Annotated in this window: 106 protein-coding genes and 5 tRNA genes (1 of these 111 running past the window's edge); 74 read left to right on the top strand and 37 right to left on the bottom strand. The window is 42.0% G+C overall.

All coding sequences use genetic code 11. The annotated features are described in order from the left end of the window. The 4 genes in view from hemY to hemC are tightly spaced (at most 3 nt apart) and all read right to left on the bottom strand, a layout consistent with a single transcriptional unit that may run on beyond the window. Window positions 1-968, bottom strand: the 5' portion of a protein-coding gene (hemY, locus tag PSF09_RS06190) for a protoheme IX biogenesis protein HemY (protein WP_210836686.1). Its footprint begins 226 nt before the window's first position; the window shows 968 of its 1,194 coding nt (coding positions 1-968); the start codon lies at window positions 966-968; the stop codon falls past the left edge of the window. Window positions 969-970: 2 nt separating this feature from the next. After that, a complete protein-coding gene (hemX, locus tag PSF09_RS06185) occupies window positions 971-2,239 on the bottom strand; it encodes a uroporphyrinogen-III C-methyltransferase (protein ID WP_272683629.1) in 1,269 nt (422 codons plus the stop codon). Between the two features lie 3 nt (window positions 2,240-2,242). Then, the gene (locus PSF09_RS06180; RefSeq protein ID WP_272683628.1) at window positions 2,243-2,998 is read right to left on the bottom strand and encodes a uroporphyrinogen-III synthase; all 756 of its coding nucleotides are present in this window, start codon (window positions 2,996-2,998) and stop codon (window positions 2,243-2,245) included. Continuing rightward, a complete protein-coding gene (hemC, locus tag PSF09_RS06175; protein WP_210836681.1) occupies window positions 2,995-3,939 on the bottom strand; it encodes a hydroxymethylbilane synthase in 945 nt (314 codons plus the stop codon). The genes PSF09_RS06180 and hemC overlap by 4 nt, the downstream gene beginning before the upstream one ends. A gap of 592 nt (window positions 3,940-4,531) precedes the next feature. Here hemC and PSF09_RS06170 point away from each other — a divergent pair. Beyond that, window positions 4,532-7,108 carry a class I adenylate cyclase gene (locus PSF09_RS06170; protein ID WP_272683627.1) on the top strand — a complete coding sequence of 859 codons (2,577 nt, stop codon included), beginning with the start codon at window positions 4,532-4,534 and terminating at the stop codon, window positions 7,106-7,108. A 51-nt stretch (window positions 7,109-7,159) separates the two neighbouring features. Here PSF09_RS06170 and cyaY read toward each other — a convergent pair whose 3' ends face one another. Then, window positions 7,160-7,477: an iron donor protein CyaY gene (gene cyaY / locus PSF09_RS06165; RefSeq protein WP_210836677.1), complete on the bottom strand. Its 318-nt coding sequence runs from the start codon at window positions 7,475-7,477 to the stop codon at window positions 7,160-7,162. Between the two features lie 235 nt (window positions 7,478-7,712). Here cyaY and lptM point away from each other — a divergent pair, with 235 nt between their 5' ends. The 9 genes from lptM (at window position 7,713) to PSF09_RS06120 (ending at window position 15,584) form a co-directional block, all read left to right on the top strand. After that, the gene (lptM, locus tag PSF09_RS06160; protein WP_004906065.1) at window positions 7,713-7,898 is read left to right on the top strand and encodes an LPS translocon maturation chaperone LptM; all 186 of its coding nucleotides are present in this window, start codon (window positions 7,713-7,715) and stop codon (window positions 7,896-7,898) included. Window positions 7,899-7,919: 21 nt separating this feature from the next. Next, window positions 7,920-8,744, top strand: coding sequence for a diaminopimelate epimerase (gene dapF, locus PSF09_RS06155; protein ID WP_272664580.1), 825 nt, complete (start codon window positions 7,920-7,922; stop codon window positions 8,742-8,744). Between the two features lie 24 nt (window positions 8,745-8,768). Then, complete coding sequence (locus tag PSF09_RS06150; protein ID WP_272664579.1) at window positions 8,769-9,473, top strand: DUF484 family protein; 705 nt, start codon at window positions 8,769-8,771, stop codon at window positions 9,471-9,473. Further along, entirely contained in the window at window positions 9,455-10,384 is a 930-nt protein-coding gene (gene xerC / locus PSF09_RS06145; protein WP_272664578.1) for a tyrosine recombinase XerC, read from the top strand. Before PSF09_RS06150 ends, xerC begins: the two co-directional genes overlap by 19 nt. Further along, entirely contained in the window at window positions 10,384-11,100 is a 717-nt protein-coding gene (gene yigB, locus PSF09_RS06140) for a 5-amino-6-(5-phospho-D-ribitylamino)uracil phosphatase YigB (RefSeq protein WP_210836671.1), read from the top strand. The genes xerC and yigB overlap by 1 nt, the downstream gene beginning before the upstream one ends. 87 nt (window positions 11,101-11,187) lie before the next feature. Beyond that, window positions 11,188-13,350: a DNA helicase II gene (gene uvrD, locus PSF09_RS06135; protein ID WP_123382187.1), complete on the top strand. Its 2,163-nt coding sequence runs from the start codon at window positions 11,188-11,190 to the stop codon at window positions 13,348-13,350. Between the two features lie 228 nt (window positions 13,351-13,578). Continuing rightward, window positions 13,579-14,253, top strand: coding sequence for a hypothetical protein (locus tag PSF09_RS06130; protein WP_272683626.1), 675 nt, complete (start codon window positions 13,579-13,581; stop codon window positions 14,251-14,253). A 261-nt stretch (window positions 14,254-14,514) separates the two neighbouring features. Further along, entirely contained in the window at window positions 14,515-15,099 is a 585-nt protein-coding gene (locus tag PSF09_RS06125; RefSeq protein ID WP_272683625.1) for a 2OG-Fe(II) oxygenase, read from the top strand. Between the two features lie 215 nt (window positions 15,100-15,314). Beyond that, window positions 15,315-15,584: a hypothetical protein gene (locus PSF09_RS06120; RefSeq protein WP_272683624.1), complete on the top strand. Its 270-nt coding sequence runs from the start codon at window positions 15,315-15,317 to the stop codon at window positions 15,582-15,584. Window positions 15,585-15,667: 83 nt separating this feature from the next. Here the strand turns inward: PSF09_RS06120 and prfH are convergent, their stop codons facing one another. Both prfH and PSF09_RS06110 read right to left on the bottom strand, forming a co-directional pair. After that, window positions 15,668-16,279, bottom strand: coding sequence for a peptide chain release factor H (gene prfH / locus PSF09_RS06115; protein ID WP_272683623.1), 612 nt, complete (start codon window positions 16,277-16,279; stop codon window positions 15,668-15,670). Beyond that, window positions 16,276-17,412: an RNA ligase RtcB family protein gene (locus PSF09_RS06110; protein WP_272664573.1), complete on the bottom strand. Its 1,137-nt coding sequence runs from the start codon at window positions 17,410-17,412 to the stop codon at window positions 16,276-16,278. The genes prfH and PSF09_RS06110 overlap by 4 nt, the downstream gene beginning before the upstream one ends. A 528-nt stretch (window positions 17,413-17,940) precedes the next feature. On the opposite strand from PSF09_RS06110, the gene PSF09_RS06105 reads away from it, so the two are divergent. Further along, entirely contained in the window at window positions 17,941-18,084 is a 144-nt protein-coding gene (locus tag PSF09_RS06105; RefSeq protein WP_210836663.1) for a Hok/Gef family protein, read from the top strand. A 155-nt stretch (window positions 18,085-18,239) separates the two neighbouring features. On the opposite strand, the gene PSF09_RS06100 is transcribed toward PSF09_RS06105, so the two are convergent. The 4 genes from PSF09_RS06100 to PSF09_RS06085 form a co-directional block, all read right to left on the bottom strand. Further along, window positions 18,240-19,958, bottom strand: a complete 1,719-nt coding sequence (locus tag PSF09_RS06100; protein WP_272664572.1) for an amidohydrolase — start codon at window positions 19,956-19,958, stop codon at window positions 18,240-18,242. 101 nt (window positions 19,959-20,059) lie between these two features. Further along, on the bottom strand, window positions 20,060-21,412 hold the full coding sequence (locus PSF09_RS06095) for an APC family permease (protein ID WP_210836659.1): 1,353 nt from the start codon (window positions 21,410-21,412) through the stop codon (window positions 20,060-20,062). A gap of 930 nt (window positions 21,413-22,342) precedes the next feature. Next, on the bottom strand, window positions 22,343-23,236 hold the full coding sequence (rarD, locus tag PSF09_RS06090) for an EamA family transporter RarD (RefSeq protein ID WP_210836879.1): 894 nt from the start codon (window positions 23,234-23,236) through the stop codon (window positions 22,343-22,345). 156 nt (window positions 23,237-23,392) lie between these two features. Beyond that, entirely contained in the window at window positions 23,393-23,863 is a 471-nt protein-coding gene (locus PSF09_RS06085) for a thioesterase family protein (protein WP_004907373.1), read from the bottom strand. Window positions 23,864-24,018: 155 nt separating this feature from the next. On the opposite strand from PSF09_RS06085, the gene pldA reads away from it, so the two are divergent. The 5 genes from pldA to PSF09_RS06060 all read left to right on the top strand — a co-directional run bounded on the left by pldA (window position 24,019) and on the right by PSF09_RS06060 (window position 29,751). Next, complete coding sequence (gene pldA, locus PSF09_RS06080; protein ID WP_004907375.1) at window positions 24,019-24,912, top strand: phospholipase A; 894 nt, start codon at window positions 24,019-24,021, stop codon at window positions 24,910-24,912. A 110-nt stretch (window positions 24,913-25,022) separates the two neighbouring features. Then, a complete protein-coding gene (gene recQ, locus PSF09_RS06075) occupies window positions 25,023-26,849 on the top strand; it encodes an ATP-dependent DNA helicase RecQ (RefSeq protein WP_272664563.1) in 1,827 nt (608 codons plus the stop codon). Window positions 26,850-26,869: 20 nt separating this feature from the next. Continuing rightward, entirely contained in the window at window positions 26,870-27,865 is a 996-nt protein-coding gene (pldB, locus tag PSF09_RS06070) for a lysophospholipase L2 (protein WP_272664562.1), read from the top strand. 13 nt (window positions 27,866-27,878) lie between these two features. Next, window positions 27,879-28,691, top strand: coding sequence for a sugar/pyridoxal phosphate phosphatase YigL (gene yigL / locus PSF09_RS06065; RefSeq protein WP_272664561.1), 813 nt, complete (start codon window positions 27,879-27,881; stop codon window positions 28,689-28,691). Between the two features lie 256 nt (window positions 28,692-28,947). After that, the gene (locus PSF09_RS06060) at window positions 28,948-29,751 is read left to right on the top strand and encodes a tetratricopeptide repeat protein (RefSeq protein ID WP_272664560.1); all 804 of its coding nucleotides are present in this window, start codon (window positions 28,948-28,950) and stop codon (window positions 29,749-29,751) included. Between the two features lie 3 nt (window positions 29,752-29,754). On the opposite strand, the gene PSF09_RS06055 is transcribed toward PSF09_RS06060, so the two are convergent. The 4 genes from PSF09_RS06055 to rsgA all read right to left on the bottom strand — a co-directional run bounded on the left by PSF09_RS06055 (window position 29,755) and on the right by rsgA (window position 35,582). Next, window positions 29,755-30,093, bottom strand: a complete 339-nt coding sequence (locus PSF09_RS06055) for a hypothetical protein (RefSeq protein ID WP_272664559.1) — start codon at window positions 30,091-30,093, stop codon at window positions 29,755-29,757. 8 nt (window positions 30,094-30,101) lie between these two features. Then, on the bottom strand, window positions 30,102-33,443 hold the full coding sequence (mscM, locus tag PSF09_RS06050; protein ID WP_272683622.1) for a miniconductance mechanosensitive channel MscM: 3,342 nt from the start codon (window positions 33,441-33,443) through the stop codon (window positions 30,102-30,104). Between the two features lie 33 nt (window positions 33,444-33,476). Beyond that, a complete protein-coding gene (gene asd, locus PSF09_RS06045; protein ID WP_272683621.1) occupies window positions 33,477-34,373 on the bottom strand; it encodes an archaetidylserine decarboxylase in 897 nt (298 codons plus the stop codon). A gap of 156 nt (window positions 34,374-34,529) precedes the next feature. Continuing rightward, window positions 34,530-35,582 carry a small ribosomal subunit biogenesis GTPase RsgA gene (gene rsgA, locus PSF09_RS06040; RefSeq protein ID WP_272664570.1) on the bottom strand — a complete coding sequence of 351 codons (1,053 nt, stop codon included), beginning with the start codon at window positions 35,580-35,582 and terminating at the stop codon, window positions 34,530-34,532. Between the two features lie 109 nt (window positions 35,583-35,691). Between rsgA and orn the strand changes: the two genes are divergently transcribed. From orn to PSF09_RS06010, 6 genes are all read left to right on the top strand, one after another. Further along, window positions 35,692-36,237, top strand: a complete 546-nt coding sequence (gene orn, locus PSF09_RS06035; protein WP_272664556.1) for an oligoribonuclease — start codon at window positions 35,692-35,694, stop codon at window positions 36,235-36,237. Window positions 36,238-36,400: 163 nt separating this feature from the next. After that, entirely contained in the window at window positions 36,401-36,655 is a 255-nt protein-coding gene (locus PSF09_RS06030; protein WP_196725047.1) for a type II toxin-antitoxin system RelB/DinJ family antitoxin, read from the top strand. Further along, window positions 36,645-36,935, top strand: coding sequence for a type II toxin-antitoxin system RelE family toxin (locus tag PSF09_RS06025; RefSeq protein WP_198641735.1), 291 nt, complete (start codon window positions 36,645-36,647; stop codon window positions 36,933-36,935). The genes PSF09_RS06030 and PSF09_RS06025 overlap by 11 nt, the downstream gene beginning before the upstream one ends. A gap of 224 nt (window positions 36,936-37,159) precedes the next feature. After that, a tRNA-Gly gene (locus tag PSF09_RS06020) sits at window positions 37,160-37,235 on the top strand. 40 nt (window positions 37,236-37,275) lie between these two features. Further along, window positions 37,276-37,351 (top strand) — tRNA-Gly (locus PSF09_RS06015). A 42-nt stretch (window positions 37,352-37,393) separates the two neighbouring features. After that, a tRNA-Gly gene (locus PSF09_RS06010) sits at window positions 37,394-37,469 on the top strand. A 695-nt stretch (window positions 37,470-38,164) separates the two neighbouring features. On the opposite strand, the gene queG is transcribed toward PSF09_RS06010, so the two are convergent. Continuing rightward, window positions 38,165-39,346, bottom strand: coding sequence for a tRNA epoxyqueuosine(34) reductase QueG (queG, locus tag PSF09_RS06005; RefSeq protein WP_272683620.1), 1,182 nt, complete (start codon window positions 39,344-39,346; stop codon window positions 38,165-38,167). Window positions 39,347-39,633: 287 nt separating this feature from the next. Between queG and tsaE the strand changes: the two genes are divergently transcribed. From tsaE to rplI, 16 genes are all read left to right on the top strand, one after another. Further along, on the top strand, window positions 39,634-40,098 hold the full coding sequence (gene tsaE / locus PSF09_RS06000; protein WP_004907392.1) for a tRNA (adenosine(37)-N6)-threonylcarbamoyltransferase complex ATPase subunit type 1 TsaE: 465 nt from the start codon (window positions 39,634-39,636) through the stop codon (window positions 40,096-40,098). Between the two features lie 14 nt (window positions 40,099-40,112). Next, entirely contained in the window at window positions 40,113-41,399 is a 1,287-nt protein-coding gene (gene amiB, locus PSF09_RS05995; RefSeq protein ID WP_272683619.1) for an N-acetylmuramoyl-L-alanine amidase AmiB, read from the top strand. Between the two features lie 10 nt (window positions 41,400-41,409). After that, window positions 41,410-43,380, top strand: coding sequence for a DNA mismatch repair endonuclease MutL (gene mutL, locus PSF09_RS05990; RefSeq protein ID WP_272683618.1), 1,971 nt, complete (start codon window positions 41,410-41,412; stop codon window positions 43,378-43,380). Next, entirely contained in the window at window positions 43,373-44,314 is a 942-nt protein-coding gene (gene miaA, locus PSF09_RS05985; RefSeq protein ID WP_210836895.1) for a tRNA (adenosine(37)-N6)-dimethylallyltransferase MiaA, read from the top strand. The genes mutL and miaA overlap by 8 nt, the downstream gene beginning before the upstream one ends. A gap of 107 nt (window positions 44,315-44,421) precedes the next feature. Then, window positions 44,422-44,715 (top strand): RNA chaperone Hfq, encoded by a 294-nt coding sequence (gene hfq / locus PSF09_RS05980; protein ID WP_210836896.1) that lies wholly within the window; start codon window positions 44,422-44,424, stop codon window positions 44,713-44,715. A 92-nt stretch (window positions 44,716-44,807) separates the two neighbouring features. After that, on the top strand, window positions 44,808-46,088 hold the full coding sequence (gene hflX, locus PSF09_RS05975) for a ribosome rescue GTPase HflX (protein WP_004907402.1): 1,281 nt from the start codon (window positions 44,808-44,810) through the stop codon (window positions 46,086-46,088). A gap of 100 nt (window positions 46,089-46,188) precedes the next feature. Further along, on the top strand, window positions 46,189-47,394 hold the full coding sequence (gene hflK, locus PSF09_RS05970; protein WP_210836897.1) for an FtsH protease activity modulator HflK: 1,206 nt from the start codon (window positions 46,189-46,191) through the stop codon (window positions 47,392-47,394). A 2-nt stretch (window positions 47,395-47,396) separates the two neighbouring features. Further along, window positions 47,397-48,398: a protease modulator HflC gene (gene hflC, locus PSF09_RS05965; RefSeq protein ID WP_004905999.1), complete on the top strand. Its 1,002-nt coding sequence runs from the start codon at window positions 47,397-47,399 to the stop codon at window positions 48,396-48,398. A gap of 285 nt (window positions 48,399-48,683) precedes the next feature. After that, window positions 48,684-49,985, top strand: coding sequence for an adenylosuccinate synthase (locus PSF09_RS05960; protein ID WP_272664552.1), 1,302 nt, complete (start codon window positions 48,684-48,686; stop codon window positions 49,983-49,985). Between the two features lie 329 nt (window positions 49,986-50,314). Then, window positions 50,315-50,737: a nitric oxide-sensing transcriptional repressor NsrR gene (nsrR, locus tag PSF09_RS05955; RefSeq protein ID WP_004907407.1), complete on the top strand. Its 423-nt coding sequence runs from the start codon at window positions 50,315-50,317 to the stop codon at window positions 50,735-50,737. A 42-nt stretch (window positions 50,738-50,779) separates the two neighbouring features. Beyond that, a complete protein-coding gene (gene rnr, locus PSF09_RS05950) occupies window positions 50,780-53,248 on the top strand; it encodes a ribonuclease R (protein ID WP_210836899.1) in 2,469 nt (822 codons plus the stop codon). An 84-nt stretch (window positions 53,249-53,332) separates the two neighbouring features. Then, window positions 53,333-54,079, top strand: a complete 747-nt coding sequence (gene rlmB, locus PSF09_RS05945; RefSeq protein ID WP_210836901.1) for a 23S rRNA (guanosine(2251)-2'-O)-methyltransferase RlmB — start codon at window positions 53,333-53,335, stop codon at window positions 54,077-54,079. A gap of 154 nt (window positions 54,080-54,233) precedes the next feature. Further along, the gene (gene rpsF / locus PSF09_RS05940; protein ID WP_004905988.1) at window positions 54,234-54,629 is read left to right on the top strand and encodes a 30S ribosomal protein S6; all 396 of its coding nucleotides are present in this window, start codon (window positions 54,234-54,236) and stop codon (window positions 54,627-54,629) included. Between the two features lie 8 nt (window positions 54,630-54,637). Then, a complete protein-coding gene (gene priB, locus PSF09_RS05935) occupies window positions 54,638-54,955 on the top strand; it encodes a primosomal replication protein N (protein WP_210836903.1) in 318 nt (105 codons plus the stop codon). 4 nt (window positions 54,956-54,959) lie between these two features. Next, on the top strand, window positions 54,960-55,187 hold the full coding sequence (rpsR, locus tag PSF09_RS05930) for a 30S ribosomal protein S18 (protein ID WP_000135199.1): 228 nt from the start codon (window positions 54,960-54,962) through the stop codon (window positions 55,185-55,187). Window positions 55,188-55,225: 38 nt separating this feature from the next. Next, window positions 55,226-55,675: a 50S ribosomal protein L9 gene (rplI, locus tag PSF09_RS05925; RefSeq protein WP_164529242.1), complete on the top strand. Its 450-nt coding sequence runs from the start codon at window positions 55,226-55,228 to the stop codon at window positions 55,673-55,675. Window positions 55,676-55,797: 122 nt separating this feature from the next. Here rplI and PSF09_RS05920 read toward each other — a convergent pair whose 3' ends face one another. After that, window positions 55,798-56,397, bottom strand: a complete 600-nt coding sequence (locus tag PSF09_RS05920; protein ID WP_210836905.1) for a LysM-like peptidoglycan-binding domain-containing protein — start codon at window positions 56,395-56,397, stop codon at window positions 55,798-55,800. Between the two features lie 218 nt (window positions 56,398-56,615). Between PSF09_RS05920 and PSF09_RS05915 the strand changes: the two genes are divergently transcribed. Beyond that, window positions 56,616-57,236, top strand: coding sequence for a peptidylprolyl isomerase (locus PSF09_RS05915; protein ID WP_272664551.1), 621 nt, complete (start codon window positions 56,616-56,618; stop codon window positions 57,234-57,236). A gap of 123 nt (window positions 57,237-57,359) precedes the next feature. Then, on the top strand, window positions 57,360-58,100 hold the full coding sequence (gene cysQ, locus PSF09_RS05910) for a 3'(2'),5'-bisphosphate nucleotidase CysQ (RefSeq protein ID WP_272664550.1): 741 nt from the start codon (window positions 57,360-57,362) through the stop codon (window positions 58,098-58,100). A gap of 44 nt (window positions 58,101-58,144) precedes the next feature. On the opposite strand, the gene mqo is transcribed toward cysQ, so the two are convergent. The 4 genes from mqo to PSF09_RS05890 form a co-directional block, all read right to left on the bottom strand. After that, complete coding sequence (mqo, locus tag PSF09_RS05905) at window positions 58,145-59,638, bottom strand: malate dehydrogenase (quinone) (RefSeq protein ID WP_210836909.1); 1,494 nt, start codon at window positions 59,636-59,638, stop codon at window positions 58,145-58,147. 8 nt (window positions 59,639-59,646) lie between these two features. After that, window positions 59,647-60,036, bottom strand: coding sequence for a cupin domain-containing protein (locus tag PSF09_RS05900; protein WP_272664549.1), 390 nt, complete (start codon window positions 60,034-60,036; stop codon window positions 59,647-59,649). A gap of 316 nt (window positions 60,037-60,352) precedes the next feature. Then, window positions 60,353-60,943: a GDP-mannose pyrophosphatase NudK gene (nudK, locus tag PSF09_RS05895; RefSeq protein ID WP_210838048.1), complete on the bottom strand. Its 591-nt coding sequence runs from the start codon at window positions 60,941-60,943 to the stop codon at window positions 60,353-60,355. 115 nt (window positions 60,944-61,058) lie between these two features. After that, window positions 61,059-61,463 (bottom strand): YgiW/YdeI family stress tolerance OB fold protein, encoded by a 405-nt coding sequence (locus PSF09_RS05890; protein WP_115168329.1) that lies wholly within the window; start codon window positions 61,461-61,463, stop codon window positions 61,059-61,061. A gap of 177 nt (window positions 61,464-61,640) precedes the next feature. Here PSF09_RS05890 and qseB point away from each other — a divergent pair, with 177 nt between their 5' ends. Together qseB and qseC are read left to right on the top strand one after the other, a co-directional pair. Then, entirely contained in the window at window positions 61,641-62,303 is a 663-nt protein-coding gene (gene qseB / locus PSF09_RS05885) for a quorum sensing response regulator transcription factor QseB (RefSeq protein WP_272664548.1), read from the top strand. After that, the gene (gene qseC, locus PSF09_RS05880; RefSeq protein WP_272664569.1) at window positions 62,303-63,664 is read left to right on the top strand and encodes a quorum sensing histidine kinase QseC; all 1,362 of its coding nucleotides are present in this window, start codon (window positions 62,303-62,305) and stop codon (window positions 63,662-63,664) included. Before qseB ends, qseC begins: the two co-directional genes overlap by 1 nt. A 169-nt stretch (window positions 63,665-63,833) precedes the next feature. Here qseC and PSF09_RS05875 read toward each other — a convergent pair whose 3' ends face one another. Further along, window positions 63,834-64,394, bottom strand: a complete 561-nt coding sequence (locus tag PSF09_RS05875) for a YtfJ family protein (protein WP_210838044.1) — start codon at window positions 64,392-64,394, stop codon at window positions 63,834-63,836. Between the two features lie 290 nt (window positions 64,395-64,684). Here PSF09_RS05875 and PSF09_RS05870 point away from each other — a divergent pair, with 290 nt between their 5' ends. Beyond that, complete coding sequence (locus tag PSF09_RS05870; protein WP_004905964.1) at window positions 64,685-64,891, top strand: DUF1107 domain-containing protein; 207 nt, start codon at window positions 64,685-64,687, stop codon at window positions 64,889-64,891. A 75-nt stretch (window positions 64,892-64,966) separates the two neighbouring features. Here the strand turns inward: PSF09_RS05870 and PSF09_RS05865 are convergent, their stop codons facing one another. Beyond that, window positions 64,967-66,334 carry a hemolysin family protein gene (locus PSF09_RS05865; protein WP_210838041.1) on the bottom strand — a complete coding sequence of 456 codons (1,368 nt, stop codon included), beginning with the start codon at window positions 66,332-66,334 and terminating at the stop codon, window positions 64,967-64,969. 253 nt (window positions 66,335-66,587) lie between these two features. Beyond that, a complete protein-coding gene (msrA, locus tag PSF09_RS05860) occupies window positions 66,588-67,229 on the bottom strand; it encodes a peptide-methionine (S)-S-oxide reductase MsrA (RefSeq protein WP_210838039.1) in 642 nt (213 codons plus the stop codon). Between the two features lie 133 nt (window positions 67,230-67,362). Here msrA and tamA point away from each other — a divergent pair, with 133 nt between their 5' ends. From tamA to PSF09_RS05845, 3 genes are read left to right on the top strand one after another with little or no spacing between them, the layout of a single operon-like run. Next, a complete protein-coding gene (gene tamA, locus PSF09_RS05855) occupies window positions 67,363-69,105 on the top strand; it encodes an autotransporter assembly complex protein TamA (RefSeq protein WP_210838037.1) in 1,743 nt (580 codons plus the stop codon). After that, the gene (gene tamB, locus PSF09_RS05850; protein ID WP_210838035.1) at window positions 69,102-72,878 is read left to right on the top strand and encodes an autotransporter assembly complex protein TamB; all 3,777 of its coding nucleotides are present in this window, start codon (window positions 69,102-69,104) and stop codon (window positions 72,876-72,878) included. The genes tamA and tamB overlap by 4 nt, the downstream gene beginning before the upstream one ends. Before the next feature lie 3 nt (window positions 72,879-72,881). After that, window positions 72,882-73,229, top strand: a complete 348-nt coding sequence (locus PSF09_RS05845; protein WP_004907442.1) for a gamma-glutamylcyclotransferase family protein — start codon at window positions 72,882-72,884, stop codon at window positions 73,227-73,229. A 142-nt stretch (window positions 73,230-73,371) separates the two neighbouring features. On the opposite strand, the gene ppa is transcribed toward PSF09_RS05845, so the two are convergent. Together ppa and fbp are read right to left on the bottom strand one after the other, a co-directional pair. Beyond that, window positions 73,372-73,902, bottom strand: a complete 531-nt coding sequence (gene ppa, locus PSF09_RS05840) for an inorganic diphosphatase (RefSeq protein WP_004905951.1) — start codon at window positions 73,900-73,902, stop codon at window positions 73,372-73,374. Window positions 73,903-74,108: 206 nt separating this feature from the next. After that, entirely contained in the window at window positions 74,109-75,116 is a 1,008-nt protein-coding gene (fbp, locus tag PSF09_RS05835) for a class 1 fructose-bisphosphatase (protein ID WP_004907443.1), read from the bottom strand. Between the two features lie 163 nt (window positions 75,117-75,279). On the opposite strand from fbp, the gene mpl reads away from it, so the two are divergent. Continuing rightward, window positions 75,280-76,662, top strand: a complete 1,383-nt coding sequence (mpl, locus tag PSF09_RS05830; protein WP_272683617.1) for a UDP-N-acetylmuramate:L-alanyl-gamma-D-glutamyl-meso-diaminopimelate ligase — start codon at window positions 75,280-75,282, stop codon at window positions 76,660-76,662. 102 nt (window positions 76,663-76,764) lie between these two features. Here mpl and PSF09_RS05825 read toward each other — a convergent pair whose 3' ends face one another. The 4 genes from PSF09_RS05825 to argR form a co-directional block, all read right to left on the bottom strand. Continuing rightward, window positions 76,765-77,940 carry an anaerobic sulfatase maturase gene (locus tag PSF09_RS05825; RefSeq protein WP_272664543.1) on the bottom strand — a complete coding sequence of 392 codons (1,176 nt, stop codon included), beginning with the start codon at window positions 77,938-77,940 and terminating at the stop codon, window positions 76,765-76,767. Window position 77,941: 1 nt separating this feature from the next. After that, entirely contained in the window at window positions 77,942-79,666 is a 1,725-nt protein-coding gene (locus tag PSF09_RS05820; RefSeq protein ID WP_272683634.1) for an arylsulfatase, read from the bottom strand. 120 nt (window positions 79,667-79,786) lie between these two features. Continuing rightward, window positions 79,787-80,188, bottom strand: coding sequence for a DUF6122 family protein (locus PSF09_RS05815; RefSeq protein ID WP_272664542.1), 402 nt, complete (start codon window positions 80,186-80,188; stop codon window positions 79,787-79,789). 87 nt (window positions 80,189-80,275) lie between these two features. Next, entirely contained in the window at window positions 80,276-80,746 is a 471-nt protein-coding gene (argR, locus tag PSF09_RS05810) for a transcriptional regulator ArgR (RefSeq protein ID WP_004907450.1), read from the bottom strand. A 493-nt stretch (window positions 80,747-81,239) separates the two neighbouring features. On the opposite strand from argR, the gene mdh reads away from it, so the two are divergent. Next, window positions 81,240-82,178 (top strand): malate dehydrogenase, encoded by a 939-nt coding sequence (gene mdh, locus PSF09_RS05805; RefSeq protein ID WP_004905937.1) that lies wholly within the window; start codon window positions 81,240-81,242, stop codon window positions 82,176-82,178. 72 nt (window positions 82,179-82,250) lie between these two features. On the opposite strand, the gene PSF09_RS05800 is transcribed toward mdh, so the two are convergent. After that, the gene (locus PSF09_RS05800; protein ID WP_115168095.1) at window positions 82,251-83,225 is read right to left on the bottom strand and encodes a LysR family transcriptional regulator; all 975 of its coding nucleotides are present in this window, start codon (window positions 83,223-83,225) and stop codon (window positions 82,251-82,253) included. Between the two features lie 161 nt (window positions 83,226-83,386). Here PSF09_RS05800 and PSF09_RS05795 point away from each other — a divergent pair, with 161 nt between their 5' ends. Together PSF09_RS05795 and metC are read left to right on the top strand one after the other, a co-directional pair. Continuing rightward, a complete protein-coding gene (locus tag PSF09_RS05795; protein ID WP_210838028.1) occupies window positions 83,387-84,673 on the top strand; it encodes an amino acid permease in 1,287 nt (428 codons plus the stop codon). A 25-nt stretch (window positions 84,674-84,698) separates the two neighbouring features. Beyond that, on the top strand, window positions 84,699-85,871 hold the full coding sequence (gene metC, locus PSF09_RS05790; RefSeq protein WP_210838027.1) for a cystathionine beta-lyase: 1,173 nt from the start codon (window positions 84,699-84,701) through the stop codon (window positions 85,869-85,871). A 94-nt stretch (window positions 85,872-85,965) separates the two neighbouring features. Here metC and PSF09_RS05785 read toward each other — a convergent pair whose 3' ends face one another. Then, window positions 85,966-86,238, bottom strand: a complete 273-nt coding sequence (locus PSF09_RS05785) for a helix-turn-helix domain-containing protein (protein WP_004905930.1) — start codon at window positions 86,236-86,238, stop codon at window positions 85,966-85,968. 516 nt (window positions 86,239-86,754) lie between these two features. Between PSF09_RS05785 and PSF09_RS05780 the strand changes: the two genes are divergently transcribed. Together PSF09_RS05780 and PSF09_RS05775 are read left to right on the top strand one after the other, a co-directional pair. Further along, window positions 86,755-87,102 carry a DNA-binding protein gene (locus PSF09_RS05780; RefSeq protein ID WP_210835678.1) on the top strand — a complete coding sequence of 116 codons (348 nt, stop codon included), beginning with the start codon at window positions 86,755-86,757 and terminating at the stop codon, window positions 87,100-87,102. 131 nt (window positions 87,103-87,233) lie between these two features. Then, on the top strand, window positions 87,234-87,596 hold the full coding sequence (locus tag PSF09_RS05775) for a DNA-binding protein (RefSeq protein ID WP_102138218.1): 363 nt from the start codon (window positions 87,234-87,236) through the stop codon (window positions 87,594-87,596). Between the two features lie 40 nt (window positions 87,597-87,636). On the opposite strand, the gene ispB is transcribed toward PSF09_RS05775, so the two are convergent. Beyond that, window positions 87,637-88,608 (bottom strand): octaprenyl diphosphate synthase, encoded by a 972-nt coding sequence (gene ispB / locus PSF09_RS05770; RefSeq protein ID WP_210835677.1) that lies wholly within the window; start codon window positions 88,606-88,608, stop codon window positions 87,637-87,639. Between the two features lie 334 nt (window positions 88,609-88,942). On the opposite strand from ispB, the gene rplU reads away from it, so the two are divergent. The 3 genes from rplU (at window position 88,943) to cgtA (ending at window position 90,869) form a co-directional block, all read left to right on the top strand. After that, window positions 88,943-89,251, top strand: coding sequence for a 50S ribosomal protein L21 (gene rplU / locus PSF09_RS05765; RefSeq protein WP_004905925.1), 309 nt, complete (start codon window positions 88,943-88,945; stop codon window positions 89,249-89,251). A gap of 19 nt (window positions 89,252-89,270) precedes the next feature. Then, window positions 89,271-89,528: a 50S ribosomal protein L27 gene (rpmA, locus tag PSF09_RS05760; RefSeq protein ID WP_004905922.1), complete on the top strand. Its 258-nt coding sequence runs from the start codon at window positions 89,271-89,273 to the stop codon at window positions 89,526-89,528. Window positions 89,529-89,693: 165 nt separating this feature from the next. Next, window positions 89,694-90,869 (top strand): Obg family GTPase CgtA, encoded by a 1,176-nt coding sequence (cgtA, locus tag PSF09_RS05755; RefSeq protein ID WP_004907460.1) that lies wholly within the window; start codon window positions 89,694-89,696, stop codon window positions 90,867-90,869. A gap of 59 nt (window positions 90,870-90,928) precedes the next feature. Here cgtA and dacB read toward each other — a convergent pair whose 3' ends face one another. Beyond that, window positions 90,929-92,377 (bottom strand): serine-type D-Ala-D-Ala carboxypeptidase, encoded by a 1,449-nt coding sequence (gene dacB, locus PSF09_RS05750; RefSeq protein WP_210835676.1) that lies wholly within the window; start codon window positions 92,375-92,377, stop codon window positions 90,929-90,931. Between the two features lie 246 nt (window positions 92,378-92,623). Here dacB and greA point away from each other — a divergent pair, with 246 nt between their 5' ends. Further along, window positions 92,624-93,100, top strand: a complete 477-nt coding sequence (gene greA, locus PSF09_RS05745) for a transcription elongation factor GreA (RefSeq protein ID WP_004907463.1) — start codon at window positions 92,624-92,626, stop codon at window positions 93,098-93,100. Window positions 93,101-93,218: 118 nt separating this feature from the next. Here greA and yhbY read toward each other — a convergent pair whose 3' ends face one another. Further along, on the bottom strand, window positions 93,219-93,512 hold the full coding sequence (yhbY, locus tag PSF09_RS05740) for a ribosome assembly RNA-binding protein YhbY (protein ID WP_004905914.1): 294 nt from the start codon (window positions 93,510-93,512) through the stop codon (window positions 93,219-93,221). Between the two features lie 135 nt (window positions 93,513-93,647). Between yhbY and rlmE the strand changes: the two genes are divergently transcribed. From rlmE to PSF09_RS05650, 18 genes are all read left to right on the top strand, one after another. Next, window positions 93,648-94,277 carry a 23S rRNA (uridine(2552)-2'-O)-methyltransferase RlmE gene (gene rlmE, locus PSF09_RS05735; protein ID WP_004905912.1) on the top strand — a complete coding sequence of 210 codons (630 nt, stop codon included), beginning with the start codon at window positions 93,648-93,650 and terminating at the stop codon, window positions 94,275-94,277. Window positions 94,278-94,325: 48 nt separating this feature from the next. Further along, entirely contained in the window at window positions 94,326-96,335 is a 2,010-nt protein-coding gene (ftsH, locus tag PSF09_RS05730; protein ID WP_004907466.1) for an ATP-dependent zinc metalloprotease FtsH, read from the top strand. 66 nt (window positions 96,336-96,401) lie between these two features. After that, a complete protein-coding gene (folP, locus tag PSF09_RS05725; protein ID WP_004907467.1) occupies window positions 96,402-97,238 on the top strand; it encodes a dihydropteroate synthase in 837 nt (278 codons plus the stop codon). A 4-nt stretch (window positions 97,239-97,242) separates the two neighbouring features. Continuing rightward, window positions 97,243-98,580 carry a phosphoglucosamine mutase gene (gene glmM, locus PSF09_RS05720; RefSeq protein WP_004907470.1) on the top strand — a complete coding sequence of 446 codons (1,338 nt, stop codon included), beginning with the start codon at window positions 97,243-97,245 and terminating at the stop codon, window positions 98,578-98,580. 220 nt (window positions 98,581-98,800) lie between these two features. Beyond that, window positions 98,801-99,145 carry a preprotein translocase subunit SecG gene (gene secG, locus PSF09_RS05715; RefSeq protein WP_004905902.1) on the top strand — a complete coding sequence of 115 codons (345 nt, stop codon included), beginning with the start codon at window positions 98,801-98,803 and terminating at the stop codon, window positions 99,143-99,145. Between the two features lie 115 nt (window positions 99,146-99,260). Next, window positions 99,261-99,350, top strand: a tRNA-Leu gene (locus PSF09_RS05710). Window positions 99,351-99,409: 59 nt separating this feature from the next. Then, window positions 99,410-99,486 (top strand) — tRNA-Met (locus PSF09_RS05705). Window positions 99,487-99,738: 252 nt separating this feature from the next. Then, window positions 99,739-100,191 carry a ribosome maturation factor RimP gene (gene rimP, locus PSF09_RS05700; protein ID WP_004907471.1) on the top strand — a complete coding sequence of 151 codons (453 nt, stop codon included), beginning with the start codon at window positions 99,739-99,741 and terminating at the stop codon, window positions 100,189-100,191. A 23-nt stretch (window positions 100,192-100,214) separates the two neighbouring features. Beyond that, window positions 100,215-101,723 carry a transcription termination factor NusA gene (nusA, locus tag PSF09_RS05695; protein WP_004905898.1) on the top strand — a complete coding sequence of 503 codons (1,509 nt, stop codon included), beginning with the start codon at window positions 100,215-100,217 and terminating at the stop codon, window positions 101,721-101,723. Window positions 101,724-101,746: 23 nt separating this feature from the next. Continuing rightward, window positions 101,747-104,485 carry a translation initiation factor IF-2 gene (gene infB / locus PSF09_RS05690; protein WP_272683616.1) on the top strand — a complete coding sequence of 913 codons (2,739 nt, stop codon included), beginning with the start codon at window positions 101,747-101,749 and terminating at the stop codon, window positions 104,483-104,485. Window positions 104,486-104,570: 85 nt separating this feature from the next. Continuing rightward, entirely contained in the window at window positions 104,571-104,981 is a 411-nt protein-coding gene (rbfA, locus tag PSF09_RS05685; protein WP_004905894.1) for a 30S ribosome-binding factor RbfA, read from the top strand. After that, window positions 104,981-105,934: a tRNA pseudouridine(55) synthase TruB gene (gene truB / locus PSF09_RS05680; RefSeq protein WP_272683615.1), complete on the top strand. Its 954-nt coding sequence runs from the start codon at window positions 104,981-104,983 to the stop codon at window positions 105,932-105,934. Before rbfA ends, truB begins: the two co-directional genes overlap by 1 nt. A 112-nt stretch (window positions 105,935-106,046) precedes the next feature. Beyond that, window positions 106,047-106,316: a 30S ribosomal protein S15 gene (gene rpsO, locus PSF09_RS05675; protein ID WP_004905890.1), complete on the top strand. Its 270-nt coding sequence runs from the start codon at window positions 106,047-106,049 to the stop codon at window positions 106,314-106,316. Window positions 106,317-106,717: 401 nt separating this feature from the next. Next, window positions 106,718-108,841, top strand: coding sequence for a polyribonucleotide nucleotidyltransferase (gene pnp, locus PSF09_RS05670; RefSeq protein ID WP_210835670.1), 2,124 nt, complete (start codon window positions 106,718-106,720; stop codon window positions 108,839-108,841). A gap of 93 nt (window positions 108,842-108,934) precedes the next feature. Then, window positions 108,935-109,852, top strand: a complete 918-nt coding sequence (gene nlpI / locus PSF09_RS05665) for a lipoprotein NlpI (RefSeq protein ID WP_004907480.1) — start codon at window positions 108,935-108,937, stop codon at window positions 109,850-109,852. Window positions 109,853-110,022: 170 nt separating this feature from the next. Continuing rightward, the gene (locus PSF09_RS05660) at window positions 110,023-111,963 is read left to right on the top strand and encodes a DEAD/DEAH family ATP-dependent RNA helicase (protein WP_102138207.1); all 1,941 of its coding nucleotides are present in this window, start codon (window positions 110,023-110,025) and stop codon (window positions 111,961-111,963) included. Window positions 111,964-112,115: 152 nt separating this feature from the next. Then, entirely contained in the window at window positions 112,116-112,358 is a 243-nt protein-coding gene (locus PSF09_RS05655) for a type II toxin-antitoxin system RelE/ParE family toxin (RefSeq protein ID WP_272683614.1), read from the top strand. A gap of 137 nt (window positions 112,359-112,495) precedes the next feature. Beyond that, complete coding sequence (locus PSF09_RS05650; protein WP_210835662.1) at window positions 112,496-112,825, top strand: helix-turn-helix domain-containing protein; 330 nt, start codon at window positions 112,496-112,498, stop codon at window positions 112,823-112,825. A 4-nt stretch (window positions 112,826-112,829) separates the two neighbouring features. On the opposite strand, the gene btsR is transcribed toward PSF09_RS05650, so the two are convergent. Next, window positions 112,830-113,546 carry a two-component system response regulator BtsR gene (btsR, locus tag PSF09_RS05645; RefSeq protein WP_210835660.1) on the bottom strand — a complete coding sequence of 239 codons (717 nt, stop codon included), beginning with the start codon at window positions 113,544-113,546 and terminating at the stop codon, window positions 112,830-112,832. Between the two features lie 19 nt (window positions 113,547-113,565). Then, window positions 113,566-115,251, bottom strand: a complete 1,686-nt coding sequence (locus tag PSF09_RS05640; RefSeq protein ID WP_210835658.1) for a sensor histidine kinase — start codon at window positions 115,249-115,251, stop codon at window positions 113,566-113,568. Window positions 115,252-115,343 lie beyond the last annotated feature (92 nt).

Genomic DNA, 115,343 nt, shown 5'->3' with positions numbered 1-115,343 from the left:
TGCTTCTGTAGATGCAAAAGGGTTTTTTCTATAACTTCAGGGCGTTCGCTATTCAGTTTTGGCACCAACAGGATCAAACGCTCATCATATTGCTGTTTTAAACCGTCAATAATCATTTTTTCTGCACTTGCAGTATCGCCACATTCAATCAAATGCTCTGCTAAGAAAGCTTGCAATGCGGTTTCATGACGAACTCGGCGAGGTTGTGCTTTCCACCAAGCTTTTAGCCCATCACTACCTCCTTCAGCCATATATTGGTTCATCAACCCTTTGTAAGCCTTTAATTTCAATGCATCGAGCTCATCTTCATTGTGTAACTGTACTTTAGCCATGACAGGAAGTAATTCAATCAGCGACTGATAGGCGCCTGAGCGTAAGTAAGCTTGTTCTGCTAGGCGCAGCACCTCAGGGTGCCTTGGCGCTTTGTCGAGAAGTTTATCAATGCCATTACGGGCAGCATGGACTTCTCCTTCCGCTAATTGGATACGGACACGGCTGATATCAACGGGAAGTTGGTCACTCCCCGCGGCTTCAGCGGCTCTATCCAAGTATTGATGAGTGCGGTACTCATCACCACGCTGTTGAGCAGCTTCGGCAGCCATTAGATAGTTAATAACCGGCTGTTGAGAGAAATCAGCATGTTTGCTCATTAATTTTTCAACTTGCTCGAAATCACCTTCTGCTAATTTTAGCAGCGCTTTTTGTGTTTGGGTATGTGCTTTGTGGTATTTACGACCACTTACCCAACCTCGGGTACGTGATGTCGTGCTGATAAAGCGGCGGTAGCACCAACCAAGGAATAACAGCACAAACTGGAGCAAAATAAAGCCCAAAACGAGGCTAGTTACACTGGTCGTGATGTCATAATTATCTGTACGGATAAAAACATAACCTTGGTGACCCGCTAATAATGGGCCTAAGATTATCCCTGCAATAAGCACTATAAATAGGATCAAGACTTTTATCATAATTACCCCCTATTACCAGCAGGCTTTGCTGATTCAATAGGGTGCGGATTGTCAGCGGACTCTGCTTTTTGCGTATCCGTGGCGGGAACTGCGGTATCTGTCGCCGTTTCTGTTGGCACTTCAGTCGTATCCGCTGCGGCATCAACAGCACCATCGTTAATTTTTGTGTTGTCTGACGACTGAGAAAGTAAGCTACGAACCCGTGTTTGCATGATTTTTTCTAGCTTTTCTTGGCTTTCTAAAGTATCAGGCATATCAATATCAATCGGCTGATTGATTAGGTCATCAATGGTTGATAGAAAGGCTTTAGTTTCAGGCGCTTCAGTATCAAAATAGGCTCTCACCCAGGTCGAAGCTTGTTCTAATGACTGTTTGTATGTGGCTTCTTGATAACGTGGCACAGCTTGTGCTGCAATTAATAGTTGAGAGCGAATATTTTCACGTAGATAAATATCTTGGTTTGGAGCCAGAAGTGGCGCTTCTGATCCATCACGAGCGCGTACGGTGACGAAGTCATTCGCGAAACTTTTCCAGCTACGAGCCAAATTTTGTTTCCAATCCGAAATATCCTCGCTGACGTCCGCGTTATCTTCAACTTTCGCATCTCCACTGTTTAAATCCGCTAAACGTAAGTTGTCCACTTCATTACTGAGCTGGTTTAAACGTAAAATAATGCCGTCATAGTCAACTTGGTTGATTGCGGCTAATTTAGCCATATCACTGTTAATTGATTTACGAATGTCGAGTAGGCTCGGGTCATTCATTTCGGCTAAGCTTGAGTCAGCACTTTTTAACAGAACTGCTGCGGTCACAGGGTCGCGATCATTCCACAGCTTTCTTCCTGCCATTTTAACCATAAAATCAGCTTGTGCGAGGAGCCAACTTTTAACATCAGCGCTGGATAATGCTGTGACATGTGCTTGCAGCTCTTGCATGCGACGGTTGAGATTCTCTTCATATTCACGAGAATGGCTTTTTATTTCAGCATTAGCCGCAACTAATGCGTTTAACCGTTGCCTGTCTGAATTTTGTTGTTCGATTAAATCACTTAATTTTTGTTTTAATTCATTGTTTTCATTTACTAAAGTGGCAGTGCTTTGTTGGGTAAAATAGTATAATCCGCCACCAATAGCGATGATAATAGCAATAGCAATTACACCGCCTATCAGACCAGAACGTTTTTGTTCCGAAGAAGGTTTAGTTTTTGGGCGCTGTTGTTCTGCGCCAGCTTCTGGGGTAACCGTCTCGGTTGTTTTATCGTGTTCCGTCATAAATTAGCATCCCATATCGATTGAAATTAATGCTTCTAATAAAGCATTATTATCTGCGCTATTAGCTACACAGACCTTTTGCCATCCGCCTCTGCGGGCTTGGTCTGCAATCCGTTCACTGACGACAAGTAGGCGGCGGGAAAACCACCAAGTTTGGTATTCTTCAGTGATTAATTCATCTAACAAGGCTAGCATTTGACCACTCGTGATCACAACATCTGTAATACCCGTTTGAAACCATTGCTGATTGAACAGGGCTCTCTCATAGTAAACAGGATGCCTTGTATAACATTCACAATAGCTGACTTTTGCGCCCCTAGCCCTTAATGTTGATGCGAGAAGCTCTCGTCCGCCATTTCCTCGTAATAATAGAGCGTTTTTCCCTTCGAGAAATTGAAGTTCAGGGTGTGTCAGTAGTATTTCACTGGTTTCACCTTGTTCAGCCCAACTGATGTTTTTTCCTGTTACTTGTTGAAAATACTGCCCTGTAGAGCGGCCAATTCCATAGTAAGATAACTTATCTGACCAGCTACGCACCATTTGTTCAAGCGTTAAATTTGCATATTCGACTGCATTTTTAGATAAAAGAAAGACTAAATCATTCGCAGTAAGGCTATCAAGTTGAGGTATAAGGGTATTTAATTCAGCACCGGGTCCAATGCGAATTAAAGGGGAAGCGAAGGCTTCTCCCCCTTTAGCGGTGATTGCTGTGATCAGCTCCGAACCTGCTGGTTCAGGGCGAGTGACAAGCACCTTCATGCAGGCGGGTTTCCTTGGTAAACATCCGCCAGAATTTCCCTTGCACCACGCTCAAGTAATTCTTCAGCCAATGATACACCCGCTTGATTAGCTTCACTCGGAGAAACGAGTCGTTCGCCACGAATAATTACACTACCGTCTGGCGCTCCCACCAAGGCTCGTAGCCATATTTTGTCATCTTGCCAAATAGCGTAACTGCCAATCGGAACTTGGCAACCGCCTTCAAGGCGCATATTCATCGCACGTTCAGCCAGAACACAGGTTGATGTTGAGTCATTATTGAGTTTCGCGAGTAATTCGCGGGTTTTACTATCATTTAAACGGCATTCGATACCAACAGCACCTTGGCCAACTGCAGGTAAGCATTGCTCAGGAGCAAGAGCAGTTTTAATTCGAGTGTCTAACCCCAAGCGTTTTAACCCAGCAACGGCTAAAATAATGGCGTCATATTCACCGCTATCTAATTTTGATAGGCGTGTACCTACGTTGCCACGTAAGTCGCGAATGACTAAATCAGGGCGGAGTTCCCTTAATTGGCATTGACGACGTAAACTCGATGTCCCGACGATACTGCCTTTTGGCAATGCATCAAGGTTGTCGTAGTGGTTTGAGACAAAGGCATCTCGCGGGTCTTCACGTTCACAAATCGTGACTAATCCTAAGCCTTCAGGAAATTCAACAGGGACATCTTTCATCGAGTGAACGGCAATGTCTGCGCGTCCTTCCAACAAGGCAAGTTCTAATTCTTTGACGAATAACCCTTTTCCGCCAACTTTAGCAAGAGGGGTATCAAGGATAATGTCGCCTTTTGTCACCATAGGCACTAATTCAACCTGCAAGCCCGGGTGAAGCTGTTCTAATTTGTCTTTGACAAAGTGCGCTTGCCATAGGGCTAAAGGGCTTTTGCGCGTTGCAATACGCACGATATTTGTTGATGTCATTTTACTGTTTTCTCTGGCGAAGAATGCCGCAGATTAACCATACAATTGACATTAGTTTTAACATGTTAAGGATATTTTTTCCAGCTGGGTGCAAAACCGTGCTCTGAATTGTTTATAGCCGATTTACTTTTTCTACCATGATGCAAGAAAGTGATTCAAAATGAGATGACCTAGAATAGCTATTAAGCAATTTTTTTAGCTTATCGTGCTATTTTTTGTGTGGAACAATCTGTGTTTTCTATTAATTCGTGTTGAAGCGTGTAAGCACAGACGCTGTGCGTATTGTACTTAATATCGTTCGGTTTTGCTGTTTTACTAAACAACAGAGTAAAAAGAAATTATTCCATTGAAAAACAAGGGATATTTTACAGATTAAAAAATAAAAAGCCTTTTTATACAATATGTTGAAAAGCATTTTGTATCAAAAATAAGCGCGTAAAATTATGTGATCTACTTTACCCTTTTGATGCAAGGTGTTAAATTGATCACGTTTCCGACAATCCATTTGAAAATTATTTTAAATCTATCTCTATCTGTTGGGTGCTGGGAAATTCTCAGGTTTGTATTACTTTCATTCAATCAGGCGTAACCTTTGTATCTCTATATTGAAACCTTAAAACAAAGACTGGATGCAATAAACCAATTACGGTTAGAACGTGCAACAGCTTCTATGAGTGAAACCTTCTCGAAGGTTTATAGCTTGCTGCCTGTCTTGTTTCATTATCATCATCCCATGATGCCTGGTTTTATTGAAGGTAATGTCCCTCATGGTGTGTGCTTTTTCTCTCCTGATACAGAGCAAAAAAAATGGTTGGCACCTTTTGAACGTTTTTTGCCCACGATTGAAACTGAAGCGAACGGTGAATTACCGATTACAGGCATTTATTCGATGGGTAGCACTTCATCTGTTGGGCAAAGCCAGTGTTCAGATATCGACGTTTGGGTTTGTCATCCTTCTTGGTTGGACCACGAAGAAAAACGTTTTTTGCAAAAAAAATGCACCTTAATTGAACAGTGGGCAGCATCTTTAGGGATTGATGTCACTGTGTTTTTAATCGATGAAAATCGTTTTCGTCATCATGCCAGTGGGCATATTGGTGGGGAAAACTGTGGTTCAACGCAACACATCCTATTGTTAGATGAATTTTATCGAACCGCTGTACGTATGGCGGGTAAACGTTTGCTGTGGACCATGGTGCCAGTTGAAGAAGAACAGCATTACGATGAATATGTTATGGGGTTATATGCACAAGGAGTGCTAACACCGAACGAATGGCTTGATTTAGGCGGGTTAAGTGAGCTTTCTGCCGCGGAATATTTCGGTGCAAGCCTATGGCAGTTGTATAAAAGTGTTGATTCCCCTTATAAAGCGGTATTGAAGAGTATTTTACTGGAATCCTATTCATGGGATTACCCTAACGGTAAATTATTAGCCATGGAGTTTAAACGTCATTTACATGCAGGCGAAATTGTGTGTTATGGCTTGGACTCATACTGCTTAATGTTAGAGCGTGTGACACGTTACCTGACTGAAATTAATGATTTAACCCGTCTTGACCTTATCCGTCGTTGTTTCTACCTAAAAGTATGCGAAAAACTGTCTGAAGAAGAGGGTAATACTTGTGCAGGTTGGCGCCGTGATGTGTTGTCTCAATTGGTTGAATCATGGGGATGGGGATCAGAGCGTTTGTCGATACTCGATACACGCAATCAATGGAAAATTGAGCGTGTCCGTGAGGCACATAACGAGTTACTTGATACGATGATGCAAAGCTATCGTAACCTCATTCGCTTTGCCCGTAGAAATAATTTAAGTGTTAGTGCGAGCCCACAAGATATTGGGGTATTAACCCGTAAATTATATGCGGCTTTCGAGGCTCTCCCGGGTAAGGTGACGTTAGTTAATCCACAAATCTCACCTGATTTGAGCGAAGCGCATTTAACCTTTATTTATGTGCCAGAGGGGCGAGCTAACCGTAGTGGTTGGTATTTGTATAACCAAGCGCCAAATATTGATGCCATTATTGGTCATCAACCTCTTGAATATAACCGCTATTTAAATAAATTAGTGGCATGGGCGTATTTTAATGGCCTTTTAACTGAGACTACTCAGGTTTACATGCATAATGGGAAATCCCAGTGTGATGAACGAAAACTGCTTGAATTGATGCACGATGTTTCAAGTCATTTCCCTATCAGATTACCCGCCCCAACGCCAAAAGCGCTTTATAGTCCATGTGAAATTCGCCATCTTGCAATCATTGTTAACTTAGAAAAAGACCCAACACAGGTATATTCTGAGCAAGTCGTTCATGTTGATTTTAGAAAACTGGATATTTTCAGTTTTGGGGAATCACAACAGTGCCTGATTGGTAGTATTGACTTGTTGTATCGTAATTCGTGGAATGAGGTAAGAACGCTACATTTCAGCGGAGAACAGTGCATGTTAGAAGCACTTAAAACCATTTTAGGGAAAATGCATCAAGATGCATCGCCTCCTGAAGCGGTTGAGGTGTTTTGTTATAGTGAGCACTTACGTGGGTTGATTCGTACTCGTGTACAACAGTTGGTATCTGAGTGTGTTGAATTGCGTTTGTCAAGCAACCGAAATGACCCAGGGCGTTTTAAAGCATTGCGTATCGCGGGGCAGACTTGGGGTTTATTCTTTGAGCGTCTGAACGTATCGGTACAAAAACTTGAGAATGCGGTTGAGTTCTACGGGGCTATCTCCCATAACAAACTACATGGCTGGCCCGTTAAACTTCAGGCTAAGAGTGATAACCATTTACCTGCAGTTGTTGATGGCTATGCGAGTGAAGGGATCGTACAGTTTTTCTTTGAAAATACGCCAGATAATACCGGTTTTAATATTTATGTTTTAGATGAGGCGAATCGGGTTGAAATTTATTCTCACTGTGAGGGGTCGAAAGAAGATCTTGTACGTGACGTGAGTAAATTCTATTCTTCTTCCCATGACCGGTTTACCTATGGCGCAAACTTTATCAATTTCAATTTACCGCAATTTTACCAAATCATTAATCAAGATGGTAAAAATCAAGTTGTTGCATTTTCCGGGGCAACATGGCCATTCACAGCGGAAGAAGATGATGACGTTGGGTATGAAATGCACTCGAACCAATCACCGCACCCACAAGCGCACTATTATTGATATTAATGGCAGGCAGTATAGCGTGCTGCCCACCTTCGAAACTTGTAATGCTTAAAATGAAAAGGGCTCTTGGCTTTGAAAGGCAATTGCCTCAGCTAATTTAGTTTTAAATTCATGTCCAGAGCGGTCACAAACCCAATTACCTTGTTGATAATCATAATGGTACCCACCCTGTTTAGTCGCTAGCCATATTTGGTGGAATGCTTCTTGCTTGTTGATAATAATTTTACTGCCATCTTCAAAGCTAAGAGTCATCACACCCCCATTGATTTCACAATCAATATCGGCATCACCCTCATAATTATCTAAATGCTCTTCGATGGTGCTCAGTAGCGTTTCTGCTAGCTGATGAAATTCGCTGTCATTCACGATTAATTTCCTGTTTGCTCACAATGGGTTAATTGAAATTATTATTGTTAGCTGAAATTATAGGAGGGAATTTGCATTGGGGTCAATCTAAGCATGCCCACTAAAAACTTCAGACTAAATTTAGCCTAAAGTATATAATATCAGCATGCTAGATAAACAGGCGTGATTTGCAAGGCCACTCCTGTTATTGTGTAAATTATCAGATGTCAAAAGTGAGTAATACGGGCGAAAAAGAATGAAAAAAAGTTTAATTGGGCTTAGTGCACTAGTTGTTTTATTTACCCTTTCTGGCTGTGGCTTAAAAGGCCCGTTGTATTTTCCGCCGGAAGAAACTGCAGCACCGGCTAAGGCATCTGATGTGCAACCTACCGCACAAGACAGTACTGCCAAAGAGCCTGCTCAAACAACAAATAATCAGTAAGCCACCTCTATGGAGCGTGAAATGCAATTTTCTAAAATGCATGGCTTAGGCAATGACTTCATGGTTGTCGATGGCGTTACACAAAATGTATATTTTTCGCCTGAATTGATTTGTCGGTTAGCGGATAGACACACAGGTGTTGGGTTCGATCAACTACTATTGGTTGAAGCACCTTATGACCCTGACCTTGACTTCCATTATCGTATTTTTAATGCAGATGGTAGTGAAGTTGCACAATGTGGCAATGGTGCGCGTTGTTTTGCTCGTTTTGTCAGGCTTAAAGGTTTAACGAATAAGCAAAAAATCAAAGTCAGTACTCAATCTGGCCGTATGACGTTAACTATAAATGAGAATGATGATGTCTGCGTTAATATGGGCGTGCCTGATTTTGAACCACAGAGAGTGCCATTTCGCGCAGTTAAAGAAGAAAAGACCTATATTATTCGAGCACAAGAACGTACAGTGTTGTGTGGAGTGGTCTCAATGGGTAACCCGCATTGTGTCATTCAAGTTGAAAGTATTCATACGGCAGAAGTTGAGGTTTTAGGCCCTGCTTTAGAAAATCATGAGCGCTTTCCAGAACGTGCCAATATTGGCTTTATGGAAATTATCAGTGCTGACCACATCCGCTTGCGCGTTTATGAACGTGGGGCTGGGGAAACTCAAGCTTGTGGTAGTGGAGCATGTGCGGCTGTCGCGGTTGGAATTAGTCAAGGGCTACTGGCGAAGCGGGTCAAAGTCGATTTACCGGGAGGCTCATTAGATATTTCCTGGGAAGGCCCTGGTTCGCCACTTTACATGACAGGCCCTGCAACACATGTTTATGATGGAGTCATTCAACTATAATTTTGAATAGCCGAAGAGGGAAAAATGGATAAAACCAAAAAAGCACAGGAATTGACTCATCAAATTGATGAGCTTGATGTCGTGCGCTACTTAACGGAAAACCCCTATTTTTTTCTTCGTAATGCGCAACTGTTGGAACAACTAAAAGTACCCCATGTCGTGCGGGAAGCTATTTCATTACCTGAGTTAGTGATGAGTCGTCAACGGTTGAAAATCAAAGAGCTCGAACAAGATATTCGTTTTATGGTTGAGCAAGCTCATGAAAATGTAGAGCTTTTTGATGAATTACTAGTGTTGGTGATTGAAATGTCATCAGCAGAAAGTTTACAGCAAATGCTGCTAGCGCTAAATCGTTGGGCAAAAAAACTGGGTTTATCCGGTGCTCAGGTGCGTTTGTTTAGTGACAGCTGGCATTTGTCTGCCCCTTTGGATGCACATCAATTAGTTATTTCGCGTCGTGTATTTGAACCCGTGAGAATTCAACGATTTGGCGATAAACGTAACTACCTCGGTCGGTTGAATGGCCCTGAAATCCAATTACTTTTACCTGATGCATTAAATGTCGGCTCAGTTGCTATTTCACTGTTTGGTCAGCATGGTGAATCCGGTATGGTCATCTTTACTAGTCGGGATCGTGAACATTATCAACATGGTATGGGAACGGTCATGTTGGAGAAAGTCGCTCAAATTCTACCGAGGTTATTATGCCAATGGATAGAACGCCTATAAAAAATCAGCCTGAAGGGCTGATGACCCAAATTGAGGCCTTTCTGTATTATCTGCGTGTTGAACGTCGGCTAAGCCCTGTCACGATAACTAATTATCGTCGCCAATTGAGTGTAATTGTGGAAATGTTAGTCTCACTAAATATCCACGAATGGCAAAAAGTTGATGCAACGATTGTGCGCAACGTTGCCGCTAAAAGTCGTAAATCGGGCTTACAAGCCGCAAGTATGGCATTGCGGTTATCATCACTGCGCAGTTTTTTTGATTGGATGGTGCACCAAGGGGAATTACCCGCAAATCCCGCAAAAGCCATTCATGCCCCTAAATCCAAAAAGCGTCTTCCTAAAAATATGGATGTGGATGAAGTCTCCCAACTTTTGAATATGGAGAGTGGTGACCCGCTTGTCGTACGTGACCGAACGATGCTTGAAGTGATGTATGGCGCAGGGTTACGTTTATCTGAGCTAGTTGGGCTGGATGTTCGCCATCTTGATTTAAATACGGGTGAAGTGTGGGTTATGGGGAAAGGAAGTAAAGAGCGCAGAGTGCCAATGGGGAAAACAGCGGTGAGTTGGTTACAACGTTGGCTTGAGATGCGAGAGCTCTATGAGCCAGAAGATGACGCTGTTTTTATTTCAACCCAAAGTGGTAAACGTATTTCGAATCGGAACGTACAGAAACGTTTTGAGCAATGGGGTATAAAACAAGGGGTTAATAGCCACATTAACCCGCATAAATTACGCCACTCTTTTGCGACACATATCCTTGAATCAAGTGGGAATTTACGTGGGGTGCAAGAACTTCTTGGGCATGCAAATTTATCGACAACACAAATCTATACGCACCTTGATTTTCAGCACTTAGCAAACGTTTATGATGTGGCTCATCCAAGAGCAAAGAGGGAGAAACCTTAATGCATTTTTACCGTCCGTTATCACCCATTCTGGCGATCACGTTTGATTTGGATGATACGCTTTATGATAACCATCCCGTTATTGATAAAACGGAAGAAGAAGTTTTACGTTTTGTCCGTGAATATGATCCGCGTTTTAATCATTTTAGTAATGAAGACCTTTATGCATTTCGTCGCCTTGTCGAAGAGCAAGAGCCTGATATCTATCATGATATATCACGCTGGCGTTGGCTTTCTTCCAAAATGATGTTTTGCCATTATGGCTACTCAAAAGAAGCCGCACAAAAAGGAGCGGATGACATCATGGCGCATTTCACTTATTGGCGAAATAGAATTGATGTCCCAAAATCTACCCATGAAACACTGTGCCAGCTGGCAGAAAAAGTTCCGCTGGTGGCGATTACTAATGGAAATGCAGAACCGGAAGCGTGTGGGTTAGGCCAGTATTTTCAGTTTGTCTTGAAAGCGGGGCCAGATGGCCGCTCTAAGCCATTTTGTGATATGTATCGTTTAGCTGCGAAGCGGCTTGAGATTGAGCCACAATTTATTCTTCATGTTGGCGACAACTTGCTAACGGATGTTGAAGGTGCAATTAACAGTGGCATGCAAGCTTGCTGGATCAACACAAATCAAAAAACACTGATGGAAGAGAAAGAGGTACGTTTATTGCCACACGTGGAAATTTCGCGGTTGGATTCTCTCTTATCATTGGTATAATCATTTACTGTATAAAAAAACAGTGGCATTCGCCATTGTCAACAACCTCACAGTGGTGTTAGCCACTGTTTTGCTTTGATGGTAACTATGGACGTCTCTTATCTGCTTGAAGGCCTTAATGACAAACAGCGCGAAGCGGTTGCCGCACCGCGTACCAATTTACTTGTCCTTGCGGGGGCTGGTAGTGGTAAAACTCGGGTACTAGTGCATCGAATCGCATGGCTGATGTCTGTGGAAAATGCTTCTCCATTTTCAATTATGGCAGTGACGTTCACGAACAAAGCAGCGGCAGAAATGCGCCATAGAATCAATCAATTGATTGGTACTAGTGAAGGCGGTATGTGGATAGGGACATTCCATGGCTTAGCGCATCGTTTATTGCGCCAACATTATATGGACGCCAATTTACCACAAGACTTCCAAATTCTAGATAGTGATGACCAATACCGTTTAATTCGTCGTTTACTTAAGGCGATGAATTTAGATGAAAAACAATGGCCGCCACGTCAGGGGATGTGGTACATCAACGGCAAAAAAGATGAAGGTCTGCGACCTCAGCACATTGAAGCCTATGGTAACCCAGTTGAAGCCACATGGTTAAAGGTATACCAAGCTTACCAAGAAGCTTGTGATAGAGCCGGGCTGGTGGATTTTGCTGAGCTATTATTACGAGCCCATGAATTGTGGTTAAACAAACCTCACGTATTGCAGCATTATCGTGAGCGCTTTACCAATATTCTTGTCGATGAATTTCAAGATACCAACAATATCCAATACGCATGGATCCGTGTACTTGCTGGAGATACAGGCAAAGTCATGATTGTTGGTGATGACGACCAGTCAATCTATGGCTGGCGTGGTGCACAAGTCGAAAATATCCAGCGCTTTCTCAATGATTTTCCTGGCGCAGAAACTATCCGTCTAGAGCAAAACTACCGTTCAACGAATAATATCTTAAAAGCGGCGAACGCACTGATCGCGAATAACAGTGACCGCTTAGGGAAAAATCTATGGACGGAAGGCGGAGATGGCGAGCCAATATCCCTCTACTGTGCGTTTAATGAGTTAGATGAGGCGCGTTATGTGGTTGGCCGCATCAAACAATGGCATGAAAATGGTGGAGCCTTACAAGATTGCGCCATGTTGTACCGTAGTAATGCCCAGTCTCGTGTATTGGAAGAGGCGCTCATTCAAGGTGCAATGCCATATCGTATTTATGGTGGGCAACGTTTCTTTGAGCGCCAAGAGATTAAAGATGCACTTTCTTATTTAAGATTAATAGCAAATCGTAATGATGATGCCTCCTTTGAACGAGTGGTAAATACACCAACCCGTGGCATCGGAGATAGAACATTAGATACTGTTCGCCAAACTGCACGGGATCAACAACTAACATTATGGGAAAGTTGTGAGTACTTACTTCGCGAGCAGGTGTTGGGAGGTCGTGCAGCGGCCGCAATTGAGCGTTTCTTAGAATTAATCGATGCGTTAGCCAAAGAAACTCAAGATATGCCATTACATGTTCAGGCAGATAGAGTGATCAATGACTCAGGCTTGCGTGCGATGTATGAGCAAGAAAAAGGTGAAAAGGCACAGGCTCGTATTGAAAACTTGGAAGAGTTAGTCAATGCAACCCGTGATTTCAGCTATCAAGACGAAGACCAAGACTTAATGCCATTGCAGGCTTTTCTTTCTCATGCGGCATTGGAAGCTGGAGATGGGCAGGCGGATGTCAGCCAAGATGCTGTTCAATTAATGACTTTGCATTCAGCTAAAGGCCTAGAGTTTCCAGTTGTATTCATTGTGGGCATGGAAGAAGGTATGTTTCCAAGTCAAATGTCGATGGATGAAAGCGGTCGTCTTGAAGAAGAGCGTCGTCTTGCTTATGTGGGTATTACCCGTGCAATGGAAAAACTCACAATTACTTATGCAGAAAGCCGCCGTTTATATGGCAAAGAGGTTTATCACAGGCCTTCTCGTTTTATTGGCGAGTTGCCGACAGAGTGTGTTGAGGAAGTTCGCTTGAGAGCGCAGGTTTCAAGACCAGTTAGCCATCAGCGCCTTGGTACACCGATTAGCCAAAATGATTCAGGTTATGCTCTAGGTCAGCGTGTCATGCACCCTAAATTTGGTGAAGGCACGATTATTAACCTCGAAGGAAGTGGGGAACACTGTCGCCTACAAATTGCTTTTCAAGGCCAAGGAATTAAGTGGCTGGTGGCGTCTTACGCACGGCTAGAAAATATATAAAATTCATATTGCTAACAATAAATATCACTGATAGTTAATTCGGTGATATTTATTATCATAACAATAAAAAATTAACTCGATAATTATTTATTATTGTTATGATAATTAAATTAGGTCTATGTCTGTTGTATTATATAAATACTAAATTAGTTATTTATTATCTACTCATGTATCATTTTTTCTGTACATGTCAGGTTTATTTTATTAACACACCAAAGGTATAAAAATATGGATGCTAATTTTAATATTAATAACAATGAAAAGCATAAAGAAGTTGAGTCATTACTTCTATCAATAGAAAATCGAATAAAAAAAATAAAAAGCGTAGAGGACTCATTAAGACAAGAAATTGCAGAGTTGAAAGAAAGAAAGTATACAGATGATGGAGTATCGTCAGAACCATTAGTAAGAGAAATGAAAGGTAAATTAAAAGAGATTTTAATTAGTAAGGTAAAATACCAAAGAACACTCAAACTAGTGAATAAAACAATTAAAATTAGAACGGATAATATTATTGGTGGTTCAGAACTAAATCCTGAAGATGATTCTACGATGAATGAAAGAATAAGTATGGTTAATTTAACTTCAATAGTGTCACATAAAACAAAAAATAAACTATCTGATTCAGCAAAGGGTAACATTATTAGTTTCAATAATCAGAGTATTAAAATACAAAAAGCGTTAACTAGAGTTATGGAACTAACAAATCAAATAAATAGCGAATATAAAGAAGCTAGATTGAAGCCATTAGTCCAAGCTAGTAATCAGCAAGCCATTAGCGAGCAAATGGCTTCTTTTTCTATGCCTGATAAAATGAGTGCTGTAATAGAATTATCAATAAAAATGAAGAGTATTACTCACCATAACTATGGTGGTTTAGATAGAACAGGGCAGTACTTATAGAGGCATTTAAGCTAACTAATCGTTTTACTTCTTGAATTAAAGGTATTCAACATAGAGTTGAATACCTTTTTTAATTTTATTGTATGGTTGAATGATAAGTGTGAGTATTGTGATTTTTACTTACTTTATGATAATTAACATTATATTTTTAGTGATTGGTATTGATTGATTGTTTTCATTATCAGGATTCAAGTTTTTAATTTTATTTTTACATCTTTTTGCCGTATAAAGTTTTACCGAGTAACCTTCCTAACATTCATCATGTCAATTAATAAACTTATTGATTCGCTTTCCTCACAAGGCTGGTATGTGTGGGACGATTTTCTGACCTTGTCAGATATCCAAAGGATAAAACAATGCATACCCAATACATTACAAGACGCACGTATTGGACATCGGGACTCATTACAAGGCAATAAAGCGATTCGCGGCGACCAAACGGTTTGGTTAGAGCCTGAAATGGGAAGTTCAATAGTCCATTATCTCGATAAAATGGAGCAGGTCAGGCAAGAACTTAACTGTCAGCTTTATCTTGGTCTACGTGATTTTGAAACACATTTTTGCCGTTATCCAAATGGTGGTTTTTATAAGAAACACGTGGATAATCCAAGAGGTGTCGGCCGACGAAAAATTACGACAGTTCTATATATGAATGAACAATGGCACCATGGCGATGGTGGCGAGTTGGTTGTCTATGACCAAGATGATAATCAATTGTTTAAATTAGAACCCATAGCAGGTCGTATTATCTTTTTTATGTCAGAAGAATTTCCTCATGAAGTGCTCCCGACAGAACAAACTCGCGAAAGTATCGCGGGGTGGTTTTTAATCGAAAAAAGGCTTTAACCCGTTCAGGCTATTACCACCTCTTATAGAGGTGGCTGATAGAAGTATTCTCATTATTTATACACATAATAAATTTTATAATAGCTATTTTAATATATTTGTTTGATTTTTTATTTTTCTTGATGTTAACTTTATTTGAACTTTAGTTTTTTAATATTAAATTATAAATTGTATTTTCTACTGTGTGACTAAATTATATAAAAAGGAGTTTATAAATGAACAATACTGATAATTTTGGTTATGGTTCTAAACAATCTCAACAAGGTATTAGTGTGACGGAGTATAATCGACAATTAGAAAAAGCATTGAAGGAATTAAGTGAGAAAAACATTGGCGATACTATTATGATTAATTCTAATAATGATATGTCATCATTAATACAAAATGTAAATTATTTTCCAATGCCAAAAGAGCATTGCTCGGTTATTGAAGTGGGTTGCTACTCCTCTAAATTGAATAGTTCGATTTTTTATGATTTTAAATAATTTACTTTCAAAATAGAATCATTAAATATTGTCTAATATTGCATTAAATTATGTGCCACCTCTAATTCGAAGTGGCACTAATTTTACATTAATCGTTTAAATTCATTTCCTACAAAAATCATAGTCGCATTTCCTCGTTCAATTTGATAGTGAGATTGATGGCGCTGTTTATCTAATGCATTTGATTGTTTCGATTGATACTCATCAAGCTTCCATTGTATTAATTGTTTTGCGAGTTTTTTATTTGCATGTTGGCTACGTTCAGATTGAACTTTAACTGTCATTCCCGTAGCAACATGCTTAGCTCTAACTGCTGATGAAGTCTTATTAACATGTTGCCCTCCAGCCCCTTGTGATTTAGTGAACTCAAACTCAATTTCACTCTCTTCAATTGGTTTAATGGGAGAAAAGCGGGTGACACTCAAAAACCAATTTTTACGTTTATGTCGTGGCCTTATAGGGCTTTGGCATTGCCATTGGACTGTACCGCACCAAGACTGGGCCAATATTTCTGCATCTTCACCTTCTAGGCAAACTAATGCAGATTTTAATCCCTTTTTAGAGGGGAATGACTCCAGTATGTCATAAGCGACATAATATTTTTTAGCCTCTTGTAGAAAGCGGGCAAGGGCTTTTTCAACAGCAATACAGCACTCTTCAGGCCCCTGAGCAGCGGAAAATTGTAGCAATATCATGAGCAATCTCCACTGGTTTTATAGGTGATAACCGGCTTAAGTCGTGCAACAACTTGGATGATGCCAATATTCACCATGCTTTCAATTACAGTATCAATAGATTTATAAGATTGAGGGGCTTCTTCGTAAATCAATTGTTTGTTTGCACAAATAACACGGCTACCTAGTGCCGTTCTTGATAATTGAACTGGTGTATATTTATGTGATAAACGGCCTTTACACTCGGTTCGCATCCACTTACGACCAGCTCCGTGGGCAAGAGAATTCAGACAAACTTCACTTGGTTGTGGGGATACCAGATAGCTGTAATCACCTCGAGAACCAGGGATAACAACTAGCCCGCGATCTGATGGTGTGGCGCCTTTTCGATGTATCCACCCATCAATACCATTGATTTTACAGGGTTCAACTAGGTTATGATTAAGGTCGAGTACGCACTTACCTTTTGATTTTACTTGTTGCAGCATACGTAAACCGATCATTTGGCGATTTAGTTGGGCAAAATCTAAGGCATTTTGATGCGCTTCTAAGTAATTTTTAGCATCTTGAGAGCTATCTATAAGCCCATCATGGCTATGACTTTCTACATGTTGACGAAGAATTGATTGGCCTAAACCACGAGAGCCACTGTGAACTAATAACAGTAATTGTTGTTTATTCAAGCCACTCATACCGAATAATTCTGGGTTTAATATTTCGTCAACGGCTTGAAACTCAGCAAAATGATTCCCGCCACCAATAGAACTTAGTGATGACATAAAGTCATGTGATTGCATGTTATCTGGGACATGTTCTTCAAGCCAAGATAGAGGCGCATGATCTGACATTTCAAAAAGTTGTTTTTCGAGTTTATCGAGGTTAACTTTCGATTTTTTAATATCCGTTTGAAACAGCGCCATTCCACAACCGATGTCATTACCAACCAGTGCAGGGTAAAAACGTTTGGTAGAGAAAAATGCAGCGCCAATTGGATACCCGCGACCAGGATGTAGGTCAGGCATGCCGACAACAGATACCATATCAGGTAAGTTTGCGGTTGTTTGTAATTGTTGGATTGCTTTACTTTCAATCCATGTTGATTCTGTGGCGATGTAGCTAACTTGCTGATCCACAGTATGTAAGGTATTGCCCATAAGCTATTAACTCATTTTTAATTGAAAAATAAGGTGATTAGCAGGCAAATTTAAGAAAATAGATTAACTAACGAGAGTGACTATTTCTGAGTGTGCCCGCAAAGAGTTTGATTAATTGTTGTCATGGTAAACCTCCTTGCAGTTAGTAGATGAATATAAAACGCTGCGGATACTAACGGTAACTTTTTTCTTTTGCAAGCGCTATTTTTAGCATTACGGGTTTTTAGTCATTTTCTGAGATAAAAATATAAGTAAATAATTTAAACCTATTAATAATTATTTAAATAAACTATTAGATAATTAAATTTATATTTTTATTTATTTCTATGGAATTAAACGTGAGTGAGATATAAAACTTTGTTATTATTTTGGCGGGTGCTTGAGCCTTTCTGGTTTAAGCATATTAAGTTGGAAGAAATGTTTGGATTAGAAAGGAAAAAGCCCCGTTAGTTATTATTAACCAACGAGGCCCGATCTAAACCTGAACAGTTGAGATTGTGCCTCTTAACCATTAAGAGGTCAAGGGAAATGAGCAAGTTCGCAGTGGTGGCGTTTGTTTTTGCGTGTATTACCGTGTTTGGTATTTCAGTATTAATGCGAGACAAACTTTGTCTGATCGTGATTAGTCATGGAAATACAGTTGTTCAAACAACGTTTTCTTACGAAGAGTAATGTTGCTTTACGAGGGAAGTTATTCCCTCGTAATTTCCCGATTTAATTGTGAGTATTCAGGTTTGGAATTAAGTGCCCAATTAAAAACACCCCAAGATATTATTTAATCTTTGGGGTGTTTATTTATTTAGCTATCTAAATAAATAATTAAATTATTAAGCAATATGTACAGTTTTTCCGCCAATAATAGTGCGTAATACTTTTACATTCTCAATATCATCTGCAGGGATCTCAAAAACATTGCGATCTAATACAATCATATCTGCAAATTTTCCTGCTTCTAATGAACCGAGTATATCTTCACGGTGTTGTGCATAAGCTGAGTCTATCGTCGCAGAGCGTAAAACCTCAATGACCGTTAAGTCTCGGTCATTATCAAGTCTCGGTGCTTTTTGGCCATTAATATCACGGCCTCGGCGTGTCGCTGCGACTTTTAAATCATACCACTCGTCGAAGTCATCGATTGGCCAGTCACTACCAAACGCAACAACCGCACCAGCGTCGACAAATTTAGCGATGGGTTCAAGTTGCTCAAAACGTTCATCACCGAGCATTTTTTTCTCAAAAGCGGCGAGTTCTGGCGTTGGGGCGGCCCACTGGAAAGATAAGCAAGCGATGGTTTTTAAGCGCGCAAAACGGGCATAGTCATCAGCATGGACTAATTCATTATGAGCAAGCCCTGGGCGGATATCTTTTTCTGGGTGCGCAGCACGCATTTTTTCAATCGCATCTAACACGATAGAAACGGCACCTTCACCAACGGTATGCAAGTGTGGGTCATAGCCTGCTGCGGCAATTTTTTCCATTAATTCATCGAGAATTTCAGCCGTGAAATAGAGATCACCGTAGTTATCGGTTTCTACCCAATTCGGAGCGTCATCCGTGCCTTGATTGATTCGGTATGGTTGCAATAACGATGCTGTCATTGTTGGAAATTGCATCACACCATCAACAAACATTTTTATATTATTTAAGCCAATGCCTGGGGTTGGCGTCCAATCGGCTTGGTGCCATTTTTTGGCAAATGCAACGGCTTTGTCCACAGCTGCCGCTACTGAGGCAACATCCGATGTTTCATCAGGGGTGATTTCACGGGCAGCTTGGAAACGTATCGTAAGGTCGCCACGTTGTTGTAGTTGAGAAAAGGCTTCAAGTTGTTGTTCTGAAACGCGTGCATCCATCACCATCGTCACGCCTTGCTGATTAAGTACTTTCTGCACTAATTCAGCAACTTCAATAGCTTGGTCGTCACGAATTGAAGGAATGCTATCGGCAGCACGCATAGCGGGTGCATCTTCTAAAATACCGTTTAATTCGCCATTCTCGTATTTACCAATCTTACCATCAGGTGGTTCAGGCGTATCTTTGGTGATACCAAATAATTCGAGGGCACGGCTATTTGCTAGCAATGTATGGCAGTCATTTGAAAACAAGACGACAGGGCGTTTCGTATTGAGCTTGTCCATATCTTCACGGTACATATCAACACCCGCAGGGATCATACCTTGGCGCAGCCATGCAGTGACTTTGAGCCAATCATTTTCCCCGGTACGAGGGTCTTTATCGAGGTGATCTTGTACGCGCGCTAAAATTTGGTCAATAGTTAACGATTCATAATTTAAATGACAACCGAAGAGTTGAATACCGCCCCAGAAAGGGTGCATATGACCATCAATGATGCCAGGCATCATCATTTTGCCTTCGAGATCGATACTCTCTGTCTCAGGGCCAACATATTGATGAAGTTCATCAGAGGTGCCTGTGGCAAGAATATAGCCATCACGAACAGCAACCGCATCGACAACGCGATTTTTATCATCTGCAGTATATATATAACCGTTAAAGTAAATAACGTCAGCTAATTGATTATTCATTGTAAACCGTCTGTATCAGTGGTGCTTTGGTGGCACCAGTGCTAAAAAAACAACGGGGAAGGCAAGCGCTCCCCCGTAATCATTTATAAGACTTGAAATGCTTAGTTAATAATCATTTCAGTTTCATCGTCAGAGATTGCAGGTGGACGACGAGTAAAACCATGGGTCAGAAGTGCTAAGTAAATTGCACCTGCTGCTAACCACCATAAACCCACTTTAAAGGCTTCGCCATCAAGGCTTGTCCATAACCATAATGTTAGGATAACACCAACAGAAGGCATAATCAGGCAAGTGATAATTTTTGTATTATCCAGTGGTGCTTTACGGTCAATATAAAAATGTTTAATGACCGATAAATTCACAAAAGTGAACGCAATCAAGGCACCAAAACTGATCATTGAAGCGACCATGCTGAGTGAAAGCACTAATGAAAGCAGTGACGCTAGCGCAACAAAAATAATCGAGTAAATCGGTGTGTTGAGCCTTGGGTGTAGATAAGCAAACAGCGAACGAGGTAATACACCTTCACGGCCCATCGCATAGAAAATGCGTACAATACTGGCTTGTGAGGTCATTGCTGAGGCAAATACACCAATAACATAAGCGGTGATAAAGCTAGATGCCATCATCGCTCCACCAACTTGTTTCATTACCGCAAGGCTAGCAATATCGGTATTAGGAATAAAATCTTGCCACATCGGATAAACCAGATGCGCACCATAGGAAATGATGACAAACAGCGTACCTGCGATAAACACGGTGTATAAAATCGCTTTAGGTAACGCACTACGCGCATCTTTGGTTTCTTCTGCCATCGTGGAGATCGCATCAAAGCCAAGGAAGGCTAAGCATAGTACCGCTGCACCTGCAAATAACCCTGATACTTGTTCTGACATGACCGTAATCGGTGCCAATAAGGCGTCCGTATCCAATACAAATGAAGTTTTAAAACTCAAGTATAGGAACACGGCAATAAATACAAATTGCATTAAAATGATTAGCATATTCATTGAGGAAACTAATTTAATTCCCAAAATATTCATGATGCTAACAATTGTAATTGTGCTGCAAATAATGACGTACATCGGGATATCGGGGAACGCTTCGTGAACAAAGATCCCAATCGCAATGTAGTTAATAATAGGTAGAAAGAGGTAATCGAGCAGTTGTGCCCAACCTACTAAAAACCCGAGTGTGCCGCCAAAGGTTTTTTGCACATATGAATAAGCAGATCCTGAAAGCGGAAGTGCACTTGTCATGCGGCAATAGCTCATGGCAGTGAAAAAGACGGCAGCTAATGTAATTAAATAAGCGACAGGCAGATGGCCTTCACTTAATACAGTCACTTGTCCATAGGTGGTGAAAATTCCGAGCGGCACCATATAAGCCAGCCCGAAAAAAACTAACGCAGGAGTGGTCAGTACGCGTTTCATTTGAACGGTATTCTGTTGCATTTTTAAGCCCTTCCCAAAAGCCCTTAAACAACGTTAACTCTGTCTGAATGCACAGGCCGAGTGAACCTAAAATGCAGCCGTACTCGTCATACTTCGAATCCCAACGTTGTTGGCTTTGCTCGCTCGCACTAGTCACATACTTTTGTATGCTCCTAGCGACTCTCTTGCTCGCCGCCTAGTTGTGTTTTCGAATTATTTAGAGTCGTACTCGTCATGCTTCAAATCACAATGCTATTGGCTTTGCTCGCTCGCCCTAGTCACATATTTTGGTATGCTCCTAGCGACTTTTTTGCTCGCCGCCTAGTTGTGTTTTCGAATTATTTAGAGTCTTAACGCTACATGATTGTATTACATTAAATTTTAGAACCGTCTGCATTCAATTTCAGAAAACCTCGCACCAGGACATTTTTAAAATGAAATGTCATCGTGCGCACTTTAATGAAACGTCAGTGATGAATCGGACCATCACCATCCGCTGGGGTGAATACAAGCGGCGTACAATATAATTACCAAGTCCCTATTAAGCAATCATTAATTGAAAAAAATAAACAACTACTTTTATTTCAAAGAGTTGTTTGATGGATGTATTTATTAATTGAAGAGAATTTAAGATAAATTAAATAATAGCCATTATGTATAGAAAATCAAGGTGAATTTTTTCATTTTAACTCATTGATTTTATATGGTTAAATTTATTTTTTCTCAATGGGTATGATAGATAAGAACAAAGAGATTTGATTTAAGCTTAATTTATTATGCGGCAGGTAAAGAATTAGATATAAAATTAAATAGTTTATTTGTATTAATTAAATTTACTATTTAAGTTCCATATAATGAAACACCGACTTCGTTTAAAACATAAAACGAGAGTCGGTAATTTAATATTAACACTATTTATCGGTCGTCTGAGTTTCTGAAAAACGTTACTCGCTATTTTCTTCTCAGTTTTTGCTGGGTATATAAAGCATCTAATGTAAATAAAATTAATGCAACCCAGATAAAGCCAAAGGTGACTAACAATTCAGATGTCATGACTTCACCGTACATAAACACGGCGAGTAAGAACATAATACTTGGCCCCATATATTGGAAAAAGCCTAGAGTCGAAAGCCTTAAGTGGTTAGCTGCCTCTGTAAATAGTAATAGTGGCACCGTAGTAATTACCCCTGCGGCAATCAGCAGTGCATTTAAATGCCAATCATTCATTGCCATATCGCTAGTTGGACTATCTGCAAAAAATAATAAGAAGATAATACCGACAGGAAGTAGCCAAAGTGTTTCGAATGTCATCCCTGTTTGCGCATCGACACCTAATTTTTTACGTAATAAACCGTAGGTAGCAAATGTAACGGCCAAACTTAGACCAATCACAGGCACTGAGCCAAATTGCCAAAGCTGGATCAATACACCCGTTAGTGCAAGACCAACAGCAATCCACTGCATGCGGCGAAAACGTTCTTGTAAAAATAGCATTCCAAACAGCACGTTAACTAGTGGGTTAATAAAGTAACCTAAGCTAGCTTGTAGCATATAACCATTATTAACTGCCCAAATATAAATTAACCAGTTACATGCAATTGTCGTTGCCGTTACCCCAAGAACTAATATTTTCTTTGGTTGCTTCAGGACTTGGCGGACATAACTCCAATGGCGTGAAACGGTTAATAATAAAATCATAAAGAAAAATGACCAAATAATACGATGAGTCAGGATTTCTTCTGCGGGCACTTCTTGGATGCTTTTAAAATAAATAGGTGCGACACCCCAAATAAAATAGGCGCCTAAGGCACATAACACGCCTTTGGTAGTATTTTGCTGGCTCATTGTTGGCTCTGAAATTGAATTAAAGACTAAAAAGATACTTATACAGAGAGACCGAGCCGATTTAAGCGGCTCGATTTTTGATACCACTAATGTGACATTGCTCAGGTTTTTTTACAAGTTATTAGTTTAGTAGGTGACTAATTATTTGTATCTATTTTATCCCACCAGGTAAGTTGCCGTTGCTGTCGCAATATGCTGATTGTTTTCATTGTGAAGTTCGCAGCGGGTAACGGCTATTTTATTACCATCTCTTAATAAGCTGGCACTGGCGGTAAAAAGTTGGCCTCGACCAGGGCGTAAATAATCAACTCGTAGGTCAATTGTTCCCATGCGAGACATTTTGTCGACAATTTCAGTATGAGTTAATGGATTAATGCGCTGCAAAATACGGTTAATGCACACCATACCTCCTGCAACATCTAAAACTGAAGCGATCACACCACCATGTAAAATGTTCTGAGTGAAATTACCAATTAATTGCTGACGATTTTCAACGGTAAGCTGAACAAAATCATCATTTAAACTCATCAATTTAATACCAAGTAGCTGGTTAAATGGCATTTTATAAATAAACGCATGGCTCATTAGCTCACTGGCTTCTTCTAAAGTATAAGTACGGTCATTCATCGTTTTCATCCTTTAAAAATATGTAAATAATAAGTTAACATTATGTGTAAATTATGTCTCTAACAAACGAATGAATAATCTTTCAACAGTTATTCAGTTTTGTGTGTAAAATAGGACAAACTTTTTTTGGACGATGTTGAAAATAGGAATGACTAATGCGCGCTTTACCGATTTTGTTAAGTGCAGTGCTCAGCTTTTGGTCTGCTTCACTGTTTGCGACTGAAAATACAAGTATTCAGCCTGAACAAGATGTCAAAAATACCCTACCAATACGTGGAAGCATCATTTCAGGATTACTACAACACCATGATAATCCATTTGTATTGTATCCGTATGAATCGAATTACATCATTTATACCTATACCTCCTCGATGAATAAAAAAGCGATTTCTAGCTATAATTGGGGCGATGATGCGTTAAAGGATGAAGTTAAATTTCAACTAAGTTTAGCGTTTCCATTATGGGCCGGTATTGCTGGTGATGATTCCATTTTAGCCGTTTCTTATACTCAGCGTTCTTGGTGGCAGTTAAGTAATAAAAAAGAATCTTCACCATTTAGAGAAACCAACTACGAGCCTCAGGTATTTGTTGGCTGGCTAACCGACTACCAATTTGCGGGTTGGACGTTACGTGAGATTGAAACGGGATTTAACCACGAGTCAAATGGGCGTTCAGAACCGACCTCTCGCAGTTGGAACCGCGTATATGCGAGGGCAATGGCGCAAAATGGTAACTGGCAAGTTGACCTTAAACCTTGGTACCGCATTCATGAAAGTGAAGGGCGTGATGATAATTCTGATATTACCAAATACATGGGCTACTATCGCTTAAAGGTAGGGTATGCATTGGGAGATAGCGTATTTACTACGACTGGGCGCTATAACTGGAATACCGGTTACGGTGGTGCAGAGTTGGGGTGGAGTTATCCAATTAGTAAACATGTGCGTTTTTATACCCAGTTGTTTAGCGGATATGGTGAGTCGATGATAGACTACAATTATCGCCAAACCCGTTTTGGTATCGGTGTTATGCTAAACGATATGTTGTAATGGAAGAAAAACTCAGTGCTCTATTCAGTTCTGAGTCGAATACCAAGTCATAAATCAACAAATTCGCTGCTCAATTGGGCAGCGGCTTGTTTTATCGATTGAGGAAGTTTGTGTCCACTGCTTGCGTCATTAACCAACTTTCATTGGCTGAACATGTGCTTAATAGTACATTTGGTTATCAGTCATTCCGCCCCGGGCAAGATGCTGTCATTGGGGCCATTTTAGATAACCGTGATTGTTTAGTGTTAATGCCAACAGGGGGTGGTAAATCCCTTTGCTACCAAGTCCCTGCTTTAGTTAAAGAGGGTGTCACATTGGTCGTTTCGCCATTAATATCATTAATGAAAGATCAAGTTGACCAATTAAGGTTACATGGGGTTAATGCGGCATGTTTAAATTCATCGCAAACGTCACAAGAACAGCGTCAAATCATGGAGCTGTGCAGTCAGGGGGAAATAAAATTACTGTATGTTGCCCCTGAACGGCTATTAACTGATTATTTCCTAAGCCAATTAGCAGGGTGGAATATCACTTTGCTAGCCGTGGATGAAGCCCACTGTATTTCTCAATGGGGACACGATTTCCGCCCTGAATATCGTGCACTAGGCCAATTACGGCAATCATTACCTAATGTGCCCGTGATGGCGTTAACCGCAACTGCAGATGAAACCACACGTGCAGACATTATTCGCTTATTGGAGCTATATGAGCCATTAGTTCATGTGAGTAGCTTTGATAGGCCAAATATTCGTTATACCTTAGTCGAAAAATATAAACCGTTAGATCAACTTTGGTTTTTTATTAAAGGCCAAAAAGGAAAAGCGGGTATTGTTTATTGTAACAGTCGCAGTAAGGTTGAAGAAACGACAGAGCGCTTGCAAAAACGAGGCTTAAGCGTCGCAGCATACCATGCAGGGTTAGATGCGGCACAACGGGAGTGGGTACAAGACGCATTTCTAAAAGATAATCTGCAAGTTGTTGTGGCGACAGTGGCTTTTGGGATGGGAATTAACAAATCAAACGTTCGGTTTGTCGCTCATTTCGATATTCCACGTAATATCGAAGCGTATTATCAAGAAACAGGACGAGCAGGGCGTGATGGTGTTGAAGCCGAAGCCATTTTATTTTATGACCCGGCCGATATGGCATGGTTACGTCGTTGTCTCGAAGAAAAGCCTGCAGGTATACAACAAGATATCGAGCGGCATAAGCTGAATGCCATCGCGGCTTTTGCTGAGGCACAAACCTGCCGTCGTTTGGTGCTACTCAATTATTTTGGTGAAAATCGCCAGCAGCCTTGTGGTAACTGTGATATTTGCTTAGACCCGCCAAAACAGTACGATGGGTTAGTGGATGCGCAAAAAGCGCTGTCTTGTATTTATCGTGTTGGTCAGCGCTTCGGTATCGGCTATATTGTAGAGGTATTGCGTGGTGCGAATAATCAGCGTATCCGTGATTTAGGCCATGACAAGCTGCCTGTTTACGGTATTGGTAAAGAACAAAGTAATGAACATTGGGTTAGTGTGATACGCCAATTGATCCATTTAGGTATGATCACACAGAATATTACGCATTTTTCAGCGCTTCAATTAACTGAGGCTGCACGGCCTATATTACGCGGTGAAGCAGCACTAAAACTGGCAGTTCCGCGTGTTTTAGTGGTAAAAAGCCGTAATCAACAAAACAGAATTTATCATGGCAATTATGATAAAAAACTATTTGCGAAACTGCGTAAATTACGTAAGTCCATTGCCGATGAAGAAAATATTCCACCATTTGTCGTGTTTAATGATGCAACATTAATTGAAATGGCTGAGCACACTCCAACTTCACCTGCCGAATTATTGTTAATTAATGGTGTTGGCGAGCGCAAACTCGAACGTTTTGGGGTGGCATTTATGGCTCTTATCCAAGACCATCTTGAAGGTTATGAATGAATAAATAAGGAAACTGCAGGATGACGCCTGAAAATCTAAAAGAGAGTTGGCTGAATCGAGAAACTCAATTTTCTGCTTTTACAAATGGCCCGCTTTTAGATTTCTGGCAACACCGGGAAGAATCTCAATTTATGGGAGTTGATGATATTCCCATCCACTATGTCCGTTTTATTCATCCAAAGCATCATAAAGCGATTGTCATTTCACCAGGGCGCAGTGAAAGCTATGTGAAGTACCCTGAAGTCGCTTATGATTTTTATCATTTAGGCTATGATGTTTTTATTATTGATCATCGTGGGCAAGGGCGATCAGGGCGCATGTTAGCCGATCCTCAAAAAGGCCATGTTGAAAAATTCACTGATTACATTGACGATTTTGAAAAGTTTATTGAGCTAGAGGTTAAATACCGACATTACCCAAAATGTTACGCATTAGCGCATTCAATGGGAAGTGCTATTTTAGCAGGGTACTTGTTGCGAGATAACGTCACATTTGATGCTGCAACATTATGTGCACCGATGATTGGTATTAATTTACCAATGCCTCGTTGGATGGCAAGCTTTATTGTTGATAGAGCGGAATCGCGTGAAAGCGTTCGTAATGATTACGCGGCCTCTACTGGGAAATGGCAGCCATTACCTTATTTAATCAATGTATTAACACACAGCCCGGAGCGTTATCGGCGCTACTTACGTTATTATGCCGATTACCCTGAATTGCGCTTGGGTGGGCCAACTTATCATTGGCTACGTGAAAGTTTTGTGATTGGCGATGAGTTAATTGCGAAAGCGGGAGAAATTGATGTGCCACTGATGGTGTTGGAAGCCAGTGAAGAAAAAGTGGTCAGCAATAAAGAGCTACAAGCTTTTTGTCAAAGCCGACAAAAAGCGCAAATAGGACGAGAAGAAAAATTACCTCTCATTATTGAAGGGGCACACCATGAAATCCTATTTGAAGTGGATGCATTAAGAGCGATGGCGCTCAATGCTATCTGTGATTTTTTTGAGCAGTATTAGTTAGGGTTTGAATATGAAATATCCTGTAGTTGCTTCCGATTTGGATGGGACACTGTTATCTCCCAATCATGACTTAACGTCTTATACAAAAGACACTTTGAAACAGCTAGTAACTTCGCAAGATGTGCATTTTGTGTTTGCAACAGGCCGTCACCATGTGGATGTTGCTCAAATCCGTGATGGGTTAGGCATCGATGCGTATATGATCACGTCTAATGGTGCACGGATCCATAATACCCGTGGTGACTTAATTTTTGAGCACAATGTTGCCCCTCAAATTGCTCATGAGCTGTGTTTGATGGAATTTGATAACCCTGAGCTTATCACGAATTACTACCATGGTGATGATTGGTTTATCAATCGTGAAAGCCCTGAACAAAAAGAATTTTTTAAAGAATCGGTATTTAACTACCAGTTGTTTGACCGCCATAATTTTGCTACTTCTGAGGTCTGTAAAGTTTATTATACTAGTGAAGATCATGACTTGCTGGTGGATCTACAGCAACGCATTCAAGCACGTTGGCAAGATAAAGTGAATGTAACGTTTTCACTGCGTAGCTGTTTAGAAGTTATGGCCGGTACTGTTTCTAAAGGTGAAGCTTTGAAGCAAGTGGCTGCACTACATGGCTATACACCGAGTGATAGTATTGCGTTTGGTGATGGCATGAATGACAAAGAAATGCTGACGATGGCCGGAAAAGGCTGCATTATGCAAAATGCCCATCAATTATTGAAAGATGCGTTACCGCAGATGGAAGTTATTGGTTCAAATAGTGATGATGCGGTGGCCCGCTATTTGAGAAATAAATATCTTAACAATGCATAATTAATTTTGTTATTTGAAATAGAGAAACCAGATAGGCAATATGTTTATCTGGTTTTTTATTATCGCAATTAGACCAGAAACATAAGTTCCCACAGCGAAAATGCAGCGAAACGTGCTTTTTGTGAAATTTAGGCTACTTTTCCTATTTTTTCTGACAAAAAGTAAATTTAAACTAGGGGGATGAGTGTTTAGGTCGATATTAATGGATAGCACTGTTTTCACAGGTTGCATATTGCACTGTTGAGGGTTCCTTAGGATGAAAAGAATTGCGTTAGCACTGTTGTTGGGCTCGATTTGTTATAGTTCCGTTTTAACCGCTAAACCTACCACTGCGCCGGCATCGGCAACAGCAGCACAAGAACCCACGATTGAGCAAATTACGCAGTTAGCGCAAAAAGGTGACCCTAAAGCCCAATTCCAGCTAGGTGAGCGTTATTTTAAGGGATTAGGTGTTTCTCAAGATTCTAAAGCCGCGGCTGAGTGGTTCATCAAGGCAGGAAACCAAGGGAATTCAGATGCGCAATTCCGACTTGGCACGATGTTTGTAAATGGCTTTGGTGTGCGTCGTGACTATGACAAAGCGATGCTATGGTATGAACAAGCCGCCGCTCAAGGTGATACCCGCGCTGAAACCAACATGGCGATGATGTACGCGCAAGGCTTAGGTGTCACTCAAAACCTAGAAAAAGCGGCATTTTGGTTTAGAAAAGCTGCACAGGGCGGGAATATACTGGCTCAATTCCAGATAGGCCAAATGTACTCGATTGGTAGCGGTGTTGATTTAGATGACGAAAAGGCGGTCTTCTGGTTTAGAAAAGCCGCGAAACAAAAAGATGCTAAGTCTCAAGACCGCTTAGGTGTCATGTACTCTGAAGGACGTGGCGTGAAGAAAAACTTGCAGCAAGCCTACGCATGGCTTGCAACTGCGGTTTACAGTGGCAATGCAGAAAGTCATCGTTTACAAAATAAGATTGCGGAGCAGTTAAGTCCTGAAGAATTACAGCAGGCACAACAATTAGCGGAAGGTTATATTAAATCGTATGGTTTTAAAGCCAGCTAACGATTAAGCAAATGTGTGGGATACGATTTTGTATCCCACCAGTATGACAACCGATAATACAAGATAACACCAAGAAAGCCGATAAAAACGATTATTTCCCCAGCCTCGACGAATGCTAAGTTGCTGCTGTTTCGATGATAGCTTGCCACACATTACACGAAACCCGACGATATAAATTGCACAATACGCTTGCCAAAGATACAGCGTATTAAACGCAAAAGCTTTCCCAACAATTAATAAGATAATTAATGGAATCAAAAAGAATAAAATCGACCCAACACGTTCAAGTTGGGTGATCCTCAACATCACTAATTCGTCTTTTTCATCTAGTTGTAATGGCATAATACGGCTTACAGTTCCCCAGATTTACGACTTGGATTACGCCCTGAAAGATTGTTTGTCGCACTTTGCAGAGAGTTATCACGGACATCCACTCTTGCTTGGAATGGAGGGAATGGCAAGGTAATTCCTTGTTCAGCAAAGGATACTAGGATGTTTTGGTGGATTTCATGGCGCGCAGGTAACCGGTGACCCATTTCTGCGGCATAGACACGTAATTCAAAAATCTGAATACCTTGTTGCAAATCAACAAGATAAACTTCAGGCGCAGGGTTGTCTAAAATCATCGTAGAGCGCTGAGCTGCACGTAAAATAGTATCTGTCACTAATTCACTATTGGCATCAGAAGGTGCAGGAATCGTCATGACAATACGCGTGATTGTGTCAGATAGTGACCAGTTAATAAATTGCTCAGTAATAAATGCCTTATTTGGCACAATAATTTCTTTTCTGTCCCAGTCTGTTAGCGTAGTTGCACGGGTATTGATCTTGGTAATACTACCGGTCAAGTTACGGATAGTTACTGTATCTCCAATCCGGATCGGCTTTTCAAATAAGATCATCAACCCTGAGATAATATTAGCGAAAATCTCTTGTAAGCCAAAGCCAAGCCCTACCCCCATCGCTGCTACAAGCCATTGCAGTTTTGACCACTCAATCCCTAACATAGAGAAGCCAACAATGGTCCCGATAATAGTAATCGTATACTTGGTTAGTGTACTGATAGCGTAACCGGTACCTGGCGTTAAATCCAAATGTTGGAGTACTGCCAGCTCGAGTAAAGCCGGTAAATTACGAACTAATTGGGCGGTAACGATAATAGTCAAAATAGCAATGAAAATAGAGCCCATGGTGATAGGTTGCACAGTATCAACGCCATTAACCGTTGAGGTCACATCCCATAAGCGAATATTTTCAAGGAAAGAAAATGCAGTATGTAGCTCAGACCATAGCCAAATTAATGAAACCAAGGCAATCATGGTTAAAATCGAACGAACTAACCCGACGGATTGGGTGCTAATGGTATCTAAGTCGATAACCTGTTCTTCGATATCAATATTTCCTTCGCTACTGGCATTTGCCTGCTGGTTATCGTCTTCACCTTTAGCACGTTGAGCCAATATCTCAGCACGGCGTTGTTTCGCACGCTCGAAGGCTAATTTACGGCGCTGCATCGACATCCAACGGCGGATGGTATGATAAACGATAAGGATGACAAACCAAATGGCGACAGAGGTTTCTAAACGTGCAAGCAAGGCCTGTGAGGTTGAGAAATAACCTAGAATGGAGAAGAACCCAGCAACAATAGGTGCGAGTAATATCATCCACCACAAGGCATTATTAACGATATTCTCACCGGACCCATGTCTATCTAAATAGAGAGGGATTTGTGAACGACGCAAGTTGTTGGTAATTAAGCTAAGTGCGACACATAAAAAGATAAAACAGAAACGGCCAATACTGGCTGCAAATTCTCTATCGCTATAATGTTCAAAGGTAATAATTGCCATCACTAATGGAACGATGACAAAAATCGCCATTCGGTAATAACGCATCGCACGTTTAACTGAATCTTTGTCCCAACCGAAGTGAGCAATAAATAGCCCAGTTGGACGAGAAAATGTTTCGCTGATCATAAACAGCCACAATAAAGGTGTCGTCGCACTGACACCATAACCTATCGCCGCGGCCATAGGGTATTGCCATGCACTTTGTAAGCCATAGCCGATGGCTGACCACATCATAGGTAGAGGAAGAGCAACAATAATTGACCAGAAAATAGTTCGAATGGTTAAGTAGAACCGGTCTTGTGTCACCTTACCAATACGTAAACTGGAACGGTCAAGAAATGCTTGGTAGTGTCTGCGAGTGCTAATGCTGAAAATGACTAATGCTATCGAACCAAGAAGATACAAAAAGGTATCTTGAGTTGTCAGCATAACGTTCAGCGCACCAGCAAGCTGAGACAAGGTATCCAGTGAAAGTAATTGAGTAATATCCGTTACTAACATGACAGGATAGCTGATGCTTATTGGTGGAACATCTGCGACCCAGAAAAGATAACGGTTGGAAGCATCTTTGACTTCTTTTAATGCATCGGTTAATTGCCCAGTAGCGACATTAAGCTTCGTTAGCTCTAACATTTCAGCATCGAGGCCTGAAATTAAAGAGGTCAGTAGCTCTCGGCGGGTTTTAATTAATGACTGATAAACTTGCACTTGAGCCGTATTGAGCTCATTCGCGGTTTCTTGCTCGGTTGTATCTACTTTACCTAATCTATCGAGGCTATCTTCATAATTTAAGCGTTGTACACGTAAATCAGCCATTTCACGATCAAGTTGTTGGCTTTTGGGGATATCAGGCAAACGAGAAAGCTGTGTTCTGAGAGCTTCTCCTAATGTACTTGAGCTGCTGATCCACTGAGCTTGCTCGCGAATAGTTGTGAGTGCTTGGCGAGCATCGCGGATACTTGTTGAAATTTCTGCTTGGCTATTGGTGATAGCGCTCATGCGCTGTGCCTGAGCGGTTAATTCCTGAGACATTTTGCGGTTAATATCAAGCTGCTCAGTTAAAAATGGCGTTAGTTCCCCTTGTGCAGCCAACATTTCCGTGTGTTCTAACGCTAAAATTGCTTTTTGTTGGCGTTGGGTATTTTGAAAATCACGTAGGTTTTGTAGCTCAAGTTCCATACGTTGATAGCGTTTTTTGTATAATTCCAACGTAAGGCGTGAGATTTCTTGGCGGTTATTGGCAGAAAGCTGAGCCATTTCCAGTTCATTAACTGTTGACTTGCGAGCACTTACTTCGGCTTGAGCCAATGTGTACTGGGCGTCGGCTAATGGCGTTGATGGTGTGCTCAGAGACTGAAAGCGCGAAGTGGCTTCAGTGAGTAAACGTCTGGCTTCAGAAAGCTGTTGTGGCAGAATATTTAATGATTCACTGATTTCGCGGCCTTTATCTTGCTCTTGCTGAGTTAAGCGGCTTTGATCGAGTAATTGGCTGCTAAGCTGAATAATACGTTGTTCAAGTTCACCTAAGCTGATACCCACCGGTATTGGGGCCGGCTCATCACTTTCATTAAGAACTTTTTGTCTTATTTCTTTGATAATTTTAGGAAAGTTATCAATGGCTTCTTGATAAGATTTGGCTTTTGCATCGGAATCGCGTGTTTCACTCATCCAATTCAACGCCCCCTGCAATGCTTGTGCTATCTCTGCATCTTTGGGGTTGGTGCTTGACTCAAGTTGTTTGAGCTCCTGCTTAATCTGTGCTTCATCCTGCGCTGCAGTTGGTGCTGCAACGGAAGAGAAAACGATTAACAGACTAAGAAAAAAACTGATAATCACACGCACAGTGAGGAGCTCCTTCAAGAGATAATAATTTAACTAAACGCCAGTGGATTCTTCTGTCACTGTATTTGCAACAGTTTCAGCGAGTAATTCGCCCATGCGAGTTGCATAACCGGGGATTAGTGATGAATTAAATGTCACTTTGTTAGGCTCAAATAAATTAATCACCGTTGAACCCAATTTAAACAGCCCCATTTCCTCACCTTTTTTCAAGAAAACAGCCCCTTCAGAGTCTAACTCAGGGTAAATCCAACGCTTAATGACGCCTTCACGAGAGGAGTTAACGCAACCGCTCCATACGGTTTCAATACTACCAACGATAGTTGCACCGACGAGGATCTGTACCATTAGGCCGACAGGGGTGTCAAAGACACAAATCAATCGTTCATTACGTGCAAATAGATTGGGAACATTTTGTGCCGTCAATGGATTTACAGAGAATAAATCGCCAGGAACATAAATCATCTCTTTGAGCAAACCGTCACATGGCATGTGTACACGGTGATAGTCACTAGGGGAGAGGTAAGTGGTAATAAAGTCACCACCACGAAAACGTTCCGCTAATTGGTATTGGCCTGCAAGTAACGCTTCCACGGTGTAATTATGGCCTTTAGCTTGGAAGATAAGGTCATCATTAATCGGGCCTAATTGGCTAACTGCGCCGTCAGCAGGTTGAGCAAGTTGGTGCTCTTTTTCGACAATCGGGCGTGCGCCTTCTTTTAGCAGGCGGATAAAGAAATCATTAAAAGTGGCATAAGCAGTAAGTTCGCTTTTTTGCGCTTCATTCATGTTGACTTTATAGGCTTTTGCGAACAATTTAATTGCCCATTGCGTCATGAAACCCGCATTGCGACTTGCGAACCAGCCTGCAAATTCAGTAAGACATTGTTTTGGAAGCATATATTGCAAGCGAATTTTAATTTTATCTAGCACGTTAACCTCTGATTTTTAAAGGTATGTTAGCAAAAGGGCGGCTATTGTACACAGTTTACTCGTCATATTTCAAACGGTCGCGTAACTGGCTAACCGTAATTAAATGATTTAGAGCTGGCTTAGTGTTAGAGAGTTGTTGGTAAGTACTCACTAATATTATTTGTCTTTTGCCGTAAAATTGCCACGAGGTTTGATTTGTTCCATGCTTTCTAAAATGCGATGGTAGTTTTCAAAACGTGATTCAGCAATTTTATTTGCTTCTACGGCTTCACGTAACAGGCAACCAGGGTCATCTAAATGTTTACAGTCACGGAATTTACAGCCACCAAGGTAATCTTTAAATTCGACAAATCCTTTGGTCACTTGTTCCGTTGTTAAATGCCATAAACCAAATTCGCGCACACCAGGGGAGTCAATCACATCGCCGCCCAATGGAAAGTGATATAAACGAGCTGTCGTCGTCGTATGTTGTCCTAGCCCTGAGTTGTCTGAAACCTCATTGACTAAAATCATTTCTTCATTGTGTGGGAGTAATGCATTTAATAAACTTGATTTGCCCACTCCAGACTGCCCAACAAATACTGAAACTTTACCTGCTAGCGCGTTAGTAAGTGCTTCCATGCCTTCATTGGTATGACTCGAAACTTCGAGAACTTGATAGCCAATATCGCTATAAATCGTCATTAAATCGCTTACCCACTCACGGTTTTCGTCGTCGAGTAGGTCGACTTTATTGAGAACGATAACTGGCTTAATCCCGGTGGTTTCGCAGGCAACTAAATAGCGGTCGATAATATTCAGCGAAAGCTCAGGTAAAATAGCTGAAACAACGACAATTTGATCAATATTAGCGGCAATCGGTTTTAAGCCGTCATAATAATCGGGACGAGTTAGAACAGAACGGCGTTCATGAACAGCTTCGACGATGCCATTTACTTTGATATCGCTCTGTGTGTTCAAGGCTGGCCGCCACACCACGTTATCCCCTGTCACAAGGGATGAAATAGTTCTACGCAAGTTACAGCGCTGGATAGTCCCGTTACTTGCTTGAATATCAGCATGTTGCCCAAAACGGCTAATGACCAAGCCTTCTTGTGCTTCACCTAATTGGCTATCATCAATTTCAACTGTTTTTTGCTTTTTAAGTCTTTTTTGATGATTTTCTTGAACTCGGCGCTGTTGGCCTTTCGAAAGTTTCTGTTTAGCCACCTGTCCTCTCTTTACCATGGGCTGTATTTTAGGGGTACTCACGCCTGTCACTGAAGGCATGAAGAGTGCTATCATACCTTAACTTCATAGAATGCAGTTAGGGTATATCATGCAAAAGAATGAGAATAATTTAATTTGGATCGATTTAGAAATGACGGGGCTCGATCCTGTTCGTGATCGTATTATTGAAATAGCGACTATTGTAACAGATAGCCATCTTAATATTTTAGCAGAAGGCCCTGTAATTGCAGTACATCAAACGGATGAACAACTCGCTTTAATGGATGAGTGGAATGTAAACACTCACACCAATAGCGGTTTAGTTGAACGTGTGCGCAAAAGTACCGTGAGTGAGCGTGAGGCGGAGTTAGCCACCATTGAATTTTTAGAAAAATGGGTTCCCCAAGGGGCATCACCGATTTGTGGGAATAGTGTTGGGCAAGACAGGCGTTTTCTATTTAACTACATGCCTGAATTAGAACGTTATTTCCATTATCGTTATCTTGATGTTAGTACACTTAAAGAACTTGCTCGTCGTTGGAAACCTGAAATTTTAGCAGGTTTTTCGAAGAAAAATACCCATCAAGCGCTGGATGATATTCGTGAATCGGTCGCTGAACTGGCGTATTATCGAGAAACATTTATTAAAGAGTAAATGTTAAATTAACGAATAAGCCGCAATTTTGAGCGGCTTTTTTTGTGTCAAAATTAGGTGTTGAATTACATTTTGCATTACATTTTGCATTACACATAGCACTACTGATTGTATTGCATTCAGTATTACATTATTCTAATTGTAAATTCTGATGGAGGCTATTATGAGTACAATACAAATTAGAGTTGATGAACAGCTTAAAAGAGATGCATATCAAGCATTTGATAAATTAAATCTTTCGCCTTCCGATGCACTAAGGCTATTTCTTCGTTATGTTGCAGAGAATGAAAAGCTTCCTTTTTCTGAAGTTTCTATTGTTGTGAGCGAGACTGATGAGGATGAGGATATTTTAGCTGTTGTTCGTGAACGTTTAAAAAAGCCAGCTAAACGTATAAGAGTGAACATTGATGATATTTGATATTGTATTTGATGAGCGTGCTCTAAGGGAATGGAAAAAGCTTGATTACAGTATCCGAGAACAATTTAAAAAGAAATTAAAGAAACTACAATTAAACCCATATATAGCGTCTCTGCGGCTGCATGGTGAATTGTCTAATTGCTATAAAATTAAATTAAAGGCATCAGGATTTCGCCTTGTGTACCAAGTTATTGATGATGAAATTGTTATTTTTGTCGTTGCCGTTGGCAAAAGAGAAGATAAAAAGGTTTATAACTCCGCGATAGAAAGGTTACCATAGTCATCTTCTTCCAATAAGTTAACAATGTTAACTTATTGAAATCAGTTTATTACAACGGGTGTTGATAAAACCACCATTATGATTGAATTGTCAGCAAACGAATAAAAAAATAAAAATTTTGAGCGCAAAGGCTTGCTAGTATCTGAATTTTTCGTATAATGCGCTCCCCGTACCGATGAAGTTTTTGTTATTGAGTCGGCACGTGAAACACCCAGAAATGTGATGCGGGAATAGCTCAGTTGGTAGAGCACGACCTTGCCAAGGTCGGGGTCGCGAGTTCGAGTCTCGTTTCCCGCTCCAAATTTTCTTGATGTTTTAGCTAGAACACTATTTTCGTGATGCGGGAATAGCTCAGTTGGTAGAGCACGACCTTGCCAAGGTCGGGGTCGCGAGTTCGAGTCTCGTTTCCCGCTCCAAACTTTCTTAGTGTTTTAGTGAGATAGCAGTACCCACCAAATGCGGGAATAGCTCAGTTGGTAGAGCACGACCTTGCCAAGGTCGGGGTCGCGAGTTCGAGTCTCGTTTCCCGCTCCAATATTTTCATCATCCCTTAATTTTTGTCTTTATTGAATCCCATATAATATCCATTTAACTTAATTTTATTTAAGTGAAATCACTTAGTGTATATGAACTGCGCTTGTTCACTGTTTTTATCTTTTTTTACCCTTTGAATACTAGGATCTAAAAGGGGTTCGCGATCTTTTTTGGATCATATCCAGATTTGTGCTTGCATTCATTTTCAGGGCGCCATAGAATAGCCACCCCTTAGCAATAGGGTGTTTTACTTCCATCTCTAAGATGAAACCATGAAGTTTAAATAATAAACAAAAATATGCTTTTTTATTTACTTCGAGTGTTTTTTCATTTTAACCTTGTTTTTTGGTCACTTTTGTATTGCTAGTTAACGTAAAATCAGGGTTTTTCTTTTCAACGCGACATTAGAAAGTTATCCACAGCTAACTCAATCAATCTGAGTTTTTATTGCGATTTGAAATAACTTATTACACAGAGTTATCCACAGGCTAATTAACAAATTCCTGTTGTGCTATTTAATTCTAACGTTTAAGTTGCATTATTGTAACTTGTTGATTTTATTGTTGTGTGGATTATTTTGTCAAAATGAGGCTAGCACAGCTTGCAAATTCTTTACCTATTGTCAGGTAAGCATTTTTTATTTTATTCACATCAATTTGACAATTCTTCATTCCGGATATATAGCAGGCTTTTTTCTATGCGTCTCTCGGTAAACCTTTGTTAATAGCGCGTACAAGGCGTTTTTGCTGTGAAGTTTGAATTGTGACTTGGTTTGCATCGCGTCGGTTAAGCTGTTGTTGTATAGACCATTGGAAGTGCTCATCTAGCATTTCGTTAATCCCCAATCTATTTTGTAAAGCAAGTACAATACGGTCTTGATAAGGTGCATTACCTAGCGCCACACTGATATTTCGCAGCCACTTAATATAACCAATGCGGCGGATTGCAGAGCCTTCGGTCACCTTTAAAAAGGTTTTTTCATCCCATGAGAACAAATCAAGCAGCTCTGGTGTATGTAAGTCCTTTCTTGGACTAAAATCATCTTCATCAGTAAGCTGGGAAAAACGGTTCCACGGGCAAATGAGCTGGCAGTCATCACAACCGTAGATCCGATTTCCCATTAGTGGACGAAATTCTTCTGGGATAGCACTATCTAGCTCGATCGTGAGGTAAGAAATACAGCGTCTTGCATCGACGGTATAAGGTTCAACAATCGCACCTGTTGGGCAGGTTGTCATACAAGCGACACAGCGGCCACAATCTTCTTCGACAGGTTTATCAACAGGAACGGGTAAATTAACCAATAACTCACCGAGAAAAAACCAAGATCCTGCTTCACGATTTAAAACTAATGAATGTTTTCCTGTCCATCCTAAACCCGCTTTAACTGCAAGAGGGCGCTCTAATATTGGAGCGGAGTCGACAAAAGGTCGAAAATTAAGATCATCGATAGTGGTGCCATTGGGCAGTATCATGCCGTTAAATTCGCGACAATAGTCTAAAATACGATCTGAAAGTTGTTTTAGGCGTTTTTTTAATAGTTTATGGTAGTCTCGCCCTAGGGCATAACGGCTGATATAACCTAATTCAGGGTTATTTAATGTACTGGCAAATGCGGCTTTAGCTGGTAAGTAATTCATGCGCACGCTAATGACACGTAACGTGCCTGGATGCAGTTCGTGTGGTCTGGCTCGCATCATTCCATGGCGACTCATCCATTCCATCTCGCCATGAAATTGTTTATCTAGCCATGCTTGTAATTTGGGCTCTTCCGCAGAAAGGTCAGTATCGCAGATCCCTACTTGTTGGAAACCTGCTTCAATGCCCCATTGTTTAATATTCTGAGCGAGAAGATCGAGATCGAGGTATCTTGCCATCAGATCCTATCTTGATAAAGATTAAAACGGCAGGCACTCTACCATGACCTGCGTTGTTCATCAAAACGCATGAAAAATGCCGTCAATATTGAAAACAATTATAGGATATTTCTGAACTCATCATTCAAGCAATGTTAATTAAGAAAAAAGCCCCATCTTAGGTTAATATAAGCGGTAATATTGATGTTTGTTGATATCTCTTTATGCATTTTGATCAGCAATATAAACTATGCATTTAAAGGATAAACAGGCGACACCGCCTATTAATGACATAATAAAAGAACAATATGAAAGAATGTACAATACAACTTGCCAATGAAGCGCAAACTGTTGCGTTAGGTAATGCTATCGCTAAGGCTTGCCACCAAAGCACAGTCATTCACTTATACGGTGATCTTGGTGCAGGGAAAACCACCTTTAGCCGAGGTTTTTTGCAAGCGCTAGGCCATCAAGGCCATGTAAAAAGTCCAACTTACACATTAGTTGAACCCTATGAATTAGCGGATCGTCAAGTCTTCCACTTTGATCTCTATCGGTTAGCAGATCCTGAAGAACTTGAATTTATGGGAATTCGTGACTATTTTTCTGGAAATTCGATCTGTTTGGTCGAATGGCCGCAACAAGGTAAAGGTTTTTTACCTGAAGCGGATCTTGAGCTCCATCTGACCTATCAAGGCGAAGGGCGTCAGGCTCACTTTGTTGCTTTTTCTGCCAATGGGGAGTCGTTGTTAGAAGCATTACCCCTACTCTAAGGAAGCTATTGCTCATGTTGAATGCATCAATGCACAGAATAACAAAAAAGGGTTTTTTTACTGTTTTCGTCTTGTTTATGGTATCCGTCATGTGGCTGTTTGCTGCAAAAACACAAGCGGCGACATTATCGAATATTCAAGTTAACAATAGTCCATCACAAGCAGAAGTGGTACTAAGCTTTGTTGATGGTAAGCCTGATTACGCCTATTTCCCATTGCATTCACCTGAGCGTCTTGTTGTTGATATCAAACAGCGAGGCGAGATTATTGGCCTACCGCTTAAAGTTCCCGCAGGGGATCTTGTAAAACTAGTACGGGCAAGCCAACCTTCTGATAATCAACACAAACGCTTAGTTTTAGAGCTATCTCGTACAGCCAAAACGAAAGCAGTGCTTAAACAAGTTTCAGGTGAATATCAGTTGGTATTAACGATATCGACGGGAAATTCATCCGGTTCTACCTCCTTTAATCAAACCAATAATACGGTTAAACCAGCGGCAAACAGCGCTCAAGATAAACCATTGAAGATGAATAACCCTGCGCCTGTTGCCACGCCAACACCGACTAAATATAAAAATATGCCGAAGGGCAGCAAGCAGGTAGTTATTGCTATTGATGCAGGGCACGGTGGAAAAGACCCTGGTGCGATTGGTAAGAATGGTTATAAAGAAAAGGATGTGACTCTTAGTGTCGCACGTAAGTTATACCAACGCCTTGAAGCCGATCCAATGTTTAAACCCGCGATGACCCGTGATGGAGACTATTTTATTTCCGTTAGTGGCCGTTCTGATGTGGCACGTAAGAAAGGGGCTAATATGTTGGTGTCAATTCACGCAGACTCGGCTCCGAATAGCAGTGCACGAGGAGCATCAGTGTGGGTATTGTCTAATCGACGTGCAAACAGTGAGCTGGGTAGTTGGCTCGAACAACGTGAAAAACAATCTGAATTATTAGGTGGGGCGGGTGATGCGCTTAGTGGTGCGGACCCTTATTTAAGCCAAGCTGTTTTAGATCTACAATTCGGCCATTCTCAGCGTGTGGGGTACGATGTTGCGGTTAAAGTGATCGAACAGCTGCGAAAAGTGGGTAATATTCATAAAAGAACACCTGAACATGCAAGTTTAGGTGTATTGCGTTCCCCAGATATCCCATCGATTTTAGTCGAAACTGGTTTTATTAGTAATACGGCAGAAGAACAGTTGCTAAAATCTAATGAATTCCAAGACAAAGTCGCAGAAGCTATCCATTTAGGATTACGTCAATATTTCTTGGCGAATCCAATACAAGCGGCGCCACAATAAGGGGGAAGGCATGGCAATACATATTCTTTCCCCACAGCTAGCCAACCAAATTGCAGCAGGAGAAGTAGTCGAAAGGCCTGCGTCAGTGGTTAAAGAGCTCGTTGAGAACAGTCTTGATGCTGGGGCAACGCGTATTGATATCGACATTGAGCGTGGTGGAGAAAAACTGATCCGTATTCGTGATAATGGCTGTGGTATCGGTAAAGATGAACTGATTCTGGCTTTAGCTCGCCATGCGACCAGTAAAATTGCCACTTTGGATGACCTTGAAGCTATTATGAGTATGGGGTTTCGCGGTGAAGCGCTAGCGAGTATCAGTTCCGTTTCACGTTTAACATTGACATCTAAGCCCGCAGACCAAACAGAAGCATGGCAATCATATGCCGAAGGCCGGGATATGGAAGTGATGGTTAAACCCGCAGCTCATCCCAATGGCACAACGGTTGAAGTATTAGATTTATTCTATAATACGCCAGCTCGCCGTAAATTTATGCGCACAGAAAAAACCGAGTTCGGCCATATTGATGAAATTGTTCGCCGAATTGCACTTTCTCGCCCTGATGTGGCTATTAATCTGACTCACAACGGGAAATTAGTAAAGCAATACCGAGCTGCTCATGATGAAGCTCAGCAAGAGCGGCGTCTCGGAACGATTTGCGGAACGGGTTTTCTGCAAGGCGCTTTGGCGTTATCTTGGGAACATAGCGACCTTTCTATCAAAGGGTGGGTCGTTTCTCCATCAATGACATCAGGTAGCGAAACACAATATTGCTATGTTAATGGCCGTATGATGCGTGATCGTCTGATTAACCATGCTATTCGCCAAGCCTATGAAGGGCATTTAGACGAAAACCAACAGCCTGCTTATGTCCTGTATTTGACCATTGATCCAAAACAAGTTGATGTTAACGTACACCCAGCAAAACATGAGGTTCGTTTCCACCAAGCTCGCTTGGTACATGATTTTATTTATCAAGCGGTGCGAACGGTATTATTAGAAGCTGCATCTATTGATGAGCTTCCGGGTATTGAACCGGCAAATATAGAGTTAGAAAATCGACCTTCTGCGGGGGAAAACTATTTTTCTTCACCAAACGTGACTCCCAAGCAACATAAGACAGAAAACCATACCCTCATCGAAAATACCGTTCGAGAGTCTAAAATACCTTATGACCAGCCTAGTCACTTAAAGGATAATACGGCAAATCACGCTTTTTCTTCACCGAAGTCAACATCAGGTTTTTCAGGAAATGTGCCAGCAAAAACGTTTGGTTCAACGTATGACAAAAAAGCAGGTGAGCTGTATCAGAGCTTAATGTCTATTCCCGTTGCCTCTGAAGATAAAAAACCGCTTTTTCCTGAGCGTAAACCGATAAACTCGCCACAAATATCGTCACAACCTGTAGCAAAAAATGCGGATAACTACCTTTTTGGCAAAGTATTGACAATTTACGCAAAAAACTTTGCATTAATTGAGTCTTCGTTGGGGCTAATCCTGTTATCCTTAACGGAAGCTAATTATTTATTGAAATTGTCACAATTATCACCGGGTGGTGGAGCATTAAAGCCTCAGCCATTATTAATACCTCTAAAAGTGTCACTTAAAAATGATGAAATAGAGGTTTTACAGCGGTACAAGGAACAATTGACAATATTTGGTATCGAAGCCACGATATTACATGGAAAAGTAACAATTCATACGGTATCGTTACCATTAAGAACACAAAATTTATCACAGCTTTTTTCTGAATTACTCGATTTTTTATCGAGAAAAGAAAGTGTAACTGACGAAGAGATTGCACAATGGCTCGCTAAAGCAGTTTCACAGGTTAAAACAGAGGAAAGTTGGAGTTTAGCACAGGCTGTTCAGTTGCTGGCTGATGTTGAGCGGGTATGCCCGCAGTGGGTAAAAAATCCCCCACCAACATTATTACAATTAATTAATTTACAATCCGTGGTAGCTACACTAACAAATGAGTGATTTAGCAACTCAGAAAAAACCTGACGCAATATTCCTAATGGGTCCAACGGCCTCAGGTAAAACCGCTTTAGCGATCGAACTTCGCAAGCATTTGCCTGTGGAAATTATTAGTGTCGATTCGGCATTAATTTACCGAGGAATGGATATTGGCACAGCAAAACCAACAGCGGAAGAACTCAGCCAAGCTCCTCATCGTCTGATTGACATTCTCGATCCGTCTCTACCATACAGTGCTGCCGATTTTCGCCGTGACGCATTAAATGCCATGGCTGAAATTACCTCACAAGGTAAAATTCCATTATTAGTCGGTGGCACAATGTTGTATTTTAAAGCCTTATTAGAAGGACTTTCACCACTTCCTTCAGCTGACCCAACAGTTCGTACTGAAATTGAACACATTGCTAAAGAACAAGGGTGGGGGGAAATTCATCGCCGTCTTACGGAGGTTGACCCAGTTGCCGCAGCAAGGATCCACCCTAACGATCCACAAAGATTATCCCGTGCTTTAGAGGTATATCTCATTTCGGGACAAACTTTGACTGAAATGACACAAACAGCTGGGGAAGAATTACCTTATAATGTGTTTCAGTTTGCTATTGCGCCACAAGATCGTAAAATTTTACATGAGCGCATAGAACAACGTTTTCATCTGATGATAGATGCGGGCTTTGAAGAAGAAGTTCGTAAATTGCATCAACGAAATGATTTACATGTTGACCTCCCTTCAATCCGTTGTGTGGGATATCGGCAAATGTGGTCATATTTAGATGGTGAAATTAGCCATGATGAAATGATTTATCGGGGAATTTGTGCAACTCGCCAATTGGCAAAACGTCAAATTACCTGGTTAAGAGGCTGGGAGAATGTTCATTGGTTAGATAGTGAACAACCTCAGCAAGCGCTTAGCACCGTTATGCAGGTTATGCGTGCATAGGACTGATGTTTGTGTACAATTAGAACGTTAAGCGCAATTTTTGAGTAGTTACTTTTTGGAATCTAAAAGATTCTCTTTTAAAAACAACAAAATAAGGAAAACATAGAATGGCTAAGGGGCAATCTTTGCAAGATCCGTTCCTGAACGCATTACGTCGTGAAAGGGTTCCGGTCTCTATTTATCTCGTTAATGGCATCAAATTGCAGGGGCAAATTGAGTCTTTTGACCAATTTGTTATTTTATTAAAAAACACAGTTAGCCAGATGGTTTATAAACACGCTATCTCGACTGTTGTCCCTGCTCGCCCTGTTTCTCATCATAGCGGTACTACGGGTAGCACTGGCAATGGTAATTACCATTCAGGTAACCCTGCAGCGCAAGATGGCGAAGTAACTGAGTAAGTTTGTACGCTAAAAGACAAGGAAAGCATGGGTAGGGAGACTGTACCTGTGTTTTTCCTTTGCAATTATTGTTTAGCCTAAGAGGTTACACCTTGTTTGATAGGTATGAAGGCGGTGAACTAGCTGTATTAGTCCATGTCTTTTTTTCTCAAGAAAAAGACGTTGATAATCTGGCAGAATTTGAGTCACTTGTGACATCTGCTGGCGTAAAACCAGTACAAATAGTCACGGGCAGTCGTAAAGCCCCTCATCCAAAGTTTTTTGTTGGGGAAGGTAAAGCAGAAGAAATTGCCCAAGCTGTTGAGGAAAGTGGTGCAGATGTGGTGTTGTTTAATCATACTCTAAGCCCTGCTCAAGAACGTAATCTCGAAAGGATTTGCCAATGTAAGGTGGTTGACCGTACAGGGGTAATTTTAGATATTTTTGCTCAACGCGCACGTACACACGAAGGTAAGCTTCAAGTTGAATTGGCTCAGTTAAGGCATTTATCGACTCGCTTAGTGAGGGGATGGACGCACTTAGAGCGACAAAAAGGCGGGATTGGCTTACGAGGTCCCGGTGAAACTCAACTTGAAACTGACCGCCGGCTATTAAGAGATAAAATTAAACAAATCTTATCTCGTCTTAGTCGGGTGGAAAAACAGCGTGAACAAGGGCGTCAAGCGAGAAGTAAGGCTGATATCCCGACTATTTCGCTTGTCGGTTATACCAACGCTGGTAAGTCTAGTTTGTTTAACCGCATGACGGCCGCTGATGTTTATGCTGCTGACCAGTTATTTGCAACACTTGACCCAACACTTCGTCGTATTGATGTAGAAGATGTTGGTGTTGTCGTTCTTGCAGATACTGTGGGTTTTATCCGTCATTTACCCCATGATTTGGTTGCAGCTTTTAAAGCAACCCTGCAAGAAACACGTGAAGCAACGTTACTGCTGCACGTTATCGATGCAGCTGATAATCGCTTGGATGAAAATATTCATGCAGTTGAAAGTGTGTTAGAAGAAATCGAAGCGGATGAAATACCAACACTTTTAGTGATGAACAAAGTTGATATGCTAGAGGATTTTGTCCCGCGTATTGACAGAGATGAGGATAACAAGCCGGTTCGTGTCTGGGTTTCAGCGCAAACGGGCGATGGTATCTCATTGCTGCTACAGGCATTGACGGAACGTCTTTCAGGTGAAATCGCACATGTTGAATTGCGTTTACCACCGAATGAAGGCCGTTTACGTAGCCGTTTCTACCAACTTCAGTCAATCGAACGTGAATGGCAGGAAGAAGACGGCTCAATTGGCCTTGAGGTGCGTATGCCAATGGTGGATTGGCGGCGTCTGTGCAAACAAGAGCAGCAATTACCTGACTACGTTATTTAATTGCTTTGGTGGTTAATGATGTAGTTAGGCAATGGAATTGATATTAAGAGCCCTATCGCTCTTAGCCCTGAAAATCAATCATAAAGAATGGAGCTAAAACATGGCGTGGAATCAGCCCGGTAATGACGGACAAGACCGCGATCCGTGGGGAAGCGGCAATAAAGGCGGCAACTCTGGCGGGAACAAAGGTGGTCGAAAACGTGGGGCTTATGATCTCGACGATCTCTTTCGTAAACTAGGCAGCAAGCTTGGTGGAAATAAAGGCAGCGGTGGTGATGGCGATAATAAACAACCATCACAAATCAGCGGCCGTTTAGGTATGTTAGCTCTTGCTGCTATCGTTGTTGTATGGGCAGGTTCAGGCTTCTACACCATCAAAGAAAGTGACCGTGGCGTAGTATTACGTTTTGGTGAATATAGTGGTGTTGTTGGGCCTGGTTTGAACTGGAAACCAACCTTCATTGATAGGGTTATTCCTGTCAACGTGGAAACCGTACGTGAACAAGCAACAAATGGCATGATGTTAACGTCAGATGAAAACGTGATCCGCGTTGAAATGAACGTTCAATATCGTGTTACCGACCCTGCGCAATATTTATTTAGTGTCACAAACCCAGACAATAGTCTGCGTCAGGCGCTAGATAGTGCTGTGCGTGGTGTAATCGGTCAGTCTGCGATGGAGCAAGTACTGACTACGAATCGTGCTTTTATCCGTGATGTAACACAAAAAGAGCTCGAAGCAACAATTGCACCATATAAAATGGGTATCACACTGCTTGACGTCAACTTCCAAGCTGCACGTCCACCTGAAGATGTTAAAGCGGCATTTGATGACGTAATCTCAGCAAGGGAAGAAGAACAAAAAACGATTCGTGAAGCACACGCTTACCGAAATGAAGTTCTTCCACTGGCAAAAGGTAACGCACAACGCCTAATTGAAGAAGCTGAAGCATATAAAGCGAGTGTGGTTTTCAAAGCAGAGGGTGAGGTCGCAAGCTTTGCGAAAATGTTACCTGAATACCGTGCTGCACCAGAAATCACCCGTGAGCGTCTGTATATCGACACCATGGAGCGTGTGTTAAGTAATACACGTAAAGTAATTGCGAATGATAAGAGCAACAGCATGTTAGTGCTGCCACTTGACCAAATCATGCGCGGTACAAATTCAGATGCGGCTTCAACGTCAAAAGCTAATCCGTCAGCAAGAATGGCGACGCCAAGCAATAGTTCGTCATCATCTGCTGCAACACCTGTACAGCCAAACAGCGCTGTTCGTGGTGATGCTGTTAGAGTAGGGAGACAATAATCATGCGTAAATCGCTAATTGTTATCGTTATTGCCATCTTGGCAGTTGCATACGCATCTATCTTTATTGTTCCTCAAACTGACCGCGGTATCGTATTGCGTTTTGGTAAGGTTCTACGTGACTCTGAAAACAAACCGATCATTTATGAGCCAGGTCTGCATTTCAAAGTTCCATTTATTGAAACGGTGAAAATGTTAGATGCGCGTATTCAGACTCTTGAAATTCAAGCTGACCGTTATCTGACAAGTGAAAACAAAGACTTAATGGTGGACTCCTACCTGAAATGGCGCGTGACTGATTTCAGTCGTTACTATGTAGCGACTGGCGGTGGTAACCCATTCCAAGCAGAAACCCTGTTAAAACGTAAATTTAGTGACCGTTTACGTTCTGAGTTTGGTCGTTTAAGCGTTAAAGACATTATCACTGATTCACGTGGGCGTTTAACGGTTGATGTGCGTGATGCCTTGAACAAAGGTACTGCAATTGACGATTCAACAAAAGAAGCGGATGCAGCGATTGCGGATGCAGCTAAACGTGTTGAAGAGGAAACGAACCTGAAGCCACTGGTTGTGAATGCAAACAGTATGGCGGCGTTAGGTATCGAGGTTGTCGATGTACGTATTAAACGTATTGAGCTGCCAAACGAAGTTTCTGAAGCTATCTATGCGCGTATGCGTGCAGAACGTGAAGCAGTTGCACGTCAACATCGTTCACAAGGTCAAGAAGAAGCGACTAAGATCCGCGCTGTTGCAGATAAAACAGTAACAGAAACGTTGGCTGAAGCAGAGCGTACCGCACTAACTTACCGAGGTGAAGGTGATGCGATGGCAACGAAACTGTTTGCTGATGCATTCAACCAAGATCCAGAGTTCTATGCGTTTATTCGTAGCTTGCGTGCCTATGAGCAAAGCTTCAAGAGTGGTGAAGACGTGATGGTATTAAGTCCGGACACTGACTTCTTCCGCTTTATGAAAGCACCAACTAAGCTTCGTGCAACAGATTAATAAATAATCAGACTAAGTTGCGTGCAACCTAGCAAAATAACTGTTAATCTATTAAAGAAAAGCCCGCTTCGGTGGGCTTTTTTTCGCCTGTCGTTTTAAGTATAGGATTTTTCAGGGAAAATTTGAGCTGCTCAACTGATGGCATTCATTTTGAGTTTACGGCAGAAATAAAAAATACCATTTTACTTGCTTTCCAGAAAAAAATTTTTGTATTGCCAAAATATCACTGGAACAGTTCATTTTTGATGGTAGAATTCATTTTTAAGCAACCGAGTGTATTTCAAAATGGGTAAGAACGTTGTCGTACTGGGCACCCAATGGGGTGACGAAGGGAAGGGCAAGATCGTTGACTTGCTGACAGAGCGTGCTAAATACGTAGTTCGCTATCAGGGCGGCCATAATGCTGGCCATACTCTTGTTGTAAACGGTGAAAAAACCGTTCTCCACTTAATTCCATCCGGTATTCTTCGTGAAAATGTCATCAGCATCATCGCTAATGGTGTTGTTCTTGCGCCAGACGCATTAATGAAAGAGATGAAAGAATTGGAAGACCGCGGTGTTCCTGTTCGCGAACGTTTACGTCTTTCAGAGGCATGTCCACTGATCCTGCCTTATCATGTTGCATTAGATAATGCGCGTGAGAAAGCTCGTGGTTCCAAAGCGATTGGAACAACAGGTCGTGGTATTGGTCCTGCTTACGAAGACAAAGTTGCTCGTCGTGGCTTACGTGTTGGTGATTTATTCGATAAAGCAACTTTTGCAGAAAAATTAAAAGAAATCGTCGAATACCATAACTTCCAACTCGTTAATTACTATAAAGAACCTGCTGTTGATTACCAAAAAACGCTAGACGATATCATGGCTGTTGCCGATATCCTGACTGGCATGGTAATCGATGTATCTGATCTGCTGTACAAAGCAAGCCAGAACAACGAATTCGTGATGTTTGAAGGTGCACAAGGCACATTATTGGACATCGACCACGGTACTTATCCGTATGTAACCTCTTCAAATACCACTGCGGGTGGTGTTGCAACAGGTTCTGGTTTAGGTCCACGTTATGTCAACTACGTATTAGGTATCATCAAAGCTTACTCAACGCGTGTTGGTGCGGGTCCATTCCCAACTGAGCTGTTTGATGAAGTGGGTGAATTCCTGCGTGAAAAAGGCCAAGAATTTGGTGCAACGACGGGTCGTAAACGCCGTACTGGTTGGTTAGATATCGTTGCGATTAATCGTGCGGTACAAATTAACTCACTGTCAGGCTTCTGTATGACTAAACTGGATGTTTTAGACGGTTTAGAAGAAGTCAAAATTTGTGTAGGTTACCGTCGTCCAGATGGCAAAGTGCTTGAAACAACGCCTTTAGCTGCTGATGAGTGGGATGGCTTAGAGCCAGTTTATGAATCAATGCCAGGTTGGAAAGAGACAACTTTTGGTGTGAAACAAAGAGAATTACTGCCACAAGCAGCTCTGAATTACATCAAACGCGTTGAAGATCTAACGGGTATTCCAGTTGATATTATTTCAACCGGTCCAGATCGTTCAGAAACCATGATCCTGCGTGATCCATTTGATGTTGAGTAATAACACTGACTGCGCCTAATACAGGCGCAGTTTTTTACTGCTTTACCTCCTTCCACTATGCAGCTTCTTTGATAAAACAGTCAAAATTCCCCATAATGATTGAATCAAGTCACTTTTGTGTGCAAATTATGTGCAATTAAATGCATATTTGACTTGTGTTATACGTTAAACTTTATTTAACGACATATAATTTATTAGCATGCTATATTTTGTTCAGAAAACTGAAAGTGTTGGGTTAGAAATAGTAAGCGTGAATTTTAAAATAAGTCGCATTTTTTAGGCCAATGATTTGCGGCCAACAGCGTTATAGCTAAAATTTTGAGGTGATTGTGCAACTGACTAGTTTTACAGATTATGGGTTACGAGCTCTTATTTACCTGGCATCCCTAGGTGAAGGGAAAATGACCAGTATTACAGAGGTCACCGAAGTTTACGGTGTATCGCGTAACCATATGGTAAAAATTATTAATCAGCTCAGTCACCTAGGTTATATTAAAGCCACTCGTGGCAAAAATGGCGGGATTACACTAGGGCAACCAGCAGAATCAATTCGTATAGGGGACGTTGTCAGAGCATTAGAGCCCCTGACTCTTGTTAATTGTAGTGGTGAGTTTTGCCACATTACACCTGCGTGTCGTTTAAAAGGTGTGCTACACCAAGCAATACAGCAGTTTTTACAAGAACTTGATCAATACACGCTGGCGGACATGGTGAAAGATAACAGCCCGCTCTATCAACTACTGCTTGACTAGCATTTGCGGTAGTTATGAATTCTGATGACAACGGAGGTAACGATGTCACAAGATCCTTTTCAGGAAAGAGAAGCAGAAAAATACGAGTCCCCAATTCCAAGTCGAGAATACATTCTTGACCTTATCTCGAAGCGTACTGCACCAGCTAATCGCGAAGAAATCGCACAATTATTGAATTTATCGACAGAAGATGAATTAGAGGCACTGCGTCGTCGGTTAAGAGCCATGGAACGGGATGGGCAATTAGTCTTCACTCGCCGTCAGTGTTATGCATTACCGGAGCGTTTAGACTTATTAAAAGGGAAAGTGATTGGCCATCGTGATGGCTACGGTTTCCTGCGTGTTGAGGGTAAAAAAGAAGATTACTATTTATCTCAAGACGAAATGAAACGCGCCCTACATGGTGACGTTATTCTAGCGCAACCTTATGGGCAAGACCGTAAGGGGCGGACAGAGGTTCGTGTTGTTCGTGTGTTAGAACCACGTAATAACCAAATTGTTGGCCGGTATTTTATTGAATCGGGTATGGGGTTTGTCGTACCGGATGATAGCCGTTTAAGCTTTGATATTTTGATTCCGAAAGATCGCGTCCTTGGCGCTCGTATGGGGAATGTGGTGGTGGTTGAATTAGTCACCCGCCCACAACGTCGCTCGCAAGCGGTGGGAAATATCATTGAAGTGTTAGGCGAAACAATGGGAACGGGTATGGCGGTGGAAATCGCTTTACGTACCCATGAAATCCCACATTCATGGCCACCACAAGTTGAAAAACAAGTTGCGGACCTGAGTGAGCATGTCCCTGAATCGGCGAAAAAAGGGCGCGCTGATTTACGTGATCTCCCTTTAGTGACCATTGACGGCGAAGATGCCCGCGACTTTGATGATGCGGTTTATTGTGCACCGAAAAAAGGTGGTGGTTGGCGCTTATGGGTGGCGATTGCGGATGTAAGCTATTATGTCCGTCCTCAAACGGCTCTAGATACAGAAGCTCGTAGTCGAGGTAACTCGGTATATTTTCCATCTCAAGTTGTTCCTATGCTCCCCGAAGTCTTATCGAACGGCCTGTGCTCACTAAACCCTGGTGTTGACCGCCTGTGTATGGTGTGCGAAATGACAGTATCGGCATCTGGTAAGCTTTCGTCATACAAGTTCTATGAAGCGGTTATGAGTTCTCATGCAAGGTTAACTTACACGAAAGTGTGGAAAATCTTGGAAGGAGATGAAGAGCTGCGTGAGCACTATAAAGCCTTAGTGCCGCATATTGAGCATTTGCACCAATTATATAAAGCACTGGATGCTGCGCGTATTGAGCGTGGTGCAATTTCCTTCGAATCTGAAGAAGCGAAATTCATTTTTAACGCAGAACGCCGCATTGAAAGTATCGAACCCGTTGAGCGCAATGATGCACATAAATTGATTGAAGAGTGCATGATTTTGGCTAACATTGCGGCGGCTCGGTATGTTGAGAAAAATGAAGAGCCTGCATTGTACCGTGTGCATGACCGTCCTAAAGAAGAAAGCGTGATGAATTTACGCTCAGTATTCAGTGAATTAGGTTTGACTCTACCAGGTGGAATGAAGCCAGAGCCGAAAGATTATGCGCAGGTAATGAATGAAGTGGCTGAGCGCCCTGATCATGAATTACTGCAAACCATGATTTTACGTTCGATGAAACAAGCGATTTATGATCCTGAAAACCGCGGTCACTTTGGCTTAGGTTTGAAATCGTATGCTCACTTTACATCACCAATTCGTCGTTATCCTGACCTGACGTTACATCGTGGGATAAAATATTTACTGGCGAAAGAACATGGTCATTCAGATAAGCGCTGGACGGAAACAGGTGGCTGGCATTCAGACATGGATAGCATGTTACAGCTTGGTGAGCACTGTTCAATGACTGAGCGCCGAGCTGATGAAGCGACTCGTGATGTGGCTGACTGGCTGAAATGTGATTTCATGCAAGACCAAGTTGGCCAAACCTTTACAGGTTTAATCACAAGCGTCACTGGTTTTGGTTTCTTTGTGCGTCTTAATGATTTATTTATTGATGGTTTAGTGCATATTTCAACGTTGGATAATGACTACTACCGTTATGATGCGGTCGGCCAGCGTTTAATTGGTGAATCATCAGGTACCACTTATCGTCTTGGTGATGAAGTGGAAATTCGTGTCGAAGCGGTGCATATGGATGAGCGTACCATTGATTTCGCCTTAATTTCAACTACTCGTAAAGCGAAAAACCCGGGCAAAACAGCGCGGGACAAAATGAAGCAAGAAGTGAAAAATGCGACGCGTCCAGCTCGTCGAAAAGCGGATGCGAGCAAAGATAAAAACTTCGAGCCTGATTCTGCATTTCGCCGTTCAGAGAAAAAAGGGAAAAAAGCTGAAGCTAAGCCAGAGGCGAAAGGGAAAGGAAAAGGCAAAAAGCCGTCTGATAAAACTAGAAAAATTACAGCAAAATTAAAAGCTAAACGCGTTGCAAAAAAATCCCAAAAACAAGAGGGATAATGGTATTGCTGTAGTTATTAACCATCGTTATTAACCAAAGTGGCGTGTTAGCGCCACTTTACTATTTATATAAATAAGAAATTTATGAGCGAAATGATTTATGGCATTCACGCAGTGAAAGCCTTACTGGAGCGTTCACCGCAACGCATTAAAGAAGTCTATATTTTGAAAGGCCGTGAAGATCGCCGATTAATGCCGTTGGTGCATGAAATTGAAGCGTTAGGTGTCGTCGTTCAAGTGGCGAATCGTCAATGGATGGATAGCCAAACTGAAGGTGCGGTTCACCAAGGTATCATTGCGAAAGTACTACCAGGTAAACAATATCAAGAAGGTGACCTGCCTGATTTATTGGAGAGCACACCATCGCCATTTTTATTGGTATTGGATGGCGTGACAGACCCACATAACTTAGGTGCATGTTTACGTAGCGCTGATGCGGCAGGTGTTCATGCTGTGATTGTACCGAAAGATAAGTCAGCCCAATTGAATGCGACTGCGAAAAAAGTAGCCTGCGGCGCGGCAGAAAACATCCCTCTTATTCGCGTGACGAATTTGGCAAGGACATTACGTTTGTTGCAAGAATATAATGTGTGGATTGTGGGAACGGCAGGTGAAGCTGATCACAATTTATATCAAAGCAAGTTAACGGGTCCAATAGCTCTGGTGATGGGAGCTGAAGGTGAAGGTATGCGTCGTTTAACTCGTGAGCACTGTGACGAGTTAATTAGCATTCCAATGGCCGGTTCCGTTTCTTCGCTTAATGTTTCTGTGGCGACGGGCGTCTGCTTATTTGAAGCCGTACGCCAGCGTTTAGCCACCACTGAAAAATAATATTTGCGGTAAAACGCATCCACCTCTTGAGTTTTATCTCAGGGGTGGGTATAGTTACGCGTCAATTTTTTAGCCGCACTCAACAAGTTCCTTGCCTCCGCGGGCCGCGGTTAACCCAGACAGGAGGCTAATAATCCGTAAGGAGCAACTACTAATGCGTCATTACGAAATCGTTTTTATGGTCCATCCTGACCAAAGCGAACAGGTTCCGGGCATGATCGAGCGTTACAGTGCTGTTATCACTAACGCACAAGGTCAGATTCACCGTCTGGAAGACTGGGGCCGCCGTCAACTGGCTTACCCAATCAACAAACTGCACAAAGCACACTATGTTCTTCTGAACGTAGAAGCGCCGCAGGAAGCGATTGATGAGCTGGAAACTAACTTCCGCTTCAACGATGCCGTTATCCGCAGCATGGTTATGCGCTTAAAACACGCAGTAACAGAAGCTTCTCCAATGGTCAAAGCTAAAGACGAACGTCGTGGCCGTGACATGTCTGATGAATATCAGGATGAAGAAGTAGAAGAAACTGGGGATTCTGAAGAGTAATTGCGCAAGTGACCACTAATCGTTTGGTGCTCACAGGCACAGTCTGTAAAGCATTGATTCGAAAAGTGAGTCCGTCAGGCATTCCTCACTGCCAGTTTGTTTTAGAACATCGTTCGGAGCAACAGGAAGCGGGGCTGTCAAGGCAAGCATGGTGCAGAATGCCCATTATTGCCAGCGGACAAACCTTACAAGCTCATACTCACAGTATAACGGTCGGCAGTTGGATTAAAGTCAGCGGTTTCATTAGCACCCATCAAGGTCGCAATGGGATAAGCAAGATTGTCCTCCATGCCGAGCAGATTGATTTGATAGATTCTGGAGACTAGCCATATGGCACGTTATTTCCGTCGTCGCAAGTTCTGCCGTTTCACAGCGGAAGGCGTTCAAGAGATCGACTATAAAGATATCGCAACGCTGAAAAACTATATCACTGAAAGTGGTAAAATTGTACCAAGCCGTATTACCGGTACTCGTGCAAAATATCAACGCCAGCTCGCTCGTGCTATCAAGCGCGCTCGCTACCTGTCTCTGTTACCATACACTGATCGTCATCAGTAATTGGTACAGTCCATTAACGACTAATAGAGGATAAGGTAATGCAAGTTATTCTGCTTGATAAAGTAGCTAACCTAGGTAGCCTGGGTGACCAAGTTAACGTTAAATCGGGCTACGCTCGTAACTTCTTAGTACCACAGGGCAAAGCTGTTCCTGCAACTAAGAAAAACGTTGAATTTTTCGAAGCTCGCCGCGCTGAACTGGAAGCTAAATTAGCTGACGTTCTGGCAGCAGCACAGGCTCGTGCAGCAGCTGTTACTGCGCTGGGTTCTGTTACTCTGGCTTCTAAAGCTGGTGACGAAGGTAAACTGTTCGGTTCAATCGGTACTCGTGATATCGCTGACGCAATTACTGCGGCTGGCGTTCAAATCGCGAAAAGCGAAGTTCGCCTGCCAAACGGCGTTCTACGTACTACTGGTGACCACGAAGTTCACTTCCAGTTACACAGCGATGTTTTCGCAGAGCTGAACGTTATCATCGTTGCTGAGTAATCAATAATGATGATATGCATCATTGGGTTATCCATGGTGCAAATAAAAAACACCGGCTAAGTCCGGTGTTTTTTGCTTTCTAGATATCTGTTTTTTATTTCACAAGGGTTTTTGCACTAATGCTAAGGCGTTCTGTAATAACTCCCATCGCTTAATCGCGCAAAGCTATAGGTTTTCCCATCAGAACCCGTAGTTTCTAATAATTGAACTTCCCCTTTTGCATTGGCTTTTAAACGAATTTTTTGCCCTTGACGTAAATTACTCAGTGGTTTTTCTGCACCTTCTACGCGCGCCATAATAAAAGCGTCATTGGCTTGTAAGTTATTATCACGAAACAGTTGTGCGAGAGTCTTCCCTTTTTGTACTCGGTAATTTTGCCACTCATTGGCAGAAGGGCGAGTGGTTTTGGGCTCAGGTGTTTTTTCTGGTGAAGTTACTATTGGAGGCTCATTGGGTGCGGGCTCAATAGGTTCTGGAATAATTTCAGGCTCAGTAGGTAAAAGAGGGGAATTACCTTCAGGTGCTGGCACTGGTTCTGGTATTGGTGGCGTAATAGTAGGTTCAGGCATGACCTCTGGGGTTGTGGGTGGGGGGATGACAATCGGTTGGTTTTGAACAATATCGCTGGGGGATTTATCACTTGTAGGCCAAAAAAAAGCGACCACGACAATTAGAGCGAGCAGTGCAATGCCATAGCGATGAAATTTTGAAAGTTTAAACATCACTCCTCCTTGATGAGGCAATGAGTAAATTAGACCGTATTAATACGCATACTAGCACCCTTTTTAGACATTTTTAGCGTTTGGCTGAATTTTTCAGAGAACACCGAATAAATTTGTCGAGAATCAATCAGTTTTATTCTTTAGATTCATTGTTTGGGTTTACCCATAAGGGTGAGGCTGCTATTCTTGGTTTTTCTCAAAATCATATGGGTATTTTCATGGCAAACCAAAAATTCGATTCGGTAGAAGCTCAAGCGAGTTATGGCATAGGTCTACAAGTTGGGCAACAATTATTAGAGTCAGGGCTAGAAGGTTTAGTGCCAAATGCAATTCTAGCAGGTCTCGTTGATGCTTTAGAAGGCAATATGCCATCGGTACCTGTTGAAACTCTGCACAAAGCATTGCGTGAAGTGCATGAGCGTGCCGACGCTGTCCGTGTATCTCGTCAGGCAGCATTAGCGGAAGAAGGCCAAAAATTCCTAGATGAAAACCAAAAACGTGATGGTGTTTCAACGACTGAGTCAGGCTTACAATTTTCAGTGATTAACCAAGGTGATGGTGCTATCCCATCCCGCTCAGACCGTGTACGTGTTCATTACACAGGGCGTTTAATCGATGGCTCTGTGTTTGATAGCTCAGTACAGCGTGGCCAGCCAGCAGAGTTTCCTGTAAGCGGTGTTATTCCAGGTTGGATTGAAGCATTGACTCTGATGCCAGTTGGCTCTAAATGGGAATTGTATATTCCTCATCAATTAGCTTATGGTGAGCGTGGTGCAGGTGCATCAATCCCGCCATTCAGCACATTAGTATTTGAAGTTGAATTACTTGAAATTTTATAATTTCTGTTAGTTTAGTTTACGAGTAAAAGCCTCATTGTCTTTGGACTTTGGGGCTTTTTTTATGGCGTTAATTTCACACAATTGCTACTCTTGCTGTAAAGCGCCATCAGAGAGGTGAATAATATGCTACAGCAAATTTGCGAATTAGCTCAAGAAGCGGGTTATGCGATTATGGAAACTTATAATGCGCAAGAACCTTTACAGGTTGAACACAAAAGTGATAATTCGCCTGTGACCGAGGCTGATATTGCCGCCCACAATGTGATTACAGCAGGCCTTGCTCGCATTGCCCCTGATATCCCTCAACTGTCTGAAGAAGACCCTCCACAATGGGCAACCAGGCAGAATTGGCAACGTTATTGGTTGATTGACCCATTGGATGGAACGAAAGAATTTATTAATCGTAATGGGGATTTTACGGTTAATATTGCACTCATTGAGAATGGCGTACCAACGATGGGAGTGGTATATGCCCCAGCGAAAGGGTTGCTATATTACGCTGAAGGAAATCAAGCCTGGAAGGAAGAAGGTGGACATAAGCAACTTATTCATGTGAATGATGCCAAGCCTCCGGTTATTGTTATTAGCCGCTCTCATCAAGACAATGAATTAATGGATTATTTAAAACAAATGGGTGAACACACGACAGTAGAAATTGGTTCTTCACTCAAATTTTGTTTGGTTGCGGAAGGGAAAGCACAGCTTTATCCACGTTTTGGGCCTACGAATATTTGGGACACTGCTGCGGGTCATGCGATTGCCATTGGTGCAGGTGCGAAAGTCGTTGATTGGCATGGAAAAACGTTAGACTACACACCGCGAGAATCCTTTTTGAACCCAGGTTTTCGGGTCATTTTATTCTAAATATTGATAAAGGTTGGGAAGTGATTTCCCAACCTAATTAATAACTAATTATCGAGTTGAAGCACTTTGGCAGTGGCGGTACGAATATCTAAACAGGCTTTTGCATCCGTTTTTAAATCAATCCCATAGGTTGGAATGATATCTTTTAAACGAGTTTCCCATCCATCAGCTTTGAGTTGGTCATCAAAACAGGTTTTTAATACATTCAATGCAATAAATGCCGCAGTGGAGGCTCCCGGAGATGCACCCATCAATACAGTAAATGATTTATCCGCACTGGTAATCAGTTCTGTACCAAATTCTAAAACCCCTTTCTTATCATGCTCAGGCTTAATAATTTGTACTCGTTGCCCTGCAACCACCTCTTTCCAATCCTCATGCTGTGCTTCTGGGTAGAATTGTTGCAGCATGGCAAATTGGTGAGCAGAAGTTTGCAGGACTTGGCCTACTAGGTATTCTGCGAGTGACCAGTTATCTTTCGCAACCGCAAGCATTGGTTCAATGTTATTCAATTTAACCGATTCAAACAGATCTAAATAAGAGCCGTGCTTAAGGAATTTACTCGAAAAACCGGCATAAGGCCCGAATAATAGAGAACGTTTACCACCAATAATGCGAGTGTCCAAGTGTGGAACAGACATTGGTGGTGAGCCTTTGTCTGCTTTACCGTAAACTTTTGCATGGTGGCGAGAAGCAATTTCTTCGTTATCACAACGTAACCAGATACCACTAACAGGGAACCCACCATACCCTTTTCCTTCAGGGATCCCCGATTTCTGTAGTAATTCGATCGCCCGCCCACCTGCACCAACGAACACAAATTTTGCGGAAGTGATCGTTTTTTCATGCGTGAGTAGGTTTTTAACTTCAATATTCCATCTGCCATCGGGGGTCTTTTTAACATCGATGACTTCATGTTTATAGTGAATTGAAAAACCGGATTGTTCGCTTAATTGTGCAATTAATAAATGCGTTAGTGCACCGTAATCGACATCAGCACCAGTATTTACACGGGTAGCCGCAATCGCTTCTTTAGGATCACGGCCTTCCATGATCAGTGGTGCCCACTCGTTGATCTGTTTTGGGTCATCACTGTATTCCATGTTGTGGTAACAGTGGTGAGCAGACATCTGTTGGTAGCGTTGTTTTAAGAATTTTACATTGTCTTCACCCCAAACAAAGCTCATATGTGGGCATGGGTGAATAAAGTCACGTGGATCTTTAATTTTACCTTTGGTGACTAGATAAGACCAAAGCTGACGAGAGAGATCAAACTCCGTATTGACTTCAAGCGCTTTACTGATATCCACCGTACCATCTGGGTTTGGTGGAGTATAGTTCATCTCACAGTTAGCGGCATGACCTGTTCCCGCATTGTTCCACGGATGGGAGCTTTCTTGGGCACAGTCGTTTAGCCTTTCAAAAACAGCAATCGTCAGTGAAGGCTCTAGTTCTTTGAGAAATGTACCAAGTGTTGCACTCATGATCCCTGCGCCAATGAGGGCAATATCGACATTCTCAGCAATCGGTTTATTCATGACGGCCTCTATTTTTTTGTTGGAGTAAAGCTAAGGTTGGTGCCTTCTTGATAGACCACATAAGCACGACGCCATGGCTCATCACCAATAAGCCGCCATTTATGGCCAGTTCCTGTATTATCTTGCGCAAGTAAGATATCACCAGGATTGATGATAAATTTAGAACCATCTTTAGTTTCGAATTCTAAAGTGCCGGAAAGGGTAATGACATAACGAGGAACAGGGTCTTGATGCCAATCAAAAGAACCGCCGGAAACTGTTTCACGGAAGGTCAGTTCACTGGCTGCGATGGCGGAGGTTTGGCTATCCCCTCCTGTGAGATTATTGAGCTCAAGAGTGCCTTCTTCAAATAGAGAATTTCCATCTTCTCCTGTCCACATACGAACGCAGCGTATCATTTTATTTAGCTCCTTAATCACTGATTGTAATGTATAACAATTATTTGATATTCATTGGATGCAAAAATAAGACTCTTAAAATGATGATATATAAAATTAATATTATTTAAATTTAAGGTTTTTTAGTGAATAGGTCAAAGCGAAATATGTTTTATCTTCGTTTTATGGTTTTAATTTTTAATTAAATAGCAAAATAATAAAAGTTGATTATCTTTTTATGATTTATTTTTATTTTCGCTATTCATTTAATGACTGATAAGAAAACAGGAAAGCTCACGATGATTTTATTTTATCATCATGAGCTCTATAAGAGAGTTTAACTTTTAAGAATCGTGTTTAGGGCGAGGTATTGGATCAACATGATGGTTTTACCATCAACAATTTCTCCCGTTTTAATCGCATCAATGGCTTTAGAGAAAGGCCACTCTAAAACTTCAATATCTTCGCCTTCTTCTTTAAGCCCACCGCCTGCGTTTTGACGATTATTATCACTGTATTCGGCGATGTAAAAGTGGAGCTTTTCGGTGACGGAGCCTGGGCTCATAAAGGCTTCAAAAACTTTTTGAATTTTATCGACTTTAAAACCGGTTTCTTCTTCGGCTTCAGCAATAATTCGCGCTTCTGGTGAAGCGTTTTCGAGTAAGCCAGCGGCGGCCTCAATCAGAAAATCAGAGTAGCCATTAACATAGACTGGCATACGAAATTGACGAATTAAAATAATGCTGTTCTTTATTTTGTTATATAACAAAATAACGGCACCATTGCCTCTATCATAGACTTCACGTTCTTGTTGTTGCCAACTGCCGTCTTGTCGTTGTAATTCATAGGTGTATTTTTTTAAAACATACCAATTATCTGAAAGTAATTTTTCGCTAATATTACGTATGTTAGGAAGTTTTACAGTCATTAAGCAGCCTTAGTAAGCAAAAATGATTTTGTTAATTTAGCACTGTTAATTTCTGTATGAAATAGGATTTAGATGGGACCTACTTTAAAGCAGATCCCATTTTAAAAATTGTGAATTATTTAATGATTTGGATTTGTTTAACTTCGACTTCTCTTGAATTCCAGTCTTTATCAATTTTACCGCGAATTTCAACTTTGTCTTTTGGCGTTACGTTGATACCGTTCCAACGCTTTTCACTGATTTCTAAATTAATGGTGCCAGTACCATCAGTGAACTCATAATGTTTATTGTCGAGTTGTTTAACGATATTACCACGTAAAATAACCCAGCTATCATCTGACATATCAAGTGCTTTTGCGACCGTCATTTCCCCACTATTTGGGCCGATGAAACCACCCGTTTGAGTCGTTTGGGTCGTTGTATTTGTGGCAGCGCCTGGGCCATCAAATCCGCCATTTGCAGCGAAAACAGGAGCACTTGCGAGTGCAGCAACTAAAGCGATTACAGGTAATTTTTTCATCATCAGTATCTCCAAATGGACATGAACTTGTTTGTATGGAGGGTATTAAACCAAGTAAATCTTAACAGGATCTTAAGAAACATGATTAACGAATTATATTTTTAATTTTGTTAATTATAGCTAGTCATCTCAAGACTGATGGGATAAATATAATAATATTCTGAGGTGGAGGATATTATGCGTATTCTATTAATTGAAGATGACCGGCTAATTGGTGATGGTTTAAAAGTAGGATTAACACAGCTAGGGTTTACGGTTGATTGGTTTATGGATGGTAAACAAGGGCAACTCGCTTTATTTGATGCACCCTATGATGCTGTTGTACTCGACCTTTCATTACCAAATATTGATGGTATGGATATCTTGAAACATTGGCGCAAGGAGGGGCGTGATGAGCCGGTTTTGATTTTGACAGCACGAGATGCTCTGGATCAACGTGTTCAAGGGCTGCAACAAGGGGCTGATGATTATCTTTGTAAACCATTCGCTTTAATGGAAGTCATGGCGCGTTTGCAGGCGTTAATCCGTCGTCGAAGTGGGCAATTATCCTCCAAACTTACGCATGGTGATGTTGAAATGGATCCGGTTGCAATGACGGTGACACTGCAAGGTGAACCTGTACAGCTAAAAGGTAAGGAGTTTGCCTTATTGTCTTTATTTATGCATAACCCAAATAAAGTCTTTTCTCGTCCTTTAATTGAAGAGAAATTGTATAATTGGGATGAAGAAGTCTCTAGCAACTCTGTTGAGGTACATATCCACCATTTAAGGCGTAAATTAGGTAATAAGTTTATTCGAACCATTCATGGTGTTGGCTATCGATTAGGTGATGATAAATGATGAAGACATTTAGTCTCAGGCTGAAACTCACTTTAATGCTGCTATTGTTAGCTTTGCTGACATGGGGGATCGCTAGTTCATTAGCGTGGTACCAAAGCTATAAAACGATTAATGAATTATTTGATACCCAGCAAATGGCGTTTGCCAAACGATTATCTGTTTTACCATCAGACTTTGAGCTGAGCCGGCCTTCACTGACTAAAACCAAAAAATTATTGCGAAAGAACCGTGGTCATCAAGATGATGATGCATTGGCATTTGCTATTTTTTCACCGGATGGCGAAATGGTATTAAACGACGGTGATAACGGTAGAGATATTGTCTATCAATTTAAGCGAGAAGGGTTTACCGATGGGATGCTCCAAGGAAGTGACGACCCTTGGCGTTTTGTGTGGTTAAAATCTCAAGATGGTCAATATGTTATCGCAGTAGGGCAAGAGTGGGAGTACCGACAAGAAATGGCGACCGATATTATGGTTGCACAATTTATGCCTTGGTTGATGGCATTGCCAATTATGTTATTGCTATTTTTATGGCTGCTCACACGTGCTTTACGTCCATTGAAGGATGTAGCAAAGCAGTTATATCAGCGAAAGCCAGATGAGTTAACCCCAGTACAAGTAACGCGTATTCCCAGCGAAGTAAGGCCCATTATTGACTCCATGAATGGGCTATTTGGCCGTATTAATGACATGTTTGCCCGTGAGCGACAATTTACATCGGATGCCGCTCATGAGCTACGCAGCCCACTCGCAGCGTTAAGAGTGCAGGCGGAAGTGGTACAAATTGCAGGAAATAATACAGATATCCGTAATCATGCAGTGGCTAACTTATCGGAAGGTATTGATAGGGCAACACGGCTTGTTGACCAACTACTCATGTTATCTCGACTGGAGTCATCCACACAACTTGATGATATTACAGTGGTATCTTGGCCTGTGTTAATTGAAACGGCGATAAAAGATGTGGATCACGAGGCTCAAGAGCAGCAAACAACCATAATAAACACCTTAATAAGTCGTCCCCCTGATTTTCAAGGTCAGCCATTATTACTCAATGCATTGCTGAGAAATTTACTCAATAATGCAATACGTTATGGAAAAATCGCTGGGCGAGTGGAGATCATTTTGTATGCTGATCACCTTGAAATTCAAGATGATGGTAATGGTGTGACACCTGAAGTTTTACAGCGGCTAGGTGAGCGTTTTTATCGTCCACCAGGGCAAGAAAAGACAGGGAGTGGTTTAGGGCTCTCTATTGTTAAGCGAATTGCACAATTGCATCATTTGCAGGTTATTTTTACTCATGGCACTAATGGTGGATTTTGTGCCCAAGTCTATTGGAATGAAATTAAAACGTGATAATGAGCACATTAGTCATGCTTATTTATAAAAATAATAATCATAATTATGCATATTTAATATAAGGGTATTTTAGCATAACTCACTATTTTTGACGCTAGGGAGATAGGTTGAATTGTAGGTGTAGTGTGCGAAATTACGCACACTACATAATAGTAAAAGTTTCACCTTATTGATTTAGTGATGAGGTTAACAAACTAATGACTTTTTGAATTTCTTGGGGATTTAATTCACCATCTTTGAAAAATAACACCTTCCCTTGATTATCCAATACGATAATTGCTGAGCTTTCTGGTTTCAAGCCCCATGCATTCTTCACCGCACCCTCGCTATCAACAATAAATTGTGAATAAGGGAACTCTTTTTTGCTATCTTCAACACTATTTTTAACAAATACACCCGTACCGAACATTGCATCATCAGTATTAATGATTGTTGTTGTTTGATAGGTATCATGCGGGAATTTGGCTTGTTTGATGGCTTCAACTAAAGGAGCATTAAGCTCTTTTGCGGAAGAACGGCCAGCAATATGTTGAATTGTCCGTACTTTTCCAACGAGCTGTTGGCTTTTCCACGGTTGATAATCCAACTTCCCTTCATTATTCATGACAAGCTCACCTTTGTCGGTGACAGAAATGGTAGGAACAGATTGGTTTAATTGAATATTTGCAGCAGAAGCTATTGCTGATGCCCCGATCAAGCATATTAAAAGTAAATAATTTCTTATCATAACAGCCCCTTGATTGATTATTTTGTCATGTGAGCGTAACGGTTTGTCTGATTACTGCTATTTATAGCATAGCTCATCGGATGAGTTACAAGAGGTAATTTAACATTTTTTTAAAATTCAGAATAAAAACAATGTTTATAGGGTTTTAACAGTTACTTTACAGTGTCATGTTATGTCAGTAAATTGAATAAAACTGCAATTTTAGAACCAAAGTGAAAATTTCTGGTCTATGATTATTGTACGGTATGAGTTATTGAATATCGTAAGAACAAAGGGGAGGCAAAGTTCTAATGAAAATTTTTAACCGTTATAACCCATCGAAGATTGCTCTTTACGTCAAAACGTTATTCCGTGGCAGGCTCTATATTAAGGATTTTGGGGCATTTGAGTTTAACTATGGGAAAATTCTACCACCTAAAATTAGTGATAAGCGCCATTACAATGTGATGAGTGAGGTCAACAAACAGGTTTCATTATTACAGGCAGAACTGGGATAGGTTAATCAAGAAGGTTTTGGTTAACAACGCGCCACATGGGTGGCGCATTGAAAGAAACGGCTTCGCTATCAAGCACTAATGTTCAGTATCTTTTGTTTGTTGTTTTGCGTCAGCCGTTTCAATAGTATTTTTTCCGGGCTGTACAACGACAGGTGATGGCGCCGTAGTAAGACGAGTGACGAGTAATTGGTCAATTTTGTAATTATCAATATCGACAACTTCAAATTTGTATCCCGCATATTTCACATAGTCTGTCCGCTTTGGCATTCTTCTTAACCGGTACATCATAAACCCTGCGATGGTTTCATAGTTGCTAAAGTCAGGGAAATCATCAATATCCAAAATGCGCATCACATCTTCGATTGGTGTTCCACCTTCAACTAACCAAGAATTCTCATCACGTACCACGATTTGCTCTTCTTGCCCTGGACCAATTAAGTCCCCCATTAAAGTGATCATTACATCATTGATGGTAATTATACCCATGACTAATGCATATTCGTTGAGAATAACAGCAAAATCGACGGCGTTTGTTTTAAATGCTTCTAAGGTATCTGATAATGAGAGGGTGTCAGGGATCATTAGCGTATTTCTAATGTGAGCACCATCTTTTAAACTTAAGCTCTGCCCATTGAGCACGCGATTAAGTAATTCTTTTGAATCAACATAACCGATAACATGATCGATATCCCCTGCACACACCAAGAACTTAGAATGGGGTTGGGTTGAAATTTTATGTTTGATACTGTCTTCTGACTCGTCTTTGTCAAAATAAATAATACTCTCACGTGGGGTCATGGCTGATGGCACAGTACGTGATTCCAGCTCAAACACATTCTCAATTAATTCGTGTTCTTGTTTACGTAACACACCCGCCACAGCACCCGCTTCAACGACCGCAAAAATATCATCAGAAGTGATATCTTCATTACGTGACGTAGGTAATTTGAATAATTTAAAAAAGAGGTTCGCAAGGCCATTAAAAAACCAGACGAATGGGCTGAGTACCACTAAACAGAAGCGCATTGGATTCACAATACGAATCGCAATGGCTTCAGGTTTTACCATACCGATACGTTTAGGTGTTAAATCTGCCACTAAAATAAATAAGCTCGTCACAATGGTGAACGACAGTATTGATGAAACTTGCTGAGCCCAGCTTGGCGATAAAAATTGAATAAAGACATCGTACAAAGCCGGAGAAAAAGCAGACTCTCCCACAATACCTGCAAGGATAGCAACGGCATTTAAACCAATTTGAACGACGGTAAAAAACATTCCCGGCATTTCTTGTAATTTAAGCACGCGAGCCGCATTAATGTTGCCTTCATCGGCCATAAGTTTAAGTTTAATGCGGCGGGAAGCCGCCAGAGAAATTTCTGACAAAGAAAAGAATGCGCTGATTGCACATAATAATAGAACAATTAATAAACTGTTGAGCATAAGTTATCCAGCCAATCAAAGGGAGAATCCATAAAATTCAAAAATCTCTGAAGGCATAGTCTCGTGTATTTAAATATATTGAGTATGCAAATATATGTTGCGCGATATGCGCAAATTGTTGATATGTTGCATTAGTATAGCACTGAGGTGATTTATCTGCCTAGATATTCATCATCATTCAAGCTGCTTTAAGTCATATTGAAAAGCAACTTGAATGGTTGGGAAGATGAAATCACTGTATTAGGTTATTGATTTAGTTGTTTAATGAGGGTGGCAAACAGATACCAATTCCGCCTAATCCGCAATATCCATTCGGGTTTTTGTATAAGTACTGCTGGTGGTAATCTTCGGCAAAATAGAAAGTATCTAATGGCGCTATTTCGGTCGTGATTACACGTGTGTCATGCTGCGCTTTCATTGCATTTTGGTAAGCTTGCAGTGTGTCCATCGCTTGCTTATCTTGTTCGTCTGACACGGTATAAATAGCGGAACGGTACTGGCTGCCCATATCGTTCCCTTGGCGCATGCCTTGTGCGGGGTCATGGTTTTCCCAAAATAACGTCAATAATTGGGAGTAACTGATAACTTGCGGATCAAAAACAACCCGAACTGCTTCCGCGTGCCCAGTTCGTCCTGAGCAAACTTCTTCGTAGGTTGGGTTAAGGGTCACTCCACCACAATACCCCGCAGAAGTTGAATAAACCCCAGCTTGCTGCCAAAATAATCGTTCAACTCCCCAAAAACAGCCCATGGCAAAATACGCAATTTCCATATTCTTAGGAATAATCTCAATCGAATGATGGTTAAGCGCATGATATGGTGAGTAGGTCATAGCAGTTGCTCTGCCGGGCAGAGGTTGTGCAATACTTGCAGAGTGAAATTTATTAAAAGGCATAATGATTCCTATATATAGTGACCACACAAATAATCTAAAAATAGGGATAAAAACTTGTGTCTATGGCGAATTTTACTCAAAATAAATTGATATGAAGTATTTAGTCAATCGAACAATCACCTTAGGAGTAGGCGTGTCGAAATACCCTCTAATTTGTTTTCTCTGCCTAACTGCGGCAGTGCCAGTGGTACACGCAGCTAATCTTCGTCTTAATATTGAAGGCCTTGAAGGACAACTTAATCAAAACGTTCGCGTACAATTGTCTAATATATCGCAAGATGAAGTTGTGCCAAACGGTCGTTTTCGAGCCCGTGTTGAGAAAGCAATTAAAGAAGGTTTAAAGCCTTTAGGCTATTACCAACCCACGGTTGAATTTAGCTACGAAGAAAAAACACCCCCTGCTCGTTCTGTTTTAACCGCCAAAGTCACTCCTGGGGAACCTATTTTATTAAAAGGGGTGAATGTTGAATTACAAGGTGGCGCTAAAACGGACCCTGACTATGAAAAGATGCTCAAACAATATACGCCAAAGCTTGATACAGTTCAAAATGATGGTGAATACGAAGAATTTAAAGGGCGCTTTAGCAGTTTAGCCATTCGCAAAGGTTATTTTGATGCAATGATGGAGAAAAGCCAACTGGGTATTTCTCTTGACCACCATGCGGCTTATTGGGATTTTGATTTTAACAGTGGCGAACGTTATCGGTTTGGCGCCATTTCTTATTCAGGCTCACAAATCCGTGAAGATTATCTGAACAACCTTGCGCCTTTCAAAAAAGGGGAATACTACACATCAGAGCAACTTGCTGAATTTAACCGCCGATTAGCCGAAACAGGTTGGTTCTCTTCTGCGATTGTGACTCCGCGTATCGTGAGTGCCCGAAAAGATAACTCCTATGAATTACCGATGGAAGCGGTGATGACGCCTAGAGCCAAAAATTTTATTGAGCTCGGTGGGGGTTATGCAACAGATGTAGGTCCCCGAGTTAAAGCGACATGGAATAAGCCTTGGATTAACTCTCGTGGGCAAAGTTTAACGTCGAGTATTAGTTTATCCCAACCTGAACAATTAATAGATGCAAGCTATAAAATTCCACTAAAAGCGAACCCACTTGAGCAATATTATGCAGTTCAAGGGGGCTTTAAACGGACAGATTTAAATGATACGCAAGCGAATACAACAACCTTGAATGTGTCTCGTAACTGGGATTATTCATCCGGTTGGCAATATGGTGTGAATATGCGTTGGATGCTGAGTAACTTTACCCAAGCTAACGTGACGAATACGACGATGTTGCTGTATCCCGGGGCCTATGTGAGCCGAATTCGCCAACGTGGTGGTGTGATGCCAACATGGGGGGATAGCCAACGTTACTCTATTGATTACTCGAATAAAATTTGGGGTTCAGACATCGATTTTGCGGTGCTACAAGCTAAAAATGTGTGGATCAGAACGCCATGGGAAGGTCATCGCTTTATTGTTCGTGGAAATATCGGTTGGATTGAAACCAATGATTTCGATAAAGTTCCACCGGACTTACGTTTCTTCGCGGGTGGTGATGGTAGCGTGCGTGGATATGGGTATCAAAAAATCTCTCCAGAAGATAGCAAAGGTAAGCTGACAGGGGCATCAAAATTGGCCGTAGGTTCTGTGGAATACCAATATAATTTTACCGGAAATTGGTGGGGCGCGACCTTTATTGATAGCGGTGAAGCTGTTGATAACTTTAAGAATAATGATTTTAAAACGGGGGCGGGAGTCGGTATCCGTTGGGTCTCACCGGTTGGGCCAATAAAATTAGATTTAGCCAAACCTATTGGCGATCCAGATAATAACAAAATACAGTTTTATATCGGCTTGGGGACTGAGCTATGAGGTGGTTGAAGTGGCTAAAATGGACTAGTCTTTCCATTTTATTAATTCTCGTTCTGGTTGTTGCCGCACTCAGTTGGGTGATTGGAACGCAATCAGGTCTTCACTTTGCATTAAATACAGCGACACGTTTTGTTCCTGAATTAACAATTGATAAAATTGATGGTGATATTAGTAACTTAACGCTAAGTGGCGTTAAATATCAAATGCCAGGCATCGATGTTAATGCGGGGAAATTAAATTTAGCGGTACGTCTAGGTTGTTTAACCAGTCGTGAGCTATGTATCGACAACTTAGGCACGGAAAATGTCACTGTTACTGTCGATACCACCCAATTCCCCCCTTCAGAAGAAACGCCACCATCTGAACCACTGACTGAACTCAAGGCACCTTTGACCATTCGTTTGAATCAATTGGCTTTGGTTTCAACACACGTCAATGTGGATGGCATGGATATCGATTTAGCGAAATTTACCACAGGGGTAACGTGGGAAGGGAAAGCGATCACGATCATTCCAACCGACATCATTGATTTGGCGATTAATTTACCTGAAACCAAATCAGATGCCGTCGTTGAAGAGAAACAGCCAGACCCAACGCCGCTCGACGAACAAAAATCATTGGCAGACGAATTAAAAACGCTATTTTCTAAACCGTTACTCGCTGAATTACCAGAAGTTATTTTACCTGTTGATTTAAATGTTGATGGAATTAATGCTTCGAATTTTCAGTTAACGGGGGCGACTGAGCTCAAAATTAACCAATTGCACCTTAGTCTTTCGAATGAAGGGCAACAAGTTCTCGTTAAACAGCTAAAAGTCGATGCACCGCAAGGGAATATTGCGTTATCTGGCTCGGCAACTTTGCAAGATAAATGGCCAGTCTCATTATCAGTCGTGGGTGAAAGTCGTTTAGAGGATTTAGACGGGCAAAAAATAGATCTCTCCTTAAAAGGCGGTTTGATTGATGAACTAAAATTGGCCTTGAACTTACATGGGCCAATTAATGCAAAATTAGATGCAGAAACAGATTTGTCACAAGCAGACTTGCCGATTTTACTCACACTAGAAAGCGATAAGTTAACTTGGCCTTTAGTCGGAGAAGCGCAGTATCAATTAGATGGTACACGCATACGCTTGAACGGCCGCCCATCTGCTTATGACATGTCTGTACGTTCAGCTATCACTGGGCAGGATTTACCACCTTCGACCTTGCTATTAGATGCGAAAGGTAATGAAGAGCAAATTAATTTAACTCGCTTACGTTTAGTCGCTTTACAAGGTCATGCTGATATTACTGGCGTTGCGGACTGGAGCAAGGCAATTAGTTGGAATGCAGTATTGACCCTTTCAGGTATTAATACTGCCAAACAGTACCCTGAATGGCCTGCTAAAGTGGAAGGTAAAATTGCCACGCGCGGAAGTTTATATGGTGGTAGTTGGCAGTTGGATATTCCGGAAATTGTTTTAGACGGCAATGTTAAAAATAACCTGTTGAAAGCACGCGGTAAAGCCAAAGGTAATGCAGCAGGTCAATGGGATATCCCAGACTTTAATTTGGCACTGGGTAAAAACCATGTTGATGTAAAAGGCTCTCTTGCCGATAAATGGAACCTTGATGCCAAAATTAATGCTCCAGCACTCAATGGCTTGCTACCCGGCTTAGGAGGGGTGATTGCCGGTGATGTGAAATTACGTGGTAATTTACAGACACCAGAAGCCCTTGTTGACCTTACTGCACGCGGCGTGAAGTGGCAGGATGATCTTGCTATCGAGAATGTTGTTATCAAAGGAAATGTAGCAACAGGCGAGCAAATTAAAGGGGATTTATCTGTTGTTCTTCGTCAGTTGAAACAAGGTGATCTTGTCGTCAATAATTTAACTTTGGATGCGAAAGGAAGTGAAAAACAGCACTCGCTCAAGTTGAACATGAAGGGTGAACCGGTTTCTGGGCAATTAGCATTAGCAGGTAGTTTTGACCGTCAGACTGAAGTGTGGAAAGGGAATTTAACCAATACCTTATTTGATACGGTGGTGGGTGAATGGCGCCTAAACCAAGCGATGTCACTCAATTATGCCAACCAAACACAAGAAGTGACTATCGGCAGCCATTGTTGGGTCAACCCGAATGCTCGTTTGTGTGTACCAAAACCGATTAAAGCAGGTAAAAGTGGTAGCGCAGATATCGTGTTAGAACGTTTTGACCTCGCGATGATCAAACCCTTTATGCCACAAGATACTCGAGTCAGCGGCGTATTTACGGGTAAAGCTAATGCGATTTGGAAAGCGGATGGCAGTATGCCGCAAGTGAAGTTGGACTTGCGAGGAAATGACGTCAAAGCGGTTCAGTTTGTGGATGGCACTCGTTTACCTATTGCTTTTGATACCTTAACGTTAAGCGCGGGATTGAAAAATGGCAAGGCAGACCTTAACTGGTTGTTTGGGCTGACGAATAATGGCCAAATGCGTGGCAATATTCAAATTTCTGATATTGAAAAACGTCGCTTACTGTCGGGTAATGTTGAAATCAATTCAGTGACATTAGATTTAATCAAGCCGTTGCTGGGCCAGAAGGAAGTGGCGAATGGGCGCTTGAGTGCGAATTTACGTTTAGGTGGGTCAGCAAATAACCCATTATTAAATGGTAGTTTAGCGCTTTCGAGTTTAGAAGTGAGATCGGCAATGATCCCGTTTGATATCAAAAGCGGTCATTTAGGTATTAATTTCAACGGCACAAGCTCGGTAATGAATGGTCAGATAAACACGCCAGAAGGCTATCTGAACATTGATGGTGATGCAGATTGGCGCAATGTTAATGCATGGCGTGCAAAAGTCATGGCACGAGGTAATAACCTTCGAGTTTCTTTACCGCCGATGATCCAAATTGATGTTCAACCGGACATTGTATTTGATGCATCACCTTCGGTACTCACGCTAAACGGTACCGTCAATATTCCGTGGGCACGAATTACTGTTCAAGAACTCCCTGAGTCAGCGGTAAGCCCATCATCGGATGTGGTGATGTTAGATAGCAACTTGCAGCCAATTGAACAAAAAGCGCCATCTATCCCTATTCAGACCAATTTGGATATTAAAATTGGTAATGATGTTCGATTAGATGCGTTTGGCTTAAAAGCGCGTCTGACAGGTTTATTGAAAGTGGTTCAGAATATCCATGGTCTGCACATTAATGGCCAAGTGGATATTCCTGCCGGTCGTTTCCGTGCTTACGGGCAAGATTTGATTGTCCGTAAAGGCCAAATTCAATTCTCAGGGCCTGCGGACCAACCATTCTTAAACTTAGAAGCTATTCGTAACCCAGACAACACGGCAGATGGCGTGATTGCTGGGGTGAAGGTCACTGGGCTTGCGGATAAACCGAAAGTAGAAATATTCTCTGAACCGGCGAAAACACAACAAGAAGCACTGTCTTATTTATTAAGAGGAGAGGGCTTAGATAGTGGAGACGCAAATGGTTCACAAATGACATCTATGTTAATAGGCTTAGGTGTAGCACAAAGTGGGCAACTCGTGGGTAAAATAGGTGAGACATTTGGAGTCTCTGATTTAGCCGTCGATACCCAAGGTGTGGGGGATGGTTCTCAAGTCGTTGTAAGTGGTAAGATCACTAATGATTTACAAGTGAAGTATGGAGTTGGTATCTTTGACTCATTGGCGACGTTAACTTTACGTTATCGGTTGATGCCAAAACTGTATTTAGAAGCTGTGTCTGGTGTTAATCAGGCATTGGATCTCCTCTACCAATTTGAGTTTTAGATTATGCGTGTAATTGTTTATGGCAGCTTAAGACAAAAGCAAGGAAATCATCACTGGATGACTTATGCTCAGCTACTTGGCGAGCATAAGCTAGAAGGCTATGAACTGTATGATCTTGGATATTATCCCGCGGTTGTTAAAGGGGATGGGGCAATAGAGTGCGAAGTGTATCGAATCAACCCGTCCATTTTGACAGAGTTAGATGAGCTAAAGAAAAACTCTCAAGACTATGTGAGGGAGCTCATCCCAACGCCGTATGGCAACGCTTGGATTTATCTGTATAAACATTCTGTTGATGGTCTACGCCAAATAAAAAGTGGCGACTGGCTGAAACGTGATGAAGAAGTATAACGGCTCAATAGCCACTATCGAGTCGTAAAAATATGAAACGCCAGCAATATTGCTGGCGTTTTTTATCAACGAATTGGCTTGTTAGGGCCCATAAAAAAGCTCTGGTATTAACCAGAGCTTTCATAATGTTCCGAGAGGGAGATTATTTTTTTGCAGCGCGTTCGAAAGATTCGATGATCTCTGCTTTTGCAGACGCAGCATCTTCCCAACCATCAACTTTAACCCACTTACCTTTTTCTAAGTCTTTGTAATGTTCAAAGAAGTGAGTAATTTGAGCACGCAGTAATTCTGGCAGGTCGTTCACATCTTTAATGTGATCGTACTCTTTGCTTAATTTAGTGTGCGGAACAGCAACTAATTTTGCATCTTCACCAGATTCGTCAGTCATTTTCAGTACGCCAACAGGGCGGCAACGAATGACTGAGCCTGGTTGTAATGGGTATGGCGTTGGGACTAATACATCAACTGGGTCGCCATCTAGAGACAGGGTGTTGTTGATGTAACCATAGTTGCATGGATAGAACATCGCTGTTGACATGAAACGGTCTACAAACAGCGCACCAGACTCTTTATCAACTTCATATTTGATAGGATCTGCGTTCGCTGGAATTTCGATGATAACATAGATATCTTCTGGCAGATCTTTACCTGCCGGTACATTGTTCAGGCCCATTTAAATGTATCCTTTGTGTGAATAATGAATTTACCCTTGTTAACTTGCTGGAGGGCATCACATTTATGGCGGCCTTCAGACAAATTAAATACTCGGGTAGATAGCGTGGGGAACATTATAGCCGTAAAGAGGGGTAAAACTCACTAGTTGGTGAAAAAAAGGAACAAAAAAGGCGGGAAGCCCCGCCTTATAATTAATGAATTAGATTATTCCGTGTCAGGGAATTCACGCATAAATGATTCTGCTTTCTCTACCATCGACTCAGTTCCGACAAAGAACGGTGCGCGTTGGTGTAATTCGCTAGGCATGATATCTAAAATGCGGTTTGCTCCGTCACTGGCTTTACCACCGGCTTGCTCTGCTAAAAATGCAATTGGGTTGCATTCGTACAGAAGGCGCAGTTTTCCATTTGGATGGCTTGCGGTACTTGGGTAAATATAAATTCCCCCTTTGAGCAAGTTACGATGGAAGTCTGCAACCAAAGAACCGATATAACGTGTGGTATACGGGCGATTTGTTGCTTTATCTTCTTCTTGGCAATATTTAATGTACTTTTTAACACCCATCGGGAACTTGATATAGTTTCCTTCGTTGATGGAGTACATTTTCCCTTCTGATGGGAACATCACTTTTTCATGAGATAAGCAGAAAACGCCCAATGATGGGTCGTAAGTAAACGCATGTACACCAACACCAGTGGTGTAAACCAACATCGTTGATGAACCATAAACCACGTAGCCCGCAGCTACTTGGCGATTACCCGGTTGCAGGAAATCGGCTTCTGTAACCGGTTGACCAATCGGTGTAATACGATGGTAAATGGAGAAAATTGTTCCAACGGAAACGTTTACATCGATGTTCGAAGAACCATCAAGTGGGTCCATTAAAACAACATATTTTGCGTTTTCTGCGCGGTCTCCTTCGAAAATGACAATTTCGTCTTCTTCTTCAGAGGCGATACCGGCGACTTCTCCGCGTGCTTTTAAAGCCGCTTTCAGTTTTTCGTTTGCATACAGGTCAAGCTTCATCTGAACTTCACCTTGAATATTCGAAACACCGTTAGTGCCAAGAATATCGACAAGTCCAGCTTTATTAATATCACGATGGATAATTTTAGCGCCCAGTTTGATAGCTGATAATAAAGAAGTCAGCTCACCTGTTGCATGAGGAAAATCTTGTTGCTTTTCGACGATGAATTCGCCTAATGTTTTCATGACGAAGGTCCTGAATAAAATTGACAGAGGTTTTGCGGGGCATTTACCCTCGCGCGGGAAGAGTTTAACTAAATAAAAAAAAGATTAATAGGTTAATGCATTTATAAACCTGTTTTTGATGGGTAGAATAGTGACCAACCTCATGCTAATTGGATGAAAAAGAATGCACATACATATTTTAGGTATATGCGGTACCTTTATGGGAAGCCTAGCAATATTGGCCCGTTCTTTAGGGCATAAAGTGACAGGTTCGGATGCCAACGTGTACCCACCGATGAGCACATTGCTTGAAAATCAAGGAATTGAACTCATTCAAGGGTATGATCCGGCTCAGCTTGACCCAATACCGGATATGGTAGTGATTGGTAATGCAATGACGCGTGGTAACCCTTGTGTCGAAGCTGTGTTAGAAAGAGGCTTACCGTATACATCTGGCCCACAGTGGCTTCATGACCACGTGTTACCTGAACGTTGGGTACTGGCTGTTGCGGGAACTCATGGTAAAACAACCACCGCGGGGATGCTTGCGTGGATCTTAGAAGACTGTGGTTACAAGCCTGGTTTTCTAATTGGCGGTGTTCCAGGGAATTTTGATGTTTCCGCTAAGATAGGTGAAAGCCCGTTTTTTGTTATCGAAGCGGATGAGTATGACTGTGCATTCTTTGATAAGCGTTCTAAATTTGTGCATTACAGCCCGAAAACCTTGGTATTGAACAACCTTGAATTCGACCATGCGGATATCTTTGAAAACCTCGAAGCGATTCAAAAACAGTTCCATCATCTTGTCCGTATTGTGCCAGCCAGCGGCAAAATTTTCACACCTGACAACGACAATCATTTAAAACAAGTGATTGGAATGGGTTGCTGGAGTGAACAAGAACTGGTAGGTGGGGAGCATGGCGGATGGCAAGCAGAGAAGCTCAGCCACGACGGCAGCCACTTTGCTGTGTACTACCAGCAGGAAAAAGTTGGAGAAGTCACTTGGTCACAAGTGGGTAACCACAATATCCAAAATGCATTGATGGCGATTGCAGCGGCTCACCATGTGGGCGTTCCAGTAAAAGAAGCTTGCCTCGCTTTGAATAGTTTTATCAATGCACGCCGTCGCCTTGAGCTACGTGGTGTTGAAAATGGTGTCAGTGTTTACGATGACTTCGCACATCACCCAACCGCTATTTTGGCAACGTTAGAAGCACTTCGCAGCAAAGTTGGCGGAACTTCACGTATTCTTGCGGTGCTCGAGCCTCGCTCGAATACGATGAAAATGGGTATCAATAAGAACGATATTGCGCCTGCGCTAGGCCGTGCAGATGAAGTATTTCTGTTCCAACCTACCAATATCCCTTGGATGGTGACAGACATTGCTGAAAAATGTGTCCAACCCGCGCGTTGGAGTGCCGATATTGAGGCATTCACCAATATGATTATTGAAACCGCACAGCCGGGCGATCATATTTTGGTGATGAGCAACGGTGGCTTCAGCGGCATTCATGGCAAATTACTCGCAGGTTTGAAAGCCAAATCAGAAACAGAGCAAGATGATTAATGGCCTTTTAATCATTTAGAAAATAAACCCCCAGCATCAATGAGTCGTCTAGCGTTATAGAGTCGTTCATTGGTGAAGGGGGTTTTATTATTAACTGAGAGACTAAAACATTATTGCCTGCCGCCATTGTTGCACACCCCGCATACTGCGTTCGTATTTTCGTAGTGGGGCCATCACTGCATCAAAAAATCGAAAATAACCATCACATAGCGCATTTTTCCCTGTTGAATTGATATGCGCAGGGCAGCCACCTTGGCAAACGCTCTTTACAGTGCAGGATTGGCATTCTCTGCGGGTACTTTTATTTTGCCCAAAAGGGAGAGAAATAGAGTTGGAGACCTGTTCACTAAATGGTGTTAGTTCTGAAAAATGCCCCAAATAATGACTGGCGTTCATTTGGTGATCACAGGCAAATATTTCGCCTTGCGTTTCCATGATTAAGTTAGTCCCACAGCGCTCTGAATGGACGCAAGTTTGGCTTACATAAGTAAAATATTGGCTATATACCTGTTCAATATTCATCACAAATACTTGGCCAACATGGTTTTGGGACTGCCAGCGTGAATAAATATTTGTCAAAAATTGCCCCCAATTATGAGCAGACAACGTAAAATGATGCTCAAGTGCACTACCTTCAGCCATTAACGGTTGAAATTGAATGAATTTCACACCTAACTGAGTGAAGTGGTCGTAAATAGTTACGGCTTGGTTGGCAACCGCATCATGAACAACTGTCAGAATATTAAACTCAATGCCAAACTCTTGTAATAATCGAATACCTTTTAGGACGGCTTCATAACTTCCTTGTTGGCCTTTCTTATCTAAACGATAACGGTCATGAATTTCTTTTGGTCCATCTAAGCTGACACCAACAATAAAATCATGCTGTTTTAAGAAGCGGCACCATGCAGGAGTGAGCAAGGTGGCATTAGTTTGTAAGCTATTGGAAATTTTGACCTGACTTGGTGCATATTTTTGCTGCAACGCAATGGCTTTTTTATAGAAATCTAACCCTGCAAGTAAGGGCTCTCCACCTTGCCATACAAAGTTAATTTCTTTGCTGTAGGCAGGTTGTGATGCGATATAGTGACGGATAAAAGGTTCTAACATCTCTTTTATCATAGGTTTAGATCTCGCTAGCTGATCTTCCGGGTAATAACAATAATCACATTTAAGATTACAGCCAGCGCCAACGGGTTTAAGCAGAATATGAAAGGGAACGGCCGCTCGTGTGGGCGGCGAAAATATCGGCGGGTTATCATGAAAGGCAATTTTCATGTTATTCCCCTGATTGAGTTAGTGCTGGCACAATGCGCTTATGTGTTTCGGGGTCAATACCAAGGTAATGGCCCGTTTTTTCGTTATAACCAATATAATCAATCGCTTCCCCTTTAGCCTCAATAACCATTCCTGTTTTGGAAAACTGTTCATATTGCTGGCGAAGTTTTTCAAGAATGTCAGGGTACTGTGCGGCAAGGTTTTGCGTTTCCAGCGGGTCGTTTTTTAAATTAAATAGCTCCCATGGTGCCATTTTTGCTTTAGCCGAGGTAGGGACAAGGCGTCGTAGTTTCCAGTCACCTTCAACTAAGGCTGCTTGGTTATGTAATTCCATAGCAAATGAATAACGCGTTTTTACTGGGATATTTTGAGTAAAATGCTGTTTAAAGCTAACGCCTCGAACAGGCACAGGGGTGATATCTTTAATCTTTTTATTAGGATCAATACCCGCAAATTCATATAGAGTTGGAGCGATGTCATAAACGGCCATCGGAGTATTATCAATACTTCCTGCTTTATTGATACCGGGACCTGTGATGATTAAATCGGTGTTAATCCCACCTTGTGCGCTGGTGGTTTTGTGGAAGTTTGCATAGGGTGCATTGCTGACATTGGCCCAATGAGGTCCCGCAGAGACAAAGGAATTTTTACGTCCTAAGTTTGCGTAGCTATTATCAAACTGCTGCCAAAATGCAGAATCGCCCTCGTAATAAAAGCCTTGAGCTGGGTTAGCCCCATTGTCTGTCGCAAAAATAATAATCGTATTTTTATCTCGGCCAGTTTCTTTTAATGTATTGAGTACATTGCCAATTTGCTCGTCCATATTGGCAATCATTGCCGCATAGACTTGCATTGTCTTAGCTGCATAACGCTTTTCTTCAGGTGTTAGCTGTTCCCATTCTTTGTCTAAATCAAGATGAGGCATGGGGGTTTTATCTGTGATAATCCCGATTTCTTTTAACCGATTGATGCGCTGTTGATAAATTTTTCCATAGCCTTCATCATATTGGCCATCAAAACGTTGGATCCACTCATCTGGCGCTTGCAGAGGGTCATGAGGGGCAGTAAAAGCCAAATAGGCAAAAATAGGTTGGTCACTAGGGGTTTCTTTTATCCACTCTTCAAGTTGTTTTGCGTAGGCTTCACTGGAATAAAAGTTTGCAGTTAACGGTGTTTTTTCACCATTTAATGTGTAATAAGTGTGGAAACTTTCGACCGTTCCTAGCGGGACGGCATCATCAAAGTGGCTAGTCCCTCCGCCCATAAAGGCAAAGGCTTGGTTGAATCCTCTATCTGTTGGCCGCGAGCCATGGCTATAACCTAAGTGCCATTTACCGGACATCAAAGTATTATAGCCTGCATCTTGGAAGCGCTCAGCCAAAGTGACAACACGGTCAGTAAGCCGTAATTCATAGCCGGGCTCACCAACCGTATTCTCATACCACCACATTCCACCAATCCCCGCTTGTTGATTAGTTGCGCCAGTGAGCAACATGGAACGAGCGGGTGCTGACATTGGGGAAGTATAATACTGGCTCATCCTGACACCTTGTTCGGCCATAGTCTGCAAATTGGGTGTAGGAATTTCCCCTCCGAATGGGCTGATATCGGAGTAGCCCATATCATCGGCAATAATGATTAAAACATTCGGTTGTTCAGGGGGAGCGCTGTAAGCGAAATTCGATATTGCGCTACTCAATGCAATAGCTAAAAGTGTTTTTTGAATCATTCAGCAACCTTTTAATGTTAATAAATTGTTTAATTAACATTAAGTATTGTCGCGGTAGATGACTATCGTTCTTTGGAATTATACCTGCAGTAATAAATCAAAAGCGCACTCATTTTATCATGAGGAAACGGAAGTAGGGCATTGTTGTATTGTTAAGCTCAATGTAATTGGAGCATTCATTTCTTTTTTTAAGCTTCCCATATAACAATCTAGTGAATCAGTAAAAAGGTGGAATAAACAACCAACGGCAATGGCTTTAAGTTTCCATGATGGCATGAATAATAGCACTACATAGATAACGGCAGCCCAAAAAGAATGAAGCGGGTGGAATCCAATACCACAACGCTCTGGGTCGAAAATCGGATCAGCCAGCAGATGATCTAAGTCGATAGCCATCGTGGCAATCATAATCAGGGCGGCTAGTTTCCAATTTTTTCGCCAAAACAGGTAACCAAAGGCAATTGGCATTAGAAAATGAAAGCCGTAGTGTATGAAGTTACGGAAAATATCAAATAGCAAAATGATGTCTCAAAATCGAATAGAAATAGATAAAAACAAGAAGAGGGAAATTGAATTTCCCTCTTCTGATGCTTAAATTAGTATGGATTAGAGCTCTTGTTCAAACAACGCTAAAATCGCTTCATATAGCTCTTTTGTGGTAAAATTGTTTGCTGGCGTTGAGAAGATTGTATCATCACCAGCAATACTACCTAAAATTCCTTCCGCTTTACCTAATGAATCTAGCAAGCGTGCAATAAGCTGTGCAGCCCCTGGGCTCGTTCTGATTACGACAACAGAAGGGTTATAGTCTATATCTAAAACCAAATTTTTGAGCGGGCTGGTGGCGGTAGGGACACCGGGCTCAGTAGGTAAGCAATATACCATTTCCATTTTTGCATTACGGGTGCGAACAGCACCAAATTTAGTTAGCATTCTGGAAATTTTTGATTGGTTAATATTTTCGAAGCCTTCTTCTTGCAAAGCCGTGACGATCTCAGCTTGCGAGCTAAATTTTTCTTCTTTAAGTAGGGCTTTAAAAGCCTTAACCAAGTCTTCTTGTTTAGACGGAGTGCGCATAATTAACCCATTCTTTTGCATTTAACTAAGTTGTATTATCCGTAAAAGTGCATTTTTATGCAACAAAATTGCGTTATGATGATTTTATAACCAGTGAGTAACTTAAAGTTAGGTAAGCACATTTTGAGTTGATAGCCAGAAGTATTTATTTATCGTAAATTATGGGAATGAAAAATTAGCATAATAGAACAATGAATTTTTCAGATATTCATTGTAAATTTATTGTTAACAAAAATGTTTTTGATTGAATAATATACACTAAAAACAACTTATTGTGCGAAATGCAATAGCCGGAAAAACTATTTGTTAAAAAAGTGCCCGTTATCTCATTAACAGATAAGGAATTTGTTTAGAATACTGGTAATTATTAAACAAGCTCTCTTGCGTTAAACTCTCTCTCTATCTGTTAACAAATTGTTTTTTATACGTAATGTGTTAAGTGTATAACAAATAAAGTGATATCTTTTTAAAGTACAAATTAAGGAGTTTCAGAATGAAAGTTGCAGTCCTAGGTGCAGCAGGTGGTATCGGTCAGGCTCTCGCCCTTCTTCTCAAAAACCAGCTCCCAGCAGGTTCAGAACTCTCCCTCTACGACATCGCACCAGTCACTCCAGGTGTTGCTGCTGACTTAAGCCATATCCCTACTGATGTGAAAGTGACAGGCTTTGCTGGCGAAGATGCAAAACCTGCATTGAAAGGTGCTGACATTGTCCTTATTTCTGCGGGTGTTGCTCGTAAACCAGGTATGGATCGTTCTGACTTATTTAACATCAATGCGGGTATTGTCCGTAACCTGATCCAACAAATTGCTGAAACTTGTCCTAAAGCATTGATTGGTATTATCACTAACCCAGTGAATACCACCGTTGCTATCGCTGCAGAAGTCCTGAAAAAAGCAGGCGTCTATGATAAAAACCGTTTATTCGGTGTGACGACATTAGATATCATTCGTTCTAATACGTTTGTTGCTGAATTAAAAGGCAAAAATGTTAATGATCTCGAAGTGCCTGTGATCGGCGGTCACTCTGGCGTGACTATCCTGCCACTGTTATCTCAAATTGAAGGTGTTAGCTTCACTGACGAAGAAGTTGCCGCGTTAACTAAACGTATTCAAAATGCAGGTACAGAAGTCGTTGAAGCGAAAGCGGGTGGCGGGTCTGCAACTTTATCTATGGGCCAAGCGGCTGCACGTTTAGGTTTATCTTTAATTCGTGGTCTCCAAGGCGAAAGCAATGTGGTTGAATGTGTTTACACCGAAGGTGATGGTGAACATGCTCGCTTCTTCGCACAACCTGTTGTTTTAGGCAAAAACGGTATCGAAAAGCATTTACCAATCGGTAAATTAAGTGCATTTGAAGAAAAAGCACTGAAAGATATGCTAGATGTATTAAAAGCAGATATCGAATTAGGTGAAAAATTCATTAATGGCTAATGCCAATTAATTTTTCCTAATAGTAAAAGGTTGAGTATCGTTTTGAACTCAACCTTTTTTATTGGTCAGTCATCATGAAGCATGCTGCCGCATCCAGTGGTCCCAATGCGGATCTGATGGTATTTTCTCTACTAAAAAATCAATAAATGTCCTGATCTTAGGTGAGTGAGTGTGGGCTGGGTGGTATAAGGCATATAGGGCAAATGGAGTGGATTTAGGGTCATAATCCAATAAGACAGGGAGCAATTCCCCGTTTTCAATATAATTGCCTAGCATGTAAGTAGGCAAACAAACGATACCTTGATGGCAGCGAGCTGCCTCCAATAACCCTAAGCTACTATTTACCTCAATCATATTATTAATTTCGAGAGGATATGCGCTGCCGTCTTTATCCGTCATGCGCCAAGTGTCAGGAATATTTGGGTTAATTAAACAATTGTGTGATGCAATATCGGCAGGGGATTGAGGAATACCATATCGTTCGAAATAAGTACGGCTCCCACAGTATACCCAATTAATATTACAAATTTTTCGTAATGCAAAGTTTTCGGGGGGATGGCTGGTAATTCGTAACGCAATATCAAAATCGACTTCATTTAAATTAATGAGCTCATCATTAAGGTCAACAGACAAACTTACTTTAGGATTGGTCTCGCGATATTCACTGTATATTTGCATTAAATGACAAACACCAAATGCAATAGAACAGGTAATTTTTAATTGCCCTTGAGCGTGTTGATAGAAGCTGGCGGTATTGATGAGTGAATCATCGAGATCGGCCAATAAGTTTTGCGATCGTTGCAATAAATAGCGCCCTGCATCCGTTAAAATAAAATTTCGCGTTGTGCGCTTTAGAAGGACAACCCCCAACTGATCTTCGAGTTGTTGAAGGCCTCGACTAACTGACGATGGTGTTACATTCAGCTTCTTAGCGGCAAGGCTGAAACTATTGCATTCGACGATTTTAATGAATAGCTCTAAATGCCGAAAAATCGCGTAGCTGTCAATTTTTGCTTTAAACGCAAAAGTGTTTTTATTTATTAGCATTGTCATGCCCTATTAAACCCGTTTATTCCAGCATACTATAATTGTGAATTTATCGCAGTTTACTCATGCCACACCAGTTTTAAAAAGAAACGTAGCTCCTACACAATAATGTTGTTCCTAACTTTTTTAATAATTAAATCTATAACGTTGAGGAATAGACTATGTCTAATAGTATTCAGGCAAGTGCAGATAATCCGATTAATACGAAAAAGATCCCCTTTACAAAATATGATGTTGGTTGGGTTATTTTATGCATTGGCATGGCAATTGGTTCAGGAATTGTTTTTATGCCTGTGCAAATTGGTATCAAAGGTATTTGGGTCTTTATTGCAGCGACAATGCTTTCTTATCCAGCAATTTATTGGCTACAAAATTTATATCTAAGAACATTATCAGAATCTGAAGAATGTAATGATTACGCGAGTGTTATTACACAATATTTGGGGAAAAACTGGGGGATAGCATTAGGAATTGCCTATTTCTTGATGTTATTGCACGGGATGTTTTCTTACTCGCTGGCAGTCACCTTCGACAGCGCTTCCTACATTAAAACGTTTGGATTAACGGAAGGGTTGTTATCCGATTCTGTTTGGTATGGGCTGATTATTATTTCGGTATTAGTCGCCATTGCTGCACAAGGGGAGCGGTTACTGTTTAAAGTCTCTGGTCCAATGGTTATTGTAAAATTCGGTATTATCGTGCTGCTCGGCATAGTGATGGTGCCGTATTGGAATTTTGCGAATATTACGGCTTTTCCTGATTTTCTCCCATTTATGCGAGATGTTTTTTTAACACTTCCATTTACTCTATTTTCTATATTATTTGTGCAAATATTGAGCCCCATGAATATTGCGTATCGTAAAGTAGAAAGTGATAAACGCATTGCGACATATCGTGCAATACGTGCCAACCGGGTTGCGTATATTATTCTCGCTGTGGCAGTTTTGTTTTTTGCTTTTTCTTTTACCTTCTCAATTAGCCATGAGCAAGCGGTATCGGCTTTTGAACAAAATATTTCAGCATTAGCGATTGCGGCGCAAGTGATACCAGGTGCCGTTGTGAAAGTAATGACCGCATTACTCAATATTTTTGCTATCTTGACGGCATTCTTGGGAATTTATTTAGGCTTCCAAGAAGCGATAAAAGGCATTGTTGTCAATCTACTGAGTCGATTTATTCCTGAAGAACGTATTAACCAAACAGTGCTACATTATGGGGTATGCTTAGGCGTTATCATTGCACTGTGGTTTTGGGTTTCAACACGGTTCTCAATTCTGTTTTTTATGCAACTTGGTGGCCCATTGTTTGGTATCGTTTCTTGCTTAATTCCTTGCTATCTGGTTTACAAAGTCCCTGCATTACACAAATTTAAAGGCCCAACAGTGTGGTTCATCATTTTCTTTGGTGTGCTGTTATGTCTATCTCCATTCTTTAAATTTTTCGAATAAATAATAATGTTGTTGAGAGGATCTCATGAAGAAAAAAGCGGTATCTGAATTTCATGTTGATACACAAGTCACCCAGCTAGGGAGAGACCCCGCTAAGCAAGCTGGGTTTGTAAATGCCCCCGTTTATCGTGGCTCGACGGTCGTATTTCCAACGGTTGACGCTTTAATTAATGATAGGGCGGAATTTAATTATGGCACAGCGGGCACGCCAACAATTAAGCAATTGGAGCAAGCTTGGTCCGTTCTTGCTGGAGCTGAAGGTACAGTGCTTTCGCCGTCTGGTTTAGGCGCGATTGTGTTGGCATTGCTGACAACATTGAAAACAGGTGATCATTTATTAATGCCTGATAGTGTTTATCGGCCAACACGTAAATTTTGCCATGGTCTGTTGGATAAAATGGGGATCATCACGACCTATTATGATCCGATGATTGGGGCGGACATTGAAAAACTGGTAACGCCAAATACCAGCACAATTTTTTTAGAATCCCCTGGTTCTCAAAGTTTCGAAATTCAGGATGTTCCTGCAATTGTTGAGGTTGCAAAACGCCATAATATTGCGACGATTATTGATAATACGTGGGCGACACCTTTATTTTTTAAAGCTCATGAACTGGGTTGTGATATCTCGCTGGAGGCGGGGACCAAATACTTAGGTGGCCATTCTGATTTGCTTATGGGAATTGTCTCAGCAAACCAAGCGTGGTGGCCGAAATTACGTGAAACTTATGATTATATGGCCATGCTGCCGGGAGCAGAGGACTGTTTTCTTGCGTTGCGTGGTTTGCGAACCTTACCTATTCGCTTAAAAGAAGCGCAAGAAAGAGCTTTAAATATTGCACATTGGCTACAAGAACGCACTGAAGTGATTCGTATTTTACACCCTGCATTTGCGGATTGCCCTGGCCATGAAATTTGGAAGCGGGATTTTACTGGTTCATCGGGGCTATTTTCCATTGTACTTGACCCTAAATATACCCAAACAGATATTGCAAGAATGCTGGATGGCTTATCAATTTTTGGTATGGGGTATTCATGGGGAGGGTTTGAAAGCTTAATTATTCCATTTAATTGTGCTGAATATCGAACTGTGACTAATTGGAATCCTGGAGGGCCGACATTGCGCTTGCAGATTGGCTTAGAAAATTTAGATGATTTAAAACAAGACCTTGCTGATGGTTTCGCGCGAATGAAATAAACAAAGCCGTTTTTTATTGATTTGCCATCAAAAGATAACGCCGTGAATAAATTAATTTATTATTCACGGCCTTATAATTTAGTTCATTCAGTTTTTAATCTTCCGCTGGTGTTTTTACTCTAACTTTTCTTTCTAATAAATCCCCTGTAATTGGATCGTAATAACGACTCGGCCAAATTTCAGCAGGGTGGATCGCTAAGAAATTTGCAATGATCCATTCCCCTTTAGGCCAAGGACGTGATAGTGCATTTGCTAACGTTGAAGAGCTTAACCCTGCCTCGCGTGAAATTGCGGCAAGTGTAGTTCCACGTTTACGTAAAGCTGCGATGATATCTGCAGGGTGCCAGTCCGACTTCCGTAAAATCATTTTTTAGTCCTTTTTTCACTTAGAATCATGTAGAGTTAGTGGTACGAGTAACCGAAAATTATGATACATTCAGTACATCCGTTTAGTTATTGGAAATAAAATAACAGAAATTTCCCAAAATAATTTCTGATTTTTTCTTAAAAATTCATTTTATGAAACTGTCGTGGTTTTTATGAAATTAAATAGAAAGTCAGAATGAATAACTGTGAATTAGGATAAAACTTTGACGTTAAAACTAACTCTTTCTAGTTAGGGACAAGAATGGCATATTTAATGCTACTTTTTACTTGTACGAGTAATATATCTAGATTAGTTAATAAAATTAGTTAAATTATTAGCAAGTGAATTATTTAATTATCTGTTATTAAAAGAAATTAGAACGCTAATAACAAATATAATTTGTATATTATTATTTATAGGTATAAATAAAACGAATGAGTCAATGAGGTTTTGAGAAAATATAGATAGTTTTCAACAACTGAAAATTAAATTGTCATCATGACTAGGAGGGTCAGTATGTACAAGGAATGGCTAACGGCAAAAGAGTTGGTTGGGTTACAGGGGCTTCCCATGACAACTCAAGGTATTAATGCAATGGCAAGGCGTGAAAACTGGTTAAGCCGTAAAAGGCGGGGTATTCAAGGCAAAGCATTGGAATACCATATTAGTTCTTTACCTATCGATATTTTTGAAGGTCAGTTTGCTAACGAAACTTCACCACCTTATCAAGTAAAACGAAATGATAATGCCTTTATTTGGCAGGAAGCTTATAACCAGCTTTCCAATGATGAAAGAGACATTGTCCTGACATTTATTATGCGCGAAGGGGCATTAGCGCTAATTAATTTAATTAATAATAAATAATTTACAATTGCTTAAGGTGTAAATAATTAATATATAAAAATAATATTATATTGAATTTAAAAATTTTTTTAACTGATGACATTTTAGCAAAGCTGCAACAGCGGATTTCATAATATAAGCGTGAAGTGAAAATGAAAAAATTGTGGTTCACTGCCAAAGAATTAGCAGGGTTAGAAGGGCTCCCTACATCACCCCAGGGAATTAACCTAATGGCAAGACGAGAAGGCTGGAAAAACCGCCGTAAAAGGGGGGTACAGGGTAAGGCAGTTGAGTATTACTTTGAAAGCTTACCGGGGGAAATCCAAGGGCAGCTCAGCCTGCATGAGCCTTCGGTAACTTATCAAAGCCAAAGAACCGATGCATTGCAAATCTGGTCGGAAGCGTATTACCAACTGACTGAGTCTGAGCGCAATAAAATAGTGAAATACATCCTGCGTTATGGCCTGTCATCACTGCTTGCTCAAATTGATGAAGAAGATAAAGGGGAAAAATAACGTTTCCCCTTTTCTTGACCCGCTTTATCTTTTTTAGTGACTAAGAATGGCGTTGGATTGCGATATAAGCTAAGCCGATCAATGCATCTTTATAAATTGAATCTTCAATGACATTTAAGGCATCAATCGCTTTTTGTGCTTCTTCTTGGGCTCTTTCATAAGTATATTCAAGAGAACCACAGCGTTTCATGGTTGCAAGAACAGTATCTAACAAATGGCGTCCATTACCTTGTTCAATGGCTTGGCGGATCAATGCTGATTCTTCTTCGTTACCATTTTGCATCGCGTGAAGTAGGGGAAGTGTAGGCTTACCTTCATCTAAGTCATCACCCGTGTTTTTTCCCAGTTGAGCGTTGTCTGCATCATAATCGAGGAGATCATCAATTAACTGGAAAGCAGTACCAATATAACGACCATAATCTTGTAGTGCTTTTTCTTGCACTGGTGTTGCATCGGCTAAAATCGCCGATGCATGAGCCGCTGCTTCAAACAGACGTGCGGTTTTACTGTAGATCACTTGCATGTAGTTTTCTTCAGTAATGTTGGGATCGTTGCAGTTCATCAACTGTAAAACTTCGCCTTCAGCGATCACATTCGTCGCTTCAGACATCAGCTTTAGTACCCGCATTGAGTCGAGATCCGTCATCATCTGGAATGATCGAGTGTAAATAAAATCACCGACTAAGACACTCGCTGCATTACCAAAAACAGCATTTGCAGTTTGCTTTCCTCGACGCATATCAGACTCATCAACGACGTCATCATGCAGCAGTGTTGCTGTATGAATGAACTCGATCAATGCAGCGACCTGGGTATGCTTATGACCCGAATAGCCTAAGGATCGACCTGCAAGTATAGCGATCATTGGGCGGATCCTTTTACCACCACCACTGACTATGTAATAACCAAGCTGGTTAATTAGTGCAACATCTGAATTCAATTGACTGAGGATGGCTTCGTTTACCGCTGACATATCCTCAGTTGTCAGTTCAATAATAGATTCTAAATTCATCGTAATTTATTCATATTATTAGTTTTTGGTTCATTCCCGAAATAAAAAAATGGGAGACCGATAGAACAGTTATCCTTCTAGCATAACATTATTAATTATAAGATTATCAGGTGTGATGCAAAAAATGTTTAAATAAGTAACAATTGAGTGAATAGGGACGAAATCAATGCTCAAAAACGGTTATTGAGAAAAAAGTCGTATTTTTTGTCATCTAACCGCATTATTGGCTTGTGTTCTGCTGCTTTTTTGCGTAGAATTCGCGCCCTATTGTGAATATTTTATAGCGTACTCTGGAATTGAAATATTTAGCGGGTACGCGGAAAGCGGAGTTAATATGTACGCGGTTTTCCAAAGTGGTGGTAAACAACACCGAGTTAGCGAAGGTCAAACTGTCCGCCTAGAAAAGCTGGACATCGCAACAGGTGAAACTGTTGAATTTGATCAAGTTCTGATGGTTGCTAATGGCGATGAGATCCAAATCGGCGCTCCTGTCGTTGAAGGCGTTAAAGTGAAAGCGGAAGTGGTTGCACACGGTCGTGGCGAAAAAGTTAAAATCGTCAAATTCCGTCGTCGTAAACATAGCCGTAAACAACAGGGTCATCGTCAGTGGTTCACTGATGTTAAGATCACTGTCATCGCTTAAGATTTAGGAGAGCAGATTAATGGCACACAAAAAGGCTGGTGGTTCGACTCGTAACGGTCGTGACTCAGAAGCAAAACGTTTAGGTGTTAAACGTTTTGGTGGTGAAGCTGTATTAGCAGGTAGCATCATCGTTCGTCAACGTGGTACTAAGTTCCACGCAGGTAACAACGTAGGTTGTGGCCGTGACCACACTCTGTTCGCATTAGCGGACGGTAAAGTTAAATTTGAAGTTAAAGGTCCAAACAATCGTAAATTTATCAGCATCGAAGCTGAATAAGTTTTCTGACCTTTAATTCAGAATTAAAGCCCTGCAAAAACCTTTTGCGGGGCTTTTTATATTCAGATATTTGATCTTTAATGAACTACACACGTATTAAAGATACACCATCTCTGAGTAGAACAGCCATCCAGCGTTATGCGGCTCAGAAGCGGAGAAAGAATTATGAAATTTGTAGATGAAGCCAAAATATTGGTCGTGGCAGGAGATGGTGGCAATGGTTGTGTCAGCTTCCGCCGTGAAAAATACATCCCTAAAGGGGGACCGGACGGTGGTGACGGTGGCGATGGTGGGGACGTTTACTTACAAGCAGACGAAAACCTCAACACGCTAATCGACTATCGTTTTGAAAAATCATTTCGTGCAGAACGTGGCCAAAATGGCCAAAGCCGTGAATGTACAGGTAAACGTGGTCAAGACATCACTGTAAAAGTACCTGTAGGAACGCGTGTACGCGATTTAGGGACCAACGAAGTACTTTGTGATATGACTCGTCATGATCAACGTCATATGGTCGCTAAAGGCGGTTTCCATGGGCTTGGGAATACCCGTTTTAAATCTTCAGTAAATCGTGCTCCACGTCAACGTACTATGGGGACTAAAGGTGAAACCCGCGAAATACTGTTAGAATTGATGCTGTTAGCAGATGTGGGCATGCTTGGTATGCCAAATGCAGGTAAATCAACATTTATCCGTTCTGTATCAGCAGCAAAACCAAAAGTCGCTGATTATCCATTTACCACTTTGGTCCCAAGCTTGGGTGTCGTGCGTATGGATAACGAGCAAAGTTTTGTGGTTGCGGATATTCCAGGGTTGATCGAAGGCGCAGCAGAAGGTGCAGGTCTTGGGATCCAATTCCTGAAACACTTAGAGCGTTGTCGTGTCTTACTTCACTTGATTGACATTTGCCCTATTGATGAGTCTGATCCTGTCGAAAATGCGAAGATCATCATTAGTGAGTTAGAAAAATACAGTGAAAAACTGGCAGCAAAACCACGTTGGTTAGTTTTCAATAAGATTGATATCTTAGGTGAAGAAGAATCTGCACAGCGTGCAGCAGAAATTGCCAAAGCGATGGGCTGGGAAGATAAATTCTACATGATTTCAGCGGTTAACCACGAAGGTGTGAAAGCACTGTGTTGGGATATCATGGAATTTATGAATACTCAACCACGTGATATGGCCACGACTGAAGATGCACAGCAACCTGAAAAAGTTGAATTCATGTGGGATGATTACCATAAAGAGCAACTGTCTGGTACTGAAGATTTTGATGACGACTGGGATGACGATTGGGATGAAGATGACGACGAAGGTGTCGAAATCATTTATCAAAAATAGTTTATCTTAGAAATATAAAAGGCGCGAAAGCGCCTTTTTAATATCTAAATCACGTATGATCAGTTTTTCTGATACAGATCTTTATACAAACGGCTTTCAAACCGTACTAATGGTACTCGACGAGTACGTTGCTGGTTTTGTGGTACCGCATAAGCAGAGATAAACTGTACAAAAGCAACACGCTGGCCACTGGCGGTTGTGATAAAACCTGCGAGGTTATAGACCCCTTGTAATGCCCCCGTTTTGGCGGAAACTTTACCATTTACACCAGCCTCATCAAAGCCGCCACGATAACGCAATGTACCATCATGGCCTGCAAGTGGAAGCATGGAGATAAAATCGAGTTGTTGATCGTTTTTTGCGATAAATTGCAAGACCTCCATCATTGTTGCAGGGGTGATCAAATTGTGGCGAGACAGTCCTGAACCATCAACCATCACAGTATTGCCAAGATCGATCCCCGCTTTTTGCTTCAGTACTTGTCTTACCGCATCGGATCCTGAACGCCAAGTACCTGGGACACCATAATATTCTCGACCGATAGTACGAAAAACAGTGTCTGCTATCATATTATCGGATTTTTTTAGCATGACTTTTAGCAAATCATGTAGCGGCTTAGATTCAGTTTTGACTAACACTTGTGATTGAGGCGCTGGGAATGTGCGCTTTTTCACATGGCCGGTGAGCTCAATACCCGCAGTGATTAACTCATTTTTGACAATCGCCCCTGAGTAACTCGCTCCGTTTTGTACCGCAAAGGCAAGTGGTAAGGGCTCGCTGCGTTGGGTTAAACAACCTGTCAGGGTATAGCGATTCAGTTCACCAGGAACAACATCAAGTTCGCAATAGCGCGCTTCAGGGGAGCCTTTAGCTAATGTTTTGACTTCGCTGAACATATTGACAGGGTAAAAACTAGCCGCCTTAATGAAGGCATAGTCACCTGCTTTTTCAGCAGGATAAAGAGAAACTGAAAAACAGTTGCGGTCAATGATAGCCGCTGCAGGTGGCGCACTAAAACATTGGGTCATATCATTCCAAACCCAACCAGGTGCTTTGTCATGGCTAGTAAAAGCAGAAATATCAACGACGAGATCGCCATCAACTTTATGGATCCCAAGCTGCTTTAACGCATTAGCCATATTACGAATTTGTTGACGAGTTAGTGTTGGATCACCACTGAAGCGGATCACTAAATCGCCAGTCAATGTGTTGTTGCTAAGTTTTGCATCAGTTTCAAAATTGGTGACAAAACGGTAATCTGGCCCCAGTTGTAATAGGGCAGCAAGAGCGGTCACAACCTTTTGTGTACTTGCAGGTAATGCCATTTGCTGTGCATTATAATCAATTAATGGGGTGCTACTTCCCACTTTTTGCGCGACCAGAGCAAGGTTAGTGCCATCAGGTAAATATTGTTTGTATTCATCAATCGGAATCGCAAAAACTTGCGTACTGGCTAAGGTAATTCCTAAAGAGATGATCCATTTTCTGGTTAAAGTTAATAATGACATATATTTCACGCATTAGGGTGGACATATAATACATACTAAAGTGTAATGCCCAAGAAAGTAAACGGTGACCCGTTATTAAGTCTCAGTTAAAATAGCGTACATTATGATAAGATAAATGAGTACATAAGTCTGATTGCGTTTTTTTACTAGAACACCCCCCGGTTTTACGTAGGTGTTCGGTGTACTGTTGTTACAAAATCAGGAAGATACTTGTTTTTAGATAGGATTGAACCGAGGTATTTATTAATGAAACAGATCCCGATGACGGTACTTGGTGCGGATAAGCTAAGAGAAGAGCTTGAATTCCTTAAATCTGTCCGTCGCCCAGAAATTATTGCATCTATTGCAGAAGCGCGTGAGCACGGTGACTTAAAAGAAAATGCAGAATATCATGCAGCACGTGAGCAACAAGGTTTCTGTGAGGGCCGTATTCAAGAAATCGAAGGTAAGCTTTCTCACGCTCAAGTAATCGATGTAACTAAAATGGTCAATAATGGTCGCGTTATCTTTGGCGCAACTGTGACTGTACTGAATGTTGATACCGATGAAGAGCTAACGTATCGTATCGTTGGTGATGACGAAGCAGATATTAAGATCAATCTGATTTCTGTTAACTCCCCGATAGCACGTGGTTTAGTGGGTAAAGAAGTTGATGATGTGGTCTCAATTAAAACCCCAGGTGGCGATGTTGAGTTCGAAATTCTTAAAGTTGAGTATATCTGATTCCTATTTCCCTGAATTGGTTATATTATTTCCCTGATTTAAAGAAAAAGGCCGCAGGCGGCCTTTTTCATCATATAAAACATGCTTTCAATGGCATTTTTATATAAATGATGGGAAATTATTTAGGTAAAATGATTTTGCGGTCTGCCGAAGGACGGTAGATAACAAGAATTTTACCGATGATTTGTACATTTACTGCACCAGTTTCGCGAACAATCGCATCAGCGATCAAATTTTTAGTATCACGGTCTTCGCCTGCGATCTTGACTTTGATAAGCTCATGATGCGCTAATGAGAGTTCAATCTCAGCCAAAACACCTTCGGTTAAACCATTGTTGCCGATCATAACAACAGGGTTTAAATGGTGAGCGAGACTTTTTAGGTGCTGAATTTGTTTTTTATTAAGATTCATTGATTTTTTGCTTGGTTAGTATTGAAAATGGCTTATTCTACCGCCATCTGATATCTATCACCATCAATTATATCTTTTTGATGGTAAAGAAGCAGCAAGTTAGGTGAAGTTCTTTTAGTATAGTTGGAAAGCACAATGGCCAATAAAAAACGTTCGGCAAGCTCAAGTCGCTGGTTGCAAGAGCATTTTAGTGATAAATATGTTCAGCAAGCACAAAAAAAAGGGCTACGCTCACGTGCATGGTTTAAGCTGGAAGAAATCCAGCAAGGTGATAAAATTTTTAAACCAGGTATGACCGTTGTTGATTTAGGAGCAGCCCCTGGTGGTTGGTCGCAATACGTTGTTAGCCAAATAGGTCATAATGGGCGGGTTATTGCTTGTGACTTATTGCCGATGGACCCAATCGTTGGCGTTGATTTCCTGCAAGGGGATTTTCGCGATGAAGCCGTTCTCGCCGCTTTGTTAGAACGCGTTGGCGACAAAAAAGTACAGGTGGTCATGTCTGACATGGCGCCAAATATGAGTGGGACACCAGCGGTTGATATTCCTCGCTCTATGTATCTAGTTGAATTAGCATTGGATATGTGCCGTGCTGTATTGGCGCCTGGGGGGAGTTTCATTGTTAAAGTGTTTCAGGGAGAAGGCTTTGACGATTACCTTAGGGATATCCGCTCCCTGTTTACGAAAGTAAAAGTTCGTAAACCCGAATCTTCGCGGGCACGGTCACGTGAAGTATACATTGTAGCGACAGGGCTAAAACTATAGTACCCTGAGCGTTATTTGTTAACACAGTTGTAATATGAGGTTAATCCCTTGAGTGACATGGCGAAAAACCTGATTCTCTGGTTAGTCATCGCAGTTGTTCTGATGTCCTTGTTCCAGAGTTTTGGCCCAAGCGATTCGAATAGTCGCAGAGTTGATTATTCTACGTTTATCAATGAGTTAGCCCAGGATCAGGTACGTGAAGTTCGTATCACCGGTCGTGAACTGAACGTCAGAAAGGCTGATAATAGCCGCTATACAACTTATCTTCCTATGCAGGATGAGAAGCTGTTAGACACTTTGCTGAATAAGCATGTGACGGTTGTTGGTGAACCACCAGAAGAACCTAGCTTACTGACATCTATTTTTATTTCCTGGTTCCCAATGCTTCTGTTGATTGGTGTCTGGATTTTCTTCATGCGCCAGATGCAAGGCGGTGGCGGCAAGGGGGCGATGTCATTTGGCAAAAGTAAAGCCCGCATGCTGACAGAAGATCAGATCAAAACAACATTTGCAGACGTTGCTGGGTGTGATGAAGCCAAAGAAGAAGTGGGCGAAATCGTAGAATTTCTGCGTGAACCTGCTCGTTTCCAAAAACTTGGCGGTAAAATTCCAAAAGGCGTCCTGATGGTAGGGCCTCCAGGAACGGGTAAAACATTACTGGCAAAAGCTATCGCAGGTGAAGCAAAAGTTCCATTCTTCACCATTTCCGGTTCAGACTTCGTGGAAATGTTTGTGGGTGTGGGGGCTTCTCGTGTTCGTGATATGTTCGAACAAGCGAAAAAAGCAGCTCCTTGTATCATCTTTATCGATGAGATTGACGCAGTAGGTCGTCAACGTGGTGCAGGTCTTGGTGGTGGTCACGATGAGCGTGAGCAAACACTGAACCAAATGCTGGTTGAAATGGACGGTTTCGAAGGTAATGAGGGTATCATTGTTATCGCAGCAACTAACCGTGCTGACGTACTTGACCCTGCTTTATTACGTCCAGGTCGTTTTGACCGTCAGGTAGTCGTTGGCTTACCAGACGTTCGTGGCCGTGAACAAATTCTGAAAGTACATATGCGTCGTGTTCCTATCGACCCAAGCGTAGATACTTTCATTCTTGCTCGTGCAACACCTGGCTTCTCGGGTGCTGAATTGGCAAACTTGGTTAACGAAGCCGCGTTGTTTGCCGCACGTGCAAACATGCGTGTCGTTTCCATGGTTGAATTCGAAAAAGCGCGTGACAAAATTTGGATGGGTGCAGAGCGTCGTTCTCTGATGATGACCGAAGAGCAAAAAGAATCAACGGCTTACCATGAAGGTGGTCATATGATTATCGGTCATTTAATGCCAGAGCATGACCCTGTTCACAAAGTCACAATTGTTCCACGTGGTCAAGCACTGGGTGTGGCCTTCTTCTTACCGGAAGGTGATGAAGTTAGCCGTAGTCGCTTGAAACTCGAAGGTATGATTGCGACAGCCTATGCGGGGCGTATTGCTGAAGAACTGATTTACGGTCGCGATAAAGTAACGACGGGAGCATCTTCAGATATTCAGTTTGCAACTAATACGGCACGTAACATGGTAACGCAATGGGGCTTCTCAGACCGTTTAGGCCCAATGCAATACTCGAAAGAAGAAGGTCCAGCGTTCTTAGGTCGTTCTTCAGGTAATGGTTCTGGAATTTCTGATGAAACAGCACGTATTGTTGATGAAGAAATTAAGAAAATTTTAGACCACTGTTACCAACTGGCTTACAAAACACTGGAAGACAATATCGATATTCTACATGCAACGAAAGATGCATTACTGAAATATGAAACTATCGATATGCCAATGATTGATGATTTAATGAATCGTCGTCCAGTTCGTGAACCAGCGGGTTGGGATGAAGATAAAAAAGTCAGTAATGTGACGGGAACATTTGGTAAAGGTGCGGCAAATGTAGCAAAAACAGCCGAAAAACCTCAATCTGAAGAACCTAATAACAGTGCTGAAGAACCAAGTAATACCGATAATAGTAATAATACTGATGAATCAAAACCATCAGATAATAACGACAGCAAACCACAATAAGCGGTCGTGAAATAAAATACTAAGACCCCAGTTCGCTGGGGTTTTTTTCGTTAAGGAAAAATAACAATGCAAATCAAAGCGAGAGGCAGTGTTCTTGACTTATCCACACCAAAGGTGATGGGGATTTTGAATGTCACTCCTGATTCATTTTCAGATGGTGGCACTCATAATCGTTATCATGATGCGCTTGAGCATGTGGCAAAAATGGTTCAACACGGCGCGGCTATCATTGATATTGGTGGCGAATCGACCCGTCCTGGCGCCGCTGAAGTCTCTGTGAATGAGGAACTTGACCGAGTTATTCCCATTGTTGAAGCGATAGCACAGCGTTTTGATGTGTGGATTTCAGTTGATACTTCGAAAGCGAAAGTCATGGCCGAAGCTGCAAACGCAGGCATGCATATTATCAATGACATTCGTTCGCTCCATGAGCCAGGTGCATTAGAAGTTGCTGCGAAAACAGGTTTACCCGTTTGCATTATGCATATGCAAGGCCAGCCAAGAACGATGCAAGAAGCACCAAATTATGAAAACGTGGTGCGTGAAGTAAAAGACTATCTTGACGCTGAAATCACTCGATGCGTGACTGCAGGGATAGAGAGACAGCAAATTATCCTTGATCCAGGCTTTGGTTTTGGTAAGAACTTGTCGCATAATTACCAGTTATTGGCAAACTTAGAGCAATTTCATAATTTCGGACTACCGCTATTGGCAGGGATGTCACGTAAATCTATGATTGGACAATTATTAAATGTTCCACCACAAGAACGTCTCGCAGGCAGCCTAACTTGCGCAGTGATTGCTGCGATGCAAGGAGCACACATCATTCGAGTTCATGATGTCAAAGAAACCGTGCAAGCGATGCAAGTGGTACAGATGACTCTGTCAGAAAAGGAAAAATAAGCGTATGAGCGACCGTAAATATTTTGGTACTGATGGTATTCGTGGCAAAGTGGGCGATAGCCCAATTACCCCTGATTTTGTTTTAAAATTAGGTTGGGCGGCAGGAAAAGTTCTCGCACGTCATGGTTCTCGTAAAATTATTATTGGTAAAGATACGCGTATTTCTGGTTATATGTTGGAATCCTCGCTAGAAGCTGGCTTAGCTGCTGCAGGTTTATCTGCATCTTTCACTGGCCCAATGCCAACCCCTGCGGTCGCTTATTTAACACGTACTTTCCGCGCAGAAGCGGGGATTGTCATTTCAGCATCTCATAACCCATATTATGACAATGGGATTAAATTCTTCTCAATTGATGGAACCAAATTGCCTGATGAAGTCGAAGAAGCTATTGAAGCTGAAATGGAAAAGCCGATCACATGCGTTGAATCAGCAGAATTAGGTCGTGCAAACCGTATTGTCGATGCTGCGGGCCGTTATATTGAATTTTGTAAAGGTACGTTCCCGAACGAACAAAGCCTAGCAAGTTTAAAAATAGTGATTGACTGTGCTAACGGGGCGACTTATCACATCGCACCAAATGTGTTTCGTGAATTAGGGGCTGAGGTTATCACTATCGGTTGTGATCCTAATGGGATCAACATCAATGAAGAATGTGGTGCAACGGATGTGCGTCAATTGCAACAAAAAGTACTGGAAGAAAAAGCGCACGTTGGCTTGGCATTTGATGGTGATGGCGACCGCATTATCATGGTTGACCACCTCGGTGAAAAAGTCGATGGTGACCAAATCCTCTTTATTATTGCTCGTGAAGCACTACGTCAAGGCCAGCTAAAAGGCGGCGTAGTCGGAACACTAATGAGTAATATGGGATTAGAAATCGCTCTGAAACAGCTAGGAATTCCTTTTGAGCGTGCAAAAGTGGGCGACCGCTATGTCCTCGAAAAATTACAGGAAAAAGGTTGGCGCATGGGGGCTGAAAACTCAGGCCACGTGATTTTATTGGATAAAACGACTACTGGTGACGGGATTGTTGCAGGCTTGCAGGTATTAAGTGCTATGGTACGTAACCATATGAGCTTACATGACTTATGCAGTGGTATGAAATTATTACCTCAAGTGTTAGTCAATGTCCGTTTCAAAGGCCAACACGATCCACTACAAAGTGATGCGGTGGTTGCAGCGAACGAAGAAGTTGAAAAACAATTGGCAGGAAAAGGCCGTGTATTACTGAGAAAATCAGGAACAGAGCCGTTAATCCGTGTCATGGTTGAAGGTGAAAATGAAGCTGATGTGACTGCAATGGCAAACTATATTGCGGATGCTGTAAAAGCAGCGGGCTAAGTTATTATGGGTGAAGCTGAGCGATATTTTGATGATTTGTTGTTTTTTTCTGCAAATAATCAAATGGAATCAAAATAGACTTGCTTGTCGGCTCAGCTTTGGTTAGTATTCGCACCTGCTCAATCCCGTAAGAGTATTCTTTCACGGTCGAAATGAGCAGGTGTGCAGTGATAAAGGTCATAGCATTAGGCTATGCACCGCAACTGAATAGGTAACTCAAATGTATGTAGCTCTTTTAATTATTTTCTTGCTAGCGGCTATCGGGCTTATTGGTCTGATTATGTTACAGCAAGGTAAAGGTGCTGACATGGGAGCTTCATTCGGTGCGGGCGCTTCTGCAACACTGTTTGGTTCATCGGGCTCAGGTAACTTCATGACCCGTATGACTGGAATCTTGGCTGCTGTGTTTTTCATCATCAGTTTGATACTTGGCAATATGACTGCTAACAAGTACGGAACTGGTAGTGGTAGTAAGTGGGAAAACATTAGTGAACCTACAAAAGTCGAGCAACCAACAGACGTTCCGGCAGCACCAGCTACACCAACGAGCGATATCCCTCGTTAAGTGTGAAAGATTCCGAATGAAGGCAACTAATGCCATCATTAAGTAGTAAGCTCAGCGATGAGTGAGAAGTTAAAATTTGAGGTTATTGATTAACTATTGATAACCTCGCCTCAGTGCCGAGGTGGTGAAATTGGTATACACGCTACCTTGAGGTGGTAGTGCCTACAAAACGGGCGTACGGGTTCAAGTCCCGTCCTCGGCACCATTATTTTAGATAGCTTGTGATTTACGGGTTATCTGTGTAGAATATGACACGTTTTCGAACGCGGGATGGAGCAGCTTGGTAGCTCGTCGGGCTCATAACCCGAAGGTCGTCGGTTCAAATCCGGCTCCCGCAACCATTTCTTATTCAACATACCTTGTCAGTATCGTAGTCTATAGTAGTTATCCGGTGTAGCAATCAAGTGCAGTTAACTAACAGCTCTCAAAATTTCTCATCGATTTCTCTAGATTTTACAGGTATAATAAGAATATGGTGAACCCGTGCACTACAGGGTCCAGTTGCATAAAGCCCCGAATTTCGGGGTTTTTTGTTATTTGACAATCGAATTAACTGGGCTTTTATAGCCCTTTTTTTATGTCTGGGGGTGGGCTTGTCCACATTAGAACAGAAATTAACAGAGATGATTTCAGCACCGGTGGAGGCGCTAGGCTTTGAATTTGTTGGCTTAGAGTTTATCCGTGGTCGCACATCGACACTGCGTGTCTTCATCGATAGTGAAGAAGGCATCACTGTTGATGATTGTGCTGATGTCAGCCATCAGGTCAGTGCAGTATTGGACGTTGAAGATCCAATTTCTGTCATTTATAACCTGGAAATATCGTCACCAGGGCTTGAGCGTCCATTATTCACTATTGCGCATTACGAGCGTTTTATGGGTGAAGAGGTGGCATTGACTTTGCGTATAGCAATGCAGAACCGCCGTAGGTGGCAAGGCGTTATTAAGGCCATAGACGGTGAAATGATTACGGTTACTGTAGATGGTAAGGATGAGGTGTTCGCCCTCGGCAACATCCAGAAAGCTAACTTGGTACCCCACTTTTAATAAAGTTCAATGAGGCAACTAGGATGAATAAAGAAATTCTGGCTGTTGTAGAAGCGGTTTCTAACGAAAAATCCCTCCCTCGTGAAAAAATCTTCGAGGCTCTGGAAACTGCATTAGCGACGGCAACTAAAAAGAAATACGAGCAAGAAATTGATGTCCGTGTGGAAATTGACCGTAAATCAGGTGATTTCGATACCTTCCGTCGTTGGTTAATTGTCGAAGAAGTCACAATGCCAACGCGTGAAATTACATTAGAAGCGGCTCAATACGAAGATCCGGCACTGCAGCTTGGAGAGTACGTCGAAGACCAAATCGAGTCTGTTGTATTTGACCGTATTACCACTCAAACAGCTAAGCAAGTTATCGTACAGAAAGTACGCGAAGCAGAGCGTGCGATGGTTGTTGACCAATTCCGTGAGCAACAAGGTGAAATTATCACGGCTCAGGTGAAAAAAGTTAATCGTGAAAATATCACGTTAGATTTAGGCAATAACGCTGAAGCTGTGATTCTGCGTGAAGATATGTTGCCACGTGAAAACTTCCGTCCAGGTGACCGTATCCGCGGAGTCCTGTATGATGTTCGTCCTGAGGCACGCGGTGCGCAACTTTTTGTTACGCGTTCTCGCCCTGAAATGCTGATTGAATTATTCCGCATTGAAGTACCAGAAATTGGCGAAGAAATTATTGAAATTAAAGCCGCTGCCCGTGACCCAGGTTCTCGTGCAAAAATTGCGGTGAAAACTAATGACAAGCGTATCGACCCTGTTGGTGCTTGTGTTGGTATGCGTGGAGCGCGAGTTCAAGCCGTTTCTAGTGAATTAGGCGGCGAAAGAATTGATATTGTGTTATGGGACGATAACCCAGCTCAATTCGTTATTAATGCAATGGCTCCGGCTGATGTTGCATCTATCGTAGTCGATGAAGACAAATGTACGATGGATGTTGCCGTAGAAAGCAGTAATCTGGCACAAGCCATTGGACGTAACGGTCAAAACGTACGTCTGGCAGCTCAATTACTGAAAAAACACCGTGGTGATGACAAGTGGGAATTAAACGTCATGACCGCAGAAGAGCTTAATGCAAAACATCAGGCAGAAGCACATGCTTCTATTGATACATTCACCAAGCATCTTGATATTGATGAAGAGTTTGCCACTGCACTTGTTGAAGAAGGCTTCTCGACGTTAGAAGAACTGGCTTACGTGCCTATTAATGAACTTCTGGAAATTGATGGTCTTGATGAAGAGACTGTTGAAGTTCTACGTGAAAGAGCGAAAGCGGCCCTCACCACAATAGAATTGGCTCAAAAAGAGAGCCTAGGTGATAATCAGCCAGCAGAAGATTTGTTGAATCTTGAAGGTATGGATCGTACTCTTGCCTATAATTTGGCTACTCGTGGAATCTGTACACTGGAAGATCTTGCTGAGCAGGGCATCGACGACCTGATTGATATTGAAGGTCTGGATGATGAGAAAGCAGGTACGCTCATCATGGCCGCACGTAATATTTGCTGGTTCGGTAACGATGCGTAAACACTGTAGCAGGAAGGAACGGCATGACAGAAACTGTAAAAACATTGGCAACGGAAATTCAAACCACAGTTGATCGCCTGGTACAGCAATTTGCTGAAGCAGGGATCAAAAAAGGTGAGAATGACTCTGTTAGTCAGTCAGAAAAAGAAGCTTTACTGAGCCATTTAAACCGTGAACAAGGCGGGGCAGCGGGTCAGCCAAGCAAATTGACACTACAGCGCAAAACTCGTAGTACGCTGAGTGTCCCCGTCACCGGTGGCAAAAGCAAATCGGTAAATGTTGAAGTCCGCAAAAAACGCACTTATGTGAACCGTGATGCTGAAGAAGCAAAAGCGGAAGAACAGGCGCAGCGTGAAGCGGAAGAGCAGGCACAGCGCGAAGCTGAAGAACTGGCACAACGTCAAGCAGATGCAAAACGATTAGCAGAAGAAACAACTAAACGTGAAGCGGAAGAAAAGGCAAAACGTGAAGCCCAAGAGAAAGCAAAACGTGAAGCAGCAGATAAAGCGACGCGCGAAGCAGCGGAAAGAGAAAAAGTGAAACCAAGCGAAAATCAACAAAAAGCAGGCAAAGCTGTAGAAAGTAATGCCGACAAACAACGCCGTGAAGCTGAAGCTGCGGAGCTAAAACGTAAAGCTGAAGAAGAAACTCAGCGCAAAGTTGAAGCAGAAGCACGTCGCGTGGCTGAAGAAGCACGCAAAATGGCTGAAGAAAACGGCGAAAAATGGACTGCTGACACGAAAACTGAAGAAGACAGCGATTATCACACAACCACTTCAACGCATGCTCGCGCTGCTGAAGATGAAAGTGATGAGAAAGAAGAAGGCCGTCGTTCACGTAACCGTACAGCGAAAGCACCTCGTCAGAAAAAAGGTAACAAACTTTCTGAGAAAGCAGACCGCGAAGAAGAGCGTGCTGCGGGTCGTTCAGGCCGTACTAAAGGTAAACAACGTAAAGGTAGTTCTTTACAGCAAAGCTTTACTAAGCCAGCAGCAGCGGTTAACCGTGATGTTGTGATTGGCGAGACTATCACTGTGGGTGAACTCGCGAATAAAATGGCAGTAAAAGGTTCTCAAGTCATCAAAACGATGATGAAGATGGGCGCTATGGCGACTATCAACCAAGTGATTGACCAAGAAACTGCACAATTAGTCGCAGAAGAAATGGGTCACAAAGTTATTCTGCGTCGTGAGAACGAGTTAGAAGAATCGGTAATGAATGACCGTGATACTGGTTCTGCAGCGCAAGAACCACGTGCACCAGTTGTTACCATCATGGGTCACGTTGACCACGGTAAAACCTCTTTACTTGACTACATTCGTTCAACGAAAGTGGCATCAGGCGAAGCGGGTGGTATTACTCAGCACATCGGTGCTTACCACGTGCAAACTGACAAAGGTATGATTACCTTCCTAGATACCCCAGGTCACGCCGCGTTTACATCTATGCGTGCTCGTGGTGCTCAGGCAACAGATATCGTTGTTCTGGTTGTTGCAGCGGACGATGGCGTAATGCCACAAACTATCGAAGCTATCCAACATGCGAAAGCTGCGGGTGTACCGATTGTTGTTGCTGTGAACAAAATTGATAAACCAGAAGCGGATATTGACCGTGTTAGAAATGAGCTGTCTCAGTACGGTGTTATTTCTGAAGAGTGGGGCGGTGATACGCAATTTATCGGTGTATCTGCGAAAGTGGGTACAGGTATTGACGATTTACTTGATGCACTGTTACTGCAAGCTGAAGTTTTAGAACTGAAAGCAGTTTATACCGGCATGGCAAGCGGCGTGGTTGTTGAGTCTTACTTAGACAAAGGTCGTGGCCCTGTGGCAACTATCCTAGTTCAAGAAGGTACGCTGAACAAAGGTGATATCGTCCTGTGTGGATTTGAATATGGCCGTATTCGTGCAATGCGTAACGAACTCGGTAAAGATGTTCAATCTGCCGGTCCATCAATGCCTGTTGAGATTTTAGGTCTGTCTAGCGTCCCTTCAGCGGGTGACGAAGCGACAGTTGTTCGTGATGAGAAAAAAGCACGTGAAGTTGCCCTGTACCGTCAAGGTAAATTCCGCGATGTTAAATTAGCTCGTCAGCAGAAATCTAAACTGGAAAACATGTTTGCTAACATGGAAGAAGGTAAAGTTTCTGAACTGAACATTGTACTGAAAACTGACGTTCAAGGTACTTGTGAAGCGATCACTGACTCTCTGATGAAACTGTCAACAGATGAAGTTAAAGTGAAAATTATCGGTTCAGGCGTGGGTGGTATCACTGAAACTGACGCGACACTGGCTGCTGCATCAAACGCAATCATCCTTGGCTTTAACGTCCGTGCTGATGCCTCTGCACGTCGTGTAATTGAAAGCGAAAGTGTTGATTTACGTTACTACTCGGTCATCTATAGCTTGATTGATGAAATCAAACAAGCGATGAGTGGTATGTTGGCACCTGAATACAAACAGCAAATCATTGGTCTGGCAGAAGTCCGTGATGTATTTAAATCACCGAAATTTGGTGCAGTTGCTGGTTGTATGGTTACTGAAGGTACCATTAAACGTAATAACCCAATCCGTGTCCTGCGTGATAACGTCGTTATCTATGAAGGTGAATTAGAATCACTGCGTCGCTTTAAAGATGACGTTAGTGAAGTTCGTAACGGTATGGAATGTGGTATCGGCGTTAAGAACTACAACGACGTTCGCGTTGGCGATATGATCGAAGTCTTCGAAATCATTGAAGTTAAACGTTCTATTGACGGTTAATTTTGTGAGAGCCCACGAAGCATCGTGACTACAAAATAGTGTTATAAGGGGGCGATAGCCCCCTTTATTGTCAGGAGACATAACGATGGCAAAAGAATTCAGTCGTGCTCAGCGCGTTGCGCAAGAGATGCAAAAAGAAATTGCGATCATCTTACAACGTGAGATCAAAGACCCACGTATTGGTATGGCTACCGTTTCAGGTGTCGAGTTATCTCGCGATCTCGCATACGGTAAAGTCTTTGTGACCTTCTTCAATATCGCTAATGATAAAAGCGAAGAAGAAATGGTTGCAGACGGCATTAAAGCATTAAATGAAGCATCAGGCTTTATACGTTCATTAATTGGAAAAGCCATGCGCTTACGTATCATTCCTGAGTTAACATTTGAGTATGACAACTCTCTTGTTGACGGTATGCGAATGTCTAATTTAGTGTCAAATGTGATCCGCGATGATGAAAAACGTCGTGCGGATGTTAGTGATAAAGAGGAAAAATAATGGGGCGTCGTCGTAGCGGCCGTAATATTGACGGCGTAGTGCTGCTGGATAAACCCACGGATATTTCTTCAAATGATGCGCTGCAAAAAGTGCGGCGCTTTTTTAATGCCAATAAAGCTGGACACACAGGGGCACTTGACCCTCTTGCAACAGGTATGTTGCCTGTTTGTCTTGGCGAAGCGACGAAATTTTCCCAGTTTTTACTCGATTCAGATAAACGTTATCGCGTCATTGCTCGTCTTGGGCAACGTACTGACACATCAGATTCACACGGCGAAATTATCAGTGAGCGTAACGTAGAGTTTACACAGCAGCAACTGGATGACGCTTTAGCGTTTTTCCGCGGTGATACATTACAAGTTCCTTCAATGTATTCTGCGCTGAAACATCAAGGTCGTCCATTGTATGAATATGCGCGTAAAGGAATTACGGTTGAGCGTGAAGCTCGTCCAATTACAGTGTATGAATTGCAGTTTATTCGTTTAGAAAATAACGAATTAGAGCTGGAAATACACTGTTCTAAAGGAACCTATATTCGTACAATTATTGATGACCTCGGTGAGATGTTAGGCTGTGGTGCGCATGTGATTTACTTGCGTCGAGTGCAAGTGGCTAACTATCCTTATGAGCGAATGGTAACATTAGAGCAATTAGCCGCCTTACGAGCAAAAGTAGATGCAGGTGAAGGTTCTTTTGAGTCCTTGCTTGATACTTTATTATTGCCAATGGATACCGCAGTCGTTCATTTTCCAGCTGTAAATATTACAGAGGAAACAGCGGCTTACTTTAAACAGGGTCAACCTGTGAGAGCCGCGGTTGAAGGCCTTGAAGAAAACGGTATGGTTCGAGTCACTTGTGGTACAGCGCAGCGGTTTATCGGTATTGCTCTGGTGAGTGAGGATGGACGTATCGCACCGAAGCGTTTGGTTGTGGAAAATGAACAGCCCGCGTAGTAGCGCTTATTGCTTTGCTGCCTTAAGCAGCGTAGAATAGCGGCGCTTAATCTTGAGATGCTAAATTAGAGATTGGCTCTCATCACTTACATTAATCATTTTGGAGTTTATTATGTCTCTAAGTAATGAAGCGAAAGCTAAAATCGTTGCTGAGTTCGGCCGCGGTGAAAATGACACTGGTTCAAGCGAAGTTCAAATCGCTCTGCTGACTGCACAAATCAACCACCTGCAAAGCCACTTTGCAGAGCACAAAAAAGATCACCACAGCCGTCGTGGTCTGCTGCGTATGGTTGCTCAGCGTCGTCGCTTACAAGCTTACTTGAAAGGTAAAGATATCGCGCGTTACACTGCTCTTATCGAGCGTTTAGGTCTGCGTCGCTAATCTTACTCTAGATAATTCGAGTTGCAGCTAGGCTAAAAATGAGTGAGATACTAGAACATACATCAGTATGTGGCTAGTACGAGTGAATGTAGTCAACAACGTTGCAACTTGAAATATGACGAGTAGAGTCAGTTTCAGAGAAAAGGGGCCAGAGGCCCCTTTTCTTCTAAAAGTTATTTTGAAAGTTGAAGTAATACTCGAATTATACTTAACTTAAATGCTAAGCTATGAGTCGTAGTAAGTTGTTTTATTAATGCCTCTTCGCTGCATCCGATTCGCGCGGCTAATGAGAGAATTGATCACTGGAATATCAGTATTCTCATTAGTCGCGAGGCTGTAGTAGGAAGAGTAAGCCAATGCTCCCTGAGAATCTCAGGTAGCCTTACAAAAAGGGTAATATAGTGTTAAATCCTATTGTTCGTAAATTCCAATACGGTCAACATACTGTTTCGATTGAAACAGGTATGATCGCACGCCAAGCATCTGCTGCTGTTATGGTTAACATGGATGACACTGCAGTATTTGTGACTGCAGTTGCACAGAAAAAAGTGAAAGAAGGTCAAGACTTCTTCCCTTTAACTGTTAACTATCAAGAACGTACATATGCAGCGGGCCGCATCCCAGGAAGCTTCTTCCGTCGTGAAGGCCGTCCTGGTGAAGGCGAAACGTTAATCGCTCGTCTGATTGACCGTCCTCTACGCCCTCTGTTCCCAGAAGGTTTCTTGAACGAAATCCAAATCATTGCAACTGTTGTGTCTGTTAACCCACAAGTTAACCCAGACATCGTTGCGATGATCGGTGCGTCCGCAGTACTCGCACTGTCAGGTGTTCCATTCAATGGCCCAATCGGTGCGGCACGTGTTGGTTTTATCAATGACCAATATGTTCTGAACCCTACAGCGGACGAGCTGAAAAACAGCCGTTTGGACTTAGTGGTTGCAGGTACCGATAACGCAGTATTGATGGTTGAATCTGAAGCTGAACTGTTAAGTGAAGAACAAATGTTAGGTGCGGTGGTATTTGGCCACGACCAACAACAAGTTGTTATTCAGAATATCAATGAATTAGTGAAAGAAGCTGGTAAAGAGAAATGGGATTGGCAGCCAGAGCCAGTTAACCAAGCTCTGCATGACCGTGTTGCACAATTAGCTGAAAGCCGTATGGGCGACGCTTACCGCATCACTGAAAAACAAGAGCGCTACGCGCAGGTTGACTTAATCAAAGAAGAAGTCACTGCAGTATTAGTTGCTGAAGACGAAAACGTTGATGTTTCTGAAGTTGCTGACATTTTAGCAAGCTTAGAAAAACAAGTTGTTCGTAGCCGTGTTATCCGTGGTGAGCCACGCATCGATGGCCGCGAAAAAGATATGGTTCGCGCTCTGGACGTTCGTACGGGTGTTCTGCCACGTACTCACGGTTCTGCACTGTTTACTCGTGGTGAAACTCAAGCACTGGTAACGGCAACGTTAGGTACAGAACGTGATGCGCAGGTTATCGACCAATTAATGGGCGAATATACTGACCGTTTCTTATTCCATTACAACTTCCCTCCATACTCTGTTGGTGAAACTGGCATGGTGGGTTCACCAAAACGTCGTGAAATCGGTCATGGCCGCTTAGCGAAACGTGGTGTGTTAGCAGTAATGCCAGACCACGCTGATTTCCCATACACTATCCGTGTTGTATCTGAAATCACTGAATCTAATGGTTCATCATCAATGGCATCTGTTTGTGGTGCATCATTAGCACTGATGGATGCTGGTGTGCCAATTAAAGCCGCTGTTGCAGGTATTGCAATGGGTCTGGTGAAAGAAGGTAACGATTTCGTTGTTCTGTCTGACATCTTAGGTGACGAAGACCACTTAGGTGACATGGACTTTAAAGTAGCTGGTAGCCGTGAAGGTATCAGTGCACTGCAAATGGACATCAAAATCGAAGGTATCACACGTGAAATCATGCAAGTTGCTCTGAACCAAGCAAAAGGTGCACGTCTGCACATTCTTGGTACAATGGAACAAGCAATTAATGGTCCACGTGAAGAGATCTCTGAATTTGCACCACGCATTTACACGATCAAAATTAACTCAGACAAAATCAAAGATGTCATCGGTAAAGGTGGTTCAGTGATCCGTGCATTAACGGAAGAAACTGGCACAACGATTGAAATCGAAGATGATGGTACTGTTAAGATTGCCGCAACTGATGGCCTGAAAGCGAAAGAAGCCATTCGTCGTATCGAAGACATTACTGCAGAAGTTGAAGTGGGCCGCATTTACCCAGGTAAAGTAACCCGTATCGTCGACTTTGGTGCATTCGTTGCGATTGGTGGGGGTAAAGAAGGTCTGGTTCATATTTCTCAAATCGCGGATAAGCGTGTTGAGAAAGTGACAGATTACCTGCAAATGGGTCAAGAAGTTCCTGTTAAGGTATTGGAAATTGACCGTCAAGGTCGTATCCGCCTTAGCATGAAAGAAGCGGTAGCAACTGAAGAACCAACTGCACAGCCGCAGGACTCAGCAGAGTAAGCTGACCTAACAGCGTTCTATTAAATTAGGGCGCTATCAGCCTAAATTTGCTGAAACCATAATTTGTAAAGCGTGGTAATGTAAGGGCGGAGTATGTCGAACAGTATCTGTCTTCGGGTGAGAGATTATCGCACGTTACCGCGTGTGCTCTTGGCGCTTATCTTTTTTGTTATTATTGGATGTAGTAGCAAAGATTGGCGAAAGAACGAGGTATTTGCCGTTCCACTTCAACCTTCATTGCAACAAGAAGTGATACTGGCTCGTATGGAACAAATCCTTGCGAGCCGGTCTTTAACCGATGATGAATACGCACAGCTTTTATATGAGCGCGGTGTGTTGTATGATAGTCTCGGTTTAAGGGCACTGGCGCGTAATGATTTTTCAACTGCGTTAGCCATTCGTCCTGATATTCCTGAAGTTTTTAATTTTTTAGGGATATATTTTACGCAGGCAGGCAATTATGATGCTGCCTATGAAGCGTTTGATTCTGTTTTAGAGCTTGATCCAACTTACAATTTCGCGCGAATGAATCGTGGCATCGCATTATATTACGGTGAACGATACAAACTAGCGCAGGATGATCTGCTGGCGTATTATCAGATAGATCCAAATGATCCTTTTCGTACACTGTGGCTTTATCTCGTAGAGAAAGACATAGACCCGCGTATGGCGCAAGATAATCTTGCCGCCCGCTACAACCAAGCGGAGAAAGGGCAATGGGGCTGGAATATCGTAGAATTCTATCTTGGCAATATCGATGAAAATACATTGATGGCGCGTTTGAAAGAAACGTCTACGGATAACACTTCGCTCGCTGAGCATCTCAGTGAAACTAACTTCTATTTAGGTAAGCATTACCTAAGTCTGGGGGATAAGGATAGCGCAGTTGCGTTATTCAAACTGACGGTAGCTAACAACGCTCACAGCTTTGTTGAACACCGCTATGCATTGTTGGAATTGGCGCTGTTAGGCCAAGAACAAGACGACCTTTTAGAATCGGGCCAGCAATAGCTGACGAACATTTCACGATATTTTTTTAAGTCATCATCCCTCGGGGTGACGGCCTATTTGTTCGTTTAATAAACACAATTTGAGCCAGTTCACATTTTAAATGAAAATGACCGAAATGATTTTCGCATGGTTATGTAAACTGGCTGCCATTATGTATGAGGCACCTTTACATGACTACTGAGACCGATATTTCTTTTGCTGAGTTAGGTTTATCAGCATCTATTTTGACAGCACTAAACGACCTGGGATATGAAAAACCATCACCAATCCAACAACAATGTATTCCATTGTTAATGGATGGTAATGATGTATTAGGTATGGCACAAACAGGTAGCGGTAAAACTGCTGCATTTAGTTTGCCATTACTGCATAACATCGACCCAGATTTAAAAGCTCCGCAAATTTTAGTCCTTGCACCAACTCGTGAGTTGGCTGTTCAGGTAGCGGAAGCAATGAGCGATTTCTCTAAACATATGAATCGCGTTAACGTTGTTGCCCTGTATGGTGGCCAACGTTATGACGTACAATTACGTGCACTGCGCCAAGGACCGCAAATTGTTGTGGGTACACCAGGCCGCCTTCTTGATCACTTAAAACGTGGCACGTTAGACCTTTCTAAATTAAAAGGCTTAGTTTTAGACGAAGCTGATGAAATGCTGCGTATGGGCTTCATTGAAGATGTTGAAAACATCATGAGCCAAATTCCAGCTGAGCACCAAACTGCGCTGTTCTCTGCAACAATGCCTGAGCCAATTCGTCGTATTACACGTCGTTTTATGAAAGACCCGAAAGAGATTCGCATTCAGGCTAGCATTACCACTCGTCCAGATATTGCCCAGAGCTATTGGACTGTGTACGGCATGCGTAAAAATGAAGCGTTAGTACGTTTCTTAGAAGCAGAAGACTTTGATGCTGCGATTATTTTCGTACGTACCAAAAATGCAACATTAGAAGTGGCTGAAGCGTTAGAACGCAATGGCTACAACAGTGCGGCACTTAATGGTGACATGAACCAAGCACTGCGTGAGCAAACGTTAGAGCGTTTAAAAGATGGTCGTTTGGATATCTTGATTGCAACTGACGTTGCAGCGCGTGGTCTGGATGTTGAGCGTATTAGCTTAGTTGTTAACTACGACATCCCAATGGATGCGGAGTCTTACGTTCACCGTATTGGCCGTACTGGTCGTGCGGGTCGTGCGGGCCGTGCGTTACTGTTTGTTGAAAACCGTGAACGTCGTCTGCTACGTAACGTTGAACGTACGATGAAACTGACTATTCCTGAAGTTGAGTTACCAGATGCCGATCTGCTGAGCCAACGTCGTCAGGCGAAATTTGCTGAGAAAATTCAACAGCAATTAGAAAGCAGCGATTTAGACCAATACCGTTCACTGTTAGCAAAAATGTCTCCATCAGAAGATGTCGATATGGAAACTTTAGCAGCGGCATTGTTAAAAATGGCACAAGGCGAGCGTGCGCTGATCCTGCCACCAGATGCGCCACGTCGCCCACGTCGTGAATTCAACGACCGTGATGACCGCCGTGGTGGTGATCGTCGTGATCGTAACAGCAACGGCAACGGTTTTGACCGTGCTGAACGCGGTGAGCGTGGCGGCCGTCGTGAGCGTCGTGATGTGGGTGATATGGAGATGTACCGTATTGAAGTTGGCCGTGATGATGGTGTGGAAGTTCGTCACATTGTTGGTGCGATTGCTAACGAAGCGGATATCAGCAGCCGTTATATCGGTAATATCAAATTGTACGGAACGCACTCGACAATTGAATTGCCAAAAGGTATGCCAACGGATGTGTTAACACATTTAAGTCGCGCACGCATTCTGAATAAACCAACGCAAATGCAACTGATCGGTGATGCACAACCGTTCGAACGTCGTGGCGGCGGTGAGCGCCGTGGTGGTCCACGTCGTGAGGGCGGTAGCGAAGGTGGCTTCGGTGCAGGTCGCCGTAATGACCGTGGCGGTGAGCGCGGTGGTGAACGTCGTGGCGGCGGTGAGCGTCGTGGTGGTGGTAACCGTGACCGTGGTAACTCTGCTCCACGCCAAGATGGCACGAATGCGGCACCTCGTCGCCGTAGCAGCAGCCATAACGCATAATGACTTGGTTTTATAGGGATTAATTCCCTACTAAAACACAAAACCCGCATTTCATTGAAGTGCGGGTTTTTTTATTGTTTAAATAATCGACTATATTGCTTCTTGGTATGGTGCTTGTTACTATAGTAACCGGTACTACATGGAGAGTAGTTGTGGCATTCTATAAAGTTTCATCATTCAAACGCAGTACTAAGAAAATAAAGATCACTAATCAACGCTTATTTGAAACAGCAAATGAGGTTTTACGAGGGATTTACGAGGCTGATTTAGGTTGTGGGGTGATTAAAAAAAGAATGGCAATTAATGGAAAAGGAAAAAGTGGAGGAATTAGAGTCATTATATTCTTCAAGATAAATCATCACCTTTTCTTCGTAGATGGGTGGGGAAAAAAATAATATTAGTTCTAAAAAAGCGAAAGAAATTGAAGATGATGATTTAGAGGGATATAGACAGCTATCACGCCTTTTTTTGAGTTATACAGATGAAAAACTGTTTGAATTAATTTCTCATGGTATTTTAGAGGAGCTAACTGATGAGCAATAAATTAGAGAATATGCTTGAGCTGGCAAAAGAGTTACGCGAGGTTGATGCTGCACCAGAAAGTTTAGTTAATGATCTAGAAAAAAAAGTTAACGCTAGAAAACTAAATGAAAAAATAAAAGTTGTCCCAATGATGAGTGGCGCAAAAATTAAGCAGCTTAGAGCTCAATATGGTATGTCACAAGCGATGCTTGCATTAGCGCTTGGGATGTCGAAAGAAAGTGTTTCTAAGTGGGAGCGTGAAGAAAAAAAACCGAGTGGTCCCGCGTTAAGAATGTTACATCTTCTCGAATTACGCGGGCCAGAGATTTTAATTATTTAACTACTCAAACTAGCCCCAGTGCCTCTTTTAGTGGTTTGAGATAACGGCGGCTAACAGGGATATGTTCACCGGAACTGAGTACCAGTTCAGCTTGCCCACCATCACCAAACAAAATTTCGTTTAATTGGGTCATATTGACTAAATATTGGCGATGGCAGCGCACTAAAGGTGTTCGAGTCTCTAGTGTTCGCAGAGTGAGCTCTGTAAAACCTTCCAATCCTTGCGTACTCATCACATACACGCCACTCATCCGCGACGTGGCATATAGCACTTCATCAAGTTTCATTAAATAAATACGGCTATGGCCTGTACAAGGGATAAATTTCAGCGGCTCATTGTTGCTGAGCAGTTCAAGGTTCTGCTTTTGTTTACCTTGGCGTAGGCGGTTTAAGGTCTTTTCTAATCGTTCTGTTTCAAGGGGTTTTAACAAGTAATCAAAAGCATGTTCTTCAAAAGCCTGAATGGCAAATTCATTAAAAGCGGTAAGAAAGACAATATAAGGGCGGTCTTCTGGATCTAGCATGCGTACCATTTCTAAACCAGTTAGGCGTGGCATTTGAATATCCAAAAAGACCACATCAGGCTTCTTTTTATGGATGATGCCAATCGCTTCTATTGCATTGGCACATTCGCCAATAATTTCAATATCATCGTGTTCTTCGAGTAGGCAACGCACATTTTCCCGTGCAAGAGGTTCGTCATCAACAATCAATACATTCATAGAGGTAATTTAATCATTATTATGTTGTAGCCAAATAAGGCAGGCGAATTTTCATTCGGGTGAATTTTTCTGGCTCGTGTTCTACGCTGATGCCATATTGCTCACCATATTTTAAACGTAAGCGTCTATCGACTAGGCCCATCCCTAAGCCATCAGACTGTTTTGCAGGCTTATATAGGCCTGCGTTATCTTCTATTTCGATATACACATGTTCACTGCCGATATAACTACGTATTGTAATATAACCCGTTTCTAATAACTGTGAGGTGCCATGTTTAATTGCATTCTCAACCAGTGGTTGCAGGGTAAAAGCAGGGAGTTCAACCTGTTTGACTTCATCAGGGATCTCAATATGAATTTGTAAGCTTTCTTGAAAACGGGCTTTTTCTATTTGCAAATAGGCGTTGATATGTTCAATTTCTTCACCAAGCGTGGCATTTTGTTCAGGTCTTTTTAAGTTGTTGCGAAAAAAAGTTGAAATATATTGCACGAGCTGGCCTGCTTGCTGGCTATCTTTGCGGATCACGGCTTGCAGCGTGTTGAGCACATTGAACAAAAAGTGAGGATTTACTTGCGCGTGAAGTAGCTTAACCTCGGACTGCAACAATGATTGTTTGTTGCGTTCATATTGGCCCGCTAAAATTTGTGCAGAAAATAAACTGGCGATCCCTTCACCGAGGGTACGGTTTATGGAACTAAATAGGCTATTTTTCGCTTCATACAGTTTAATGGTACCAATGACTTTTTCGTTTTCTCCGCGTAATGGGATCACTAACGCAGAGCCGAGTTTACAGGTGGGGCTTAATGAACATTTATACGGGGTCTCATTGCCGTCGGCATAGACGACTTCATTATTCTCAATAGCTTGCCTTGATTGGCTTGACGAAATTGGTGTCCCGGGTCGATGGTGGTCAGCGCCAATGCCAATAAACGCGAGGATTTTTTCACGATCTGTAATAGCGACAGCACCAATTTCTAACTCTTGATAAATAATCTTAGCGACCTTCATGCTGTTGTCAGCATTAAAGCCTTTACGCAGAATCCCTTCAGTCGTTAAAGCAATTTTTAGCGCCTGAGCAGAGAATGCAGTCGTGTATTTTTCAACAATCGCACGGCGGTCGAGTAAAATTCGAATAAACATGGCTGCGCCAATAGTATTCGCGATCACCATCGGTGCAGCGATATTTTTAACGAGTTCGAGGGCTTCATCGAAAGGTTTTGCCAGCAATAAAATAATTAGCATCTGTATGATTTCAGCGACAAAAGTGACACAACTGGCAATCATTGGATTAAAAATTTTATTGATTTCGCCACGTTTCATAAAGTAACGATGAACTAACCCGCCAATCAACCCTTCAACAATTGTTGAGACCATACAGGCAAAGGCACTCATTCCCCCTAATGAATACCGATGCAGCCCGCCAGTGAAACCAACAGCAAAGCCCACTGCTGGGCCACCTAATAGGCCGCCAAGAACGGCTCCAATAGCACGAGTATTAGCAATAGAATCATTGATATGCAAACCAAAATAAGTACCGATAATGCAAAATACCGAGAAAATCAGGTAGCACATGACTTTATGTGGTAAGCGGATGGTTACCTTTAGAAGAGGGATAACTAATGGTGTCCGGCTAAGCGCCCAAGCAATAACGAGGTAGACACACATCTGCTGGAGTAGGAGTAATATTAAATCAAATTCGTACATGCTCGTCATACTTCACGTTGTGGGGGTGTTGACTTCGTCATCTCGCCCTAGTCACATACTTATGTATGCTCCTAGGGTCTCGCTTTCTCGTC

The organism is Providencia sp. PROV141, from assembly GCF_028481645.1.
Taxonomy (GTDB): Bacteria; Pseudomonadota; Gammaproteobacteria; order Enterobacterales; family Enterobacteriaceae; genus Providencia; species Providencia rettgeri.
The sequence above is the reverse complement of the archived record's forward strand: the minus strand, read 5'-3'. Positions and strand labels throughout refer to the sequence as shown.

Excerpts from the sequence above, each read along its gene's own strand:
- hemX (WP_272683629.1), bottom strand. The coding sequence starts at position 2,239 with ATGACGGAACACGATAAAACAACCGAGACGGTTACCCCAGAAGCTGGC.
- PSF09_RS06180 (WP_272683628.1), bottom strand. The coding sequence starts at position 2,998 with ATGAAGGTGCTTGTCACTCGCCCTGAACCAGCAGGTTCGGAGCTGATC.
- hemC (WP_210836681.1), bottom strand. The coding sequence starts at position 3,939 with ATGACATCAACAAATATCGTGCGTATTGCAACGCGCAAAAGCCCTTTA.
- lptM (WP_004906065.1), top strand. The coding sequence starts at position 7,713 with ATGAAAAAAAGTTTAATTGGGCTTAGTGCACTAGTTGTTTTATTTACC.
- dapF (WP_272664580.1), top strand. The coding sequence starts at position 7,920 with ATGCAATTTTCTAAAATGCATGGCTTAGGCAATGACTTCATGGTTGTC.
- PSF09_RS06150 (WP_272664579.1), top strand. The coding sequence starts at position 8,769 with ATGGATAAAACCAAAAAAGCACAGGAATTGACTCATCAAATTGATGAG.
- xerC (WP_272664578.1), top strand. The coding sequence starts at position 9,455 with ATGGATAGAACGCCTATAAAAAATCAGCCTGAAGGGCTGATGACCCAA.
- yigB (WP_210836671.1), top strand. The coding sequence starts at position 10,384 with ATGCATTTTTACCGTCCGTTATCACCCATTCTGGCGATCACGTTTGAT.
- uvrD (WP_123382187.1), top strand. The coding sequence starts at position 11,188 with ATGGACGTCTCTTATCTGCTTGAAGGCCTTAATGACAAACAGCGCGAA.
- PSF09_RS06130 (WP_272683626.1), top strand. The coding sequence starts at position 13,579 with ATGGATGCTAATTTTAATATTAATAACAATGAAAAGCATAAAGAAGTT.
- PSF09_RS06125 (WP_272683625.1), top strand. The coding sequence starts at position 14,515 with ATGTCAATTAATAAACTTATTGATTCGCTTTCCTCACAAGGCTGGTAT.
- PSF09_RS06120 (WP_272683624.1), top strand. The coding sequence starts at position 15,315 with ATGAACAATACTGATAATTTTGGTTATGGTTCTAAACAATCTCAACAA.
- prfH (WP_272683623.1), bottom strand. The coding sequence starts at position 16,279 with ATGATATTGCTACAATTTTCCGCTGCTCAGGGGCCTGAAGAGTGCTGT.
- PSF09_RS06110 (WP_272664573.1), bottom strand. The coding sequence starts at position 17,412 with ATGGGCAATACCTTACATACTGTGGATCAGCAAGTTAGCTACATCGCC.
- PSF09_RS06105 (WP_210836663.1), top strand. The coding sequence starts at position 17,941 with ATGAGCAAGTTCGCAGTGGTGGCGTTTGTTTTTGCGTGTATTACCGTG.
- PSF09_RS06100 (WP_272664572.1), bottom strand. The coding sequence starts at position 19,958 with ATGAATAATCAATTAGCTGACGTTATTTACTTTAACGGTTATATATAT.
- PSF09_RS06095 (WP_210836659.1), bottom strand. The coding sequence starts at position 21,412 with ATGCAACAGAATACCGTTCAAATGAAACGCGTACTGACCACTCCTGCG.
- rarD (WP_210836879.1), bottom strand. The coding sequence starts at position 23,236 with ATGAGCCAGCAAAATACTACCAAAGGCGTGTTATGTGCCTTAGGCGCC.
- PSF09_RS06085 (WP_004907373.1), bottom strand. The coding sequence starts at position 23,863 with ATGAATGACCGTACTTATACTTTAGAAGAAGCCAGTGAGCTAATGAGC.
- pldA (WP_004907375.1), top strand. The coding sequence starts at position 24,019 with ATGCGCGCTTTACCGATTTTGTTAAGTGCAGTGCTCAGCTTTTGGTCT.
- pldB (WP_272664562.1), top strand. The coding sequence starts at position 26,870 with ATGACGCCTGAAAATCTAAAAGAGAGTTGGCTGAATCGAGAAACTCAA.
- yigL (WP_272664561.1), top strand. The coding sequence starts at position 27,879 with ATGAAATATCCTGTAGTTGCTTCCGATTTGGATGGGACACTGTTATCT.
- PSF09_RS06060 (WP_272664560.1), top strand. The coding sequence starts at position 28,948 with ATGAAAAGAATTGCGTTAGCACTGTTGTTGGGCTCGATTTGTTATAGT.
- PSF09_RS06055 (WP_272664559.1), bottom strand. The coding sequence starts at position 30,093 with ATGCCATTACAACTAGATGAAAAAGACGAATTAGTGATGTTGAGGATC.
- orn (WP_272664556.1), top strand. The coding sequence starts at position 35,692 with ATGCAAAAGAATGAGAATAATTTAATTTGGATCGATTTAGAAATGACG.
- PSF09_RS06030 (WP_196725047.1), top strand. The coding sequence starts at position 36,401 with ATGAGTACAATACAAATTAGAGTTGATGAACAGCTTAAAAGAGATGCA.
- PSF09_RS06025 (WP_198641735.1), top strand. The coding sequence starts at position 36,645 with ATGATATTTGATATTGTATTTGATGAGCGTGCTCTAAGGGAATGGAAA.
- queG (WP_272683620.1), bottom strand. The coding sequence starts at position 39,346 with ATGGCAAGATACCTCGATCTCGATCTTCTCGCTCAGAATATTAAACAA.
- tsaE (WP_004907392.1), top strand. The coding sequence starts at position 39,634 with ATGAAAGAATGTACAATACAACTTGCCAATGAAGCGCAAACTGTTGCG.
- amiB (WP_272683619.1), top strand. The coding sequence starts at position 40,113 with ATGTTGAATGCATCAATGCACAGAATAACAAAAAAGGGTTTTTTTACT.
- mutL (WP_272683618.1), top strand. The coding sequence starts at position 41,410 with ATGGCAATACATATTCTTTCCCCACAGCTAGCCAACCAAATTGCAGCA.
- miaA (WP_210836895.1), top strand. The coding sequence starts at position 43,373 with ATGAGTGATTTAGCAACTCAGAAAAAACCTGACGCAATATTCCTAATG.
- hfq (WP_210836896.1), top strand. The coding sequence starts at position 44,422 with ATGGCTAAGGGGCAATCTTTGCAAGATCCGTTCCTGAACGCATTACGT.
- hflK (WP_210836897.1), top strand. The coding sequence starts at position 46,189 with ATGGCGTGGAATCAGCCCGGTAATGACGGACAAGACCGCGATCCGTGG.
- hflC (WP_004905999.1), top strand. The coding sequence starts at position 47,397 with ATGCGTAAATCGCTAATTGTTATCGTTATTGCCATCTTGGCAGTTGCA.
- PSF09_RS05960 (WP_272664552.1), top strand. The coding sequence starts at position 48,684 with ATGGGTAAGAACGTTGTCGTACTGGGCACCCAATGGGGTGACGAAGGG.
- rnr (WP_210836899.1), top strand. The coding sequence starts at position 50,780 with ATGTCACAAGATCCTTTTCAGGAAAGAGAAGCAGAAAAATACGAGTCC.
- rlmB (WP_210836901.1), top strand. The coding sequence starts at position 53,333 with ATGAGCGAAATGATTTATGGCATTCACGCAGTGAAAGCCTTACTGGAG.
- rpsF (WP_004905988.1), top strand. The coding sequence starts at position 54,234 with ATGCGTCATTACGAAATCGTTTTTATGGTCCATCCTGACCAAAGCGAA.
- rpsR (WP_000135199.1), top strand. The coding sequence starts at position 54,960 with ATGGCACGTTATTTCCGTCGTCGCAAGTTCTGCCGTTTCACAGCGGAA.
- rplI (WP_164529242.1), top strand. The coding sequence starts at position 55,226 with ATGCAAGTTATTCTGCTTGATAAAGTAGCTAACCTAGGTAGCCTGGGT.
- PSF09_RS05920 (WP_210836905.1), bottom strand. The coding sequence starts at position 56,397 with ATGTTTAAACTTTCAAAATTTCATCGCTATGGCATTGCACTGCTCGCT.
- PSF09_RS05915 (WP_272664551.1), top strand. The coding sequence starts at position 56,616 with ATGGCAAACCAAAAATTCGATTCGGTAGAAGCTCAAGCGAGTTATGGC.
- cysQ (WP_272664550.1), top strand. The coding sequence starts at position 57,360 with ATGCTACAGCAAATTTGCGAATTAGCTCAAGAAGCGGGTTATGCGATT.
- mqo (WP_210836909.1), bottom strand. The coding sequence starts at position 59,638 with ATGAATAAACCGATTGCTGAGAATGTCGATATTGCCCTCATTGGCGCA.
- PSF09_RS05900 (WP_272664549.1), bottom strand. The coding sequence starts at position 60,036 with ATGATACGCTGCGTTCGTATGTGGACAGGAGAAGATGGAAATTCTCTA.
- nudK (WP_210838048.1), bottom strand. The coding sequence starts at position 60,943 with ATGACTGTAAAACTTCCTAACATACGTAATATTAGCGAAAAATTACTT.
- PSF09_RS05890 (WP_115168329.1), bottom strand. The coding sequence starts at position 61,463 with ATGAAAAAATTACCTGTAATCGCTTTAGTTGCTGCACTCGCAAGTGCT.
- qseB (WP_272664548.1), top strand. The coding sequence starts at position 61,641 with ATGCGTATTCTATTAATTGAAGATGACCGGCTAATTGGTGATGGTTTA.
- qseC (WP_272664569.1), top strand. The coding sequence starts at position 62,303 with ATGAAGACATTTAGTCTCAGGCTGAAACTCACTTTAATGCTGCTATTG.
- PSF09_RS05875 (WP_210838044.1), bottom strand. The coding sequence starts at position 64,394 with ATGATAAGAAATTATTTACTTTTAATATGCTTGATCGGGGCATCAGCA.
- PSF09_RS05870 (WP_004905964.1), top strand. The coding sequence starts at position 64,685 with ATGAAAATTTTTAACCGTTATAACCCATCGAAGATTGCTCTTTACGTC.
- PSF09_RS05865 (WP_210838041.1), bottom strand. The coding sequence starts at position 66,334 with ATGCTCAACAGTTTATTAATTGTTCTATTATTATGTGCAATCAGCGCA.
- msrA (WP_210838039.1), bottom strand. The coding sequence starts at position 67,229 with ATGCCTTTTAATAAATTTCACTCTGCAAGTATTGCACAACCTCTGCCC.
- tamB (WP_210838035.1), top strand. The coding sequence starts at position 69,102 with ATGAGGTGGTTGAAGTGGCTAAAATGGACTAGTCTTTCCATTTTATTA.
- PSF09_RS05845 (WP_004907442.1), top strand. The coding sequence starts at position 72,882 with ATGCGTGTAATTGTTTATGGCAGCTTAAGACAAAAGCAAGGAAATCAT.
- ppa (WP_004905951.1), bottom strand. The coding sequence starts at position 73,902 with ATGGGCCTGAACAATGTACCGGCAGGTAAAGATCTGCCAGAAGATATC.
- fbp (WP_004907443.1), bottom strand. The coding sequence starts at position 75,116 with ATGAAAACATTAGGCGAATTCATCGTCGAAAAGCAACAAGATTTTCCT.
- mpl (WP_272683617.1), top strand. The coding sequence starts at position 75,280 with ATGCACATACATATTTTAGGTATATGCGGTACCTTTATGGGAAGCCTA.
- PSF09_RS05825 (WP_272664543.1), bottom strand. The coding sequence starts at position 77,940 with ATGAAAATTGCCTTTCATGATAACCCGCCGATATTTTCGCCGCCCACA.
- argR (WP_004907450.1), bottom strand. The coding sequence starts at position 80,746 with ATGCGCACTCCGTCTAAACAAGAAGACTTGGTTAAGGCTTTTAAAGCC.
- mdh (WP_004905937.1), top strand. The coding sequence starts at position 81,240 with ATGAAAGTTGCAGTCCTAGGTGCAGCAGGTGGTATCGGTCAGGCTCTC.
- PSF09_RS05800 (WP_115168095.1), bottom strand. The coding sequence starts at position 83,225 with ATGCTAATAAATAAAAACACTTTTGCGTTTAAAGCAAAAATTGACAGC.
- PSF09_RS05795 (WP_210838028.1), top strand. The coding sequence starts at position 83,387 with ATGTCTAATAGTATTCAGGCAAGTGCAGATAATCCGATTAATACGAAA.
- metC (WP_210838027.1), top strand. The coding sequence starts at position 84,699 with ATGAAGAAAAAAGCGGTATCTGAATTTCATGTTGATACACAAGTCACC.
- PSF09_RS05785 (WP_004905930.1), bottom strand. The coding sequence starts at position 86,238 with ATGATTTTACGGAAGTCGGACTGGCACCCTGCAGATATCATCGCAGCT.
- PSF09_RS05780 (WP_210835678.1), top strand. The coding sequence starts at position 86,755 with ATGTACAAGGAATGGCTAACGGCAAAAGAGTTGGTTGGGTTACAGGGG.
- PSF09_RS05775 (WP_102138218.1), top strand. The coding sequence starts at position 87,234 with ATGAAAAAATTGTGGTTCACTGCCAAAGAATTAGCAGGGTTAGAAGGG.
- ispB (WP_210835677.1), bottom strand. The coding sequence starts at position 88,608 with ATGAATTTAGAATCTATTATTGAACTGACAACTGAGGATATGTCAGCG.
- rplU (WP_004905925.1), top strand. The coding sequence starts at position 88,943 with ATGTACGCGGTTTTCCAAAGTGGTGGTAAACAACACCGAGTTAGCGAA.
- rpmA (WP_004905922.1), top strand. The coding sequence starts at position 89,271 with ATGGCACACAAAAAGGCTGGTGGTTCGACTCGTAACGGTCGTGACTCA.
- cgtA (WP_004907460.1), top strand. The coding sequence starts at position 89,694 with ATGAAATTTGTAGATGAAGCCAAAATATTGGTCGTGGCAGGAGATGGT.
- dacB (WP_210835676.1), bottom strand. The coding sequence starts at position 92,377 with ATGTCATTATTAACTTTAACCAGAAAATGGATCATCTCTTTAGGAATT.
- greA (WP_004907463.1), top strand. The coding sequence starts at position 92,624 with ATGAAACAGATCCCGATGACGGTACTTGGTGCGGATAAGCTAAGAGAA.
- yhbY (WP_004905914.1), bottom strand. The coding sequence starts at position 93,512 with ATGAATCTTAATAAAAAACAAATTCAGCACCTAAAAAGTCTCGCTCAC.
- rlmE (WP_004905912.1), top strand. The coding sequence starts at position 93,648 with ATGGCCAATAAAAAACGTTCGGCAAGCTCAAGTCGCTGGTTGCAAGAG.
- folP (WP_004907467.1), top strand. The coding sequence starts at position 96,402 with ATGCAAATCAAAGCGAGAGGCAGTGTTCTTGACTTATCCACACCAAAG.
- glmM (WP_004907470.1), top strand. The coding sequence starts at position 97,243 with ATGAGCGACCGTAAATATTTTGGTACTGATGGTATTCGTGGCAAAGTG.
- secG (WP_004905902.1), top strand. The coding sequence starts at position 98,801 with ATGTATGTAGCTCTTTTAATTATTTTCTTGCTAGCGGCTATCGGGCTT.
- nusA (WP_004905898.1), top strand. The coding sequence starts at position 100,215 with ATGAATAAAGAAATTCTGGCTGTTGTAGAAGCGGTTTCTAACGAAAAA.
- infB (WP_272683616.1), top strand. The coding sequence starts at position 101,747 with ATGACAGAAACTGTAAAAACATTGGCAACGGAAATTCAAACCACAGTT.
- rbfA (WP_004905894.1), top strand. The coding sequence starts at position 104,571 with ATGGCAAAAGAATTCAGTCGTGCTCAGCGCGTTGCGCAAGAGATGCAA.
- truB (WP_272683615.1), top strand. The coding sequence starts at position 104,981 with ATGGGGCGTCGTCGTAGCGGCCGTAATATTGACGGCGTAGTGCTGCTG.
- rpsO (WP_004905890.1), top strand. The coding sequence starts at position 106,047 with ATGTCTCTAAGTAATGAAGCGAAAGCTAAAATCGTTGCTGAGTTCGGC.
- nlpI (WP_004907480.1), top strand. The coding sequence starts at position 108,935 with ATGTCGAACAGTATCTGTCTTCGGGTGAGAGATTATCGCACGTTACCG.
- PSF09_RS05660 (WP_102138207.1), top strand. The coding sequence starts at position 110,023 with ATGACTACTGAGACCGATATTTCTTTTGCTGAGTTAGGTTTATCAGCA.
- PSF09_RS05650 (WP_210835662.1), top strand. The coding sequence starts at position 112,496 with ATGAGCAATAAATTAGAGAATATGCTTGAGCTGGCAAAAGAGTTACGC.
- btsR (WP_210835660.1), bottom strand. The coding sequence starts at position 113,546 with ATGAATGTATTGATTGTTGATGACGAACCTCTTGCACGGGAAAATGTG.
- PSF09_RS05640 (WP_210835658.1), bottom strand. The coding sequence starts at position 115,251 with ATGTACGAATTTGATTTAATATTACTCCTACTCCAGCAGATGTGTGTC.